98 protein-coding genes and 1 tRNA gene (1 of these 99 running past the window's edge) are annotated in these 115,343 nt (G+C 53.9%); 31 read left to right on the top strand and 68 right to left on the bottom strand.

Annotation, left to right across the window (positions count from 1 at the left end):
* Positions 1-2,176 carry the 3' portion of a [protein-PII] uridylyltransferase gene (locus ACFOWX_RS03695; protein WP_381421422.1) on the top strand. 584 nt of this gene lie to the left of the window's left edge, so the window shows 2,176 of its 2,760 coding nt (coding positions 585-2,760); the start codon falls outside the window, past its left edge; it ends in the stop codon at positions 2,174-2,176.
* A gap of 216 nt (positions 2,177-2,392) precedes the next feature.
* On the opposite strand, the gene ACFOWX_RS03690 is transcribed toward ACFOWX_RS03695, so the two are convergent.
* From ACFOWX_RS03690 to ACFOWX_RS03585, 22 genes are all read right to left on the bottom strand, one after another.
* Positions 2,393-3,502 carry an OmpA family protein gene (locus ACFOWX_RS03690; protein ID WP_381421420.1) on the bottom strand — a complete coding sequence of 370 codons (1,110 nt, stop codon included), beginning with the start codon at positions 3,500-3,502 and terminating at the stop codon, positions 2,393-2,395.
* A 160-nt stretch (positions 3,503-3,662) separates the two neighbouring features.
* Entirely contained in the window at positions 3,663-4,115 is a 453-nt protein-coding gene (locus ACFOWX_RS03685) for a DUF2793 domain-containing protein (protein WP_381421418.1), read from the bottom strand.
* Positions 4,116-4,175: 60 nt separating this feature from the next.
* A complete protein-coding gene (locus ACFOWX_RS03680) occupies positions 4,176-6,368 on the bottom strand; it encodes a phage tail protein (RefSeq protein ID WP_381421416.1) in 2,193 nt (730 codons plus the stop codon).
* 1 nt (position 6,369) lies between these two features.
* Entirely contained in the window at positions 6,370-6,789 is a 420-nt protein-coding gene (locus ACFOWX_RS03675) for an NlpC/P60 family protein (RefSeq protein ID WP_381421414.1), read from the bottom strand.
* 5 nt (positions 6,790-6,794) lie between these two features.
* Entirely contained in the window at positions 6,795-7,616 is an 822-nt protein-coding gene (locus tag ACFOWX_RS03670) for a DUF2163 domain-containing protein (protein WP_381421412.1), read from the bottom strand.
* Positions 7,616-9,943 carry a DUF2460 domain-containing protein gene (locus tag ACFOWX_RS03665; protein WP_381421410.1) on the bottom strand — a complete coding sequence of 776 codons (2,328 nt, stop codon included), beginning with the start codon at positions 9,941-9,943 and terminating at the stop codon, positions 7,616-7,618. The genes ACFOWX_RS03670 and ACFOWX_RS03665 overlap by 1 nt, the downstream gene beginning before the upstream one ends.
* Positions 9,944-9,977: 34 nt before the next feature.
* On the bottom strand, positions 9,978-10,577 hold the full coding sequence (locus tag ACFOWX_RS03660) for a tail tape measure protein (RefSeq protein WP_381421408.1): 600 nt from the start codon (positions 10,575-10,577) through the stop codon (positions 9,978-9,980).
* The gene (locus ACFOWX_RS03655; RefSeq protein WP_381421406.1) at positions 10,570-10,764 is read right to left on the bottom strand and encodes a phage tail assembly chaperone; all 195 of its coding nucleotides are present in this window, start codon (positions 10,762-10,764) and stop codon (positions 10,570-10,572) included. Before ACFOWX_RS03655 ends, ACFOWX_RS03660 begins: the two co-directional genes overlap by 8 nt.
* Positions 10,765-10,788: 24 nt before the next feature.
* A complete protein-coding gene (locus ACFOWX_RS03650) occupies positions 10,789-11,082 on the bottom strand; it encodes a GTA-gp10 family protein (protein ID WP_381421404.1) in 294 nt (97 codons plus the stop codon).
* The gene (locus ACFOWX_RS03645; RefSeq protein ID WP_381421402.1) at positions 11,079-11,486 is read right to left on the bottom strand and encodes a phage tail tube protein; all 408 of its coding nucleotides are present in this window, start codon (positions 11,484-11,486) and stop codon (positions 11,079-11,081) included. Before ACFOWX_RS03645 ends, ACFOWX_RS03650 begins: the two co-directional genes overlap by 4 nt.
* Before the next feature lie 67 nt (positions 11,487-11,553).
* Positions 11,554-11,952 carry a DUF3168 domain-containing protein gene (locus ACFOWX_RS03640; RefSeq protein WP_381421400.1) on the bottom strand — a complete coding sequence of 133 codons (399 nt, stop codon included), beginning with the start codon at positions 11,950-11,952 and terminating at the stop codon, positions 11,554-11,556.
* Positions 11,949-12,164, bottom strand: a complete 216-nt coding sequence (locus tag ACFOWX_RS03635) for a hypothetical protein (RefSeq protein ID WP_381421398.1) — start codon at positions 12,162-12,164, stop codon at positions 11,949-11,951. The genes ACFOWX_RS03640 and ACFOWX_RS03635 overlap by 4 nt, the downstream gene beginning before the upstream one ends.
* Entirely contained in the window at positions 12,161-12,487 is a 327-nt protein-coding gene (locus ACFOWX_RS03630; protein ID WP_381421396.1) for a head-tail adaptor protein, read from the bottom strand. The genes ACFOWX_RS03635 and ACFOWX_RS03630 overlap by 4 nt, the downstream gene beginning before the upstream one ends.
* Entirely contained in the window at positions 12,484-13,026 is a 543-nt protein-coding gene (locus ACFOWX_RS03625) for a head-tail connector protein (RefSeq protein WP_381421394.1), read from the bottom strand. Before ACFOWX_RS03625 ends, ACFOWX_RS03630 begins: the two co-directional genes overlap by 4 nt.
* A 45-nt stretch (positions 13,027-13,071) precedes the next feature.
* Positions 13,072-14,436 carry a hypothetical protein gene (locus ACFOWX_RS03620; RefSeq protein WP_381421392.1) on the bottom strand — a complete coding sequence of 455 codons (1,365 nt, stop codon included), beginning with the start codon at positions 14,434-14,436 and terminating at the stop codon, positions 13,072-13,074.
* Positions 14,433-14,777: a hypothetical protein gene (locus ACFOWX_RS03615; protein WP_381421390.1), complete on the bottom strand. Its 345-nt coding sequence runs from the start codon at positions 14,775-14,777 to the stop codon at positions 14,433-14,435. The genes ACFOWX_RS03620 and ACFOWX_RS03615 overlap by 4 nt, the downstream gene beginning before the upstream one ends.
* A 77-nt stretch (positions 14,778-14,854) precedes the next feature.
* On the bottom strand, positions 14,855-15,925 hold the full coding sequence (locus ACFOWX_RS03610) for a phage major capsid protein (RefSeq protein WP_381421388.1): 1,071 nt from the start codon (positions 15,923-15,925) through the stop codon (positions 14,855-14,857).
* An 85-nt stretch (positions 15,926-16,010) separates the two neighbouring features.
* Positions 16,011-16,373 (bottom strand): HK97 family phage prohead protease, encoded by a 363-nt coding sequence (locus ACFOWX_RS03605; RefSeq protein ID WP_381421386.1) that lies wholly within the window; start codon positions 16,371-16,373, stop codon positions 16,011-16,013.
* Positions 16,370-16,681 (bottom strand): DUF6127 family protein, encoded by a 312-nt coding sequence (locus ACFOWX_RS03600; RefSeq protein WP_381421384.1) that lies wholly within the window; start codon positions 16,679-16,681, stop codon positions 16,370-16,372. The genes ACFOWX_RS03605 and ACFOWX_RS03600 overlap by 4 nt, the downstream gene beginning before the upstream one ends.
* The gene (locus ACFOWX_RS03595; RefSeq protein ID WP_381421382.1) at positions 16,671-17,879 is read right to left on the bottom strand and encodes a phage portal protein; all 1,209 of its coding nucleotides are present in this window, start codon (positions 17,877-17,879) and stop codon (positions 16,671-16,673) included. The genes ACFOWX_RS03600 and ACFOWX_RS03595 overlap by 11 nt, the downstream gene beginning before the upstream one ends.
* Positions 17,880-17,902: 23 nt before the next feature.
* Positions 17,903-19,213 carry a DNA-packaging protein gene (locus ACFOWX_RS03590; protein WP_381421380.1) on the bottom strand — a complete coding sequence of 437 codons (1,311 nt, stop codon included), beginning with the start codon at positions 19,211-19,213 and terminating at the stop codon, positions 17,903-17,905.
* Positions 19,206-19,706 (bottom strand): hypothetical protein, encoded by a 501-nt coding sequence (locus ACFOWX_RS03585; protein WP_381421378.1) that lies wholly within the window; start codon positions 19,704-19,706, stop codon positions 19,206-19,208. The genes ACFOWX_RS03590 and ACFOWX_RS03585 overlap by 8 nt, the downstream gene beginning before the upstream one ends.
* Positions 19,707-19,726: 20 nt before the next feature.
* Here ACFOWX_RS03585 and ACFOWX_RS03580 point away from each other — a divergent pair, with 20 nt between their 5' ends.
* Entirely contained in the window at positions 19,727-19,849 is a 123-nt protein-coding gene (locus ACFOWX_RS03580; RefSeq protein ID WP_381421376.1) for a hypothetical protein, read from the top strand.
* Between the two features lie 46 nt (positions 19,850-19,895).
* Here ACFOWX_RS03580 and ACFOWX_RS03575 read toward each other — a convergent pair whose 3' ends face one another.
* Positions 19,896-20,540: a glutathione S-transferase family protein gene (locus ACFOWX_RS03575; protein ID WP_381421374.1), complete on the bottom strand. Its 645-nt coding sequence runs from the start codon at positions 20,538-20,540 to the stop codon at positions 19,896-19,898.
* Between the two features lie 139 nt (positions 20,541-20,679).
* On the opposite strand from ACFOWX_RS03575, the gene ACFOWX_RS03570 reads away from it, so the two are divergent.
* Positions 20,680-21,261 (top strand): YqaA family protein, encoded by a 582-nt coding sequence (locus ACFOWX_RS03570; protein WP_381421372.1) that lies wholly within the window; start codon positions 20,680-20,682, stop codon positions 21,259-21,261.
* Positions 21,262-21,285: 24 nt separating this feature from the next.
* Positions 21,286-22,059 carry an exodeoxyribonuclease III gene (gene xth / locus ACFOWX_RS03565; RefSeq protein WP_381421370.1) on the top strand — a complete coding sequence of 258 codons (774 nt, stop codon included), beginning with the start codon at positions 21,286-21,288 and terminating at the stop codon, positions 22,057-22,059.
* Positions 22,060-22,069: 10 nt separating this feature from the next.
* Here the strand turns inward: xth and ACFOWX_RS03560 are convergent, their stop codons facing one another.
* The 3 genes from ACFOWX_RS03560 to ACFOWX_RS03550 all read right to left on the bottom strand — a co-directional run bounded on the left by ACFOWX_RS03560 (position 22,070) and on the right by ACFOWX_RS03550 (position 25,742).
* Positions 22,070-22,975: a zinc-ribbon domain-containing protein gene (locus ACFOWX_RS03560; RefSeq protein WP_381421368.1), complete on the bottom strand. Its 906-nt coding sequence runs from the start codon at positions 22,973-22,975 to the stop codon at positions 22,070-22,072.
* Positions 22,976-23,224: 249 nt separating this feature from the next.
* Positions 23,225-23,881, bottom strand: coding sequence for a hypothetical protein (locus ACFOWX_RS03555; RefSeq protein ID WP_381421366.1), 657 nt, complete (start codon positions 23,879-23,881; stop codon positions 23,225-23,227).
* Positions 23,882-24,002: 121 nt separating this feature from the next.
* Entirely contained in the window at positions 24,003-25,742 is a 1,740-nt protein-coding gene (locus ACFOWX_RS03550) for a LysM peptidoglycan-binding domain-containing protein (protein ID WP_381421365.1), read from the bottom strand.
* A gap of 205 nt (positions 25,743-25,947) precedes the next feature.
* On the opposite strand from ACFOWX_RS03550, the gene ACFOWX_RS03545 reads away from it, so the two are divergent.
* The 3 genes from ACFOWX_RS03545 to ACFOWX_RS03535 all read left to right on the top strand — a co-directional run bounded on the left by ACFOWX_RS03545 (position 25,948) and on the right by ACFOWX_RS03535 (position 28,602).
* On the top strand, positions 25,948-26,583 hold the full coding sequence (locus ACFOWX_RS03545) for a hypothetical protein (protein WP_381421363.1): 636 nt from the start codon (positions 25,948-25,950) through the stop codon (positions 26,581-26,583).
* A gap of 72 nt (positions 26,584-26,655) precedes the next feature.
* Positions 26,656-27,558 carry a DUF6683 family protein gene (locus ACFOWX_RS03540; RefSeq protein WP_381421361.1) on the top strand — a complete coding sequence of 301 codons (903 nt, stop codon included), beginning with the start codon at positions 26,656-26,658 and terminating at the stop codon, positions 27,556-27,558.
* 108 nt (positions 27,559-27,666) lie between these two features.
* Positions 27,667-28,602: a DUF6683 family protein gene (locus tag ACFOWX_RS03535; RefSeq protein WP_381421360.1), complete on the top strand. Its 936-nt coding sequence runs from the start codon at positions 27,667-27,669 to the stop codon at positions 28,600-28,602.
* Between the two features lie 161 nt (positions 28,603-28,763).
* On the opposite strand, the gene ACFOWX_RS03530 is transcribed toward ACFOWX_RS03535, so the two are convergent.
* The 11 genes from ACFOWX_RS03530 to pyrE form a co-directional block, all read right to left on the bottom strand.
* Positions 28,764-29,465 (bottom strand): hypothetical protein, encoded by a 702-nt coding sequence (locus tag ACFOWX_RS03530; RefSeq protein ID WP_381421358.1) that lies wholly within the window; start codon positions 29,463-29,465, stop codon positions 28,764-28,766.
* 13 nt (positions 29,466-29,478) lie between these two features.
* Positions 29,479-30,963, bottom strand: coding sequence for a LysM peptidoglycan-binding domain-containing protein (locus ACFOWX_RS03525; RefSeq protein WP_381421584.1), 1,485 nt, complete (start codon positions 30,961-30,963; stop codon positions 29,479-29,481).
* A gap of 523 nt (positions 30,964-31,486) precedes the next feature.
* On the bottom strand, positions 31,487-31,933 hold the full coding sequence (locus ACFOWX_RS03515) for a TIGR01244 family sulfur transferase (protein ID WP_381421582.1): 447 nt from the start codon (positions 31,931-31,933) through the stop codon (positions 31,487-31,489).
* Positions 31,934-32,052: 119 nt separating this feature from the next.
* Complete coding sequence (gene recQ / locus ACFOWX_RS03510; RefSeq protein WP_381421356.1) at positions 32,053-33,831, bottom strand: DNA helicase RecQ; 1,779 nt, start codon at positions 33,829-33,831, stop codon at positions 32,053-32,055.
* A 55-nt stretch (positions 33,832-33,886) separates the two neighbouring features.
* Positions 33,887-35,719 carry an ABCB family ABC transporter ATP-binding protein/permease gene (locus ACFOWX_RS03505; RefSeq protein ID WP_381421354.1) on the bottom strand — a complete coding sequence of 611 codons (1,833 nt, stop codon included), beginning with the start codon at positions 35,717-35,719 and terminating at the stop codon, positions 33,887-33,889.
* A gap of 54 nt (positions 35,720-35,773) precedes the next feature.
* A complete protein-coding gene (locus ACFOWX_RS03500) occupies positions 35,774-37,912 on the bottom strand; it encodes a TonB-dependent receptor plug domain-containing protein (protein WP_381421352.1) in 2,139 nt (712 codons plus the stop codon).
* 143 nt (positions 37,913-38,055) lie between these two features.
* A complete protein-coding gene (locus ACFOWX_RS03495) occupies positions 38,056-38,325 on the bottom strand; it encodes a hypothetical protein (protein WP_381421350.1) in 270 nt (89 codons plus the stop codon).
* Between the two features lie 53 nt (positions 38,326-38,378).
* Entirely contained in the window at positions 38,379-39,371 is a 993-nt protein-coding gene (gene lepB, locus ACFOWX_RS03490; protein ID WP_381421349.1) for a signal peptidase I, read from the bottom strand.
* A gap of 24 nt (positions 39,372-39,395) precedes the next feature.
* Positions 39,396-39,797: a holo-ACP synthase gene (gene acpS / locus ACFOWX_RS03485; protein WP_381421347.1), complete on the bottom strand. Its 402-nt coding sequence runs from the start codon at positions 39,795-39,797 to the stop codon at positions 39,396-39,398.
* Positions 39,794-40,543 carry a pyridoxine 5'-phosphate synthase gene (locus ACFOWX_RS03480; RefSeq protein WP_381421345.1) on the bottom strand — a complete coding sequence of 250 codons (750 nt, stop codon included), beginning with the start codon at positions 40,541-40,543 and terminating at the stop codon, positions 39,794-39,796. The genes acpS and ACFOWX_RS03480 overlap by 4 nt, the downstream gene beginning before the upstream one ends.
* A gap of 3 nt (positions 40,544-40,546) precedes the next feature.
* On the bottom strand, positions 40,547-41,125 hold the full coding sequence (gene pyrE, locus ACFOWX_RS03475; RefSeq protein ID WP_381421343.1) for an orotate phosphoribosyltransferase: 579 nt from the start codon (positions 41,123-41,125) through the stop codon (positions 40,547-40,549).
* Positions 41,126-41,353: 228 nt separating this feature from the next.
* Between pyrE and coxB the strand changes: the two genes are divergently transcribed.
* From coxB to ACFOWX_RS03435, 8 genes are read left to right on the top strand one after another with little or no spacing between them, the layout of a single operon-like run.
* The gene (gene coxB / locus ACFOWX_RS03470) at positions 41,354-42,466 is read left to right on the top strand and encodes a cytochrome c oxidase subunit II (RefSeq protein WP_381421341.1); all 1,113 of its coding nucleotides are present in this window, start codon (positions 41,354-41,356) and stop codon (positions 42,464-42,466) included.
* 12 nt (positions 42,467-42,478) lie between these two features.
* A complete protein-coding gene (ctaD, locus tag ACFOWX_RS03465) occupies positions 42,479-44,143 on the top strand; it encodes a cytochrome c oxidase subunit I (RefSeq protein WP_381421339.1) in 1,665 nt (554 codons plus the stop codon).
* 51 nt (positions 44,144-44,194) lie between these two features.
* Positions 44,195-45,100 carry a heme o synthase gene (locus ACFOWX_RS03460; protein WP_381421337.1) on the top strand — a complete coding sequence of 302 codons (906 nt, stop codon included), beginning with the start codon at positions 44,195-44,197 and terminating at the stop codon, positions 45,098-45,100.
* Complete coding sequence (locus ACFOWX_RS03455; protein ID WP_381421335.1) at positions 45,097-45,318, top strand: hypothetical protein; 222 nt, start codon at positions 45,097-45,099, stop codon at positions 45,316-45,318. The genes ACFOWX_RS03460 and ACFOWX_RS03455 overlap by 4 nt, the downstream gene beginning before the upstream one ends.
* Positions 45,315-45,860 carry a cytochrome c oxidase assembly protein gene (locus ACFOWX_RS03450; RefSeq protein WP_381421333.1) on the top strand — a complete coding sequence of 182 codons (546 nt, stop codon included), beginning with the start codon at positions 45,315-45,317 and terminating at the stop codon, positions 45,858-45,860. Before ACFOWX_RS03455 ends, ACFOWX_RS03450 begins: the two co-directional genes overlap by 4 nt.
* 57 nt (positions 45,861-45,917) lie before the next feature.
* Positions 45,918-46,778: a cytochrome c oxidase subunit 3 gene (locus tag ACFOWX_RS03445; protein WP_381421331.1), complete on the top strand. Its 861-nt coding sequence runs from the start codon at positions 45,918-45,920 to the stop codon at positions 46,776-46,778.
* 3 nt (positions 46,779-46,781) lie between these two features.
* Positions 46,782-47,174 (top strand): DUF983 domain-containing protein, encoded by a 393-nt coding sequence (locus ACFOWX_RS03440; protein ID WP_381421580.1) that lies wholly within the window; start codon positions 46,782-46,784, stop codon positions 47,172-47,174.
* Complete coding sequence (locus ACFOWX_RS03435) at positions 47,171-47,806, top strand: SURF1 family protein (protein WP_381421329.1); 636 nt, start codon at positions 47,171-47,173, stop codon at positions 47,804-47,806. The genes ACFOWX_RS03440 and ACFOWX_RS03435 overlap by 4 nt, the downstream gene beginning before the upstream one ends.
* A gap of 41 nt (positions 47,807-47,847) precedes the next feature.
* Here the strand turns inward: ACFOWX_RS03435 and infC are convergent, their stop codons facing one another.
* Entirely contained in the window at positions 47,848-48,393 is a 546-nt protein-coding gene (gene infC / locus ACFOWX_RS03430) for a translation initiation factor IF-3 (protein WP_381421578.1), read from the bottom strand.
* 415 nt (positions 48,394-48,808) lie between these two features.
* Between infC and ACFOWX_RS03425 the strand changes: the two genes are divergently transcribed.
* Complete coding sequence (locus tag ACFOWX_RS03425; RefSeq protein ID WP_381421327.1) at positions 48,809-49,189, top strand: hypothetical protein; 381 nt, start codon at positions 48,809-48,811, stop codon at positions 49,187-49,189.
* 202 nt (positions 49,190-49,391) lie between these two features.
* Here the strand turns inward: ACFOWX_RS03425 and ACFOWX_RS03420 are convergent, their stop codons facing one another.
* Together ACFOWX_RS03420 and ACFOWX_RS03415 are read right to left on the bottom strand one after the other, a co-directional pair.
* Positions 49,392-51,494: a protein-disulfide reductase DsbD family protein gene (locus ACFOWX_RS03420; RefSeq protein ID WP_381421325.1), complete on the bottom strand. Its 2,103-nt coding sequence runs from the start codon at positions 51,492-51,494 to the stop codon at positions 49,392-49,394.
* 145 nt (positions 51,495-51,639) lie between these two features.
* Entirely contained in the window at positions 51,640-52,710 is a 1,071-nt protein-coding gene (locus ACFOWX_RS03415) for a LacI family DNA-binding transcriptional regulator (RefSeq protein ID WP_381421323.1), read from the bottom strand.
* 152 nt (positions 52,711-52,862) lie between these two features.
* Here ACFOWX_RS03415 and ACFOWX_RS03410 point away from each other — a divergent pair, with 152 nt between their 5' ends.
* Positions 52,863-55,265, top strand: coding sequence for a glycoside hydrolase family 3 N-terminal domain-containing protein (locus tag ACFOWX_RS03410; protein ID WP_381421321.1), 2,403 nt, complete (start codon positions 52,863-52,865; stop codon positions 55,263-55,265).
* A gap of 95 nt (positions 55,266-55,360) precedes the next feature.
* Here the strand turns inward: ACFOWX_RS03410 and ACFOWX_RS03405 are convergent, their stop codons facing one another.
* Positions 55,361-56,767, bottom strand: a complete 1,407-nt coding sequence (locus ACFOWX_RS03405) for a sugar porter family MFS transporter (RefSeq protein ID WP_381421319.1) — start codon at positions 56,765-56,767, stop codon at positions 55,361-55,363.
* Positions 56,768-56,925: 158 nt separating this feature from the next.
* On the opposite strand from ACFOWX_RS03405, the gene ACFOWX_RS03400 reads away from it, so the two are divergent.
* The 4 genes from ACFOWX_RS03400 (at position 56,926) to ACFOWX_RS03385 (ending at position 63,561) form a co-directional block, all read left to right on the top strand.
* On the top strand, positions 56,926-57,777 hold the full coding sequence (locus tag ACFOWX_RS03400) for an aldose 1-epimerase (RefSeq protein WP_381421317.1): 852 nt from the start codon (positions 56,926-56,928) through the stop codon (positions 57,775-57,777).
* Positions 57,777-59,192 (top strand): xylulokinase, encoded by a 1,416-nt coding sequence (gene xylB / locus ACFOWX_RS03395; RefSeq protein ID WP_381421315.1) that lies wholly within the window; start codon positions 57,777-57,779, stop codon positions 59,190-59,192. Before ACFOWX_RS03400 ends, xylB begins: the two co-directional genes overlap by 1 nt.
* 15 nt (positions 59,193-59,207) lie before the next feature.
* Positions 59,208-60,527, top strand: a complete 1,320-nt coding sequence (gene xylA / locus ACFOWX_RS03390) for a xylose isomerase (RefSeq protein ID WP_381421313.1) — start codon at positions 59,208-59,210, stop codon at positions 60,525-60,527.
* A 121-nt stretch (positions 60,528-60,648) separates the two neighbouring features.
* On the top strand, positions 60,649-63,561 hold the full coding sequence (locus tag ACFOWX_RS03385; RefSeq protein WP_381421311.1) for a valine--tRNA ligase: 2,913 nt from the start codon (positions 60,649-60,651) through the stop codon (positions 63,559-63,561).
* Between the two features lie 60 nt (positions 63,562-63,621).
* On the opposite strand, the gene ACFOWX_RS03380 is transcribed toward ACFOWX_RS03385, so the two are convergent.
* From ACFOWX_RS03380 to ACFOWX_RS03365, 4 genes are all read right to left on the bottom strand, one after another.
* Positions 63,622-65,706, bottom strand: a complete 2,085-nt coding sequence (locus ACFOWX_RS03380) for a prolyl oligopeptidase family serine peptidase (protein ID WP_381421309.1) — start codon at positions 65,704-65,706, stop codon at positions 63,622-63,624.
* Positions 65,707-65,774: 68 nt separating this feature from the next.
* Positions 65,775-66,185, bottom strand: a complete 411-nt coding sequence (locus tag ACFOWX_RS03375; protein ID WP_381421307.1) for a DUF2497 domain-containing protein — start codon at positions 66,183-66,185, stop codon at positions 65,775-65,777.
* A 38-nt stretch (positions 66,186-66,223) separates the two neighbouring features.
* Positions 66,224-67,654, bottom strand: coding sequence for a TolC family outer membrane protein (locus ACFOWX_RS03370; protein ID WP_381421576.1), 1,431 nt, complete (start codon positions 67,652-67,654; stop codon positions 66,224-66,226).
* 62 nt (positions 67,655-67,716) lie between these two features.
* A complete protein-coding gene (locus tag ACFOWX_RS03365; protein WP_381421305.1) occupies positions 67,717-68,370 on the bottom strand; it encodes a protein-L-isoaspartate O-methyltransferase family protein in 654 nt (217 codons plus the stop codon).
* Positions 68,371-68,647: 277 nt separating this feature from the next.
* Here ACFOWX_RS03365 and ACFOWX_RS03360 point away from each other — a divergent pair.
* Together ACFOWX_RS03360 and ACFOWX_RS03355 are read left to right on the top strand one after the other, a co-directional pair.
* Positions 68,648-68,721: transfer RNA gene (locus ACFOWX_RS03360), tRNA-Cys, on the top strand.
* A 570-nt stretch (positions 68,722-69,291) separates the two neighbouring features.
* Entirely contained in the window at positions 69,292-70,371 is a 1,080-nt protein-coding gene (locus tag ACFOWX_RS03355) for a transposase (protein ID WP_381421574.1), read from the top strand.
* Between the two features lie 349 nt (positions 70,372-70,720).
* On the opposite strand, the gene ACFOWX_RS03350 is transcribed toward ACFOWX_RS03355, so the two are convergent.
* The 17 genes from ACFOWX_RS03350 to ACFOWX_RS03270 all read right to left on the bottom strand — a co-directional run bounded on the left by ACFOWX_RS03350 (position 70,721) and on the right by ACFOWX_RS03270 (position 102,351).
* Positions 70,721-81,091: a putative Ig domain-containing protein gene (locus ACFOWX_RS03350; RefSeq protein ID WP_449325417.1), complete on the bottom strand. Its 10,371-nt coding sequence runs from the start codon at positions 81,089-81,091 to the stop codon at positions 70,721-70,723.
* 1,932 nt (positions 81,092-83,023) lie between these two features.
* A complete protein-coding gene (locus ACFOWX_RS03345; protein WP_381421301.1) occupies positions 83,024-83,491 on the bottom strand; it encodes a hypothetical protein in 468 nt (155 codons plus the stop codon).
* Complete coding sequence (locus ACFOWX_RS03340; protein WP_381421299.1) at positions 83,488-84,057, bottom strand: hypothetical protein; 570 nt, start codon at positions 84,055-84,057, stop codon at positions 83,488-83,490. The genes ACFOWX_RS03345 and ACFOWX_RS03340 overlap by 4 nt, the downstream gene beginning before the upstream one ends.
* A gap of 1 nt (position 84,058) precedes the next feature.
* The gene (locus ACFOWX_RS03335; protein ID WP_381421297.1) at positions 84,059-84,778 is read right to left on the bottom strand and encodes a hypothetical protein; all 720 of its coding nucleotides are present in this window, start codon (positions 84,776-84,778) and stop codon (positions 84,059-84,061) included.
* A complete protein-coding gene (locus ACFOWX_RS03330) occupies positions 84,775-85,005 on the bottom strand; it encodes a hypothetical protein (RefSeq protein ID WP_381421295.1) in 231 nt (76 codons plus the stop codon). Before ACFOWX_RS03330 ends, ACFOWX_RS03335 begins: the two co-directional genes overlap by 4 nt.
* A 168-nt stretch (positions 85,006-85,173) precedes the next feature.
* Complete coding sequence (locus tag ACFOWX_RS03325) at positions 85,174-86,679, bottom strand: HlyD family type I secretion periplasmic adaptor subunit (protein WP_381421293.1); 1,506 nt, start codon at positions 86,677-86,679, stop codon at positions 85,174-85,176.
* On the bottom strand, positions 86,679-88,868 hold the full coding sequence (locus ACFOWX_RS03320; RefSeq protein ID WP_381421291.1) for a type I secretion system permease/ATPase: 2,190 nt from the start codon (positions 88,866-88,868) through the stop codon (positions 86,679-86,681). Before ACFOWX_RS03320 ends, ACFOWX_RS03325 begins: the two co-directional genes overlap by 1 nt.
* A gap of 219 nt (positions 88,869-89,087) precedes the next feature.
* The gene (locus tag ACFOWX_RS03315) at positions 89,088-89,366 is read right to left on the bottom strand and encodes a hypothetical protein (RefSeq protein ID WP_381421289.1); all 279 of its coding nucleotides are present in this window, start codon (positions 89,364-89,366) and stop codon (positions 89,088-89,090) included.
* A 45-nt stretch (positions 89,367-89,411) separates the two neighbouring features.
* Positions 89,412-91,403, bottom strand: a complete 1,992-nt coding sequence (locus ACFOWX_RS03310) for a BbrUII/HgiDII family restriction enzyme (RefSeq protein ID WP_381421287.1) — start codon at positions 91,401-91,403, stop codon at positions 89,412-89,414.
* Positions 91,400-92,458, bottom strand: a complete 1,059-nt coding sequence (locus tag ACFOWX_RS03305) for a DNA cytosine methyltransferase (RefSeq protein ID WP_381421285.1) — start codon at positions 92,456-92,458, stop codon at positions 91,400-91,402. The genes ACFOWX_RS03310 and ACFOWX_RS03305 overlap by 4 nt, the downstream gene beginning before the upstream one ends.
* Before the next feature lie 512 nt (positions 92,459-92,970).
* On the bottom strand, positions 92,971-94,590 hold the full coding sequence (locus tag ACFOWX_RS03300) for a recombinase family protein (protein WP_381421283.1): 1,620 nt from the start codon (positions 94,588-94,590) through the stop codon (positions 92,971-92,973).
* Entirely contained in the window at positions 94,587-95,006 is a 420-nt protein-coding gene (locus tag ACFOWX_RS03295) for a DUF2924 domain-containing protein (RefSeq protein ID WP_381421281.1), read from the bottom strand. Before ACFOWX_RS03295 ends, ACFOWX_RS03300 begins: the two co-directional genes overlap by 4 nt.
* A complete protein-coding gene (locus tag ACFOWX_RS03290; RefSeq protein ID WP_381421280.1) occupies positions 95,003-95,272 on the bottom strand; it encodes a DUF3489 domain-containing protein in 270 nt (89 codons plus the stop codon). Before ACFOWX_RS03290 ends, ACFOWX_RS03295 begins: the two co-directional genes overlap by 4 nt.
* Before the next feature lie 1,239 nt (positions 95,273-96,511).
* Positions 96,512-97,441, bottom strand: a complete 930-nt coding sequence (locus ACFOWX_RS03285) for a DUF5681 domain-containing protein (protein ID WP_381421278.1) — start codon at positions 97,439-97,441, stop codon at positions 96,512-96,514.
* The gene (locus ACFOWX_RS03280) at positions 97,441-98,793 is read right to left on the bottom strand and encodes a site-specific DNA-methyltransferase (protein ID WP_381421276.1); all 1,353 of its coding nucleotides are present in this window, start codon (positions 98,791-98,793) and stop codon (positions 97,441-97,443) included. The genes ACFOWX_RS03285 and ACFOWX_RS03280 overlap by 1 nt, the downstream gene beginning before the upstream one ends.
* A 1,002-nt stretch (positions 98,794-99,795) precedes the next feature.
* Positions 99,796-100,896, bottom strand: coding sequence for a hypothetical protein (locus tag ACFOWX_RS03275; RefSeq protein ID WP_381421274.1), 1,101 nt, complete (start codon positions 100,894-100,896; stop codon positions 99,796-99,798).
* A gap of 39 nt (positions 100,897-100,935) precedes the next feature.
* Positions 100,936-102,351, bottom strand: a complete 1,416-nt coding sequence (locus ACFOWX_RS03270) for a phosphotransferase family protein (protein ID WP_381421272.1) — start codon at positions 102,349-102,351, stop codon at positions 100,936-100,938.
* A gap of 320 nt (positions 102,352-102,671) precedes the next feature.
* Between ACFOWX_RS03270 and ACFOWX_RS03265 the strand changes: the two genes are divergently transcribed.
* The 3 genes from ACFOWX_RS03265 to ACFOWX_RS03255 are packed head-to-tail and all read left to right on the top strand — an operon-like array spanning position 102,672 to position 105,838.
* Positions 102,672-103,670 carry an NAD(P)H-dependent flavin oxidoreductase gene (locus tag ACFOWX_RS03265; protein ID WP_381421271.1) on the top strand — a complete coding sequence of 333 codons (999 nt, stop codon included), beginning with the start codon at positions 102,672-102,674 and terminating at the stop codon, positions 103,668-103,670.
* A gap of 60 nt (positions 103,671-103,730) precedes the next feature.
* Complete coding sequence (locus ACFOWX_RS03260; protein ID WP_381421269.1) at positions 103,731-104,246, top strand: PH domain-containing protein; 516 nt, start codon at positions 103,731-103,733, stop codon at positions 104,244-104,246.
* Positions 104,243-105,838 carry a PH domain-containing protein gene (locus tag ACFOWX_RS03255; RefSeq protein WP_381421267.1) on the top strand — a complete coding sequence of 532 codons (1,596 nt, stop codon included), beginning with the start codon at positions 104,243-104,245 and terminating at the stop codon, positions 105,836-105,838. The genes ACFOWX_RS03260 and ACFOWX_RS03255 overlap by 4 nt, the downstream gene beginning before the upstream one ends.
* 134 nt (positions 105,839-105,972) lie before the next feature.
* On the opposite strand, the gene ACFOWX_RS03250 is transcribed toward ACFOWX_RS03255, so the two are convergent.
* On the bottom strand, positions 105,973-106,365 hold the full coding sequence (locus tag ACFOWX_RS03250) for a glycine zipper 2TM domain-containing protein (RefSeq protein ID WP_381421265.1): 393 nt from the start codon (positions 106,363-106,365) through the stop codon (positions 105,973-105,975).
* A 121-nt stretch (positions 106,366-106,486) separates the two neighbouring features.
* Here ACFOWX_RS03250 and ACFOWX_RS03245 point away from each other — a divergent pair, with 121 nt between their 5' ends.
* On the top strand, positions 106,487-107,554 hold the full coding sequence (locus tag ACFOWX_RS03245) for an esterase-like activity of phytase family protein (RefSeq protein WP_381421263.1): 1,068 nt from the start codon (positions 106,487-106,489) through the stop codon (positions 107,552-107,554).
* A gap of 43 nt (positions 107,555-107,597) precedes the next feature.
* Here the strand turns inward: ACFOWX_RS03245 and rpmB are convergent, their stop codons facing one another.
* On the bottom strand, positions 107,598-107,888 hold the full coding sequence (gene rpmB, locus ACFOWX_RS03240; protein WP_381421262.1) for a 50S ribosomal protein L28: 291 nt from the start codon (positions 107,886-107,888) through the stop codon (positions 107,598-107,600).
* A gap of 132 nt (positions 107,889-108,020) precedes the next feature.
* Between rpmB and tadA the strand changes: the two genes are divergently transcribed.
* Together tadA and ACFOWX_RS03230 are read left to right on the top strand one after the other, a co-directional pair.
* On the top strand, positions 108,021-108,476 hold the full coding sequence (gene tadA, locus ACFOWX_RS03235) for a tRNA adenosine(34) deaminase TadA (protein WP_381421260.1): 456 nt from the start codon (positions 108,021-108,023) through the stop codon (positions 108,474-108,476).
* The gene (locus ACFOWX_RS03230; protein WP_381421258.1) at positions 108,473-108,874 is read left to right on the top strand and encodes a hypothetical protein; all 402 of its coding nucleotides are present in this window, start codon (positions 108,473-108,475) and stop codon (positions 108,872-108,874) included. The genes tadA and ACFOWX_RS03230 overlap by 4 nt, the downstream gene beginning before the upstream one ends.
* An 18-nt stretch (positions 108,875-108,892) precedes the next feature.
* Here the strand turns inward: ACFOWX_RS03230 and yghU are convergent, their stop codons facing one another.
* Genes yghU through ACFOWX_RS03210 form a run of 4 tightly spaced genes read right to left on the bottom strand, consistent with a single transcriptional unit; the run spans position 108,893 to position 112,310 of the window.
* A complete protein-coding gene (gene yghU, locus ACFOWX_RS03225) occupies positions 108,893-109,759 on the bottom strand; it encodes a glutathione-dependent disulfide-bond oxidoreductase (RefSeq protein WP_381421256.1) in 867 nt (288 codons plus the stop codon).
* 56 nt (positions 109,760-109,815) lie between these two features.
* Complete coding sequence (locus ACFOWX_RS03220; protein ID WP_381421254.1) at positions 109,816-110,307, bottom strand: protein tyrosine phosphatase family protein; 492 nt, start codon at positions 110,305-110,307, stop codon at positions 109,816-109,818.
* 6 nt (positions 110,308-110,313) lie between these two features.
* Entirely contained in the window at positions 110,314-111,114 is an 801-nt protein-coding gene (locus tag ACFOWX_RS03215; protein WP_381421252.1) for a LytR/AlgR family response regulator transcription factor, read from the bottom strand.
* Positions 111,111-112,310, bottom strand: coding sequence for a sensor histidine kinase (locus ACFOWX_RS03210; protein ID WP_381421251.1), 1,200 nt, complete (start codon positions 112,308-112,310; stop codon positions 111,111-111,113). The genes ACFOWX_RS03215 and ACFOWX_RS03210 overlap by 4 nt, the downstream gene beginning before the upstream one ends.
* 96 nt (positions 112,311-112,406) lie before the next feature.
* On the opposite strand from ACFOWX_RS03210, the gene ACFOWX_RS03205 reads away from it, so the two are divergent.
* Both ACFOWX_RS03205 and ACFOWX_RS03200 read left to right on the top strand, forming a co-directional pair.
* Positions 112,407-113,000 (top strand): HD domain-containing protein, encoded by a 594-nt coding sequence (locus ACFOWX_RS03205; protein ID WP_381421249.1) that lies wholly within the window; start codon positions 112,407-112,409, stop codon positions 112,998-113,000.
* 211 nt (positions 113,001-113,211) lie between these two features.
* Positions 113,212-115,068 (top strand): WG repeat-containing protein, encoded by a 1,857-nt coding sequence (locus ACFOWX_RS03200; protein ID WP_381421247.1) that lies wholly within the window; start codon positions 113,212-113,214, stop codon positions 115,066-115,068.
* Positions 115,069-115,343: the final 275 nt, after the last annotated feature.

The following is a 115,343-nucleotide window of genomic DNA, read 5'->3' as shown; positions in this document are numbered from 1 at the left end:
AGCTGCCCGTTTTTGGAATGAAGTCGCAAAAAGAACCGCCGCTGACTTTGTCAGTAAAAAAATGGCCGAGCGAGACGAACGGCACAAGAAAATGGGCGATAGCCGCTATGTGGTCGAACCCAATATTAAAGAGGGCAAGGGCGGCCTGCGCGATCTGCATACTCTTTATTGGATTGGGAAATATGTGCACCAGGTTCGTTCCGCAGCGGCACTAGTCGACGTTGGCTTGCTAAGCAAAAAGGAATATCGGCGGTTTCGCAAGGCGGAAAATTTCCTTTGGGCCGTGCGCTGCCATATGCATGATATTACCGGCCGGGCCGAAGATAGGCTGACCTTTGACCTGCAAAGAGAGGTTGCCGAACGAATGCAATTTGCCGACCGTCCTGGTCAATCAGCGGTTGAGCGGTTCATGCAATATTATTTTTTGAATGCAAAAACTGTTGGCGACCTGACGGGGCTTTTCTTGGCTCATTTGGATGAAACCTTGGCCAAATCCGGTCGCCGCTTTTTGCCTTCGATGGTGCGGCGGCCACGCAAGTTAAATGGGTTCAAATTGGACCGGGGGCGGCTCGCATTACCGTCAGACGATTTTTTTGCAGAAGACCCCGTTCGGATGCTGGAGATATTTCAGCTTGCGGATCGTTATGGTCTGGAAATTCACCCCATGGCGATGCGGGCGGCGCAGCGCGACAGCAAACACATCGACCGAAAAATTAGGCTCGATGAACGAGCCAACAGTCTTTTCATGGATGTGCTGACATCGACGCGTGATCCTGAAACGGTGCTGCGCTGGATGAATGAGTCCACTGTTTTCGGCCGGTTTATTCCTGATTTCCGGCGCGTCGTGGCACAGATGCAATTTGATATGTATCATCACTATACGGTTGACGAACATACGATACGCGCCATCGGTCTGCTGGCCGAAATTGAACAGGGTGACCTTGCCGGTGACCATCCGCTGTCCACTGCAATCATGCGGCAAATCGCTAGCCGTAGGGTGTTATTCATGGCGACATTGCTGCATGATATTGCGAAAGGCCGGGGCGGTGATCATAGTATATTGGGCGCTGAAGTCGCGTTAAAATTATGCCCCCGGGTCGGCCTAACAGCGGCTGAAACGGAAACGGTGGCGTGGTTGGTCCGCAACCATCTGCTTATGTCGTCCACCGCTTTCAAACGTGATCTTGCCGATTTTAAGACGATATTGGATTTTGCCCATCATGTGAAATCGCCGGAACGGCTCCGGCTTTTGCTCGTGCTTACCGTCGTTGACATTCGCGCGGTCGGGCCGGGTATATGGAACAGCTGGAAACGGCAATTATTGTCCGATCTTTTTGAATCGGCCGAAGAGGTGCTGCGCCTTGGGCACAAGCAACGCGGACGCGAGGAACGCATTGCCGCGAAAAAGCGTAATTTGGAAGAAGCACTGGAGTTGAAGCCTGCGGCATTTGCTAAATTGGCCAAAAGATTGCCGGATAGCTATTGGATCGCCGAATCCCCCGACATTATTGAGCGCAATGCCCGGTTATTATTGAATGATGGGGGCGGTGACCTGACGATCGACGCCTGTTATTATGCCGAACGCGGTGCAACATTGATAACGGTATATGCCGCCGATCATCCCGGATTATTTTACCGGATAGCAGGTGCCATACATCTCGCTGGCGGTAATATCATTGATGCGCGGATTCATACCAGCCGCGATGGCATGGCTTTGGATAATTTTCTGGTCCAAGATCCCAAAGGGCGACCTTTTAGAGAGGCTGGGCAGATTGAGCGGCTGCGAACAACCATCGAAGATGCCGTTGCCAATCGCAATAAAATGGGGATTAAATTGGAGAGCAAGCCGAGTTCCCTCTTGCGCGCCGAAGCATTCCGGATCGAACCATCGGTATATATCGACAATCAGGCGTCCAACCGATTCACCGTGCTTGAAGTAAATGCCCGCGACAGGCCAGCGTTGCTGAATAATCTTGCACAAGCCCTGTTCCAGTCAAAAGCAACATTGCACAGCGCCCATATCGCAACCTACGGTGAGCGTGCTGTAGACACTTTTTATGTGACGGATTTATTTGGCGGGAAAATAGAAAATAAAAACCGTTTGAACGCCATCGAGAAGCGATTGTTGGAGGCGGCATCGGGCCGGAATAGAGACGAAGTCAAATCTGTCGCCTGACATGGGAAGCGCTGCATCGTTACATTTCCGCCCGCAATGATTGGTGCAATATAGGGCGCGGCAAATGCCGCCCACATGTGCAGTGAATCCAGCCAGCGCGTGTATCTTTTATTTCGACATATGCGCCCCACCATATGAAGGCTGTGCTGCTAATCTTAATCACAAAAAAAAGGGCCGGTCTTTCGACCAGCCCTTTCTTTTTGTATGTTGCAGAAATTACATTCCCGAACCTGGGCCGTAGCTAACTTCAACGCGGCGGTTTTGCGGCTCGCGCTCACCATCCGCAGTTTGAACCCGAGGCTGGGTTTCACCAAATGCCTGAGTTGTAATCGCCCCGCCGCTGATACCTTTTGATTCAAGGTAACCACGAACGGTTGCGTTGCGGCGTTGTGACAAGCCAACGTTGTAGCTTGCGGAACCCGAACGGTCAGCATGTCCAGCCAGCATAACCTTCGCATTGCCGCAATTGGCATATTGTGCAACCGCGTTATCGAGGACCTGAGCGGCGTCAGGACGCAGGTTCGATTTATCGAAATCGAAGAACACGATATAGGGGCCAGTGCTGCAAGTCACTTTCGGCGGAGGAGGAGGAGGTGGTGGTGGTGGTGGTGGCGGTGCCGGTGGGGGTGGTGCCACAACATCTACCGGAGGAGCTACAGGCTCGCCGCCGAAGTTATAAATCAGGCTGCCCATCAAGCTGTGCGTACGGAAACGGCCACTTACATCGCCGCCAAGACGATCAACATAGTCCAATTTGGAAGCATTGAAGAAACGATATTTCAGGCCAACGTCCCAGCTATTGCTGATTGGAGCGCGAACGCCTGCCAATGCCTGCCATGCGAAGCCAGTGTCAGAGTCATCCAACCAAGCAGGAGAGTCATTGATCGCGTTTTGTGCGACGCGTGCCACACCTACACCGCCGCCAACGAAGCCTTGGATGCCGTCGTCATCGCCGAAATCCAACAGACCATTCAACATGAAACTTAAAGCGTTGGAATCTCCGTTAACAGCGAATGACCCTGCAGTGCGAAGCCCGGAACTATTAGGCAAAAATGCCGTGGTGCCACTCACAGTATCGACATCAGCTTCGCGATATGAGACTTCTGTTTCCAACCGGAACCCACCAAAGTCGTAACCAACAACTCCGCCGAAATCATAACCGGTTTTATTTTCCAGTGTAGCTGGAGCTCCCACTACGTCCAACGCAGTGTCTTCTACCAGCATCGCACCGCCATCCACTCCAACATACCATTGGCCATCACGGGCCATTGCTGGTGTTGCCAGAGCGGTGGAAGCAAGAGCCAAACCTATGGCAAGCTTACGCATCTACTTTCCCCTTCTTATATTAGGATCAAAATTCGAGCCTTGGTTACTACCGAGTCTCTAGAAACGATGCAAGCCCACTTTGCACTTAACTGTTGCCAAAATGCCTCTATTTCCCATCCTTTTCGAAAATTTACCCTATAAAATGCGCCACGCCAGCTGATCAACGCGCTATTATACCCACTTCGCGTAGGCCAGCCAGAATCAAATTAACTGCCGCGCGCGCCTCTATGTCCACAACATTGCCGCCAGATATATCGGCAATATAGGCAGGTGATACCCAAGCTCCTGCTTGATAAACAAAAAATACCGACTGCGCCTTTTGCCAAACCGTCATTCCTTCATGCGGCTCCAAAAACCGGAAGCTTCCGCCGGTCCAATAAGCTATTTTTCGATCATGCCCCGCCCAAGCGCCTTGCGCCAGAGGAGCAACTAACCAGCACTTGCCAGCGTCACCTGCTCCCAAATTACTCACCGGCGCCGCAATTTCATCCAACACCGCCGGGCTGATCAACGCGTCGATAATTGCTAAAGCTTCATTATGTGTGAGTTCTTTTTGAGCCTGGCCTGCAAAAATTAAGGGCATCTTATGGCGTGCGGTATTCATTTGCATCATGGGGTTCCTTGTTCAATTCTTGAAATAATCGGCACGGAAAGGCGCAATGTTCATTTTTTTCTAAATAACGATTGTCAGCGACAATGCCGGTGATTTTGCAAAACGGCCAATTTGACTTATCTCGAACGTCACGGCCCGCGTGCCTTTGGCAATCCAACTGTTCAATTGAGCGGGGGACAATAGTAACTCCGGACCGCTCGTTTCAAATATCGCTAGCGGTTCTTCGCCGTCGTAAGCGGTAACATAGTAGGCTTCACTATCTTCATCTAACGGATGATCGACCGAATCTTGCCACCCGTGGTCAATCCGGCTCCGCCTGATCCAACTTAACGATACATGACCGTCAGCCAATTTGACCACATGACCATGGACAGGAGCAAAGGGACGGATCGCTTTACCACTTACATTGAGGGACGCTGCAACCGGCTGCTCATCCCCCAGCCCCATAGCCTCAATTTCAATCTGCACCCCGGATGATATGCCATCCATATTTAACTGAGCCAAATTATCCGGATTAAGGAGCAATATAGGGCGTCCAGATTGGTGCGCAGCTATTTCGCTTTCGGTCCCGAAACAGCCCCGCTGTAGCTGCGCCAAACGAAATTGGCCGCCGCCCAAATCATCGATTTTACCCGCGCGAATAATTTCGCCATCAAGCCAAAATATCGGCGCGGTGAGGTCAGCAAGGCCCGTTTCACGTTGGGGCAGCTCTGCCTGCGGATTTACCATCTGCACGATTATCGCATTTGCTGTATCGGTCACATGCGCCGGATGGGATGCGGTATTACCGGTGAGCACAGCGATAGCAGCGGCATTGGCGGTGCTTCCTACCTGCTCAACGCTGCTGCCCACTATCCGTGATAAAATTGCTCGCCGCCAACCCGGACTTGTGCCGGAAGCTGCGGCAACGACCAGCGGCGCTCCGCCATCACTGGACCGAAGCGCCGGTAATTCCGCCAACATCAAAAATGTCGGGCCAATTACATAATCCGGCGTGGTAACATTTCGGCCACCGTCGGCCTCGTTACTTGGAGCCGGTGATAAGGAGATGGTCCGCCGTGCCGACAGGCGCGACACCATTCCGAAATGTTCGACCTCCGTCACCTGCCACGACCTGCCTCCCGGATTTCCCTCCGCATCATCGAATATGATGTCGCCAGCACCGATGCGTTTCTCGTCGCGCATAATATATCCGCTCCAACCGCTGCGCGCGCTTTTCCGGTATAGCAGCTGCATATCGGCCAATCTGCGCGCAGCGGCGCTTGATAAAGCGGCGGGGAGATCAATTTGCTGCGCCACCCGGCCAATATCGGACAACCGGCTTTGCTGGACCCCGATTTGATAATCACGGGCGGGGTCATAATAACGCACCGCCAATGCCTGTGCAGCCGGTTGCAGCGCGGCTGTTTGTTCAGGGCGTTTCAGCTTTTTGCTATTTTCATGGCTGGCAATCGTGACGGCCCGCCCGGGTTTCCCCGCGCCCCAGGCTTTTATCGTCAATGTATCACCCATGGGCCGGACATTGACCGGCAAGTTATCCGTTAATGGTTCCAGCGCGGACCGCTTATCACCGCCGAGCAATGCATAGCCCGAAACAAACTCATCCGCTTCACAATCGATTGTTTCTCCAGCGGTGGATGCCACGATATCGCATAGCGACACCGAACCATCGCGTTCGAAAATTTCGAATGTCATCGACGGTATTCTATTGCCAAAATCGGCCAGCTGCAGGTCTTCAAACACAGCGTAACATAATCCCCTATAGGCCGGGCAAGTACCGGCACCTTCAATGGATGCGATCAACGGATCTGCGGGCTGATCATAATGGCCTTGGTAAAAGCGCATTTCACCGCCTGTTTTCAAATCACCTGCGGCCCCGCGCAGCAAATTTCCATCCGCCCAAATCCGGCCCAACCGCGCAGCGGGGCGGCTGGAAAGAGCGACGGCCATGCTGACTGAATAGCTATATTCGATGGTTGATGGACGGCCTTTTCCGCCGCCATTTTTATTGCTCCGTTCAATCAGGTCGGTGGCCCAGATAACCGTACCTGCACCCCGCATCGATCCATATATGGCGGGGATTTGAGTGCCATAAGACGAAGTTTGCACCTCCAATTCTTTCAACCGAGGCCCCTCGCGTGCGGGCCCCTTAAATAGTTCAGCATCGACTTGCTGCCCAATGAAAGCGCCAATTTGCGATCCGACCCGCCCGCCAATGAGCGCGCCTAATCCGGCAAAAACCAAGGTTGCCATGTCAGTCTCCTTTTTTTCGCCAAATCTGGCAGACCGGCCAAACCGGCTGTCCGGGCGTGAACACCACCCGCCGAATACCTGCATGGGCGTGGACCAGACCTGCGCCTGTCCAAATGCCCAAATGTTGCTGCCGTGGACCGGGCCGCAGCAATATAATATCGCCAACCTGTAACGGGGCATCTGGCGCAGCGAAACCAAATCCACATTTTTCCATATAGGTACAAATTTGATCGATATAATCGCCCGCCATATGATAATCGCGTGGGGGGCAGGGCAAATCATGCTGAACATCCATGGCATGAGCGGTAAGCCCGACACAATCGAGGCCAGCCCCCGCTTTTCGTCCATGTAATTTGAATGCAACTCCGATTTGCGCCAATGCCCGCGCAGCGATAGCTTCGCTTACATCATCATTGGCCATTACTATCACGATGCCCCCGGATAACGGGTCAGCAAATCATTGCCGGGCAAATGTGGTTCGCCGCGAAAATTGACGGCATTTGAAAAACGGGTTGCGCAAGTTGCGATGCTTTTGTCGCAGCCTTCGACCAATATCACACGAGCGCCGGGCCGAACTTCAAATTCCGGTACGGCGGCCAAGGCGACGCTATCTTCATCACTAATATAGATATCTGATATATCGCCACTATTACCGCCGTCCAACCAGCGCAAATAGCCATAAGCAAAGTCATTTGGGTTGCCCGGTAATTGGTCTTGGAAGATAATCTGTTCGCCATCAACATGGCTGACAGTCCGCATGTGACGGAACCGAGCCTGATTTAATCCGCAATCCCCGCCGCAAAAACTGGCCCGGCATCCAGGCGACGTGTAAGGAACGGCAGGCGCACTCAAACGCGCTGCGGCGCTGTCTAGCTCGACCTGAAAACTCTCATCTGAATAGCTTACCTGTCCCAGCTCACCCTGCGCCAATATTCGCTTGCCAGCGGCGGGCTGTGTCCAGTCAAACAAGAATACTGAAAGCGCGCATCCATTCCACCGGCCTGCTGATAAATCCTCCTCGCTTATCGCATCACCGCTAACCATTCCGGTTATTTCAAGACCGTTGTTCTCCAGCCCCAGACTTTCCGATATCGTGCTCGGCTCCATGCCAGGGCTGGCACGATATAGCAGGCCGTCTATTTCAACATCGCGGTCATGCGATGTAAAGCCGATGGTGACGCCATCGCGCCGCTCCAGCCGCCAGGCATAAGCGGCACTGGTAAGGTCCCCGGCTAGCCAAACATCCATCAGCCCGCCTCCTTAACTTCGATCAGCGGCACCGACGGCATTTCACCGGCCCCAAAGCTGAAGCGGTTTACCTCTAACCGGTCCTCGGCAAAGCGAACCGGCACATCAAAATGAAACCCGGCCGTGATCACAGCCCCGATATTTGGGGCAGTTTCGAAAATCACGCGACCCTGCTCCACCCGCCAAGAAGTTGCTTCTTGGCCATTTATGGCTACCCGCACGCTGCCTGCAACCGGCCGGGTTATCAAACGCATTTGCGCAGCCTCGCCATCGCCATAGCGTTTTAGCAAGGCGAAGCTGGTCCTTACCCCGTCGCCTTCGCCCAAAATTTGATCGGTTAATGTCGGCGGCAATGTCATCGCGTTGGAACTATTGTCAAATGAATCGCGAAAACGAAACGCTTTCGCCGCGCCCCGCCTTGCCCGGAAAAATCCGATCAGCACCTCCAACTGTTCATCGCTGCCAATTCCGGGCGCTACGTCATAGCTTTGCCGGGCATCGGCCCAGTCGCTATTGCGCCGTTCGTGGCCCGACAGTGTTGTCGCAATCTGCGTTGAAAATTCGGGCATGGCAGAGGCCTGAGCGCCGATTTCAATCGGGAATAATATATCGTCAAAAGCCTGCACGTCTTGTGTCTCCTCACCAATTTCAAAATGGGTGTATCCGTCACGGCAAATTTGCGGCAGCGCCCAGATATAGGTTTCCGCAGTGCCCCGATTATGGGCGCGCTGTGCGGCCTCTTCTATGTCGCGCCATTGCGCTTTTTCCGGGGCATTCAGCACGAAACCTGAAAAATAATGCTGTTCTTCTATCGGATAGCCAAGCCGCTGCGCCATTGCCGGGATCGCCCGCTCGGTCGCGCCATGATTGCCGCTGATTACCCAATCATAATCCTCCAGCTGCAACACATCAAAAGCGGGCGTCGCCCATCCCAACGGCACATTGGCCCGCTGCGCCTCTGGTGCTTCGGGGTCGAGAACCGTCGGAAGATATACCAGCAACAGCAGTTGCGCGCCCGCCGCGCCCGCTTCGGCCCGCACCGCCGCCGCCAGCGCAGCGGTTGATGCCGACAGCAATTCGCCTGCTTTGTCTAACATGGCTTTTTGAGCGGCTGTTTTGGGCCCCGGTATCGCGCCGATGCTAACGGATAAAGTGCCAAAAGCTACGCTCGCGGCGGCGTCATACAGGCAGATACGGCCATCGGGCATAATCCACCACCATGGCTCGCCAATTTGAAATTTTACCGGAAGTCCAGCCTGTTTTAATATATCTGCAAATGCGCGGCCGACTAGCTGCAGATACGCCATCGCGCCATTATGCGCCGGGGACAGCAATGTTGACGGCGGCACCCACCCGGTAAGCGCGGGATCGCCATTTTCCGCCCTTTGTTTCCAATCATTCCAGCAATGGGCATCAAACAATTCATAAGATAATGAGAATATCAGGTCATATCCGGCTTGCTTTGCCTGATCCGCAAAATTGTCGTGCCAGGCGCGGCAAGGCGTATTGAGCGTGCCGCCGGCAAGGCTGACATAATGGGCATTGCCGAGCGGCTCGAGCCGGAAATAATGGCTCATCCCAACATAATGGTTGATCGTTCCGCGGTAACCCAGAGCATGAATTTGGCGCAGCATCCGGGCCGGAGTCTGATTATAGGCGTCGTCATAGCCTGTGGCCATTTTCAAGCGGTGTTCGGGCAGCATGACATCGCCGGTATCCAGCATCACCCCGCCGCCGTCACAGCGTATCTGTGACAATTCTACCCAGCCTTCCTTTGCCCCAGGGAATATCGCGGGGCCGCTGCCAAATTCGGGTGGGATGAGCGAAATGAACATCCGGTCAATGTCGCCTGCATAAACCGGGTCAGCCTCCGATGGCAGCAGGAACCCGCCATTCAGTTTGCTGAATTTCAGGGTGATTTGCGCATCGCTCGGCGAGCCGCTGGCATAATTCCAAAGCCGCACATACCAGCTTTTCGCCTTGCCCGCCGCATCGCGTCCTTCGATGGTCAATGTGGGACCATTGACTGCATTAAGCGGCATGATGCCCGCCGACCGCCAACGAAAGGATAGGGTCAACCGGCGATAATCCCGGTTCGTCTCATAGGCGAGCAGCGGGTGATCAATCCGATCTTCGCTGTCCCAGATGAGTCCCGCCAGATCGTCGTTTTTGTAAAATGTCGCGTCAACGCGCAGCGATTCCGGCCCGCTGGTCACCACCGACGCCATCATCGGGCGGGGGAAATTTACGGTCCAGAAACGCGGGTCGAACCGCATTACCGGAACGGTTTGCTGCCGCCCCCTTTGTTCACATAACCAATAGGCCATAATATCCTCCTGTGATCGGCTTGCGATGCCGGTCCTAATTACGGCTCAATGCCTGGCGCACCATGCGGGCGACCTGCCGCGACGAACGCTGTAGGCTTTCGGGCGCGCTACCCCGGCCATTATCCGAAATATTGATGGTCAGGTTCACTGCCTGCCCGCCTGCCCCGCCGCCGCCTGTGCTGGTTTCTACCCGCCCGCTGCTGGTGGGCACGAATAGTTCTGGTCCATTTTCGCCGACACGGTAAGCACGGCCCGGCGATACGGGCCCGCCGGTTGCGCGGCCCGGCGATCCGAATAAATTGCCCAACAGCGCCGTGACAGAGCTTAACAAGCCGCCCACGCCGCTGCCCTGCCCGCCGCTCTGCCCGCCGCCGCTGAGACCATTTAACCCAGAGCTGATCGCGGCGGTGGCAATTTCGGCCAGCACGGACAGCGCCACATTGCGCAAATCATCAAAACCAAATTTGCCGGTTCGTATGGCCCGCGTCAGGCTGTTTTCCAATGCCTTGCCTGCGCGGTCCAACCCGGCGGCAAACGGGCCGTCGAGCTGCGCCCGCATTGCGTCGACGTCGGCTGCAAAGCCCCGCGTATCGGCGCGAACAGACACAACCAGCCTTTCAATTTCCTCATCCATCGGGGAATTGCTCCTTTAACTTTTCAATGATTTGCGGCTCTGGCGGGCATTCCGCTTCTGGGGTGATGGCGGATAATATCGTTTCCAACTCCGCCGGTGTTGCGTCCCAAAAATCGCTTGGCCGCCAGCCCAAAAGCAGCGCGCATTTGCCGCATAGCTTGGCGGCGTTGGCGGTGAAGCTGCTCATGTCTGCGTGCTGGCCCAGCACGGGTTATTGACCGTTCAAAATTTGGCCGAGCAATATTTTCAGCGCCGGGGTCGCCGCTGCCAACCCTGCCTCGGCAACTGCATCAGAAAATTCGGCCCGGTTAATGCCGGTATGGCCCTGCGCACAATGCCAAAATAGCGCGGTCATCTCCGATAGTTTTAATTGCCCAGCCGCCGCCCGCTCAACCAGCGCGAATAGCGGCCCCAACTCCTCCTCAGCCGCAACAAGCGCGGTAAAGCTTGGACGCAATTTATAACCTGCAACTTGCGCCTCACCGCGCATCGCATTCACAGTCATAATGCACTTACCGGGCCGCTGCTTTCCAGCGACAATGTATAGCTGCGTTCGCCATTGAAATCGCCCGCATAGTCCAGCCGCGTGACGAGGAATTTGCCTTGCAGCCGTTCCCCGCTTTCAAAGCTTAACTCATAATCGTCAATCGCGCCGGATAGCGCGTTATTCTTAATCTGCGTTTCGGCGGCGCTGCCGGTAAAAACACCGGCGGCTGATGCTGACACCGACCGAACGCCTGCTCCGGGAAGCAAATCACGCCAACCGCCCGACCCTTTATTTGTCACGACAATCGGATCGCCATTGATCGACAATTGGGTGGTGCGCAACCCTGCGACCGTGCTGTAAACCGGCGGAGCGCCGCCATCGCCAACCTTTAACAGGAAGGCGCTTCCTTTTTCCACTGACATAATGCTGTCTCCATTTTAGTGAATAGTTTATGTGGTGCCGCAACCCGAGGCTGCGGGGTTTGTGACCCTATATTTGCAGCATCCTGATCCGGTGTTCGACCAAGGCGGCCCATGGCCCGGCGGCATCGCGGGCGATTAAGCCGCGCAAAAATATGTTGCTGGCAATTTGCCATCCGCCGACCATTTCGGGCAGCGCAGCAATGGCCTCCTGGCTATGGCCGATCAACTGATGCAGCCGCGCTGGCACATCGCCGTCATCCCAGATGGTGAAGGCCAACCTCACCTCTCGCCCGGTTTCGGTTTTGGTGCTCCAATCGGTCACCAGATTTTCGGTGAAAGCGATATAGGGAAAGACGGCGCGAACCGGCGGCCCGTCATATACACCGTTCAGACTCTGCGCGAGCGCAGGGTGAGTTTCCAACGCAGCGGTTGCGGCGGTTTGCAGCGCGATAACAGCGTCGCTCATAATGACGTTCCTTTCCGGGCAAAATTGCGGATGCGGCTGTCGCGGATCATTCGCTGGCGCAGATTACGTGCTGATAAAATGATTTCGCCTCCACGGGTTTCGGCGCGTACATCCGGGGGTAAATCGGCATCAGCGGCGATGCGGATTGCAACGCGGTGCGCCGCCGCTTCAGCCGATGCAATCGCTTGCTTTTCCAGCTGATCGAGGCTCATCGCACCTCCTCGCAAGTGATCTGCATTTGCGATGGCTCACGCGGGTCGCTCACCACCTGACGCACGGCGAGATATTTGGAGCGCCAGACAAGCCGGACACGCGGATCAATGCCTTCCCGTTTGCGCATCGTCACTTTCCACCGGGGCATCGCGCTCAGGCTGCCTGCCTGCGTCAAATCGCCCGGCACAATCGGTGCTAATGCCGCCCAGGCTTCACCCGAATAGGCATATTGCCCGCTGCTGCCCGCCAATGCATCGCGGTTGCCGGTGCGGGTTTCAATGGTCACTCTTTCGCGCAGAGTGCCTGCAAATTCCCCGCTCATGCCGACAACCTCATGCGCCGCCATGGACGCAGCAAAGCGGCAACCGCAGCGGGCGGACCGGCATCGCCGTCATTATCGCGGTAGAGATGCAAATGCCCCGTCATGCGCAATATGGCGAGCCGCAGGCTTTCGGGAAGATCGGACCAGCTCGCCGCTAATCCGGCTTGATAGGTAACCTCAATCCGTCCAGCTGAACCTGCCCGCCGCACACTTATATAGGCATCACCGTCCGCATCAATCCGGGCGGTATAATGGCTTTCATCCATTGCGAAATGGGAACCCTCAGCAGGAATTCCGGCCACCGCCACAACCGCGGCAACCGGGCTCGCCGAAAGCCTTTGCCAATGCGATGATGATGGCATTATTTCGCGCACCGTGCGGCGGATCATAATTTGCCGGGTAAAGCTTTCTGCATGGACTATGGCCGCCAGCAAAATTGCGCCCAACGAGGTATCTTCTGCATCCTGATCCAGACGCAAATAAGCCCTAACCTCGTCCAGCATAAAGCTGTCGAGGTTGAGCGGATCAATGCTCAACATAATATCTTCCTCAATTTTTGAAATTTTGGTTCAGCTTTGGCAGGATCAAGCCGGTTCCGATTCCAGCAGCATGCTACACATTAAATAACGGATCGCTGTGATGGGTACGGCCGGCTGCACAAACATAACCAAAAAACCATCGCTGTTAACAATTTGGTTGATCTCGAAAACATGGCGCTTCAAATCGCCACCGGAAAAATCAACATTGTTGGCTGTCAACAGATTGGTTCGGATTGTCTCTGCCGCCGTATCCCATTCGCCGGTCCATGGTCCGGTTTGATGATACAAACGGATATTTACAGCTGATATTTCAACATGACTCATCAAGCCGCCTATCCGTAGTCGCACCACTTTACTGCCACTTGTGACAAAAGGACCGAGCTGATTCCACAAAACAGCAGGTTCAGCCGCAGTGCCAGCCGACTGTATATAATTTTCGCCGTGCGAACCAGAGGTTGTCGAAAATCCAACCCACCGACCATCAATGGAAAAATTCCAACGTCCGCCGATAGTCGATATTTGCCGTGTAACCGCCACGGCGCCGGCGGGGCCCGCTGGACCCGCTGGACCTACTGGACCCACTGGACCCGCCGGACCTACTGGACCTGCTAAACCCGCTGGACCCATCGGACCGATTGGACCCGCCGCTCCCGCCTGCCCTTGGGGACCAGATGCGCCCACAGGTCCGGTTGCGCCGATTGGTCCTGCTGGACCGGTTATTCCCGTATCCCCCTTTGGTCCGGGCGGACCTGCTGGTCCTACCGGTCCGGTTAACCCGGTAGGGCCTTGCGGACCAACAGGACCGATTGGCCCAATGGGCCCTGAATCACCTTTCGGGCCAGCTGGACCAGTTGCCCCGGCCGCGCCTTGCGGTCCAATATCTCCTTTTGGCCCGATAGGTCCCATTGCTCCAGCCGGGCCCACAGCTCCGGTAACGCCGATGTCTCCCTTATCACCTTTGTCTCCTTTAGAACCGGCTGGCCCCGCAGGCCCTGTCACACCTTGCGGACCAGCGGGACCGATTGGGCCAATTGAACCTGCATCGCCTTTCGGGCCAGCTGGTCCGGTGAGCCCTTGGGGCCCGGCTGGTCCCACAACGCCTTTTTCTCCTGCCGCGCCGCTGTCGCCTTTGGGCCCCTGCGAACCTGCCGGTCCTGATGCGCCTGGTTGTCCCGCTGGTCCTGCGGCTCCCGTCGCGCCCGCTTCGCCAGCCGGGCCTTGAAGGCCCATTGGCCCCTGCGGCCCCTGCGGCCCCGCCGGGCCTTGTGGGCCTGCAGGTCCGATGAGCGAATTCAGCCGTTGTCCCCGGCGGTCCGCAAGTGGCACGGCAACAACCGTTGCAGGTGCCCGCCAAGCTGTTTTCAAAGGAGAATCGGGCAATCGCCACAGCAGCGCCAATGGCACAATCATGCCGACACCGATGGACGGATGGACATGGTGATGCTGTCCGACACCACCACTTTCCCATCGGTCAATTCCAGCCGCGCATCGGCGATATAGCTGCCCGGCGGCAAATCGGCGCTGACCATCGCGGGCACGGTCAAGGTCCAACCCGCCGGATTATCGTCCCCGGCCATGCGTGGTTCGATAGCGAAGGCAGCGGCAACCGGCGCACCGGGAGCAGCGCTCGTCCGGCCCGGTGCCACTGCCTTCATCACTGCGCTGATGCTGCTGACGGACAGGGAGTCACCCGACAAGGCATCTAGCGCCAGCGAAATTGTCTCTCCGCGCTGAAAAATATAATTGGTCATAACTGTTCATTTCCGCTGAGTGAAAATAAAGGCGCCATCCCGGCCCAAACCGTAATGACGCCCTAGTTTTATTGATATTAGCTGGCGGAGAATTTCATCACTTTGATGGCTTCAGAATTGCTCAGCGCGCCGCCAACCCGTTTGGTCGCATAAAAATGCACATAGGGCTTGTTGGAATAAGGATCGCGCAGGATTGCTGTTTCGCCGCGCTCCGCAATCAAATAACCGGCCTTGAAATTACCGAAGGCAATCGACAGGCTGCCCGCGGCCATATCCGGCATATCTTCGGCTTCGACCACGGGATAGCCGAGCAGCGTATCGGCTTGTCCAGCGGCCAGACCGGCTTGCCACAAAAACCCGCCATCGGCGGTTTTCATCTTGCGGATTTTGGCGAGCGTTGCGCTATTCATTACCCAGACCGCGCCTTGGCGATAGGGCGCGCGCAGGCTTTGCACCAGATCGATCAAACGGTCCTGCGGATCCTCATCATCAAAATCGCCCTCTGCACCCGATGCCACATATTGCAGGGTGCCAAAGGCTCGAATATTGTCATCGGCGTTGCTGACTGGACCTGTCAAAAATCCAGTGGGTTTATCGGCGCCATCGCCATTGACGAAGGCGCTGCCCTCTGCCTTGGCAAATTCCGAGGCAATTTCACTGGCCAGCCATGCCTCAACGTCAAATTGCGCATCATCGAGCATCGCCTGCGACGCCGCCGGATTGGCATATAGATCGCCAAAACTGGGCAATATTTCCGCAAATAAGGGCGTGCTGGTTTGGCCCCGTGCGCCGGTTTCCGATGCCCAACCAGAGGCAACGCCATTTTGCGTCACCAATTTGCGGTATCCTGCGCTGCCCACTTGGACGACATTGGCGATGGCGCGGATGGGCGATGCAGTTTTCAAGGTTGCATCGATGATGGCGTCAATTTCCTGCGGCAGGGCATAGCCGCCATCACCGGCAACTGCGCCCGAAACGCTTTTCAACTCCATTTCCGCACCTGTGCGCAAATAGCCATCAACGAAGGCGGACCGCGCCGCGCTCGCCGCTTTGCTTCCCGACAGTTGTGGACGCCGCGTGGCGAAGGCCGGAAAGGCGGCTTTGTCAAAGGCTCCGTTCAACGTGTCGGCTTTAATCTCATATTTCATATGCTTTTCTCCATAAAAAAAAGCGCCCCGAAATGGAGCGCCTGGATCGATGAGCCACAGCATGGGGAACACCCCAGCCGCGGACTTACTCGGTTGCCAAAACCCTTGCCAAAGGTTGCATGGGGTGGGTGACGATGCTGACTTCTATCAGGTCAAGGTCAATCAATTCGCGATATTCCTGCCGCTTCATGCCTTGCACCCGGTATCCGAAGGACAGGCCCTGCCCCTTGGCCACTTTGTTTGCGGCGGTATCGTCAATCTCGGCGATCACGCGCAGGCCGCGTTCATCCTCTGCGATGCTTTCGACATAGCCGATGCGCTGCGCCTGATCATGCTGCCACAATAGCGGTATGCCCGCCTTTGCGCTGCGTTTGAATGCGCCTTTGCGGATGATGTCGCCGCCCCTGTCGGGATGATCGAATATCGCTGCATAGCCCGCAATCTTCATTGCATCACCAATTGGGTCAAGCCCAGCTTAACCGCAAGACCAATGAGCAGCAGCGCAAGGCACGCCTTCACAATCCAGCCAATTGCCGCCTTGCCTGCGGATTTTTTGGCATCACGCCACGCCGAAAGCAATTCGCGCAGCTCCGCCATATCCTTCGACGCCGCTGGATCATCGAGGCCCAATCCAGCCATTGCGCGGTGTGCGCCCAATTCCGATGCTTCCTCAATCAGCGCTTTCAACGTGGCCAGATCGGTGCCCTTGCCCTTTGCCTGTCCGGCCAGTTGCAGCAAAATATCATTATTCCTCATCGCTGCTCTGCTCCTCTTCTTGCGCACGCGCTGGTTCAGCCTTGGTCACGGGTTGGGGTGCCGCAGGGGGTTGCGCTTCTATTTGGGGTTCGGGTGCCAGACCCAGCATTGTGCGTTTTTCGGCATTGCTTAAAAAATCGGCGGCGGTCACCTGAGCCCAAAGCCGCTCTCGGTCCTCGCTCAGCGCGCTGACCTGATCGAGGTCAACCGACAGGCGCAGATCATCAAACCAAGGGGCCAGCCCTTCGGCAATGGCGCTCAATATCTTATTGGCCAGGGGCAAAATCGCCTGCCGCCACAAAGCGCGGTTGGCCTCTCGGTAATTGGCGTAGGTCGCATCTCCGGGCAGGCCGAGCAGCATCGGCGGCACACCAAAGCCCAGCGCAATGTCCCGCGCCGCCGCCGATTTCAATGCGACAAAATCCATATCCGCAGGCGACATGGATAAAGCCTGCCATTTCAGTCCCCCTTCGAGCAGCATTGGCCGCCCGGCATTGATGGCACCTGCAAAGCTGGCCTCCAATTCGGATTTCAACCGGTCAAATTGCTCGCCGGATAACGGTGTTCCTTCGCCCGGTTCATACACCAATGCGCCCGATGGCCGCGCCGCATTGTCGAGCAGCGCCTTATTCCATTTTGACGCTGCATTATGGATGGCAATCGCTCCCGCCGCCGCAGACAAACAGCCAAGGCCGTAATGATCGTCCAGCGGGTGGATTGTGCGAATGTGGATAATCCGGTCCGATGCGATCCGCGATGCGGCACCCGATGCGCCATATACAAATCCCATGGGCCAACCATCGACATCGGTTTCCACCTGCACCCGTTCGGGGCGCAGCGCATATAGCTCACACGGAGCCCCCACCGCATCGGGCAGCATTTCGACATAAGCATTGCCATGAAGCAGCAATTGGACGGCAATGGTTTCGAGCAAGGATTGCCCGCCCGATGTCGCATTGATTAACTCCAATGCGCCGTCATCGCTGGTCATCAGCGGTGCCGATGCCACCCCCTCTGCCACAAGCCGCACCGCCCGCTGCGCAATCGTATTTTCAAGATAAAGCCTGCGCACCTGCTCGTCATAAGTGCGCGGCCATTCACCCAGCGCCGCTATCCCATAGCCGCGCGTTAATTTCACATGCGAACGGGCCGGACGCAGCTTCCCACGCCCGGCCGATTTCCAGCCGAATATTTTCATTTTCATCTCCTAAAAGAGTGAGATCACAAAATCCGCACCCTGGGCCCGGCTTTGGTTTTGCCGAGCATTATTTCCGTGATCGCCCATACCAGTGCGTCGGCACGGTCGGGTGATCGGCCGGGGCCTTCATAGCCGCCACCCGCGATCAATCCGCACATCTGATCCTCCAGCGCCGGAAAGGCGCCCGCATGATGGACCCGCCCGGTTTCATACAGCGCGGCCACAGGTTCTGCGCGCGCGCTTTTGCCTCGGCTCGCATGGACGCGGGTGATGGGCAGGCCAATTTGCGCCGCGCGCAATGTGCTTTCGACCATCTCTCCGCCTTGATTACTCTCAACCACCACTCGGTCTGCTTGCCATTTATTTGATGAGGCGGCGACCGCCCGCGCCCATTTTTCGGGCGAGCATCCCTGAACGCTGTGATCGGCCAAAATATAGGCTTTGTCATCATGGCCCAGCGCCGCTGCGATGATACCACAAGCATCGCCGCCGCTGCTGACCGGCGGATCAACGCCGATCACGACACGGCGAAAAGATGGCAGGTTGCCAACCCGGCATGCCTCAATCATCGGCCGGTTCCATAAGGCACCTTGTAAATCCTCGATCAGCTCGCCGTCCAGCTCCTGACGCCCTAGCCGCGTGCCGCCATAGGCCTGTTCCACGGCATAACGGAAATCGGACGGCAAATTCGCTCGGTTATCATCGGTGCGGCCATGGGTTAACGCGGCATCTTTTTCGGTCACAAGGCGGCGGATGAGCGGCACCGGGCGCGGCGTGGTGGTCGCGATAGTCTGCGGCCGGTCACCCAGCCGCATCCCCAGCATCAAATTGTCCCATACGGCAATCCCGTCCGGCCATTTGGCAATTTCATCGGCCCAGGCAAAATGATGCTGCACCCCGCGCAGCGACTCCGGTTCGGCGGCTGAGTATAATGTTGCCTGCGCGCCATTGGGCCAAATGATCCGGCGCAAAGAGGATTCCCAGCGCAGATTTGACGTGCCCGGCAGGTTCAAAATACCGCTTTCCCCCTCCACCATAATTTGCCGCGCCTCCATGATCGTCGCGCCGATCAGGGCGATCCGCGCCCCTTCATGCTGCTCCGCCTGGCTGCGCACCCATTCGGCCCCCATGCGGGTTTTGCCATAACCGCGGCCGGCCATCACCAGCCAGATACGCCAATCACGTTCCGGGGGCATTTGATCATGGCGCCGCCAAAATGGCCAAGCATTGAAATGACGCACATAATCGCGCAACTTCCAGCGTGCCAAAATGGCCGCACATTCCCCCGCAGGCATGCCAATCAACGCCTCAGCGCTATGGTCGATATCAGCCATTTTGCAAGCCTATGTTATCCTTTTTGGTTATGTCCTCCTCCATGCGCCGCCGCATCTCGGATAGTTTTGCGATCAGCTTCGCCTTGATGGCTTCGCCGTCCGGCTGTTTTTCCGGCGTAATGCGCGGATCGGGCAGCGATTTAACCGATGCACGGTGTGCATTCAGCAAAGCCAGCCGCAGCCGGTGTTTTTGCGCGCGCGATTTCAACATCGCATCGCTGGTTGCTGCGCTTGCCGCCTGCAATGCCTCTTCCAGCATCGCGGCCTCCAATTTGGCGTAGCCTTCGGTCAGTGCGGCGGCCCATTGGTCCCGAAACTCGGCTGAGCGGCGGCGTAATGTATATATGGCGGAGCTGCTAACCCCGGCGGCACGGGCGGATGCCGTGACATTGGATGTCTCGGCCAATTGGGCAAGAAAAACCTCCCGCTTTGCCGCGCCTATCCGTACCGATTTTGATGCCTGACCCCGTTTTGCCGCGCTATTTTTTGACATATGGAACCCTTCCCTTGCCCATGAAAAAGGGCTGGACGCCCGAAAGCAGCCAGCCCTTATATTCTAACCTGATATTGCCGGTCGCCGCCGCCATGATGGCCGCGTCTGTGCGAATCAGTTTTTTCGACCATGCCTTTTTGTAGCCATATAGCGTTACGATGTCAAGCATAAATAACCTATATGGTTATATTATCCCAATATCCGGGCCTCCAAGGCCATTTGACGCTGGAAGGAGGGGCGATCCCATATCGCCAAGAGCCAAGCAGACAGCTTGGGATAATGATCGCTATCGACGGTTACTCCGCCATGTTTGAAATTGATGAACACGCTGGCGAGCGAAATATCGGCAACGCTAAGTGCGCCGCCGACCAGATAAGCGCTATCATCCGGCATTAGCTTTTCCAGCTTTGCCAAAATGGGCGGCAAGGTCTCTTTTTCAGCGACATCCGCTGCCGCCATGTCGCCTTCGCGGCCCATAAATTTGGGCGCAACGACGCGGTTGAAAAATATCGGCCCTGTGACTGCCGCAATCGCCGTATCAGCGATTTCATCGAAGAATATCGCTTGCCCCCGGGCCTGCGCATCCTCGGGCAACAGCGCCTGCCCATGCTTTGCTTCCAGATAATGGATGATCGCGCTGCTATCCGCCAACGTAAAGCCATCATCTTCAATAGCCGGAATTTTGCCCAGCGGGGAAGCGGCTAGGAATTCTGGATTCTGTCCATCGGGCCCCATCGGAAAAATCGGCACATGGTCATAAGGGATGTCACGTTCGGCGCAGTAAATCATTACTTTACGAACAAAGGGCGACAGCGGCGCACCAAAAATCTTCATGGGGTTATCCTCTCTCTACATGGGTTAGAAGCTGCATCCTCGCACTCTGCCATATCCGTTTTCCTTTGCAACCCATAATGACAGTTTGGCGGCGCAATATTCCATCGACAGGAGGGCATCACGCGGCTAAATCGCGGCGATGCTAAAAAGATTATATGAATGGACATTGGAAAAAGCCGCACACCGCCATGCGGAGCGTTGGCTATTTGGCATTTCTTTCATTGAAAGCAGTTTTTTCCCGATCCCGCCCGATGTTGTCTTGGCCCCCATGTGCCTTGCCCGCCCGGAAAAGGCATGGCGCTATGCCCTGATTTGCACCATCGCATCGGTGCTGGGCGCATTGCTTGGTTATGCGATCGGATTTTTCCTTTTCGAAACTATCGGACAAGCTATCCTGAATTTTTACGGCCTAGCCGATCAATTTGACAGTTTCGCGCAGAGTTTCAATGAACAAGGCTGGCTGATCGTCCTCCTCGCTGGTTTCACGCCGCTGCCGTTTAAGGTTATCACTATCGCCGCTGGATCGACCGCGATGCCGCTCTATATTTTGATCGCCGCGTCGATAGTTGCCCGGTCAGCGCGCTTCTTTCTCGTTTCTGGCTTGCTGCGTTTCTTCGGAGCACCGATGAAAGCGTGGATCGACAAAAATTTCGCCCTTGCCACCACGCTGGGCGGGATAGCTTTTGTCGGCGGGTTTGTTGCGATCAAATGGCTGGTATAATAGGTCAGCCGCAAAGGGAGCGTGATGCGCATCGCCAGCTTTAACATTAACGGCATCAAGGCCCGCCTGCCGCGCCTGCTCGAATGGCTGGAGGAAACGCAGCCTGATGTCGCCTGCCTTCAGGAAATTAAAAGCCAAGATGACGGCTTTCCCGCCGCAGAATTTGAAAAAATCGGTTATGGCGCGATTTGGCATGGGCAAAAAAGTTTTAACGGTGTCGCCATATTGGCCCGGGGGACCGAACCAAAAGAAACGCAGCGCCGCTTGCCCGGCGATGATGACGATGAACAAGCCCGCTATTTGGAGGCTGATGTCAACGGCGTTCGGATTGCCACCATTTATCTGCCCAATGGCAATCCGCAGCCGGGGCCAAAATTCGACTATAAGCTTGCCTGGATGAAACGGCTCCGCGCCCATGCTGGCGGTCTGTGGGATTTGGAAATGCCCGTGGTGCTGGCCGGCGATTATAATGTTATCCCGCGCGACTGCGACATTTGGGCCAAAGACGCCATGCGGGGCGATGCGCTGCGCCAACCCGAAAGCATGGCGGCCTATCGCCAAATATTGGGCGATGGTTGGACCGATGCGCTGGCCACCCATTATCCGCAAGGGGGCATTTGGACCTATTGGGATTTTCAGGCGGGGGCCTGGCAACAGGATCACGGATTTCGCATCGACCATCTGCTGCTTAGCCCGCACGCTGCTGATCGGTTAGTCGCAAGCGGTGTGGACAAGGACCATCGCGGCCGCGAAAAACCAAGCGACCATGCGCCAACATGGATTGAACTGACCGATTAAAGCGCAAAGATTAGTTAGCGCTGTCGAGAACCCATTTCACGCTGATCTTGCGTGACGAGCGCGGCACGTCGAGCTTTGCTTCGCTAAAATCAACCTTTTGTCCCGGTTCGATTGTGCGTACCTTTGGCTTAATCTTCCAATTATATACCGACCGATCACTGCCATCCTTTAATGTGACGAGCATGTCGGGAATGGACTGCTGCGAGCTGCCGGGATTCACGATACTGCCGCTCGCGATAAAATAAGCGGTGCCATCGGTGCGATATTGCAATTGCAAGTCCGGGGTCAGTTCGATCAACAAATCGGGTTCGTTAAAGGACGCAGTAAAACCGCCGGCGGGAATACCGAAATAGGATGCCGCCGCGCCGATCGCTGCGATGGTCAGCGCAAAAGCAACCGCCGCCATAGTCCATAATTTTGCCGGATTGCGCCGGGGTTTAAAGGGCGGCTCATGCGCGAATTGGCTGGTTTGCGGCGGCTCCGGCACGTCGGGGACGGACATCGCAGCGATATCGGGGGTCGCCGCACCCTTGGCTTTTGGTGGATCATCAAACGCCGCGAAACCGGTTTGCACTGGCGTTGCAGGCGGCGGAGAGGCCGATGCGGCAGATTGGACCGCAGAAGCGGGAGGCGGCGCTGCTGGTGGTGGCGGTGCTGGCGGCGGCGCTGGCGGCGGCGGCGCTGATGGTGGTGGCGTTAGTGACGGTGGCGCTGGTTGCTGGCCTTCTTCCCCAGAAAGATCTGGCACAGTCTTTGGCGCGACAACCTGCGGTGCTGGCGGCGCGACCTCTACCGGAACGCCCTCTTGGAACCAGCTATGCTTACAATTGGCACAGCGCACCGACCGGCCATCAACACCGATAGCAGCGTCAGGAACAACATAGCGGGTCGAACAGGACGGGCAGACCAATAGCATAGCGGCCCATAAGCATCACCATCGCCAAAGTTGCAAGCCCAGTTGGAAAATTTGCTGTGGATTGAACCAGCCATGCGGCGGCCCTATCCAATTTAGTATTATGTTACCGAGATTTACGGTGCGGACTCAATAAGGAGCGCATCAAGGCCTGAAAATGGTGGAGCCGCAGGCCAGCGTAGCTGAACATATCAGCGCAACATGGTTCGAACTCCGATGATGATATTTATGAGTTTACGGCCTAGGATACCATCATATCTTGCGGGCGAGCAGATATGTTCCTTCAAACCAGCTGATGACCAGCCGGTCTGGAGCAGCTTTTGTGAACACCGCTTCATGCCCGGCCCCGTCAATGGCGGTGGCCCAATGGCCAAAATCGCAGGCCAGCATCCGCGTATATTCAGGCCGCGCCGCCGGTAACTTAAACGCTGCCATCGCTTTTTGCAGGCTTTCCATCTGCCTAGGCGGCACGGCGGTATCGGGGGCGGAAATGAAGGGCATATCGCATTGCTGCGTCACGTCAAATTGACCAGTATCGGGGCCTTCAAATTTCAAACTACCGCCGCTATCGCCAATTTCCGGCAGCGCAAAAACCGCGCCTTTCATGCTGTTGGGATCGGACAGCTGTTCGGCTTTCGGCAAGCTGGGCATATAGACCGCCTCAATTTGCCAGCGCCCCTCGATCGGGCATGGATTGGCACTGGACCAATCGCATTCGTCCCGCATCGCCATACGGTCTGCGCCCCCTGAGGCAGGCGCCATGCGGGCCGCTTTATCTGCTGGCGCTGAATAGGCGCCATCCGCAGCATTGGTTAGCTGCCCGCCCTGCTCTGCTGCTTCATTTGCAGGCGCAGGCGAGGATGCAGAACAGGATGACGCCAGCAACAGTAAAATCGGCGACAAAATCATATATTTCCCCATGAACATCCCATCCCAAATTGAAAGAGTGAATAGTTACAGTAGGCGAATCTTTTGGGGCCTAGGCCCAACCAAAAACGCTACTGCAAATTGCGCTAACCCACGCGAAAATTTAGATCAACACATAGCTGAAATTACGCTGTGAGCCCAGAAGCTGGAGAAAGCTGTTATAGTCCGATGGCTTCAATGTCTGACAACCGGCTGATCCCGTGATATTATTACCACCCTGATGGAATAGCATGGACGTGCCAACCCCGCTGCGGTCAACGCGGTCCTGGCTGTCAAACCGGCCATCGTGGTTGACATCACGAATGGCCGACTGGCTTTCTGTCGCCCGGAAGAAACGGTTGCCAACAAAGGTGCCAGCCTGCCGTTCATAGCGATAATTTCCGGTAACCAATTGGCCCAATTCGCGCCTTCCGTCGCCGTTCATATCCCGCCCATAGCGGCCATCATAGCGTCCCGATGGATCGGTATTGCCATTAAATTCACGCATTTGATAATTGCCCTGACCATCGCGCCATACGACTGCCATCCGGTCGTCATAGCGCCCGGCTCCGCCATTGGCATTTGTGGATGTCGGGGTGCGGATCGCAACGACCACCTTGTTACCTGCGGCAAGGTCGCTGCGCGCCTGCGCATCGCCGCGGCTGTTGATGACGGCGGCAAAATCAGCCGCCGTTTGCGGATTGGTGCGATCGGCAGTGGCAGCCTGCGCCGAATCCAATGCAGCAGGCGCAGAGGTAGCCGCGGCTTGCGGCCGGTTAAACATCGCCATCGCATCGCGCAACTCTGCCGGATAGCGGGTCCTTACAACATCGCGCAATTGCGCACGTTCCGCGCTATTTAGGCGGCTGTTATTTTGCGCCACATCCAAAACATAGCGCGATCGTTCGGCATAGATATTTTGCACCAGCGCCCGGTCATAATTGGGATCGGTCCGGGCCATTTGTGCATCGGTCGCGGCCACCGCACGGTTGATGATGGTTTTGGCCCCGGCATGTTGCACGGAAACCGACCAGACCGCATCGCGCACCGCATTATGCCGCGCATTCAGGTCGATGCCGCGTCCCGCCAATATATCGCTGATAACCGGCTGATAATGGGTCCGTTCGATGAAAGCATGCTGAGCGGCGCGAAATGCCTGCGGCTCGCGTTCGGCAATTGCTCTCCACTTTGCGCTAAAATCGCCTGAACCCGGGGTCAGCCCGCGCAGCTCTCCGGCCCAGCGCGATCCTTCATTACGCATAAATGTTTGCAGCGTTCCGGCGTTGGTCGAAAGTTGATATACACCATAAGACACGCCGCCGGGATCGCCCCGGCCGCTCGACACTGTTCCAGGGCCGCGGCCTCCGCTTTCATAAGTTTCCGACAGCGAACCCAAACGGTGCGGACCACTGGGCGCAGAGCCCGTACCCGCCGCTACCGGGGCAGCAGACGATGTCGCCGCCACGCCGCCCGCATTGCTTGCAATTCCCCCTCCGCTGCGCGCTGGGATGGTGATGACATCACCGGGAAAGATGCGGTTGGGGTTGGCAATTTGCGGGTTGGCCGCGATTAAGGATGATAATGGCAAACCATTGGCCCGCGCAATCGCGCCCAACGTATCGGCGCTGCGCACGGTATAGCTTTGCCCGCCACCCGCCGGCACGCTGATACTTTGTCCGGCATAGATTCGATTGGGATTGGCAATGGCATTCATCGCGGCAATCGTGCGGGCATCCGTGCCAAAACGCGCGGCGATGGACGACAACGTATCACCGCGCTGTATTTGATAGCTTTGCACATCCTGCCGCCCGTTGCCGGTGGAAAGAGAATTTGTGCCACTCACCGCTGATGTTGATTGAATCATGTGCGTTCGCTCCTGCCTATACCTTATTTACAGACGGCGAAGCTGCCACAAGTTGGCCGCGCTGTATCTAAACATAATGTTTACCCAATCTAAACATTTTGCGGATGCCGCGACTCATTTCTATCGGGCAAAAGAATATGCGACGGGTGGCAATCCCCCGCCACACAGACAGATTTTTGGGCAGTTTTATTAAAGGAGATGGAAGATGTCGTTACTTGGTGGAATTATGAAATCGGTTATCAATCCAATGAGCCTGGCACAGCTGGCCATGGGGCCCGCAGGTTGGGCGTCGCTGGCGACAAAGATGTTAGTAAGTGCCGTCGGGCAGCAGGTGATCCAGCAGCTTGGTGATAAGCTTGGATTGCCTCAATCAACGATTGACATGGCACAAGCTTCTTTTTGTCAAAGCTGTGGTGATGTTAAAGGAAGCTTTAGAAACGTGAGAGAGGCGGTTGATAGCATAGCTAACGAAATTAATCTGTCGCCAAAAGACCGGGGCAATCTTGAACGGACAGCGCAAGATGCGACACGGAAATTGCTAGACTCAATGTTAGAGTCAGAAGAATTTAAGAATGCAAAAGCTGGAGGCGCTGCCAAAGGAAGCATTTTTATGCAAATCGCTACCGCGCTTGGTAAGCTTGCAGATAAAAAAATGGGCGAGATGGCATCATTGGCAAATCAAATTGGTGGTATCAAAGATGGTAAAAATGCCAATAAAATTACCGAGCTTACCGGTCAAATGCAAGCGAAGGGCCAAGAGTTTGGCCTTATTTCAAATGCAATGAGCACTACGATCAAGTCTATTGGTGATGGAGTTACGCAGCTTGCCCGTAAAGGATAAACTGCTATAAACTTGCAAATACAAAGCCCCATGCTATCAAAAGCGTGGGGCTTTTTTTAAGTGAGAATGGTTATGAAATTTCGAATCCTAATTTCACTAATGACGGTTCTATTTTTTGCACAAAGTGTGAATGCGCAAATGGATTTTGTCGGCGCGAGATTTTCGATGCGGGCCACCGAAGTACAGAATATTAACCGGCAGGTCATAGACCGAGACGTCCAGAAAACTGCAGTTGACCCTTTGCAATCTCGAGAAACTCTCTCAACCTCCCTAACCTACACCCCTTCCGCCTCTCGCACGCGCGCCAACCTTCAGGCCTTCGTCAACAAATCGCGCAGTGCCGATCCTGCTGGCGCGGCGCAGATGGAGCAGCTGTTTGCCTCGACCGATATTATCGGTGCGATTGGTTCAGCGATGCGCGGTGTGGGGCTGGATAAGAATAACGCCGCCGACGCCTTTGCGGTTTACTGGGTCAGCGCATGGCAAGCCGCCTATGGCGACACTTCAACGCAAGGCAGCGGCACCTATGGCGCCGTCGCGCAGCAGGCGGCACGCGGGCTTGCCTCCTCCCCCGAATTTGCGCGCGCCACCGATGCGCAGAAACAGGAAATGGCCGAGGCGATGATGGTGCAAGCCGCGATGATCGACGCCGCCAAGGAACAGGCTGCGGGCGATCCCGATATGCTGCGCAAAGTCGGCCAAGCGGTGATGCAGGGCGCGAAGGCGACGGGCCTCGACCTTGATCAGATGACGCTGACCGAAGACGGCTTTGTCAAGGCCAAGAAAACCGGCGATGCGAGCGGCACGGCAGCGGGCGAAAAGGCGCTGGCCGCAAATGACGCTGACGCGGGCGGCGGGGCGGACACAGATAGCGAAGGCCTCACCCCCACGCAATTAGCCCTAATCGCAGCAGCAGCAGGCGCAGGCCTAGGCGGCGTCTTCCTCGCTGGTAAAGCCATGGGGCGGCGGGGATGATGAAACTCCGCAATTCAGGGATAGTTGCATCTGTCACCGTAATTCGAGACTTTACTCGTTCCGTCTTTTTTCGTAAAAAATAGGAGGCATCAATTCTGGAGCAAACAGATGAAAGCGATTCCGATAAAAATATTAGTGCTCAGTTTATTTTTTGGTGCAGGTGCGTCGCGCGCAAATGATGTTTATCCATCACCATACACCGATTTTTATGCAAACAACCAGGCAATAAACGTCGCAGTCGTAAACGACTTAATTCGCAATCAAAGCTACCCAGAAAAAAGGAACTCGTCGTCGGGGACCAATTACACAAACACACCTTCCGAGAATCAAACCGACCTCACTTACACCCCCTCCAAATCCCGCACCAAAACGAACCTCCAAACCTTCGTCAATAAATCGCGTGCGGTCGATCCTGCTGGTGCAGCAAAGCTGGAGGCTTTTGTTGGTTCCAACGATGTAATCGGTCAGATTGGACAGGTCATGGCCTCCGAAGGGATGAGCAAGAACAACGTCGCCGACGCCTTTGCCGTTTACTGGGTGAATGCGTGGGCCGCGGCATATGGCATTTCTGACGAAACCCCCGGCAGCACATATCGCGCGGTGTCGCAGCAGGCTGCGCGCGGGCTTGCGTCTTCCCCCGAATTCACACGTGCCACCGATGCGCAGAAACAGGAAATGGCTGAAGCCTTGCTGATCCAAGGCGCAATGGTTGATGCGGCGCGGCAGAATGCGCTGTCCGATCCCGCTATGCTGCGCAAAGTCGGCCAAGCGGTGATGCAAGGCGCGAAGGCGACGGGCCTCGACCTTGATCAGATGACGCTGACCGACGACGGCTTTGTCAAGGCCAAGAAAACCGGCGATGCGAGCGGCGCGGCAGCGGGCGAAAAGGCGCTGGCCGCGAATGATGCGGGCGATGTTGACGGCGGAGCAGATGCGGACAGCGAAGGCCTCTCCGCCACGCAATTAGCCCTAATCGCCGCAGCAGCAGGCGCAGGCCTAGGCGGCGTCTTCCTCGCCGGTAAAGCCATGGGACGGCGGGGATGATGGGGGTGATGAAACTCCGCAATTTGGGGATAGTTGCACCTGTCACCGTAATTCCTGTCCCTGCACCCGCCGCCTGGCCGAAAATAAACAAGTGTGCGGGTCGCACAGAGCAGAATTGCGCCAATCTTCATCAACAGCAGCAGACACTGTGATTATGAAGTTTACTTTTTCCAGTCGTATCGTTGTGCAAGCAAAACGGTGTCATCGTACCATTGCATCGCAAGTTTATCGTTGCCGATCGGCACGATCACCATTTCGCCCCTTGATCCTGACGGCCCCCAATTTCCGGCCGTAGTACATGACATCCGGTACATCGCTCCGCGTGCCGCATCGGAAATATCCCACGCTTTTAATGCGTCTAGTGCCAGACCGCCCAATTCTGCTTCAGCAATTTTGTCTATTGCACCGATTACGGGACCTTCACACACATCATCATGGTGGAAATCACGTTTCTCGTCGCGCCACCTCAATTGCTTTAGTGAGATGTCGAAGGCGGCACCAACAATTACAGGATCATCGCGATCATAGGAGGTCACTCCGACGTCCCCAACAAACACATTGGTAATGCGCCAGTGCCCAGCGAATTTCACCGGACGGAATTCTGGCTCTGCGAGGCATATGTCAGGATCAAATTGAGGGTCTGTCACATTGGCGCAATGCGCTGCTTCCAATTCTTCTTGGGAGCTAGCAATAGAAGCAGGAGGCTCCGGTTTTGTTGTTCCAACCTTTGCTGTGCTTTGCCTCTGTGTGGCATCGGCAATTGCTGCTCTGTCACCAAGGCTGTCGCTCTTTTGAGCTAACGGAGTTCCTTCCTGGCAGGCTGTAGTCGATATCAGAGCGCAGATAACCCAAAATCGGACCATTAGGCCAATCCCTCTACTTTGATGCATTGATCAAAACATAGCTGAAACTATCCTGCGAGCCAAGTGTTGCCAAGAAGCTATTGTATTGGGATTTCGGAATGGTCTGGCACCCTGCTGACCATGTGTTATTGTTATCGCCTTGATGGATCAACATCGAGTTACTTGCACCTTTGCGATCGATCCGGTTGGAATCAGCGGAGTTGAAGAAACCATCCTGATTTGTATCCCGTTCGACGGCCTGTATTCCTCTTGCCCTAAAGCTTTGGTTGCCCAGATATATTCCATCATTTTCATAGCGATAGTTGCCAGCCATCAGCCGTCCGAGGTCGGCCTTGCCATCCTTGTTCATGTCCGTATCCGAACCTTTTGACGCTTTCGGACCGTTATATGCGTATTGCGCGGAAGGTTCCGTGTTTCCGGAAAATATTTTGACGGCATAGCTGCCATCAGCCTTTTTCCAAACAATCGCTATAGTATCGTCATACTTACCGGCACCGCCGTTGATTTTCGTGTTGGTATCAATGCGCAAGGCAACAACGACTTTTTTGCCTGCCGCTAGGTCGGCCCGTGCTTGGGCATTTCCGAAGCGTTCAATTTGGGCAGCGAACTCTGCGCCATTGCGCACATTGGCGGCACTGACTGCCGAACTCGTTGCTTCAGTTTTTATCTGCGGTGCGGAGCTTTGGCGCTTAGGAGCAGCGATCAAGCCGCTCGGCCCATTTCCTGCCAGTTGGACCGCGTAGGCTTGGGGGCGATATTTTTCCAAGGCTGGTGTAGTACCGTGGCGGTGGGTTGATTGGCCATGACCATAAATGGGGCCTTTAAGGGCCATGATCCACGGAAGGTTTGTAGCATCCGAAAATTCCGGATTGGCATAATTGAGGTTGGTACCAACTGAGGATGGCGCGCCATTTGCGCGTTCTACCAGATACGAGTCAACTAACTTGTCAACCCGCACCGAAACGCGCGACATAGGCACACCATCGACAGAATGCCAGCCATGTTTCCAGGCAACGGGACCATTGATATCAGAGAATTGTTTGCGTGCGTTGACGACGTCAGCGACCGACCTGCCCCAATGTCCTGAAGCTTGGCGGTTCAAAATTGTGTCAATGATTCCTTTTGCTTGAATATCTTCACCGTTGCGGGAATCCCATTCAGTCGCCAGCGTTTTTTTCAGATCAATGACATCTTGATTCGAAAGCTGCAATACGCCATTTGTGACCACCGAAGCCGAAACTGGTTTTGTTTCACTTGTTGTCGGGCGCGCAGCGGCTGGTTTCCATTCAGCGGCCTTTGCACTTGGTGCCTTGGCTACAGACGCTTGCGGGCCTTGCACCCTCGGCGTTGCTCCGCCGCCGCTCCCCGGCGGAATATCAATCTTCTGCCCCGGATATATCTGGTTCGCGTTGCGGATTTCGGGGTTGGCTTTCATCAGCGCGGCGACGCTTGTGCCATTCTTGGCCGCGATCTCAGAGAGGGTATCGCCGCGCTGCACCGCGACGGTCTTGCCCCCTGATGGCACAGTGATGGTTTGGCCGGCCAAGATCCGGTTCGGGTTGCTGATATTGTTCAGTAACTGGAGCGTCTTTACATCGGTCCCAAAGCGGGCCGCAATTTCGGTCAGCGTATCACCGGGCCGGACACGATAATCCGTACCACCTGCGGCGGGCGGTGCGCGATAGCTTGCATTCTGGCCGACAGCTGAAATGGCAACTGTCATAAAACGACTCCCTCACTCAATGCGTAGAGGATCGCATTTTGCTCCCATGTAGTAACTAGACAAAACGTTTATCCAGCGATGGCGATCGTTACCATGAAGCGTTTGACGTTGCGGCCTCAGCTTGCTCCGGCCCTGCGCCAGCCTATGACACCCAGCCAAGAAAACCGGCGATGCGAGCGGCGCGGCGGGGGCGGGGGCGACGGGCGAAAAGGCGCTGGCCGCCAATGATGCGGGTAGGCATCGTCTTTCTCGTCAGTAATGCAACACCGCAGCAGCGGGCGGCCTGATGCCGCGATGCTTACTCCGGCCCGCTCTTTGCTGCGCCTGAAAGCGTGTCGAGCATCATTTGAATGGGGGCGACGTCGTAGCCTGCATCGGCGGCTTTTGCGGCGATGACGCGGGGGCTTTCGCCCTTGGCCGCCTCTGCCAGCGCCCACAGCAGCGTGGAGCGGGTGCCCGACCGGCAATAGGCGAGCATTTTGCCGTCCTTTGCTTTTTCCAGCGCGGCATTCATCGCGTCAATTTGGCTGCGCGAAAATCCGGCATGGGTGACGGGAATGGCCACATAATCCATACCTGCGGCGCGCGCGGCGGCTTCAATCTCTGCGCCTTGCGGTGCGGATGGGTCTTCGCCATCGGGGCGGTTGTTAACGATTATGGTCACGCCCTGCGCCTTTGCCGCAGCGATATCGGCCAGCGTGATTTGCGGACTGACCGAAATATGATCCTCTATTTTCCGAAACATCGAAATATCCTCCTTTATTTTCGGCGTGTCTGAAACCGCCTTATTGGCCTGTGGCGTTTCGGCGGTGCCTGTTCCGCAAGCGCCAAGCAGGAACAGAGGTGACAGGGCGGCCAAATATTTCATCTATATTGCTCCACTATTGCCAAAAATGCGGCGCCATATGCCTCCAGCTTTTTCGCGCCGACGCCGCTGATCCTACCCATTTGGGCCAGATTGGCGGGGCATTGCAAGGCCATATCGCGCAAGGTTGCGTCGTGGAATATCACATAGGGCGGCACGCCCGCCTCCATCGCCAGATCACGGCGGCAGGCACGCAGCGCCTCAAACAAGGGATTGCCAACGGGGTTCGGGGTATCGCCGCTGCTCCTGCTGCGCGGTTGGCGTTTGGGCGGCAGGATCAGGCGCAGCTCCTTCTCCCCTTTCAAAAAAGGTTTGGCTTCCGGACCGAACATCAACCCGCCATGTTCATTGTTGCGCAGCGCGTCTTTCATCAACAATGAGCGGGATACCGGCTTAATCATCGCCGCCTCTTCGCGCTCCACAATGCCGAATACCGACAACCGGTCATGCCCCAATTGCGCCGCCCGGTCATCCGCCTGACCCGTCAGGATTTTTTCAAGGTGGCCGACCCCGAAACTTTGGCCGGTGCGATATACGGCGGAGAGGAATTTCTGCGCCAGCAAGCTGGCATCAACTGTCTTTGGCGGGGTGAGGCAATTGTCGCAATTGCCGCAGCTTTCGGGCGGGCTTTCGCCAAAATGGCGCAGCAAAACCGAACGGCGGCATCCGGGCGTTTCAACCAGCGCGGCAAGAGCCGATAGCCGTGCCCGCTCGCCCGCCAACCGGCTTTCCTCAATATCACGCAGCCACATGCGTGCTTTCGAAAAATCCTCTGCGCCCCAAAAAAGATGCGCCTCCGCCGGATCGCCGTCGCGCCCGGCGCGGCCCGTTTCCTGATAATAGGCCTCAATTGATTTCGGCAAGCCAGCATGAACCACAAAGCGGACATCGGGTTTATCAATGCCCATGCCGAAGGCGACGGTTGCGACCATCACCATATCTTCGGACGCGACAAAGGCCGCTTGATTGGCGCGGCGCACATCAGGGTCTAGCCCGGCGTGATAGGGCCGCACGCTGCGCCCCGTGCTGGCCAGCTTCGCCGCAAGCTGGTCCACGCCCGCACGCGAAGGGACATAAACGATGCCCGCGCCCGGGTTGGCGGCGACAAATTCCGCCACTTGCCGAGCGGCGCCGGCTTTGGGGGAAATGTGATAGCGGATATTGGGCCGGTCAAAGCCCGAGATAATCATGCCATCTGTGCCAATGCCCAGCTGCGTTAATATATCGCTGCGCGTATGCGCATCTGCGGTCGCGGTCAGCGCCAGCCGCGCGACATGGGGGTAATCATCCATCATCGGACGCAGCAACCGGTAATCGGGCCTGAAATCATGGCCCCATTCGGACACGCAATGCGCCTCGTCTATCGCAAATAAGCTGATATGCGCTTGTGACAGAAGCAAACGAAACTCCTCGCCCGACGCGCGTTCGGGCGCGACATAGAGCAGGTCCAGATCGCCATCGCGCAGCCGCTGCATCGTTTCGGTGCGGTTGGTATCGGCGCTGGTCAGCGTCGCCGCCCTGATCCCCACCGCTTCGGCGGCGCGCATTTGGTCGTGCATGAGCGCGATCAGCGGCGATATCACGATGCAGGTTCCCGCCATCATCGCCGATGGCAATTGATAGCATAAGGATTTGCCCGCACCGGTTGGCATCACGGCCAGGCTGCTCTGCCCCGCCAGCACCCGGTCGATCACCGCACGCTGTTGCCCGCGAAATTCGTTATAACCGAAAATGCGCTGCAAATATGATACGGGATCTTTTTCAAGGAGCGTTGCCATATTATGGCTCTAGGTCGGTATCGGCTGTTGCACCAGATTGTTTTGCGCAAAAATTTTATACCACCGCTTTTTCTTTATCGCGTTCCGCCTGCTGCCGCCGCCAAAGGCCCGCATATAGCCCGCCCGCCGCCAATAGTTTTTCATGGCTTCCCTGTTCCGCCACTTGGCCCGCATCAAGCACGATGATGCTGTCGGCATGGGTGATCGTAGACAGCCGGTGTGCGATGATGATGGTCGTGCGTTTTTCGGCGATATTATTCAGCGTCTCCTGTATTGCCTCTTCGGTGCGGCTATCCAGCGCACTGGTCGCTTCGTCCAATATCAAAATGGGCGGATTTTTGAGCAACGTGCGGGCGATGGCCACGCGCTGTTTCTCTCCGCCAGACAGCTTCAATCCGCGCTCGCCAACCTCGGTATCATATCCTTGGGGTAGCAATGCGATGAAGCCATCAATTGCCGCGCCTTTTGCAGCTTCTACAACCTCATTTTCGCCTGCGCCGTTGCGGCCATAGGCAATGTTATAGCCGATGGTGTCGTTGAATAGCACGGTATCCTGCGGCACGATGCCGATGGCGCTGCGCAGCGAATGTTGCGTGACTTTGCCAATATCCTGCCCATCGATTTTGATGCTGCCTTGCTGAGGATCATAAAATCGGAAGAGCAACCGCGCGATGGTCGATTTGCCCGCCCCCGATGGCCCAACGATTGCCAAAGTCTGACCGGCTGGTACGGTGAAGCTCAATTGGTTCAAAATCTGCCGATCTGCTTCATAGCCAAAGCTGACATGGTCGAATTCCACAAGGCCATCGCTGACCCGTAGCGGCTTTGCATTGGCTCGGTCGGCAATTTCCTCGGGCGTATCCATCAGGTCAAACATGGCCTGCATATCAATCAACCCTTGCCGGATCATCCGGTATACCATGCCGAGCAGATCGAGGGGGCGGAAAAGTTGAAGCAGCAAGCCATTCACAATCACCACATCGCCGGTTTTAAAATCGCCTTGTGACCAGCCCCAAATGGTATAGGCCATCGCCCCGCCCATCATCACATTAGTGACCAGCGACTGCGCGATATTCAGCACTGCGAGCGAATTTTCGCTTTTTACTGTCGCCCCTGCATATTGCCGCGCGGCGGTTTCATATCGCGAAATTTCCCGTTGTTCCGCGCTGAAATATTTCACGGTTTCATAATTGAGCAGGCTGTCCACCGACCGGGACACTGTTTTGGTGTCCAGATCGTTCATCTGTGTCCGCAGCGCGTTGCGCCAATCAGTAATCACCCGCGTCAGGTAAATATAAACGCCGACCATCACTGCTGTCGCCGCCGCTAACCCGGTGCTGAATTTATAGGAAAAGATGATGAGCACCGCTGCAAGCTCAAATATGGTCGGCGCGATGTTGAACAGCAAAAAATAGAGCATCGTGTCGATGCTTTTAGTGCCTCGGTCTATCACTTTAGTCACTTCGCCCGTACGCCGCGCGAGATGGAACCGCAGCGACAATGCATGCAAATGGGCAAATACGCCGACGGCCAGTTCGCGCGTGGCCTCCTGCCCCACGGTTTCAAAAGCGATATTGCGCAAATTGTCGAATAATACGCCCGCCAACCGCGCGCCCGCATAGGCGAGGATCAATCCAATGGCCAGTGCCGCGCCAGGCTCCATCCCCGGCTCCATCCGGTTAATCGCCGCTCCGAATAGAAAAGGCATATAAAGCACGATCGCTTTGGACGCCAAAACCATTAACGCGGCCCAAATGATGCGCCATTTGAGCTGCGGCTTATCCTTGGGCCACAAATAAGGCAGGAACCGGCGCAATGTGGGAATGACCGGCGGCTCTATTCTTTTGCCATTTTCATCTTTTTGTGGGGGAGAAGTGGGAGCGTGCATGGCCGCTATATGGGCGCGATATTCTCTCTTGGCTAGGCCGCAACAAAAACTGAGCTAAAAATTACCGCTCACCGAAATTTGAAATATCCGGCCATAAAAATTGGTTCCGTCGCGCGTTTCGTCGATCAGATTTTGCCGCCGGTCGCTATAGAATATCTCGCGCGACTGCTCATTTTGGCCAAGCACATTCACGAGCGAGGCCGCAAGTTTTAGGCCCGCAACATCCTTATGCTCGATAAAAATGTAGCTTTGCGGCTTGCTGCGTCTTTCACTAAATTGGAAATCCAATCGCACAAATGGGGCGTTGCTAAAATCATCTATCCCTGCTCCCCACGCGATATCGCTGCCCGGAATGTCATGCCTTATCGCGGCCGACCAAGTCCATTTGCGGTCAAATCCAAACCGGCGTTTTTGCGCGGTCAGCGGGTCTGTCAAGCTGCTATCTTGCAAATAACCTGCGATGTCGACCTTCGCGCCTTTGAAGCCGAATTTGTCGAGTAAGAAGGTCGAATTCAGCTCCGCACTCCATCTTTGCGCGCTGCCCGTCAAGTTGCCAGGTGCCTCCCCGCCCGGCACCGGAATTTGATCGACAATATCGCTGAAGCGTTCATGTTGGAATTTTAGGTTGATTGAACCGGATGTTCCCAATTTGCGGTTAAATTCAACCTCCGCCAACCAGCTTTGCGGGGGTACCAGATCGGGGTTGCCGGCATTGCTATTGTCATCCTGCAAATCGACTGACGCAAGGAAATCGAAAAAGTTAAGCTGCCCTACTTTACGCTGTAATTTGGAATTTATGTCCAGCTTGGGTGACGCCTTCCACGCCAACGACACCTGCCCCTTTGGCCGGATGAATTGACGGGTCAGGCCGTTGGCTCCGGTTTGCTTTAATTCGCTATATTCGCCGCCCACCTGCGCTTGTAAATTTAATGTCGGCGCTATGGGGCGGCCATAGGATAGGATCATTTGAGCGCGTTTTTCGGACACACGAGAACTAGCATTGTCAATGGCCTCCGGTTGAAACACGCCGCCGCTATCCAGCACTAGCAGCTCCGATTGTGCGTCCAAAAAATTGTAAACGCCCTCCGCTGATACGCGCCAATCCGATTTACCGCTTTTCCAGCTATATTCGCTGCGGAAAATTGTCTCGCCCTCATCCGCGGTGCGGTTAAAAAGAGACGCCTCTTCGGGGCTACCATCGGTAAATGTCTGCCCAAAAAAACTGTTGATCGGGCTGCGTTCAAAACGATTATATCCAACCAGTTTTAATCGGCCGGGACCGACCGCCAATTCATAGTCGCTGCTGACTTCAAAATTCCATTCATTTTCTTTACCAGTGGATAATTCTTCTCGGTCCGAAATGGCCGGTCCCGATAATTGCCGTTCCGAACGGCGACGAAAAATATTCAGGCCCGCTTCGCCGTTCACATTCAATATCGATCCGGCCTTACTGGTGCGGCTATAGCTTCCCGACAGGGTCGGCCGGTCGCCGTCAAATTGGTCAAATCTGTTGCGGGTAAAAAGCAAGTCACCGTCACCATTCCTGACAATCTCCGGTCCCCATCCGCCGCCACGGTAGCTGTTCCGGTTATTCAGGCCCAGAGTAAATTCGCCCTTGCCCAGCGGCCCGGACAGATTAAGCTCTCCGCTATACCAATGGGTTTTGATCCGTTTGCGCCACGAAGGGCTCCAACCGAAACTGCCCTTGATACCGACATTTTGGGTAACCAAATTCAGCACCTGCCCGCTCAACCCCGGAATATTCAGGCTTGCGCCGTCCAATATCTCTATCCGCACCACCGCCGCCGCCGGTGTGCGTCCCAGGACGGTGAAGGCGTCATTGCTTTTTCCCGAAATGCGCTGTCCGTTGATCAATACATTCTGCGTTGCTTCGCCAAGCCCGCGTTCGTTGCCTCCGCCTGTGAATGTGAAGCCGGGTATCTGCCCAACCATGTCGCTGGCGGTTTGAGGGGCGAACATTGCAAAGGCAGACGGATCATAAATTTGTTTTCCATCTTCCCAGCGGGCTACCAAATTTCCCGCCGGTCCCGCCGCCGCAGCGCCGGCATCAGCGGAGCTTTCTGTTGCGGCAGGCTCAGCGGCAAAAGCGGCGCTACTGAAGGGCGCACAAGCGAAAAACAGGATCGATAAGCCCCGATGGTAACGTTGCGGTGAAATGGGCGGTAGCAGCAATCATCATTCCTATTGAGAAACGGGGGAAAAACACTTTAATTCTGTATATTATCCTATATTCGGCGACATCTTTACCGAATATATCCATTCGACCAACGACATTTGATTATAGATCAGAGTCGCGGTTTTCAGATAGCGTCCAATTACACCCTTCCGGTTAATAAAACCCATGCGGCCAGAGCGTTGATCGCGCTGTAGACAAGGTAGATACCTACCGCTAGCCAAGACCCGCCAACCGCAAAATACATCACCCCAACCAAAATCGCATATTCGAGATAATAGCTACTGTTTTTGCCGAAATATTTGCCGAAATGGATTTTGCTGTCTTCGACAAAAGGGTGACCGGACTCGGACACGGCCTTTTGCATGGCGAAATTGGCGATACCCAAAAGGAACGCGATGATTAACGGCATGAAGTCAGCGCCTTTTCCATCGCCCTATCGAGATCACGCCATATCGCCATACACTACTTCTCCGTGTCTGGACGCAGGCTGGTTCCCGCGCGGCTGCCGCGCAGCGAATTCCACCAGCTTTTCGGGTTCCAACCCGTTGTACCGTCGAGCGAGAAAGAGATGATTTCAGCGCGGCCGCCGATACGGTCCCATGACACCGGCCCGCCCAGACCGCCGGAGGAACGATCGATCCGGCTATCGGCGCTCCTATCCCTATTGTCGCCCATCAAAAATAAATGCCCCTGCGGGATCCGAATAGGGGCAAAATCATCCGCCATCGTCTCGCCAATATCGAACGTATTATAGCTAACCCCATTGGGCAGGGTTTCGCGGACGGTCGGAACTGAATAGACCAAGGAGCCGTCTTTTTGACGGACCGGATCTTCGGTGAAGCCTTCATAACATGGGCCCGGCGGGATGAAGCCGCCCCGGTCGCATAAATGGCCGTCTTCCGGGATCAAGGTATCGGGCTGTTGTTCCCGCTTAACGGGCTTACCATTGAGCCAAATTTGACCCGCGCGCATTTCCAACAGGTCGCCGGGAACCCCGATGACCCGTTTGATCAAGTCATCGGTTTTGCCCTCTGGTTTCAATATCACAATGTCACCACGCTCTGGCATTTTGCCCCAGACCCGGCCATCGCTGGGCGGTAATTCAACCGCAAGGCTAGACACATTCTCGCGCAGCACGATCCATCGGAAAATAGCGCTGGGATTGGGAATGGTCGGCGACACATGGCTCCAGCCATAGGCATATTTGCTGACAAATAACCGGTCGCCCACATATAATGTAGGCATCATTGAAACAGATGGAATGTAGAAAGGCTTGGCAACAAAACTGTGGAACACAAGCACCGCCAGCAGCAACCAGAATAATCCCTTTATCTCTGCCCATAACGCGGCGAGCTTGCTGCTGCGCTGCGGCTCGCCGGCGGCGGAGACATCACCGGCTATATTTTCCTGTTCGTGCCCGGTTTCGATTGGGCCAGTGGAGCTGTCGTTATTCAAAATCGTTCCTTGTCCTTTGGCGGCTTAATCTGGCCGTGCCTCAATAACAACAAATGCCTGCGCCCAAGGGTGGTCATCGGTCAATGTTAAATGGATGAAAGCGGTATAGCCGGGCGGGATCATCGCGTCGAGCCGCGCTTTGGCTCCGCCTTGCAAATCCAGCGTCGGTGCCCCGGATGGCGCGTTGACAACGCCGATATCCTTCATAAACACACCGCGCCTGAACCCCGTTCCGACGGCCTTGGAAAAAGCCTCTTTGGCCGCAAAACGCTTGGCATAGGTTCCCGCTTTGGTGAAGGGGCGTTTGTCGGCTTTGGCGCGTTCTTGATCGGTAAAAACACGCTGTTCAAAACGCGCGCCAAAACGGTCGAGCGAATTTTGAATACGCTCAATATTGCACAGATCGGAACCAAGACCGATGATCACCGCGCTTCATCCATCAATCTCCGCATTTTGGCGATTGCCTGATCCAACCCAATGAAGATCGCCTCGCCCACCAGATAATGTCCGATGTTCAATTCGGCAATTTGCGGGATCGCAGCAATCGGCTGCACATTGTCAAATGTCAGGCCATGACCGGCATGAGGCTCAATCCCATTTTTTGTGGCCAGCGCCGCGGCATCGGCAATACGCCGCAATTCGGCCGCCACTGCTTGTTGGTCACCATCCTGAAATAGATGCGCATAGCGGCCCGTGTGAAATTCCACGACAGGGGCTTTCAAACGGATTGCGGCCTCAATCTGGCTGGCTTCTGGTTCGATAAACAGGCTGACCCGAATGCCTGCTTCTGCGAGACGAGCGCAAAGCGGGGCGAGATGATTATGCCCGCCTGCTGCGTCCAATCCGCCTTCGGTCGTCCTTTCTTCGCGGCGTTCAGGGACGATACAGGCGGCATGGGGCCGGTGGCGCAGCGCGATGGCCAGCATCTCCTCCGTCCCCGCCATTTCAAGGTTAATAGGAAGGCGTGCGCCCGCCATGATCGCATCAAGGTCGCTGTCGCATATATGCCGGCGGTCTTCGCGCAAATGGACGGTGATGCCGTCGCCGCCAGCCGCCTCGACAATTTGCAGCGCACGGACCGGATCGGGATGATCGCCGCCGCGCGCGTTGCGAATGGTCGCCACATGGTCGATATTGACGCCGAGGCGCAGATGATTGGATGCCTTTGCCATATCCTATTTTCTACTTCCTGGCTTAACCGCCTCGCTCTTCGCCAATTCTGGCGGCAACTCGTCTGGCGCATATGTAGGGAAATTCAGTTCGATGAGCGGGAAAAATGGGATGCCCAATTCGACGGTACCGCCCGAGCGGTCGACAACCGCACCGGCGGCAATCACTTCACCGCCAGCCTCGTGAATTGCGGAGATTGCTTCGCGCCCTGAAAGGCCGGTGGTCACGACATCCTCCATCATCAATACCTTCGTTCCCGGTTCCAGCGAAAAACCACGGCGCAGCCCGAACACGCCATCGGGACGCTCAACAAACATGGCGTCAACGCCCAAAGCGCGGCCCATTTCATGACCGATTATCAGCCCGCCCATTGCCGGTGAAACAACGGCCCGAATCTCACTGCGCAATTCACGCGGAATTTTTTGAGCGATGGCGATAGCGATCTTTGATGCCCGTTCCGGGTTCATCAACAGCCGGGCGCATTGCAGAAAATGCGCACTATGCCGTCCAGACGATAAAAGAAAATGCCCTTCCAAAAGCGCGTCTGCGGCCCTGAATTCCGCCAATATTTCTTCTTCAGTCATGGGAGATTTGATCCTTATATTTTCAAGAATTTTGTTTTTTGCAACATAGGCACCGCGCTTAGATATTCAAATAGGTAGCAATTTCCCACGAATAAATTCATAAAAATATATGGCAACGCTTGAGCGATGGTGCCTGTAAGCCTATAGGTCGCGGGAATCCCGTATTGCCGGGCTTTGGTTTATATGCAAAATTGCATGCGTTAGAAGATAAAACATGGGGTCATGTTGATGAAAATGTTGAAGAAAATCCTTTTGCCAATGGCCATGATTATGGCTCCGGCTGCTGTTGTAGCGCAGGATGCGAATCCGGCGGCGCCTGCTGCGCCCGTCGCCGAGGCGCCCGCTGCGCCGGTTGCGCAAGTGCCTAAAGCGGATGCGGCGGCTCCGATAGCGGCCGATGCTGCACCAGCAGGTAAAGCCGCAACGCCCGCCGCTGATGGGTCTTTGCCCGGATATACGCCAATGGCTCCGACGGAAGGCATTGGAATGCCGATGCCAAAGGAAATCGACTTTCAAGAACAATTTACCGAAAACGGCCAATATGCAAAATGGATCAACAATACCATTTTGTTGCCGATCATCACTTTAATCTCTTTGTTCGTGCTTGGCCTGCTCTTCTGGATCATCATCCGTTATCGTCGCAGCGCCAATCCTGTGCCCTCAAAAACGACGCATAACACGACAATTGAAGTGATCTGGACCTTGGTTCCGGTGTTGATCTTGCTCGGTATCGCATATCCCTCGCTTGATCTGTTGGCAAAGCAGTTTAAGCCTGCGCCGGCCAATGCGGTAACCGTAAAAGCCACGGGTTATCAATGGTATTGGACCTATACATATCCCGACCATGGCGGCATTGAGGTGATTTCCAATATGCTGAAAGAAGATGGCGAAACGGGTCCGAAAGAACGTGCTCGTACCGACCGCGATGGCCCCAAATTGCTGGCCGTGGATAACCGTATGGTTGTCCCTGCTGGCGTTCCGATCCGTCTGCAGACTACGGCTGCCGACGTTATCCACGCCTTTGCGGTTCCATCGCTATGGTTCAAATTGGACGCGGTACCCGGACGGCTGAATGAAAAAACACTGACGATCACGAAGCCCGGCGTGTATTTTGGCCAATGCTCTGAACTGTGCGGTGCACGGCATGGCTTTATGCCGATATCGGTTGAAGCATTGCCGCCGGAAAAATTCGCAGCTTGGGTAAAAGCGCAAGGCGGTTCGATGCCTGGTGAGAAAAAAGCCGAAGCCGCTCCTGCTGCTGCACCCGCCGCCGCTCCAGCTGCAGCCGCAGCACCTACAACAGACGCAGCCGCTGCACCCGCAGCCGCCGCAACCAATTGATAGAGGCAAGACATGACAACAATAGCTGCTAATCCTGCTGATTTTCACGATCACGCGCATGATGCGGATCACAAGCCGTCCTTTTTCGCGCGGTGGTTTATGTCAACCAACCATAAGGATATCGGCACGCTCTACCTGATTTTTGCAATATTTGCAGGGATCGTGGGCGGTGCGATTTCTGGCCTGATGCGCTGGGAACTGGCTGAGCCTGGTATTCAGCATCTGACGACTTGGGCGTCGATGATGAAAGGTTCGGGTGCCAATCTGGATGAAGCCTATCATATGTGGAATGTGCTTATCACTGCCCACGGCCTGATCATGGTATTCTTTATGGTTATGCCCGCCATTATCGGCGGTTTTGGTAACTGGTTTGTGCCGTTGATGATTGGCGCACCCGATATGGCCTTCCCCCGCATGAACAACGTGTCCTTCTGGTTAACTGCTGTTGCCTTCATCATGTTGCTCGGCTCCAGCTTTGTGCCCGGTGGAACAGGTTTGGGCGCAGGTACAGGTTGGACCGTCTATGCGCCGCTATCAACATCTGGGTCAGTAGGTCCTGCGGTGGATATGGCGATTTTCTCACTCCACTTGGCGGGTGCGGCCTCAATTCTGGGTGCCGTCAACTTCATCACAACCATTTTCAATATGCGCGCACCGGGCATGACGCTCCACAAAATGCCGCTATTTGTATGGTCGGTGCTCGTTACCGCATTCCTGCTATTGCTCGCTCTGCCCGTATTGGCTGCGGCGATTACGATGTTGCTCGTTGACCGCAATTTCGGCGGCGCCTTCTTTGATGCGGCTGCAGGTGGTGATCCGGTCTTGTATCAGCATCTCTTCTGGTTCTTCGGCCACCCTGAAGTCTATATCATGATCCTTCCCGGATTTGGTATCATCTCGCAAATCGTCGCAACCTTTAGCCGCAAGCCCGTCTTTGGTTATCTCGGCATGGCTTATGCGATGGTTGCCATCGGTGTCGTGGGCTTTGTTGTATGGGCGCACCATATGTTCACCACCGGCATGACCGTTGACATGAAAATGTATTTTACAGCGGCAACGATGGTGATCGCGGTCCCTACTGGCATTAAGATTTTCAGCTGGATTGCGACCATGTGGGGCGGTTCGGTGACCTTCAAAACACCTATGGTGTGGGCAATGGGCTTTATCTTCATGTTCACTGTGGGCGGCGTGACGGGCGTTGTGCTGGCCAATGGCGGTCTTGATGACAACTTGCATGACACATATTATGTGGTTGCCCACTTCCACTATGTGCTGTCGCTGGGCGCGGTATTCTCGCTCTTTGCAGGTTTCTATTATTGGTTCGGTAAGATGAGCGGTAAAATGCTCAGCGAAGCATTGGGCCACCTGCATTTCTGGTTGTTCTTCATTGGCGTGAACGTCTTGTTCTTCCCAATGCACTTTTTGGGCAATTCGGGCATGCCGCGCCGCTATCCTGATTATCCAGAGGCATTTGCTTATTGGAACCAGATTGCCTCCTTCGGCTATTTGATCATGCTAGCCGGTGTCCTCGTCTTCTTCGTCAATGTGATTTATTCGCTCATTGCGGGCCGCAAAGCTGAAGACAGCTATTGGGGCGAAGGCGCAACCACGCTGGAATGGACATTGAGCAGTCCTCCGCCATTCCATCAGTTTGAAACACTGCCGGTGATTAAATAAGACAATATGGGCCGCAGTGTTAATCTGCGGCCCATTTGACGATAAAATGATATGACAAGCACGACACGAAACATTGCCCTACCCGCAGATTGGCGGGATTTCCTGGCGCTGACCAAGCCCCGGGTGATGAGCCTTGTCGTATTCACTGCGCTATGCGGCTTGCTCGCAGCGCCAGGTGACATCCATCCCATCATCGCCTTCACCGCGATATTGTGCATCGCCACGGGTGCCGGGGCATCAGGTGCGCTTAATCAATATTATGAAGCCGACATCGATGCCAAAATGGCGCGGACCGCGAAACGCCCCCTCCCCGATGGCCGGATGGACCGGGAAGCAGCGCTGCATTTCGGCATTGGCCTTGCTGCCTTTTCCGTTGGCATCATGGGCGTTTTCGTAAACTGGTTATCGGCGGGACTGCTTGCCTTCTCCATATTCTTTTACGCTGTGGTTTACACCATCTGGCTAAAGCCTAACACCCCGCAAAATATCGTTATCGGCGGAGCGGCGGGTGCCTTTCCACCGGTAATTGGATGGGCCGCCGTCACCGGCGATGTCACGCTCATCCCGGTCCTGCTATTCGCGATCATCTTCCTTTGGACGCCGCCGCATTTTTGGGCGCTCGCGCTCTTTATGAAGGCGGATTACGGCGCAGCGGGTATTCCGATGCTGCCCAATGTTGCCGGACGTAAAGCGACCCGCAATCAGGTATTCCTTTACAGCTTCCCCATGGCGGCGGCATCACTCGCGCCTTATGCCTTGGGTGAAGCGAGCTGGGTCTACGGCGCCTGTGCCATCGCGCTCAATTTTATCTTCTTGGGACTGGCTTTTGCAGTATGGCGCAATCCATCGGAAGATGTGATGACGATGAAGCCTGAAAAACGGCTATTTGCTTTTTCTATCCTCTATTTATTTCTGCTTTTCGCGGTTTTCGCCGCTGATCGGATGTTGATGCTATGACCGACAAAGACAGCATATCCGCGCCGGAAGCCATTACCCGCCGCTCCATCTATGACTCGCAGGACGAGGCCCAATCGGTTGGCCGGATGAGTGCGGATGAAACACGTTTGGTTCGCGAACGACAAGATGCGCGTTCGCGGGTATTGGGCATGATATTGCTCGGCATGTGTGTTCTGTTTTTCGCCATTACCGTGGTCAAAATAGGATTTCTATCATGAGCGCAGCTCGTAACATCAAAACCGGCATAATGGCCGGAGCGCTGGCAGTCTCCATGGTCGGCGTTGGTTTTGCGGCGGTGCCATTATACCGGATATTCTGCCAGGTCACCGGCTTCGGCGGGACCACGATGAGGGTTGACGAAGCACAGGCCGCATTGGTGCAGGAAAGTGCAAAGACAATGGTGATCCGTTTCGACGCAAATCACCGGGGCGACTTGCCTTGGGATTTCAAGCCCGAACGGCCAACCGATACGGTCAGCATCGGCGCGCGGGACATGGCGATATATATCGCGAAGAACTATTCAGATGAGAAAGTGACGGGAACCGCAAGCTTTAACGTCACGCCCGAAATTGCCGGCAAATATTTCAACAAGATCCAGTGTTTTTGTTTCACCGAACAAACATTAAAACCGGGTCAGCAGGTGCGGATGCCGGTGCTGTATTATGTCGATCCAAAGATTATGACCGACCCCGATACCAAAGATATTGAAGAAATAACGCTCAGCTACACCTTCTACCCGGTGGACCAGAGCGATAAGTGAAGCTAAAGAGTCGAAAATAAACAGGCCACAAGGCCGGAAATTTGTAGGGAAGATATTATGGCAGGCGCCAAAAATCACGATTATCATATTTTACCACCCAGCATCTGGCCGTTATTCGGCAGCTTTGGCGGGCTCATCATGTTTGGCGGGCTGGTTATGTGGATGCACGAGGTCGCTTATGGCAGCTTGATCTTCGGCCTTGGCCTGCTGGCCGTGCTGTTCACTTTTTATAGCTGGTGGGTCGATGTGATTGCAGAGGCCCATGCCGGCGATCACACGCCTGTTGTATCGCTCCACCTGCGATACGGCATGATATTATTCATTGCGTCAGAAGTCATGTTTTTCGTCGGTTGGTTCTGGGCTTGGTTTGATTATTCGCTTTTTCCCGCACCAATTCAGGTGATTGATGGCGCAACTGAAAGCCTGTTCGGCCAAGAAGGTGCAGCCGCGTTGCTGCAATGGCCACCAAAAGGTGTTGAGGTCTTGGCGGCCAACAAGCTCCCACTGCTTAATACATTGATCCTGCTGTGCTCCGGCACAACGGTGACTTGGGCGCATCATAGCCTGATCAATGGGGACCGTGACGGCCTTAAAAAAGGTCTGTGGCTGACAATCATTTTGGGCGTCATATTCTCGGCTTTGCAAGCGGTTGAATATATGGAAGCGCCATTCGCGTTTAAAGGCCTCAACTATGGCACCACATTTTTCATGGCTACCGGCTTTCACGGGTTCCATGTGATCGTCGGCACCATCTTCCTCGCCGTGTGTCTGTTTCGCACCTACAAAGGCCACTTCACGCCGAAACAGCATTTCGGTTTTGAAGCCGCCGCATGGTATTGGCATTTCGTCGATGTCGTTTGGCTATTCCTGTTCGTGGTCATCTATGTATGGGGCGGATGGGGCGCGCCGGTTCATTAATTGATGGACACATCCTCAAATGAAAAAGGGCAGCCTGGCCTTGCTAAGGCTGCCCTTTTTGGTCTTTGCCCAAAGTGCCATGCGCCCAGCTTATTCGACAGCCGCAATTTGCTTCACGTGCGCTTTGCCGGCAAATGCGGGCAATGCGGTCTGGACTATACGGGTTTCAATGTCGGCGATGGCCCTGCCGCATTGCTAATCATTCCGATTGCGGCGCTGATCATCACCCTGGCCTTGTGGCTTGATATTGCGGCCAACCCTCCCTTTTGGTTGCAAGTAGTGATTTGGGTGCCAGTGACAACCATCATCACCTTTATCAGTATCCGGATCATCAAGGCGGGCCTATTGATTATTGAATATCGCCGCGATGCGCGTGAAGCGGGCGGCAAGTCATGAAGAATTGGCCGATTACCGCCAGCATCATCGCCGTATTGGCGGTCATAACCATGATCGGCCTCGGCATATGGCAACTGCAGCGTAAGGTTGAAAAAGAGGCAGAGATCATCCTGCTCCAATCCAACTTCACCAAAAGCCCGGTGACCTATCCCGAATTGGGCCCGGTTGCGGATGACGTCCTTTTTCGCACGTCATCGGTTACTTGCATCACCGTCACCAATTGGCGTGCCATTTCGGGCAGCGATGCCAAGGGTAAGGCGGGCTATCAATATCTAGCCGATTGCCAAACCGGTGCCGAAGGTCCCGGCGCTTTGATTTTGGCGGGTGTCAGTGACCGGCCCGAAACCAAGGTCAACTGGACCGGCGGCCCCGTAACCGGAATTATCACCCGCGAACCCGATCATCGCACGCTGATCGCCAAATTATTCGGACCCGACATCATATTGCGGCCGATGCTGGTATCGGGTCAGGGTCTGGGCGGGCTGCGCGCACCGAAAGCGCCATCGATTGACAGTATTCCCAACGACCATCTTCTCTATGCGATCCAATGGTTCATCTTTGCTTTTGCAGCTGCGGTAATTTTTATAGTGGCCGTGCGGCAGAAATTGAAATCATCAAACCGCACGGATTAAACCGGTGCCGAACGGGTCAGACAACGCTGGCCCAACTCGGTTCATTTTGGCGATAATACCATTAGCATCTGACGCCCCTCCATCCGGGGATGCGCCTCTACCTTGGCGGTTTCTTTTGTATCTTCCTGCACCCGTTCCAGCAATTGCATGCCCAATTGCTGATGCGCCAATTCCCGCCCGCGGAAACGCAAGGTGATTTTCACCTTGTCGCCGTGATCGATAAATTGGTTCACCTTTTTCATCTTCACATCATAATCATGCGTGTCGATATTTGGGCGCATTTTAATCTCTTTGATTTCCTGCGTTTTTTGAGATTTACGCGCGGCATTGGCTTTTTTCTGAGCCTCAAATTTATATTTGCCAAAATCAAGGAATTTGCAGACGGGCGGATTTGCGTTTGGCGATACTTCGACCAGATCCAGTCCAGCCTCTGCGGCCTGTTCGATCGCCTCTCGGGTATATAACACACCCAGATTTTCACCGTCGCCGTCAATTACACGGACTTTTTCGCTAGTGATGAATTCATTGTGACGCGGTCCGCCCTTTACTGGTGGTGTCGGCCCGCGGCGGGTATTGGGAACAGCGATAGTCGTAACTCCTGATGATTAAATCCTGCCGCACTTTATCCGCAAACGGCAAGCAAATAAAGCGGTTTGGCACATTGGCCAGATATTTTGCGGCGGCGTTGCATTGCCGCCACGCGCTTATTGCGCCGATAAAGGATTCAAAACGCCTCAATTGGGTTGAAGCGAATCAAGACTGAGCATGAATTAAAGGTCATTTTGTTCCATGATATGACAAGCATGTCATAGTTTTTCCCGAAATTGCTGCACTGCACAATTATTCCGCGCATAATTTCAGTGCGTTACGCTATGATACGACGTTTTACACGTTGTTCACTTTACTGTCAGATACACTCCTGTATAACCATTTCCATAATAAGAGTGACGCAAAATAAGCAGTCACTGTTGCGACATAAAATTACCAACTATGGAGCGGGATATGAACAGCTCGGCCAGCGGTTCGCTTTCGAGCGTGCCGAACGGGCGCATCATTGACTTTGAAACGGCCGAACTCAGAAAGGTTCCTTTTCAGGATAGCCTTTATCTGTGGGTGCGCGGGGAACTGCCCGCAGGCGATTTCGAAGTCAAACTTGCTCCTCGATTTTATCACGACCAGCCCGATTATTGGGGCATTGAAGTGGCGGTCGTAACTGTACCGGAGCCCGCGAACGATCAAGAAGATGTCGACGCAAACCCCGGTTTCCAATCGCTCGTGTTCGAGCGGTCGGTTCCCTTGACCGGGATCACTGGCACTCGGGGGATTGCCGTGATTGGGGCAAATCTGGTCAAGCGGATCGAAATTTCCGGCGAGTCCTTTTAGGGTCGCAACTTGCCGGTGAATGGGGCGGGGGCAGATCACGGCATTGATAACAATGTCGCACCTCAACTTGGTCTGTCCCCGTTTTCCCGCCCGTTGGCACATTATTCTTCGGCAAGACGTTTAGGGTCGCAACTTGCCGAACCTTGGGAAGCAGAAGCAGGCGCTGGGGTAAGATCCGGCATAACGCATCGTGCCGCTTCGATTAAAGGCTTGTTTCTGTTTCCTTTTTTTCGGCCAAGTTAGCTAACATATCTACTGTCAAAATTTGCGGTAAAATCTGAGCCTCCCCGCCCCTTGGAAAATAGAGATAGAGCGGTACGCCCGGCCGGTTATATTGCGACAGCGTCCGGGCAATTTCCGCATCGCCGCGCGTAAAATCGCCGACCAAAACTTTGATCCCGGCTTTTTTGAAGGCCCGCGCCGTCTCCGCGCGATCAATCGACGATGCCTCATTCACCTTACACGTCACGCACCAATCGGCGGTGAAATAGACAAAAACCAGATCGCCATTTTGCCGGTATTGCGCCAACCGCTGCGCGCTGTAGTCTTCAGCTGCCAAGATATTGTCGGCGCCTTGCTGCACCGCCGGGACCGGTTCAGCGGGCAGCGCCACAAAAGCACCCCCCGTGCATAGCATTACGCCCGCCGCCATTGCAGCCATAATGCCCCGGCCATTACCCGTCCGCCGATATTGCATCCGGCCATAAAACAGCAGGATCACGGTCAATAGAACCGCCGCGCTCAGCCCAATGAACAGACCATTTTGCCCAGACAGCCGCCACAAGAGCCACGCCAAAGCCGCAGCGGTCAACGCCATGGGCACGCCCATCCACATCCTGAATTTTTGCAGCCATGGTCCCGGCCGGGGAAGCATGGCCCGCGCCTTGGGAACGTAGGCAATCGCCAGATAAGGCAATGCGAGCCCGAGGCCCAGCCCAGCAAATAATGTCAATGCTTGCGGCACCGGCAGCAGCAATGCCGCGCCAAGGGCCGCCGCCATGAACGGGCCAGTGCACGGCGTTGCCACCAATGCCGCCAATATGCCGGTCCAAAAGCTTCCAGCCACACCCGATTGCCCGGCCAAGCCGCTGCCCGCGCCGATACTGCCCAGTTCAAATCCGCCAAATAGGTTGACGGTAATGGCCGTCATCATCAGCAGGAGCAGCAACACCACGCGGGGCTCCTGCAACTGAAAGGCCCAGCCTATCTGCTCGCCGCCTGCCCGTAACGCGAGCATCACGGCGCCAAGAGCAAGGCAGACCAAAATCACGCCGGCACTATAGGCAAGCGCATCGCGCTTTGCCGACGCCGCGTCGCCGCCCATTTTGGCCAGCGACAATGCCTTTAACCCCAATATCGGGAAAACGCAGGGCATCAGGTTCAATAACAATCCGCCGAGCAATGCCAGTCCCAATATCACCAGGAAATTTTCTGGCGCTTTGCCGCTCGCCGCTTGGTCATCCAAAATCGGCGTGCCTCCGGTTGGAATCGCGCCGTTTTGTAATGTTACAATGACCCCGCGCCCTTCACCGTAACGCAAGACGCCGTTCACGTCGCCGCCGCCAAAGCTGGCGATATTATAGCTGTCCACGCCGGTGCGGATAATCACCATATCGCCGTTGCGCCGGGCCTTCTGCGCCGCGCTATAGGCGAATAGCTTTTCGGTTTTTGGGAAAAAATAAGGGGCGCCAATATCGGCATCCGCCGGAAAGGGCACGGCAATTTCAATCATCTTTCCGTCGATACGATACCTGCCCTTCTGATCCAACGGCACCGGTAAAGCCGCGCGATAGCCGTCAAACCGGCTGCGCCGATCCGCGCTGATCCGTCCATCTCCAACGGTCAGGTTGACCGACAGATCATCGCCCTCCGGCACGCATACACGGTCATCACAGGCGAGCCAGTTCGCGCGCACCTTTACGGCAATCCTTGTTCCCATTGGCACCGACGGATCGATTTTCAAATTGGCGAGCAGCGCATAGGGTTTTTCATAAACATAATTCATCAACCCCGCGATGATCAGTGTCTTTGGCACGGGATAGCGCAGCGGCTGAGCCGTGACGCCTGGGGGCAAGTCCCACTGCAGATTCATGCCTACACCTGCATCGCCGCCATTTTCCCAATAGCCATGCCATTTGGGTTTTGGCCGCATCACAAAGGCCAACGTCACCTCGCCGCCCGGCGCGGGAGTCATCGTTTCGGCTTCCAATGTAGCAGGGACGTTAAGCGGCGCCCCGGGCAATTGCGCCTGAACCGCCATCCACGGCGTTATGAGCAAAAGCAAAAATAGAAAAAGGCGGGTCATATAACTGATATTCGCTCGCCGTCCTGATTCGGTGACACTGGCGAAAGTTGCCAACCCCAAGGGGCCCAGAATTCTTACAGGGTTTCGTGCCGGAAGATATGTCATCACTTGAGCCGACTACAATATCTGCCCCCTTGTAGGACAGCTATTTTTGCCTTTTCAACTTCGCGGTAGAGGCCCGTTTGACCAATTTAACCGCCATTTCGGTTTCGCCGCGCGGCCAGCCGTTAATTTTGGAATAGCTTTTCAGGCCGGTGACCAACTGCTCCACCGCTTCTGCTGCCATATCCGAAATAGGTTGGTGCATCGTGGTCAGCTCTGGCCAAATCGATTTGGCGAAATCCGAATCATCAAAGCCGCATACCGACACGTCATCTGGGACATTCAGGTTGATGCGGTGCAGCGCGGTAATCGCCCCTGCCCCCATATCATCATTGGCCGCAAATATTGCTGTCGGCGGATGCGGTAACGCCATTAATTTTTCCGCCGCAACCATGCCGGACCGAAAAGTGAAGGCACCAGCTTCAATAAGCGACGGATCAATTTCGATCCCGGCTGCATTCAGCGCATCGCCATATCCTGCGCGCCTTTCGCTACTGGCCTTTTGCCCTTCTGGGCCTTCGATCATGGCAATATGGCGATGTCCCAGTGACAATAGATATTCGGTTATCCGGCGAGCGGCCGAACGATCATCAATATAGACAACCGACATTTCGCCTTCAGGATTCCAATTGGCAACCACCGCAAACGGATGTTTATTCTTCATCAAATGGCGCAGCAATTTTTCGTCATCGGACAAGGGCGGCGTTAATATGACCCCTTCCACACCCGACGCGAACAGCCCGTCTATCGCCTTTTTCGCATCGCGCCCCGAGCCACAATCTTCAACAACCAATTGCGCGTGCAAGTTACGCGCCCGTTCGAGGCTGCCAAATAAAACCCGACTGAGATAAGCGGCGCTAGGGTTTTGATAGATCAGTGCGATCCGCCTTTCGCGCCCGCCCGCCAAGGAACGCGCCGCAGCATTGGGGCTATAGCCCATTTCGGCGATAACTTTTTGAATATGCTCGCGGGTCGCTGCTTTCACATTACTGTCGGCATTAATCACCCGCGACACCGTCATGGGCGAAAAGCCGGCTTCGCGCGCGACATCATCGATCGTCAGCCGGCCGTGACGCGGCCCGCCCTGCTGTTTTAAGGTGCGACGTTTGCGCAAGTTAGACCCTTCCCCATTATGCCCCCGAATATGGCATTTGATAACCGCATACCTTTGGCGCATTCCTGTGCATAGCATTGCCAGCGCTACCCGATTGACGCAACATTGATATTTTGATAGCGCTACCACAAATAGCAATTGGGAGAGAGAATATGATACATCGTCAATGGAAATACGCCTTGTCGGCTGCGGTCTGTGCGCTGTCGGTGCCGTCTGCTGTTTCTGCGCAGGACATTATGGCGGCCCAGAACAGTACCGCCGCAGCGCCGCTGTATAAGGACGCGAGCGCGCCCGTGGAAGCGCGGGTGGAGGATTTGCTGGCCCGGATGACTTTGGAAGAAAAAGTCACTCAGATGATGACCATCTGGCAGCAAAAGCCCGATATCATGGATGAGCAAGGCGAATTTGCACCGGAAAAATTCGCGAAGTTATTCCCCAATGGCATTGGCCAGTTTACCCGCCCCAGCGACGATAAAGGTCCGGCGTCACCATTGGCGTCAAAATGGCGCGACGAAGAGGGCACGGTCCGCCTGATCAATGCGGTGCAAAAATATGCGACCGAAAAAACCCGGCTGGGCATACCTGTGTTGATGCATGAAGAGGGCCTGCACGGCTATGCCGCTGTGAACGCGACCAGCTTTCCTCAAGCGATTGCGATGGCCTCGTCCTGGGACCCGGCCATGGTGCAGGAGATCAATAATGTGATTGCCCGCGAAATTCGGGTGCGCGGGTCCAGTCTGGTTTTATCACCTGTGGTCGATGTGGCCCGTGACCCGCGGTGGGGCCGGTTCGAAGAAACTTTTGGAGAAGACCCCTATTTGGTCAGCGAAATGGGCGTTGCTGCGGTCAATGGATTGCAAGGCGTTGGCACCAAGGGGAAGTTGCCCGATGGGAAAGTATTTGCGACGCTGAAACATATGACCGGCCATGGCCAACCCGAAAGCGGCACCAACGTGGGCCCCGCCAATATCTCGGAACGCGTGCTGCGCGAATATTTCTTCCCGCCTTTTGAACAAGTGGTGAAACGCACCCATGTTGAAGCAGTCATGGCGTCCTATAATGAAATTGACGGGGTTCCAAGCCATGCCAACAGATGGCTGCTCCATGATGTGCTGCGCGGTGAATGGGGATTTGAGGGCATGGTCGTAAGCGACTATTTTGCCATCGACGAAATGATTAGCCGCCACAAAATTGCCGCAACGAAGGAAGAAGCCGCCATGCTCGCGCTGAATGCCGGTGTGGATACGGATTTGCCCAATGGTGCGTCTTATGAAACACTGGTGAAGCTGGTGCGCGAAGGTAAGGTGAAAGAGGCCGACGTCGATATGGCGGTGCGGCGGATGCTGACATTGAAATTCAACGCTGGCCTGTTTGAAAATCCCTATGGCGACGCCGCCAAGGCCAAGGCGCTAACCAATAATGCCGAAGCGGTTACATTGGCCCGGACATCGGCGGAACGGTCGGTCGTGCTGCTGAAAAATGACGGCACGTTGCCACTGAAGCTTAACGGAAAAGCCGGGCAAAAACCAACGATCGCTGTCATCGGACCCAGCGCCAATATTGCACGGCTGGGCGGTTATCTCGGCATTCCGCGCAATAAAGTGTCGCTGCTTGACGGCATGAAGGCAGCGGTGGGCGATAAAGCGAATATCGTTTTTGCCCAAGGTGTGAAGATCACCGAAAGCGATGATTGGTATGAAGATAAAGTCACCCTGATACCGCGCGAAGACAATTTGAAAATGATTGCCGAAGCTGTGGAAAAGGCCAAGGACGCGGATCAGATTATCCTGACACTGGGCGATACCGAGCAAACCAGCCGTGAAGGTTGGGCGGAAAATCATTTGGGCGACCGCGACAGTTTGGAATTGGTCGGCGAACAACAAGAGCTGTTTGATGCGCTCAAAGCATTGGGCAAGCCGATCACGGTCGTGCTGGTCAATGGCCGTCCGCCCGCGATCGAAAAAATCGCCAATGAAGCGAATGCGATACTGGAAAGCTGGTATCTGGGTGAACAAGGCGGCAATGCCCTCGCCAATATCCTGCTCGGCAAAGTCAATCCCGGCGGCAAATTGCCGGTTACTTTCCCGCGCAATGTAGGGCAGCTACCATTCTTCTATAACCACAAACCAACGGCACGGCGCGGATATGTGCTGGCCGACAAATCGCCGCTCTATCCGTTTGGGTTCGGGCTCAGCTATACTAGCTTTACCATTTCAAAACCGACATTATCAGCCAGCAGCATTGGAACGGACGGCAATGTCACCGTGACCGTATCGGTAAAAAATACCGGCGCGGTTGCCGGTGACGAAGTGGTGCAGCTGTATATCCGTGACAAATTCAGCTCTGTGACCCGGTCGGTCAAAGATTTGAAAGCATTTAAACGCATCACCGTGCAGCCGGGCACAGTCCAGAATGTCAGCTTCAAATTGGGACCAGAGGCGTTTCAAATGTGGGATATCAATATGAAGCGCGTGGTCGAACCGGGTGAATTTGATATCATGGTCGGCAACAGCTCCGAAAGCTTTGAAACCGCAACGCTGACCATCACGGGATAACACGCCGCCGGTTTATCCGGCACAGCACCGGTCATAAAAAAGCCCGTAGGTCAAATGACTTACGGGCTTTTTCTATATCCTATATGGCAGGAAGCTTATCCTTCCATATCCTCCAATTCACGGCCCTTGGTTTCATATACCAGCTTCGCCACGAACAGCACCGATATCAGCGCGCTGATGGCGTAAAAACCATAGGCTCCCATAAGGCCAATGGAGGTGAGCATAATCGGGAATGTCATAGTGATACCAAAGTTGGCAACCCATTGGGCAAAGCCGCTGACCGCAAGGCCCGATCCGCGAATCTGGTTGGGGAACATTTCGCCAAGCATGACCCACATAACTGGCCCCCAGCTTAGGTTGAACAAAGCCGCATAGGCATTGGCGGCAATAAGCGCGACCAGACCGGCATTATCCGACAGCACCAGCTTTTCGCCGTCAAAACTGCCGGTGGAAAATGCGATCGCCATTGCGCCCAATGTAATCGTCATCCCGATCGAGCCGATCATCAGCAATGGCTTGCGTCCGATTTTGTCGATAACCAATATGGCAATCAAGCAAGCCGCTATCGACAAAGTGCCGCTGAGCACATTGATCGCCAGCGCGTCATTTTCGCTGAAGCCGACCGCTTGCCACAGAACCGCACCATAATAGAAAACGACATTGATCCCAACCAGCTGCTGAAAAACTGCGAGGCCGATGCCGACCCACACAATTTTGCGGACGCCGCCAGTGGGCGTCAACAGGTCGGACAGCCGCGGTTGGTGGTCGCTGGCCAACGATGCTTCAATCGCCGCGACCTTACGCTCTGCCTCTGCTGCGCCAAACAGGCGAGTCAGAACCTGCTGGGCTTTATCATGCTGTTTTTTCAAAACCAGATAGCGCGGGCTTTCCGGGATGAATAGCAAGGCCACGAAAAACAGAGCCGCCGGTGCCATTTCAATCCAGAACATCCACCGCCAGGCTTCATATCCCCACATGAATTTCGCGGTCGAAGATCCTGCAATTCCGGCCAACAGATAGTTGGATAAAAAAGCCGCCGTCAAACCGATGATGATCATGATCTGCTGTATGCTCGATAAACGGCCGCGCATATGGGCAGGGGTTACCTCGCTGACATAAACCGGCGCGAGCACGCTGGCAGCGCCAACGGCAAAGCCGCCAATGACACGGTAAATGATGAATTCGGTGGATGACACCGCGATGCCCGATCCCCAGGCGCTAATCAGGAAAAAAACCGCCGACGCAAGCAGGATCATACGCCGTCCAAATTGATCCGCCAAACGCCCAGCGGCAAATGCACCCACGGCGCAGCCAAGCAACATCGACGCAACGTTAAAACCCGTGCCGATGCTATCTGAATTAAAAGCAATTTTCAGGCCATCGACAGTGCCGTTAATAACGCCGCTGTCAAAGCCGAATAAGAAACCGCCAATCGTCGCCACTCCGACGATCAGGGTGATGAAGGCGAAGTTGGTTTCGCCTCCTATTTGCTGATCCTGCATATTATTCTCTCCCAAATTTACGCTCCCGAAACCGCCAAATGGATAATTATGGTAGCGCTACCGTATTTTGTTTGACTTCCCCTTTGTAGCGAGTCAATGCTTTTGTGACAAAGCTGTTTTGGGGGCAGTTTCGTGTATATCATACGAGGGAGGATATTTTGGGCTTAGCGTTGGACAAAGACGATGTTTGCCTGCAGCTTTTGCCCGAGCGCGGCGGCGGCATTGGCCGCTTTACTTGGCGCGGTCATGACATTTTCCGGCCCGCAGATAACGGCTCTGACCCCCTTAAACTCTCCAATTTTCCGCTCATTCCCTATTGCAACCGGATTGCCCACGGCCGCTTTACAGCGAACGGCCAAGATGTGACTTTGCCGATGACTCATGAAGCCGCCGACGGCGAGCATAGCCTGCACGGATTGGGATGGATCACCCCTTGGCACATATCGGCATCGGATGAAACGTCGGCGGCGCTGATGCAAAGCCATGATGGCAGCATCTGGCCATGGGCCTATGACGCCGAACAGCATTTTGAGCTGACCGATAATGGCTATATCCACCGAATCGCGATAACCAACCGGGCGCAGAGCAAAATGCCTTATGGTCTCGGCCTGCACCCCTATTTCCCGCGCGGCGGCGCCCATTTGTCGATGCCGGTTGCAGGCCGGTGGAATAACGGCGCGGACCGTTTGCCGGATGGCTATGAAAGCTATGATGCCCAGCCAGACTGGTTTGACGGCAGCTTCATTGACCATTGTTATGCGCGCAGCGGGGGCGGCGATATCGTCATCACTGCGCCTGCATGGCGGCTGACGATGAAAACAGACGGGCTGAATCAATTTGCGCATGTTTATTTGCCGCAGGGCGAGGATTATTTCTGTGTCGAGCCGGTCAGCCATATTCCCGATGCGGTGAATAGCGACCTGCCAGAGGAAAACAGTGGCCAATGCTGGCTGATGCCCGGCGAGCGCGCAGAGCGACAAGTTGAATTTATTGTGCAGGAGCCGGAATAATGTGGTTGGGAATTGATATTGGCACATCAGGTGTCAAAACGATCATCATGGCGGATGACGGCGCGGTTGTGGCGGAAAAAACCGTTGCCCTGCCCATTTCGCGTCCGCAGCCATTATGGTCGGAACAAAATCCCGAAGATTGGTGGAATGCGGTGCAGGAATCGATCCTTGCCCTGCCCGCCGATTTACGCGGTCAACTGCGCGGTGCCGGCCTGTCGGGGCAAATGCATGGTGCGGTCTTGCTCGGCGAAGCTGACGCCGTGCTGCGTCCCGCCATATTGTGGAATGACGGACGCAGCGCGCCGCAATGTGCGCTATTGGATGCCGCCGCCCGCGAGCATACCGGCAACCTCGCCATGCCGGGCTTTACCGCGCCGAAACTGGCATGGGTGCGGGACAATGAGCCTGATATTTTTGCGCAGGTCAAAATGGTCCTGCTGCCCAAAGATTATATCCGTCTGTGCATGACCGGTGAAAAATTGTCCGATATGTCGGATGCTGCGGGATCGCTGTGGCTGGATGTCGGCAAACGCACATGGTCCGCCGAAATGCTGGCCGCCACGGGCCTCACCGAAGCGCAAATGCCCGGCCTGATCGAAGGAAGCGAGTCGGGCGGCGTGTTGTTACCCGCCATTGCCGAAAGCCTTGGCCTACCTGTGATACCGGTTGCAGGCGGCGGCGGGGACCAAGCGGCGGGCGCGGTTGGCGCAGGCGTCATCAATGCCAAGGATGCATTTTTAAGTCTGGGCACATCGGGCGTGATCTTTGCCTCGGGCGATGGATTCCGGCCCGACCCGGCAAACGGCGTCCATGCATTTTGCCATGCCCTACCCGGCCGCTGGCACGTCATGTCGGTGATGCTGTCCGCCGCGGCCTGCCTCGATTGGGCGGCAAAGCTGGCGGGCTTTACCGATGTTCCGGCGGCGCTTGCGGCGGCTGAACAACGGGGCCACCGTGATGATACCCCGATATTCCTCCCCTATTTGTCGGGGGAGCGCACGCCGCATAATGACCCCAATGCGCTGGGCGTCTTTTTCGGGCTGAACCATGATACCGACGGCGCGGCTTTGATCGCTTCGGTGCTGGAAGGCGTGGCTTTTGGGCTGCGCGACGGGCTTGATGCGCTCGCGCTGGATCTTGATGAACTGTCGGTGATTGGCGGCGGATCGCGTTCATCTTGGTGGGCGCAGATATTGGCCGACAGCATTGGCCTGCCACTTGTCTACCGCGACGGCGCGGCGCTTGGCCCGGCCTATGGCGCGGCGCGGCTGGCACAGCTTTGCGTCGGCGGCGGCAGCGCAGAGGAAATTTGCACTAAGCCAGCTGAACTCGCCCGTTATCACCCGCAGCGCGATTGCAGCGAACGGCTCCACAAATTCCGCAGCTTATACAGCACGCTGCGCCCATTATTTTGAGACATGAAGGAAGGATTGAACATGAGTTATTTCAAAGACGTAGAGAAAATTAAATTTGAAGGCACCAGCAGCAATAATCCGCTGGCCTACCGCTATTATGATGCCGATCAAATGGTGCTCGGCAAATCGATGCGCGATCATTTGCGCTGGGCGGTATGCTATTGGCACAGCTTTGCTTGGCCAGGGAATGACATTTTCGGCGCGGGCACATTTGAACGTCCATGGCATCCCGGCGAGCTGGTTACCCCAGAATTGGCGCAGATAAAGCTCGACAATGCCTTTGACTTTTTCACCAAATTGGGCGCGCCTTTTTACTGCTTCCATGATGTCGACGCGATGGCCGCGCATAACACGCCCGCCGAGTATAGCCGCGAGCTGGAGGCGATTGCGACGAAGATGGAAGGCAAGATTGCCGAAACCGGCGTGCAGCTTTTGTGGGGCACCGCCAATCTTTTCAGCCACCCGCGCTATGCCGCCGGCGGGGCGACCAATCCCAATCCCGAAATTTTTGCCTGGGCCGCACATCAGGTGCGTTCGATGCTGGAAGTCACGCATCAACTGGGCGGGGCGAACTATGTCCTGTGGGGCGGCCGTGAAGGCTATGACACTATATTAAACACCAATTTGAGTCAGGAAATGGATCAGCTCGGCCGCTTTCTGAATATGGTTGTCGAACATAAACATAAAATCGGATTTGATGGCACGATCCTGATTGAGCCCAAACCGCATGAACCGACCAAGCATCAATATGACCGCGACACTGCCACGGTTTATGGCTTCCTGAAACATTACGGCCTGGAAAAAGAGATCAAGGTCAATATCGAAGCAAACCACGCGACATTGGCGGGCAACAGCTTTGAACATGAAGTCGCAGTTGCCAACGCTTATGGCATTATGGGTTCGATCGATATTAACCGGGGCGATCCGCAAAATGGCTGGGACACCGACCAATTCCCCAATAGCGTGCCAGAATTAACGCTCGTCATCTATCACCTGCTGAAAGGCGGCGGTTTTACCACAGGCGGATTTAACTTTGACGCCAAAGTGCGCCGTCAATCCATCGATCCGCAGGATATGTTCTATGCCCATGTTGGCGGCGTTGACGTGCTTGCCAAAGGCCTGCTGGCCGCCGCTGCGATCATCGAAGACGGCACGCTCGATGGCTTTGTCGAACAACGCTATGCCGGTTGGAAAGAGGCATTTGGCCAAGACATATTGTCCGGCAAATCGGACCTTGCCAGCGTTGCCGATTATGCCTTGAACGGCAATATCAGCCCGAAACAAGTTTCCGGGCGTCAGGAAATGCTGGAAAATCTGATCAACAAATTTGCTTGATCGCATATCTCCCGCGCGGTGTTTTCGGCCTTTAGCAGGCGGCACCGCGTGGGATTATCGCCCCATTTTTTCCGCAAACTGCGGCTTCCCCTTGGCGGCTCTTCACGTTATGGCCCTGCCCATGACAAAAGCTTCTATCGACAAAAATTTTGACCCCGCCGCAATTGAAACCAAATGGTATAGCCATTGGGAAGATCGCGGCCTGTTCCGTCCCGAACGCCCCGATGCCGCGCCCTACACCATCGTCAACCCGCCGCCCAATGTAACGGGGTCGCTGCATATCGGCCATGCGCTCGACAATACGCTGCAGGACCTGATGATCCGATATGAACGGCTGCGCGGTAAGGATGCGCTATGGGTTGTAGGCACCGACCATGCGGGCATCGCGACGCAGATGGTGGTCGAACGCCAGATGGAGGCCGCCGGTGACAAGCGGACCAATTATGACCGCGACGGCTTCATCGAAAAAGTATGGCAATGGAAAGAGGAAAGCGGCGGCACTATTACGCGGCAGCTGCGCCGTTTGGGCTGCTCGATGGATTGGTCGCGCGAGCAGTTCACCATGGACCCGCATTTTTCGAAGGCGGTGATCAAGGTCTTTGTCGATTTGTATAATGAAGGCCTGATCTACCGCGACAAGCGGCTGGTGAATTGGGACCCGAAGCTGAAAACCGCGATTTCCGATCTTGAGGTGGAAACGCAGGAGGTCAGGGGCAGCTTTTGGCATTTCAAATATCCGCTCGCCGCCGATGAAAATGGTAACGGCGTCACCTTAGATAATGGGCAGGATTATATTGAGGTCGCCACCACGCGGCCCGAAACGATGCTCGCCGATATGGCGGTCGCGGTGAATGCCGAGGACCCGCGCTATCAAAGCGTCATTGGCAAGCATGTCATCCTGCCCATCACCGGCCGCCGTGTGCCGATTATCGCCGATGAACATGCCGATCCGGAATTGGGCAGCGGCGCGGTGAAGATCACGCCGGGGCATGATTTCAACGATTTTGAGGTTGGCAAGCGCGCGGGCTTTGCGCCCGGCGATATGCTCAATATGCTCGATGCCGAGGGGAATGTCTGCCAGACGGCAGACGGGCTTGTGCCAGATGAATATATCGGCCTGCACCGCTTCCGCCGCGACAAGGTAGACGGCGCGCGTGAGCTGGTCGTGCAGCGGTTGAAGGAGCAAGGCTACCTGATCCCGCATATCACCAAGAACAAAGATGGCGAAAACGAAGCGCATGACGCCGAACCGCGCACCATCGCCACGCCCTTTGGCGACCGCGGCGGCGTGGTGATCGAACCGTGGCTCACCGACCAATGGTATGTGAAGGCCGACGTGCTGGCCCAGCCCGCGATTGAGGCAGTGAAGTCCGGCGCGATTGAGATTGTCCCCAAAAGCTGGGCAAAAACCTATTTCAACTGGATGGAAAATATCCAGCCCTGGTGCGTGTCGCGCCAGCTATGGTGGGGGCATAGGATACCGGCTTGGTATGATGCGGATGGCAATTTCTATGTCGCCGAGGATCAAGCTGCGGCGCAGCTGTTGGCGGGTGATGCGGTTGAACTCACGCAGGACTCTGATGTTCTCGACACATGGTTCTCTAGCGCCCTGTGGCCTTTTGGCACGCTGGGTTGGCCGGAGGAAAATCTCTCTCCCCTTCAGGGGAGAGAAGGGAGCAGCGTAGCTGCGGAAAGAGAGGGGGCTTCTAACGCCAGCGCTGCTCTTGTGGACACTCCCCCCACCCCCAGCCCCTCCCGCAAGCGGGAGGGGAGCGAGACTTACGACGCCGCAGGCGAAGTTAGTGGCAGCGGGGTGGGCACGCCCTCGCTGCTTTCCAAACATTACCCTAACGATCTGCTGATCAGCGGTTTTGACATCCTGTTTTTCTGGGATGCGCGGATGGCGATGCAGGGTATTCATTTCATGAAGGATGTGCCGTGGCGCAAGCTGTATCTCCACGGGCTGGTCCGCGCCGCCGATGGTCAGAAAATGTCGAAGTCCAAGGGCAATGTTGTCGATCCGCTAGGTCTGATTGACCAATATGGCGCCGATGCGCTGCGCTTTTTCATGGCCGCGATGGAGAGCCAAGGGCGCGACATTAAAATGGATGACAAGCGGGTCGAAGGATACCGCAATTTCGCGACTAAGCTTTGGAATGCAGCGCGTTTTGCGCATGGCAATGGCATTGGTGGATCGGACACGCTGGCCGCGCCGCCCGCGACGCTCGCGGTTAACCGATGGATCATAGGCGAGGTTGCGGAATGTCAGGCCGCGCTCGACAAGGCGCTCGCCGATTTGCGTTTTGATGCGGCGGCAAATGCGATTTACCATTTTGTCTGGGACAATTTCTGCGATTGGTATCTGGAGCTGATTAAGCCGGTTATGCAGGGCGACAATGTGGACCATGCCGATGAAACCCGCCGCGTGGCCGGGTGGGTGCTTGACCAGATACTCGTCATGCTACACCCGTTTATGCCCTTCATCACCGAAGAGTTGTGGCACGCTCTGGGCGAACGAAACTATGATCTGATTGTCGCCAAATGGCCTGCGCCGCGTGCTGCGGTCTGTGCCGGGGCGAAGGCCGAGATTGACTGGATCATCGCCTTCACCAGCGCGATGCGTAGCGCGAAGAATGAGCTGGGCATTTCGCCGGGGGCAAAGCTCGATTGCTGGTTCCCTGCCGCGATGGAAAGCAAGGTGGCTGCGCTGTCCGCAACGCTCGAACGGGTCGCCCGCATGGGCAGCGCTAGCTTTGGCGAGGCCCCCGCAGGCGCGTCGATGCAGCTGGTGGTGGACGGCGAAACGATCACCGTGCCGCTGGAAGGCATTATCGATATTGCGGCGGAAAAAGCGCGGCTGACCAAGGCGATGGAGGCGGCGGATAAGGAAGCCAAATCTTTGGCAGGCCGCCTGTCGAATGCCAATTTCGTTGAACGCGCAAAGCCCGAAGCGGTAGAGAAAGCCCGCGCCGATCTGACCGAAAAATCCGCAGAAGCCGAAAGGCTACAGGCCGCCTTGGGGCGGCTGGGGTAAAAATGATAACTCCGCTTTGGCAGGCTCCATTGGGGCGTCTCAAAGCGGGGTCGCTCGCGCTTATTCCTTGTCCGCTTGCGGCTTCAAATGCTGCGCCAACCAATCAAAGACGGTCCGGTGCCATTGGATGCTATTCTGTGCTTTCAATATCCAGTGATTTTCATCGGGGAAGATCAGCAGCTTTGACTGTATCCCTTGCCGCTGCAACGCGGTGAAGACGGCGAGGCTTTGGCTATAGGGGATGCGGAAATCTTTTTCGCCGTGGATCACTAAGGTCGGCGTTTTCCATTTGGTGACATGATTGACCGGATTCCATTTTTCCGCATCCTTGCGCGCCCACCAAGGGCCGCCATGATCCCATTCGTCAAACCATAGCTCCTCTGTCTCAAACGCCATGGCGCGCAGGTCAAATACGCCTGCGTGGGTCACCAAACATTTAAAGCCGTCATTCCAATTGCCGGCAATCCAATTCATCATATAGCCGCCATAGGATGCCCCGAGCGCACAGGCGTTGGCCGTGTCGATCGCCGTATCCACCTGCCCCGCCGCAGCAAGGCCGAGTTTAAGATCGGTTAGCGGCTTTCCGCCCCAATCCTGATTTATGCTGTCGGTGAAGGCTTGGCCATAGCCGGTGGAGCCATGGAAATCGACGGTAACCACGGCATAGCCTTGCGCCGACATGACTTTCGGGTTCCAACGGAATGACCAGCTATTGCCGAAACTGCCCTGCGGTCCGCCATGGACGACGAATGCAACAGGCAGCTGTGCCCCGCCTTCGGGGCGGGTCGCGGGCTTGATAATCTGACCCCAAACCACTTCGTCATTTGCGCCTTTGAAATTGAAACGCTGCACCGTGACGCGGTCAATCTCCTGCAACACGGCGCCATTGACGTCGGTAATTTGGGTGACGTTACCCTTTTTATCGCGCCGGAACAATTCGGTCGGCGCGTGCAGACTGTCCATGCCGTACACGACGCTGCCATCGGGCAGTGGCAGGACCGCGCTGACATGGCCTTCCCCGGTCAGACGCGTGACTTTGCCTTTCAGGTCAATTTGAAACAAAGGCGTGTCGAGTATTTCATCCGCCGTGACATATAGGCTTTTGCCGTCCGGTGCCCAAGCGATGCTGCCGACGCTGCGGTCCCAGTCCTGGGTCAGGGCAATCGGTTTCGGCTGCTCATCCGCTTCCATATCCAGCAAGTGGACGACCAGCCGGTCGGCCTCATATCCCGGCCGCGCCATGGCGGCGTAGGCGAGATATTTGCCATCGGGCGATGCCGCGGGAAGCGTATCGGTTGCCTGATTATCGGCGGTAAAATTAAACACATCGTCATTGCCCGCCACGTCGCCGCCATAAAGGTCGATATTGGTCGAGCGCGGTTCATTGGCGTCGGCCTTTCGCGCAGCAAAGATTAAGCCATCACCGCTGGGGCTCCATTCCACCTCTTCACCGCCGCCAAATGGTTTGGTTGGGGTGTCGCCGGTCACCCCCCGGTCCATCGCCACGCCGCTTTCGCCCAATTTGCCGTCTGCGCCAATATCAAAAGCGAATAAGCGGCTGTAATTTCCAGGCGTTTCCCACGCGTCCCAGTGACGCACGAATAATTCATCATATTCGCGCCCTGTGCCCGGGCCGGGTTTCGACCGGTCGCCATCTTTGTCACAGCCAAAGGTCGGGCAGTCCTTGGCAATATCGCCCCAAATGGCAACGCGGCGGCCGTCGCGGGACAATTTATATCCGGCAATATCGGTTTTGAAATCGCTGATCTGCGCAGCCTGCCCGCCCGCGACCGGTGCGCGCCATAGCTGGTCCGACCCGCTCTCATTGCTGAGATAATAGAGATATTGGCCATCGGGTGAAAAGGCCGGGCTATGTTCGTTTTTATCGGGTTTGGATGCAATTTGCACTGGCTCACCGCCGGTGACGGGAACGATATACAGGTCCAGCTTTCCCTTATTCGCCGCCAAATCAGTTTCGCGCAATTGATAAGCGATCATCTTGCCATCGGGCGATGCCGTTGGCGATCCCAGCCGTTTCAGCGTGGCCAAATCCGTCTCTGTCATCGGACGGGCGGCGGCGGGGATTGCGGAAAGAGCGGAGGCGATGGCCAGCGCGGCGAGCGATGTCGAGATATAGCTTTTCATAACCCGAAAGCTAATCGGCGTTTCATGCGCGCGCAAGAAAATTACGCATCGCCAGCTAGGTAAGCTACCTATCCCTTTTTCGTAATCCGCGCGATTTCGCGTTCGACCATCGATTCAACAATCACCGGCAAATTGGTGTCGAGCCATTGTTTGAGCATCGGCTTCATCATTTCGCGCACCAGACCTTCCAACGATGTTTCACCCGATTTCACGATTTGCGGCGCTGCACCCGGTTCGGACAGGGTTTGCAATGTGGAAAAACTCCGCGCGAGATTTTGTGCTTTATTCGCATCAAGCAAGGACTCGGCCTCTGCTTCCTCAGCCTCAGTTAATTCCAATATTTCGTCGCTATCCCGTTTGGCGCCAGGCGGTGGGGATTTGGCTTTCGGTCCAGCTTTCGCTCGGTCCTCATCGGCGATTATCTTTTTAATCGTCGATAAAATCTCATCCATCGAAGGTTCATTGCGGTTATTCACCATAATTCAATCCGCCCCATTATCCTGTTTCCCGCCCGACGTTATTCCTCTGGCTTTTGCGCTTGATATCCAGCGGCAACGTCGGCCAGTGGCTCTATTTCGGCCTTTTGCGCAGGCGTGTCAATGGTGCGGGTTGCCTTTACGTCTGGGTCGGGATTGGATGACCAATCATTCCAGCTGCCATCGACCTTGTCATAATATTGCACCGGATCATACAGCGCACCGCCCTCTAGCCCCAAATCGCGCGCCTCTGCGCGGCCCATCGCGGCGAGCAAAGTAAAGCCCGCGACATAGGCATTGCGCCGCGCAGTGACCAAATTCACTTTGCTATTCAGCAATTCTTGCTCTGCGTTCAATATGTCCAATATGGTTCGGTTGCCGACGCTATTTTCCGCGCGGACACCCTCTAGCGATAATTCGTTGGCCGCCACGGCACGCTGGGACGAGGCAATCACTTCCAGGCTCGCTTGCCAACTGGAATAAGCGGCGCGGGTTTGCGCAATAATGTCACGCTCGACGGCGATCTCCTGCTCCTGCGCTTGCCCCAACCGGGCCTGAGATTGCCGTATTTGCGCCGCTGGTCGCCCGCCTTGATATAGCGGGATGGTCGCGCGGATGCCGATGCTATTGTCAAATGTGGCATTGTCCCGAAAGGCCTGCGCTTGCGCCGATTGTGATCCCAATGCGTTGTTATAGGTCGATTGGCTAAACGCACTGACTGTTGGCAAGCGCGAAGCCGCCGCAGCTTTCCGGTCGAAACGAGCCGCTTGGCTCTGTTCCCGGGCCGCTATCAAGTCGGGGTTATTGTCCACCGCGATATCGACCGCCTGATCCGGATTATCCGGTAAATTAGGCAGCGGCGGCGGCGCTTCCAAATCACCGGGTACGCGGCCAACAAGCTGAATATAAATTTCTTTTGACCGAATCAAATTTGCCCGGGCGGTTTCCAGCCCCGATAGCGCCTGTGCATAGCGCGCTTCGGATTGCGCGACATCGGTGCGGGTCAAATCGCCAATTTCAAACCGGTCCTTGGTCGCTTCCAAGTTGACCTGCAACACGCCGACCTGCGCCCTGTTCAGTTCGACCACCGATTCGTCGCGGATCACGTCCATATAAGCACCGACGACGGCCGAGAAAATTTGGCTTTCCGCGCCGCGCAGTCCGGCACGCCCAGCCTGCACCCGCGTCTCCGCCGCCCGAACCGCATTTTTAACGGCACCGCCCTGATATAACGGGGCGCTCACCGTACCCACACCGCTGAAGCTGCGGCCCTGTGCAAAGGCACCGGCGCTATTGATAACATTTTCCGTATAAGTCGCATCAACCGACGCATTGGGCCGGCCATTGGCCTTGGCCAGCGGCACGCCTTCATCGGTTGCTTTTTGCCCTTCCCGCGCACCGGTCAGCGTCGGGTTGGTTTCATAAGCCGCGACCAATGCATCACGTAACGTCTCCGCCGAAACAGGAGACATGGGAACACAAATCAATGCGGCCGTTACAAACAAGGCCTTCGTGCGAAACCGTTGAGCAGAAATCAAAATGTGAACTCCTCTGCACGCTCAAATCCGGGGAGCGGCGCGATCGAACAATCGGCGAAGGATTGCAGAGCAACTTTTCCGCCGCGTTTGACGCCATATCCGATCCGGCTGACGCTCGCGTCCATCATACCGGCAACAATGCGGCCGCCATCGGCAAGTTGATCGACCAACATATCGGGCAATTGCGCGACGCCGCCGTCAATCAATATAACTGAATATGGTCCCTTATCCGCCGCACCTTGGGCCAGATCGCCGGATACGAAATGCACATTTTCGGCGCTGCCCAAATTTTTCTGCGCTTGCGCCATTAAGGCTTCGTCGCTTTCCACCACAACAAGGCTCGCCACATGGTCAGATAGCAATTTCGCCATATATCCGCTGCCCCCGCCAATCAGCAAAACCTTATCCGATGGCTGAATATCCGCTTCTTGCAGGATCAAACCGGTGGCCAGCGGCGGGTTCAAAACGCGCCCGTTCGTCAGCGGAATAGTGCGGTCCATATAGGCAATATCGCGGCGGCTATCCGGGACAAAATCTTCCCTTGCGGTGCGGCCCATAGCGGCAATGACCCAAGCGCTGTTTATCCCGCTGGTGCGCAGCTGGCTGTCAATCATCGCTTTACGGGCGCCGGAAAAATTGGAACTGGACATGGGATACCTTTATCGAAATCTTGTTACAACGGCCCTGTTTATAGGGTGAAATACCACGCTTAATGGCATAACCGTATTGTATATGCAATACAGCTAAGGCTTTTTAGACAGGCGCAAGCCAAAGGCCAAGCGGGATTCAAACAAACCGCCTATTTTAACCGGCAAGCGTCATATCCGCGCCACACACCAAAATTTTGCGCATGCTCCCGCATTGGCGGCTTGCAATGCACGCGATCACCCGCTATTCGGCCCATCTCCGCATCAATGCAGTGCAAGAGGCCCGATGGCGGAGTGGTGACGCAGAGGACTGCAAATCCTTGCACGCCGGTTCGATTCCGGCTCGGGCCTCCAGCATTTTCTCTTTTATATACAATGACTTAGTGGCCGACCGCGACGCCCGCTATTGCGGCGGTTTTCGGGATATGAGAGACCGACCTGTGGTCTCCATAGCGAACGAAATGCTTATATATCAGGGCTAAAATACCCATTGTCTCTGAGCCTAAAAGACCAGTACCGGAAAGCGATTCCCGCCGAAAGCCGTTCACCGTCAAGGCCAGTTCAAATCAACAAGAGTGAGCAGCAAACGAGCAACAAATTGTCGTTTGCTGCTCACCAAGCCTGCCTGCCATGTCCGCGTAGGATTCTCTGCTTTCAGGGAAAACAATCAAAGCCAGCCCTGAAATAGGCAATTTTATAAATCAGGTGCGCAATGCCGAATGTCTAGTACTGAGCCTACTGATTCCAGTGAAATTGACTCTATCGCACATTTGAAAGTGACTCGTAGTTCTGGAATTTGATTCTCCATTGCGTATATCCCTGTAACCGTGCAGTCCGGCGACCTGACGTCAAGCTGGACACCCGCAATAACCTCTGGCTTTGAGGGGTGATATGTGATTCATGGGTAGCAGAGGAGATATTCCGATGCATTTGCCCAATCTGTTTTCTTTGTCTGAACATTTGAAGCGGTTGAGCGATGATGGTGATCCGCTGGAGGTGCTCGCTGCGGCTGTGGATTTTGAGATATTCCGCGGGCTGCTGGTGAAGGGTCTGGGTTATTCGGATGGCGCGAAGGGCGGCCGTCCCGCCTTTGATCCGGTATCGATGTTCAAGGTTCTGGTGGTGCAGGCGCAGCATAATCTGTCGGATGCGCGGATGGAATATATGATCCGCGACCGGTTAAGTTGGATGCGCTTCTTCGGCTTTGACCTTGGCGGGGTGATGCCGGACGAGAACACCATCCGGCATTACAGGAGCCGGCTTATGGAAAGCGGTGCACTTGCCGAGGCGATGCAGGCCTTTGAGCAGCAGCTGCAGGCACAGGGCTACCTCGCGATGGGCGGTCAGATCATCGATGCCACGCTGGTCCCTGCGCCCAAGCAGCGCAATACAGAAGACGAAAAGGCCGCGATCAAGGCAGGCAGAAGCGCAAAGCAGATATGGCGGGGTAAGCCGCATAAGGCGCATCAAAAAGATGTTGATGCCCGCTGGACGATAAAGATGGGCGGCAAAGTGCGCTACCGGCCCGATGGCACGCCCTTGCCGCAGATTGCAACGCCGGTGTTCGGTTACAAGAGCCATATCAGCATCGACCGGCGCTACGGCTTTATCCGTAAGGGCGCGGTGACCTCGGCGGCGCATAGCGACGGACGGCAGTTGAGGCATGTCATCGACACAAACAACACAGCCAGCGATGTCTGGGCCGACAGCGCCTATCGCTCAAAGAAGAATGAGGGCTGGCTAACGCAACATATGCTCAAAAGCCGCATCCACCGCAAGAAGCCGCAGGGCAAGCCCATGCCCGAACATACATCCCGGGCCAATGCGGCAAAATCTGCTATCAGGGCAAAAGTAGAGCATGTCTTTGCACACCAGAAATGCCGCTTTGGCCTCTACATCCGCACTATTGGTCTTGCCCGGGCGCAGGCGAAAATGACACTTGCCAACCTCGCCTACAACTTCGACCGCCTGATCTTCCATGAAAGAAGGGCAGCACCGGGGTAACTACGCCTGAAATCCGGTAAAGCGTTCCCGAAAAGCAAAAAAGAGCCAAAAGACCTCCGAATAGCCCTTCAATAACGGGCTTCTGCTGGCCTACGCAGCCACCCCATCCTTCACGCCGACAAAATGATAGTTATTGCGGGTGTCCAGCTGAACCAACTTCTGATTTCCCAATATTTGTCATAAAACCGGACTGTCGGCAGCGTCCAACAAAACCGCGATCAGGTTATCTCCTCTGCTGCTCCAAATGTAACAGCCATAATGGTTTCAATCATTCGCGGAGATATTGGTGCGGCATTTGAGGTACCAAAAAGCTAGATCCTATATAGCCGCACCGCTTGTGCGATTATCCTCAGCTCATAAAATAGCGTCCAATATCGTCGTCATAGCCGCGGGTGCGGTTGCTCATTTCTCCGCTGCTGCTGCCGAAACTGGCCATGTCCTGTGCAATCAGGGCTAAGCGCTGCGCATCGCTATCATTAGCGGCGGCTGGAACGGGTATGATGCTGGCTGGACTGCTTGTTCCATCGGTGGCCTCCAGATCTGCTGGAACATCGGCAGCAGGTTGCATGCCGCTGCTATCGATCGCTGCTTGGAGCCGCGCTTCCAACATGTTGTCATATCTCTCGCTATAAGCAGCAAATGCATCAAAGTCCCGCTGATATATCTGACGCGGTATTTGCAAATCGCCAATATTGCTGGTCCGGTGGGCAATAATTTCTTGCGCCATCTGCCGGTTCATAATGCCGGTTGTTTCCGCAGAGGCACCGCTGGCCAGCTCGCTGGCGGCAGGATTTGCAGCGCTAGATGCGAAGTTGCTCACAACATTTGACCGGTTGCCCAATAGCGATTGCAGCAATCCGGACTGAACGCCCAATGATTGACCACTTTGTGTGGGTAAGAAAGCAAGTGCCGCTTCACCAAGCGTTGCGGTGGTGCCATTGCTGCGGGTGAAGCTGGATGTGGCAAGCACTATGTTTTTGCCAACCTTCACTCTGCCATCTGCTGCCGTGCTGCCCAAGGTGAAAGATGTTATTCCTGCTTGTTCCAAAGTCAGCAGCTCACCTCCGTCGGTTCTGCCATTGCCGTTACGATCGCGCCATACCCGAAGCTCACCAAAGCGGGCGTCATCGTCATCCACCACGCCATCACCATTATTGTCGAGGCTACGCAATGCAGTCAGGTTGTTCGGAGCATCAGGGCTTTCGGTCAGGAAGCTAAGTTCGGCATTGCTGGTAATCAACCCATCGCCATTACGGTCAATGACCAAAAAGCCATCATCCCCGCTGATCCAACCGGTATCATCGCGGCTGCCGTTACCGTCCATATCGAACATGGCCTGAGATTTTTTATATTTGCGAAGCTCCAATCCGTCGCCGTCAAGATCGAGAACGATGGGTGACAGATAGCCATAATCTCGGCCCTTAAAGCTAAGCATCGTCGCGCCGTTTAGCCGCCCTGCCCCGGGATCAATCGAACCAAAAGCCTTTTTCGGATTCACGAATAAAGAACCACCTTGAGCCACCATCCGGTATTTGCTCGACTTACGGCCATAATCCAAAGCCTGCATTCCCAATGGTGCCACTGTTCCATCGCGGTTTGAGAAATAGGTTATCGCCGCATCGATAAAGCTAGCCGTTGTCCCATTGGTTCGGGTGAAGCTGCCTGTATTCACGATGGCAACCTGGCCCGCACTCGTGCTGCCGTTTACAGCTGTTCCTGCGAGGTTAAGCGAACGGACGCCTGCATCGGCTAGCGATAATATTTCGCCTGTTTCGGCTACGCCGTCGCCATCCCGGTCGCGCCAGATACGGAATTCAGCAAAGCGCGTGTCACTTGCATTCAGAACACCGTCGCTATTGCTGTCAAAGCTGCGCAGGCCGACAAGATCCGAAGCTGCATTTTCTGCGTCATTTGTAAAACTAAATTCGCCAGCATTGGTGACTGTGCCATTGCCGTCCCGGTCAAGGAATAACAATCCCTCGCCGCGCCCGAACCAGCTAACATCGTCGGCAAGCCCGTCGCCGTCCATATCAAACCGCGCGCTGCTTTCTGCCGCGCTCAACGTTTCAACACCATTGCCGTCGAGATCAAGGATAATCGGCGAAGTGATCGACAATGTCTGTCCGCCGGCAAAAAGCAGTCTTTCAATTCCATTAATCACATCAGTGCCATCGCGCCACGACATACTATCCACAACGGACATTATACCGCCAGATGTCACAATCGAATATTCGCTGCGGTTTCCAGTATAGACGGCCGTGTCAAAGCCCGTACCGCCATACAGGATGTCATTGCCGCTGCCGCCGGTCAGCCGGTCATCACCAGCACTGCCAGTGAGAATATTGACTGTCCAATTGCCTGTGATCAAATCATTTGCACTACCGCCAATGACATTCTCAAAATTATAGATTGTATCTGTCTCTCCTGTAGAAGTCGCGCTGTTCGTGGTGAGGTTAATATTCATCGCCAATGTCGCACTGCTATAATCTAGAGTATCGATGCCATTATCACCGCTTGTGATGTCATTACCGGCGCCCGGCGCTACAATATCATCACCCTCGCCCGCCCAAAGCTGGTCATTGCCGGCCCCGCCGCGGAGAATATCATTGCCAGCATCTCCCGTGAGTATGTCATCCCCATCGCCGCCGTCGGCAATATCATTGCCTTCATTACCATAGAGGTTATCGTTACCCGCGCCGCCGATCAGAGTGTCATTGCCTGAGCCCGCAGCGATATTATCATTGCCAGCGCCCCCATCCAGATAGTCATCGCCTTCATTGCCGTTCAGCGCGTCATTACCCGCGCCGCCAAGCAGCCGGTCATTGCCTTGCCCGGCATTCAGCTGGTCATCACCATTGCCGCCATCCAGCTCATCATCACCCGCTTGGCCATTAAGCTGATCATTGCCATCGCCGCCGACAAGCCGGTCATTTAGGTTAGCACCGTTAATAAAGTCATTGCCGCCGCGCCCATCGATCCAGTTCACCTGACCATAAAGACCGTTGAGATAATCGGTCACAGCCGTACCGTACACCCATATGCCGCCCACCTGATTGATCTGTAGGCTAACAGTCGCGCTTGCGGTAAGGTTACCGTCGCTCACGGTATAGCTAAAGCTGCCGCTTCCCGCTGCGCCTCCGGCAGTGAACACAATCTGTCCCTGCGCGTTCAAAACCACACTGCCGCCCACAGCGTTGCCAACGCTCACGATAGAAAGTGCATTGCCATCAACATCGCTATCATTAGCAAGTAGGCTCGCAGGATTGATGGTCAGCGCCGCCGCCGTATTGACCGCAAAACCTGAATCGTTTGCCGCTACGGGCGCATCATTGACAGGCGTAATGGTCAAACGGAAGACGTCCTGCACCTGCAAAGCACCGTCGCTTGCGCTCACCCGTATATCAAGCGCTCCGTTGAAGTTCAAAGGCGGTGTCCCTGTGAACCGTCGCTCCGCCGCATTGAAGGACAGCCAAGAGGGCAATGATGTACCGTCTGACAAAACTGCACTGTAGGTCAGCGTATCACCGTCAATGTCGATAAAGCTGGTTTCTGGTATGATCACATCAATCGCGGTATCTTCGGCAGATGTTAGATCAGCCAGAGGCGCCAAGACAACAGGCGCATCATTTACCGGGTCAATGGTCAAAGTGAAATTTTGGCTTACGCCAAATTCTCCGTCGCTTGCCGAAACCTGCAGTGCCAAAATCCCATTGAAATTCGCAGGCGGCGTTCCCGTAATCAACAAGTTTGCCGGATCGAAGTTCAGCCATGATGGCAGAGCGGAACCATTTGCCAGGATAACGTTATAAGATAATAGGTCGCCATCAACGTCTTCAAAAAGACCAGAAGATAGCTGTATCAATAACGGTTCGTCTTCACTGCTATTCCGATTGACAGCTGTTAAAACGGCCACTGGCGCATCATTGACGGCCATTACGGTCAACGTAAAACCCTGCGTCACAGATAGCGCGCCGTCATTTGCAGTCACTGCAATGTCGAGCGCACCGTTATAATTTGGCGGCGGCGTGCCCATCAGCGCTCCGTCTGCATAGTTGAGCCATTCAGGAAGCGCCGATCCGTCGCCTAGCGAAACCGAAACCGTAAGTGCATCGCTATCGACATCGCCAAAAACATCAGCGCCGACCATAATCGAAAAGCCGCTATCTTCGGCAAATGAGATATCGCTAAGTGCTGTCACAACGAAAGGAACATCATTTTCCGGCGTGATCTCAAGTCGGAATATATCATCGGCGCTAAGTTCACCATCGCTGGCGCTCACCCGTATATCGATTATTCCGTTATAGTCGGTAGGCGGTGTTCCCGTGAAGCGGCTGCCATCAAAGGTCAGCCAAGCCGGTAATTCTGAGCCATCGGTAAGGATGGCCGTGATAGTCAAGCTATCTCCATCAATGTCTGCAAAACTGTCAACGGGGATCACAAAGTCAATTGCTTGATCTTCCGCTGCACTCTGATCGGATAGCATCATCTCAAGGGTGGGTGCGTCATTGGCAGGGTCAATAGTCAGCACAAAATCGTTGGTTACCAAAAACTCCCCGTCATTTGCAGATACTCTAATTTCGATCGACCCGTTAAAGTTTAACGGCGGAGTACCTGTAAACCGAAGCTGCGCCGGATCAAAAAATAGCCATGCCGGCAAAGTTGAACCATCAGACAAGCTAGCCGATAACATCAGATCATCGCCGTCAGGGTCAGTGAATGTGCCTGACGGTATCAGAATATCAATTGTACCGTCCTCGGCGACACTTTGGTCTTCTAAGTTAAGCGCCGCAACCGGAGCATCATTTTCTGGTAATATCGTCAGATTAAAATTTTGGTTCCTAGTCTGGATACCATCATCTGCGATTACAGATATCTGCAAAACGCCGTTAAAGTCTTTAGGCGGTGTACCTGTGAAAGCAACACCGTCAAACAATAGCCAAGCGGGAAGAGCAGAACCATTTGTTAGCATCGCAGATAGGGTCAATGGATCATTATCAATATCCGCGAAAGTGTTGGCGGGCAGCAGGATTTCTATCGTAGAATCCTCATTAAACTGCTGTTCCAACAATATGAAAGTAATCGACGGGGCATTGTTGTCTAACCCTACCGACAAGATAAAAGTTTGGTTGGTCGTTAGTTCGCCATCACTTGCAATTACATCGATTTGTAAGGACCCCGAAAAATCGGAAGGCGGGGTTCCCAAGAACCGAAACCCGTCAAAACCGAGCCATTCGGGCAAGTCAGAACCGTCAGCCATCGTTGCAATGAATGTAAGGTTGGCATTATCCGCGTCGGAAAATGCACCAAATGGCAACGTCATATCGACCAGCATGCCTCGTGCGTAAGCCCGATCTGGTAGCAAGGCTGAAATTACAGGAGCATCATTCACTGCTTCAACAACCAAATTAAATATGTCGCTGACTGATGATTCTCCGTTACTCGCAGTAACCCTAATGCTTACAGATCCTTCAAAATTTGTAGGCGGAATTCCGGTAAAAGTTGTTCCATCAAAAGTTAACCATTCTGGCAACTGCTCGCCGGAGAACAATGTTGCAGTGAGAAACAATTGACCGGGAAGAAATGTTGAGAACAGGTTTTCTGGCAAGCCGATGCTTATAAGCGTGTCCTCAATCGAAACTTGTGTCCCAAGCGTGAACAGTGCTCCCGCTGCGTTTTGCGCATTAGAGATATTGATCGAGATTGGCGTTGTGATTGTTCCACCGTTTCCATCTTCAATAATTAGTTGATAACGTATCTGGACTTCTCCGCTCGCTCCAAGATATCCAAAATCGAAATCGCTTGAGTCAAAGCTCCAGTGAACTAAATGTTGGTTTCTTATCGATGTGCTTTCGGAAATTTCAAACGAAAGCCAATGCTCTATTTCAGACAATGCCGGCAAGCCAGCTGTCTCTCCAGCCAGCTGAATATTTGCTAAAACCGCAGTATGAGTATCCGTCAAATCAACGTCAGAAAATACAATCTGGCCTGAAATCGATGCTGATTCTGCCGGTTCAACACGGCCAATAACTGAGCTATCGAGCAATATAGGGTTGTCGTTTGTTCCAGCAATATTAATTGTGATCATGTGGCTAGCGTTGCCGCCGCGGCCATCTGTTAGATCCACCTGATATTGAAGCGACAGCATTTCACCATCCGCGAGATAGTCAAACATCGACTCGTCAGCCACAAACAACCAGCGCAAGTTCCCGTCTACCGCTTGCTCATTTTGCCTGATGACGTCGGCCGCTATAAGTGTCAGCAAATTAGCGCTGTTCAAGTCGCCGCCCACAGTGCCAGACATTGCTACAGATGAGACAACAACATCGTGATCATCATCAACATTCAAATCTGAGAACTGGAAATTTCCTACTTGGGCCAAAACACCACCCGTCTCGGACAAGATAATGGATGGCTGATCACCAGAAAAAATAGGCGTAGCGTTCAGTTCCAGCCTGCTCAGAATATCCTGATTTGTCCAAATTGAACCGCCATTAAAATGGAGCTCATATGTTGGGGGAGAGTTGTCAACCTGATCGGGTTCTCCAACCAGATCTGCTTCTCCCAAATTTCTCAAAATTATCCGGTCGCCGCCTCCGAAGTCTATAAATGTATCGCTGCCATAGGCCAAAACAGACACGATATTTGGTTCGATATCTGCCCCTATTAAGATCGTCGTAGTTGCGACCTCACGTAATGCGCCTTCTGGATCTACCGTTCCTGGCCCATTGCCTGGTCTAAAACTAGTAGTCGCCAACTGCCCAAATTCGTCCTGCGTTGACGCAATTCGATTGTCAGTGTCCGCACCAAAGCTCCTGTCCGAAATAACTTCCAAGACCCCATAACCGCGATCAAAAAATATTTCATCCTGGCCACCACGGGTGGTAACACGATCAGCGATACCACGGCTGTCAAAGAAATCATTTCCGAAATGTCCGTACAAACCAACTGCCATGTTGGCTTCGTCATCTATGTCTACCGCATCGTAAATCGCTTGATCAACAATCTGGCTCAAGTTCCTGATAATGAAGGTTCCTGGACGACCGGTAGTAAAATAAAAATTTTCGATATGGTTTATATGAGTATCGTCAGTCGGAGGTAAGGCTGCACCAATAATTTGCAATATATCGCCGTCGCCGAAGTCAAAAGTTATAGTTCCATTTTCGTCTGACACGATGTTAGCGGCATTCAAATCCAAGCCAGGTCCAAAGCGGATTTCATTAGTTAGTGCTGCACGCCCCGATGCGTCGCCAGTTAAAATATCAACCTCGACTGAGACACGGCCATAGCCGCGTTTATAAATGATACTATCAGCTGCCCCGCGACTTATGATCTGGCGAGAGTAGCCTCTAGGATCCAAACTTGCTCCAAAAGCATCGCTAATGATTGTGCTTTGCGCTTCTCTCCCAAAGAAGCGCTGCCGGTTCAAATCCGTTTGATCCCATATAGTGCCATTATCAAATTGTATCTGAAGTGTTCCAACGTAGGGATTTAGCTCGCCAGTGAGTACATTGAAGGGCTCTGCAGAGAGGAACCTCGCGCCGATTATTGTGATATTATCGTTATTTCCCAGAGAAATAACAAATTCTCCATTTTCATCCGTGTTAACATGGATATTTTCGGGCGAGATACCTGCGGCAAAGTTAAGGCTCAAGTTAGCGCTCGAGGATGATTGACTCAGACCAAAAGCCTCTATTGTTAGCGGCCCATATCCAGGCCGATAGAACACGGTATCTGCTCCACCGCCTGTTTGAATGTTAGAAAAAAGCCCGCGTGTATCAAAGGTGTTATTATTGCTTCCACCGAATAAAATACCAGATACAACGTCGCCATCGATAAGCCGACTTTCCAAGTCAGGGTTTTGCCAAACCGTCCCATCATAAAAAATAACCGTATCCACGGCGTTATCGCCGATAGTAGGTGCCTGTATTAGTATAGAGTCATCTGAGCCGTTGAATCTAATAATTCGGTCTCCAGAATTTGGTCCGCGCAATACAAATATATCATCTGCTATTATTCTAGGACCAAATACTATTGTATTGGAATCGTCATGCGCTATTTGGCCTTCCCCGTCACCATCGAAAATAAAGGAACGACCCTGGTCAATAACTATGTCCTGACCATCTCCGCTTTGGAAACGATAAATATCATCACCGCTTCCCCCCGATAGGATATCGTTTCCTTCTCCCCCGATTAAGATGTCATTGCCATCCCCCCCAACTAGCTGATCATTGCCAGCAAAGCCTTGGAGCATAGAGCCCTGCGCATCAGCAAATAAATTATCATCGCCTGGCGTTCCATCGCTAGCCAAAGCATAGAGGTTAATTGAAGTCCAAGTTGTACCGTTTGTAAATCGAAGTTCACCATTTGAAAGAATTCGACTTCGCCTATCGATTGTCAATGTGTCATTGGTCCCAGCAATAGAAATTATTATTTCCTCGCCATCGTCTGACACAACAACGCCAATGTCTTCGGGCAAAATTCCATCGCCAAATTCGATGCTATCAAAAACATTTGTCGCTTGAGAACCATTTGCATCAACAGTTATTTGGTCTTCTCCGTCGCCTATAGCGAAACGGAATATGTTGGTACCGCCGCCGCCAGACAAAATGTCATTGCCTCGCCCCCCAATAATGATGTCATCAGCAAAACCACCCGACAGGATATCATTCCCTTCACCGCCCTGCAGAACACCGCCGAGGAAGCTGCCGTATATCTCGTCATCACCTACCGTAAACTGCCCTTGTAATGTGATCAATTCACCGACGGTTAAGCTGGAGCTATCAGCAAATTGAACAATATTAGAAGCATAAGCTGAGTTGGTTAGTACAGCAGTAAGAGTAATAGTTTGATTTGGTCCGGCGATTGAAATGACTAAATCGCTGCCATTGCTAGCGCCATGCACGGTAATATCAGATGCAGAGATGAAAGGTTCGAAAACTATTATGTCGCTGCTCGACCCAAATGTTATAATATCTTGACCATCGCCGATAGAGAAACGATATACATTGCTGCCAAATCCGCCAAAAAGCCCGTCGTTTCCTGCACCGCCAATAAGAACGTCGTTTCCGTCCGCGCCAAATAGTTGATCGTTGCCCGCTCCCCCTGACAATAAGTCATCGCCATAACCTCCGTCTAAATGGTCATCGCCGCCGTCTCCTGACAATTGATCATTCCCGTTCTGCCCCGCCAAGGTATCGCTGCCATCGCCCCCAGATATTTGATCAGAAAAACGTGTCCCAACAAAAAAATCGTCATCCTGAGTAGCTTGTGTCGATAAATTAAATAACTCGCGACCAGTCCATGTTGTACCGTCCGCAAACCGCATTTGGACCTGATCGACTGATTGTTGGAAATTGGTGACCGTGACCGACTGATCTTCACCAACTATCGAAATAACTATCGAATTATTATCCTGAACCTGAACAATTTGAATATCGGATGGATCGATTGTTGCATCAAATAATATTGTATCGCGAAACCCCACAAAATTTGTGTTTCTAGGGTCGTAGATGTTTATAATATCATGACCGTCGCCGCGCGTGATGCGATATTGGTTAAAGCCTATACCGCCGTCCAGCACATCATCTCCCGTTCCGCCGGTCAAAATATCATCACCGTTCTTACCGGTTATCCGATCATTGCCTGCGCCGCCGTTAATCAAACTTCCCTGTTCATAGGCAAAGAGCATATCGTTGCCGTCGGTTCCGGCAATCGCTCGAGCCAACAAGTCAGATTGACTCCATATTGTTCCATCTGCAAATTCAACGCTGAACTGCTGTCTGGCATTAGTTGAAAACCCTTCAACACGCCTGCCTTCGATTAGAAACTGAACCAATGTTATCGACTGATCTTCTCCGGCAATGGTCAAGACGATATCTTCGCCATTTGTCGCGGCGCGAATATGGACGTCTTCAGGAGAAATACTCTCGTCGAATTCTAGGACATCAGCGCCTGCAATATCGGATACAAAGTCGTGCCCATCGCCGCGCACGAAACGGTAACGGTCATTTCCATAGGCGCCTTGCAAGTTATCGTTGCCTTTGCCACCATCAAAAATGTCGCCGACGAACCTGTTGCTTTGAATGTCCCTAAAATTACCGACCGACAGATCATGCAGCGAATAGCCAAGATCGTCGTTACCCGCGCCGCCCAAAATCGTTTCATCCAAAAATGTTCCGCGAATTCGATCATTCCGGTCGGTCGCAAGTCGCGCTACCGCCACGTCACGGATAAAGCGCCCTCCTAAATCTGGTCCATCGGGAAAGGTAATCCGTTCGATCACGGAGTTACCATTGTCGTTGAAATAGCCACGCACCAAGACGGACTCTGGGCGGCCCTCAAAACTGATCAGCAAATCACGACCCTGCGCACCGGTAATTTCAAACCGCGCAAGGTCAGACGTTAGACTTCCTTGGAATGCAATCTCATCTGCACTACCAGAACTATCGATGACAATGTCCTGACCATCCCCATCACGGAAAATGTAAGCATCATTATGTGCGCCTCCCTGCAAGATATCATTGCCTGCTCCGCCGATCAGTATATCGGGTATCGGAATAAAAGCAGCAGAACCACCTGTCCTCGGTCCGGAGGAAGAGGTGCTCCCTGCGGATGATCCTCCATAATAAATAGCATCGCGCCCGATAAGGACGTTATCACCCGCATCGCCGACTATCGCATCCCCTTCATTAAGCCCGTTAAATCGATATACCTCAAGCATTCGGTTGCCGCTCAGCACCCGCCGCCGCTGCGTAAGCAGTTGGCCATCGGCATCGATGACACCCAATATCCCGCTACGCGCGGCAAACCATTGATTCCAACCATCCCAAGGGAGGTCTGGATTGAAATCAAAGCTTTGCAGTTCGGCATCGATAAAGCCCGTAATGTCGCCGTTGATCTCATCGCTGGCAAAATCATAATCCAACGCCAAATAGCGTTGCAGGAATGCTGGCAAATCACGCTCAGTTTGAGCGTCAGCCAAAGCTCCATCAATCAAGGCCTGCAATGTCTCTGGATCAGGCCCGGTTAGACCATCTCCGGCAGCGGCGGCGAGATTTTGGAACAGGTCAAGCGTAGCCTGATTCTGTGCGATCTCGGCCCAAGACACCACGAAGCGAGTCGCCAGCTCCAACGAAAAACGCCGGAATGCATTGTGGAAATTTGGGTTGCCAGCGCCGCGACCAGTCGTCCTAAGGCCCCTAACACTGCCCAATATATCACGACCTAAAAATGCTTCTGCGGTTGATTGGGCCTGCACCGCCCCACCGGTTATTTCGACTCCTGCCCATCTTGCGAGTATATTGTCAAAAGTGCTGGGGGCATAACCATATTCTGTCCGCGAAGTTACCACCCGTCCATTGCGGATCAAAACTGGTATTACATATGATGTTGGCCTACCACTAATCAAGTCGATGGAGCCATACTCTCCCGCCATAAAGTCCTTCACCATTTGCTTCAGCACGGGGTCGAGGCTCATCGCTGTCCAGAGATCGGGCAGCTCGCCATACCCCCTCAAATTGGGCAGGCTGAACACCTCTGGATCGTATGCAAAGTCGTCGGGCACGACAAAGCGCGTATTTGTTTGGTCGGTCCGAAAACCCACGGCGATCACTTCTGCTGTGCGGCCGTCCTGTGTCGNGATCGATCGGATATCATTGTCATTTATACTGGTCAGCTCGTCGGGCGTGCTGATCCCGTCGCCATTCCCATCGCGCCAAATCAGCAGGCTATTCCATATCGCATCATCGGACGTAATCCGGTTATCGCCATTGCTGTCATATTGCCGCAATATCGTGAATCCGTCGGTCGTCGGCGTGCCAAATAGCTCCCCGCCATTATCAATGCGGCCATTGCCATTCACATCCAGCGCCAGCAGCCCCTCGCCCGGACGCACCCAGCCCGTCCGCTCGGCAAAGCCGTTGCTATCCAGATCAAAGAAGGTCGCGGAATCAAACAGCGACGTCAGCGATACATCGCCTGTGTTAAGATCGAGAACCAATGGGTCGCGGTTGAAGAAGTAGGTGCCGAAGATATCGCTAAACCAGTTACTAAAGGTTCTCCCATACTCTGCGAGACAATCAATGATCCTTTGCAAACCCTCTCTTGGGTCTGGCACTCCCGCGTAGTCTGGCTGCCTGTAAAGATCATTTGGGCTACCAGGCTCATTTATCGGGCCATTCCATGAAATAGCAGGAATCCCGCTATCGCTTAACGGTATTGAATTTATATCAACCGGTATTTCTATATAACTTCCATCTTCTTGCCTAAAAAACCGATATAACTCGCTTCCTCGTTGTGCGAGCAACCCACCATTATTGAATGCATCTACTACAGCGCTCCTTATTTCTTCAATAGAGTTGCTGCCATTATCTCGAAAATAGTTCGCAATGTTCCGACCCACTTCATTATTATATCTATCTTTGAAGCTGTCTAGTTCTTCACCGATATCTGAAGAAAATTCTTTTGCATCTCCCAAAATCCGCCCCCCTCGCCCACCTGCAAAAGCTCTTTGCAGTGCAGCACTTACGTAAGCGTGCTCAATACTATTTGTACCCTCAGCGGGCAACTCGTTGCCCTTAGCGATACCACGAGATGTATACGTCAAGGCATCAATAAATGTACGAAATAGGTCGTCAATAATATTAGCCATAATTTATTCCTCAAAAATCCGAATGCCATAATTTTTTTCTTTTTTTAGAACCGCTCCAAGTGATCTTGCGCAAGGAGAGAACTCATCAAAATATTGACTAGAAACAACAGGTATTTCAAAATTATACTGCTTATTTCCATGAATTATTGACATACCCATTCTATTTTCAGGATATCCTCGCGCAGAAGGAACTTGCACAAGTTCATTTATTATTCCATATTTTTTTATTTTATCACGATTTATAGTTGACGAAGAGTATTGAGAGTGGAAACATACTATGGAACCTGGATATATAGCATTTATGTAATCCAATTTTATAGATGAGTCATTATCATTGTCTATCACATTTGCAATAGGTATTAACAAGTAGTTATTGTCCTTATCAAAAGATTTCTCTTTTTCGTTGCTTTCCGAAATGCACGATGTCAACAAACACAATGTGCAAACTGGAATAATTAAAACAATTCTCATATATAAATCCTATGTGTGCAGATAATTCTATGGTGAGAAAATTCGTGGCTCTTTTCGTCATTCCACAAGGAACGGTTAAAAAGCGGATCATTAGCAAAAAGCTCATTGTTGATTTGCCGAACTGGCGCTTGAACGGGATCATTCCCGCTATTGCCGCCTGTAAAGCCAGGTAATTCACCAACACTAGCTAATGGGAAATCTGAGCCATATGCTGCTCTAAATGAACGTATTGCGTGCACTTCCTGGGTGATCAGAACAGCATCATTTCCCGCCTGCAATTGCCGCTGCACCAATTCAGCGAGGCCTAATTCGCCAGCATTTCTGTTTTCACGACGATAAACATCTATCGGCCCAAACGGGTCCACCTCAACATTGATTAATTGCTGAGCATTTCTTCTAAAATCTTGTACAGCCTGACTAGGAGTGCCCCTCCCTAACTCATCAATCACAGTCCGTGTCGTTGCAAGCTCTATACCTCGAGCTGCAGCAGCGCGTCGAAAGGCTTCATATTGCCCCGATTCAATCAGCGCCTGTAATGTGTTCGTATCTAGAAAATATATAGCCATCTCAGAGCCGCCCCTTGTTCAATTTACCTTCGATTTTCTCGATAGATTTATATCCAACCATCTCGTCATAATTGAGAGTGAAAATTGCAGCGATGGAGTCTGTTAAATAGGACTCGAAAATGCCCGTTCTGCGAATCTCGTCAAAATCTTTGTAACCCTGCTTCTCTGCAAGTTTTAGTATCGCTTGGTTCCATGCCACTATTTCTCTATAATTTTCGAGCATGTAGTTTGCGACCGACTCAATCTGTTCCTCGGTAAGCTCGATTGTTTGGAGTGACCCGCACCAACCTTTTGGGGCAGGCTTACTGATTTTATGCCAATTCTTTGCGGGCACTGGAACCTTCGGCCAATTTTCTTTGTCTTGGTCGCTCAGTGCTGGGTGACCCCATTTTTTTCGATAGTAATCGACAGTCTGGATGAATATAATACGGAGATAGTCTTCGTCGCGACCACTCTTGGATAGCTTTGTTGCCCAATCGTCACGTAAGTTGTAATTCTCATAGGGCTTAGTCGTGCGCAAGGGGGACTCTTCATCCACAGCTGCGCCACAAAATTGGCCGTATAATATGGCAGGGTCAAAGCCATTGCGCACCATGAACTCTATTTCATTGCCTAATCTGGCATCGCTCATGGCATCAGAATTATCGTTAAGATAGCCAATGAACTGCTCCAATTCGTCATCGGTTAAAGGCGCATCCCACTTTTTACGATTTTCGGTCATGCCGCCGTCTTCCTCATATCACAGTATTGATGATCATTTGCCGCATGTTGTCTTGCCTCGCAACTGCGTCGATTGGTATATGAACCAATATTATACCCCCTCAAATTGGGCAGGCCGAACACATCGGTGTCATATTCAAAGTCGTCGGGGATGATGAAGCGGGTGTTGGTTTGGTTGGTGCAGAAACCCACGGCGACCACTTCTGCTGTGCGGCCGTTCCATGCCATAAAGCTCCATGAGACAGGCGCGCAAATCCCTATTTGGTCATATCCGTAATTCCCGTAAATGTTGCGACCCACAAAACCCCCTGTATATCAGACCCATAGATTGATCGGCATTGCATTTATTGGCAAGTAAAAATGATGGTGTACGAACCGTTAGGGTATATTTTTACATTAACGCTCCCGTCCTGCTTCATCCATGGCCTTGCTGATCGGGCTGAGCAGATATTGGATGATCCGCCTCTGTCCGGTTTTGATTTCGGCCTGCACGCTCATGCCCGGTTGCACCCGGTCGCATAAGGGCGCGCGGGTCTTGCGGGTGGGGGCGCATTCAAGGCGGATGCGCGCGGCGTAGACCAGGCCTTGCTGCGCCGGACGGCCGCGTTCGTCTTGTTGGCTGCCTGCTGGTTGCTGCGACATATCGATGGCATCGCGGCTGATAAAATCGACCGTGCCGTCAATCAGGCCAAAATCGGTGAAGTTAAACGCCTCAACCTTTACCGCCACTTTCTGCCCGGCCTTGATAAAGCCAATATCCTTATTCTGCACAAAGACCTCGACCTCAACAGCACTTTTACAGCGTGCGGGGTCTGGCCACGTGCCGGTTGCTGCTGCGCAAGGAACGATGACCATCAAAGACTGTGCGGGTTGCACGACCCCGCCAACGGTGCTGATGACCATTTGTTGCACGACGCCGTCCACCGGGGCGCGCAAAATCTGATATTCCTGCCGCTTGGCCGATTTGGTCAGCTCTTCGCCTGCCATGGTGGCGCGGTCGCTGGCCTCCGCCAAATCGGTGACTGCGGTTTTGCCAAAGCGTTCGCGCAAGACTAGAGCCTGTGCCTCCAAGCTGCGAATGGCGGCCCGGGCGCGCTCTGCATTGGCGCTCTGCACATCGATATTACGAATATGTTCGGCGCGCTGCTGCTCATATTCCAATAGGCGCAGCTTGGAAAAATATCCCTTTTCCGCAAGCTCCGTGCGCGCCGTCATTTGCTTGTCGAGATAGGGCAGTGTTTCGCGCAGCTTCGCAAGCTCGGCCTCCGCGCCTGCTAATTCAGATATTTTTTCGGCACGCTGTTGCTGCAACCCAGCCCGTTCGGCATTAAATTCTGCAATCGCTGTGCGGACAAAGGCTTGTTCATTGGCAACAATATCAGCCGGCGTTCCGGCAGGAGCCACAAAGCGCGCAGGACGCCCGTTCATATGATCGATCAGCGCCTTGTTCCGCGCCTTAATAACCTGCGCCGACAGCAATGTCTGTGTGCTTTGCGCGGTATCGGCGCTCGCTAAGGTTGGGTCGAGCTCGACCAATATATCGCCCTTGCGCACATATTGGCCATTTTTGACGTGGATTTTGCGGATAGCGCCAATTTCAATGGGCTGGATGACCTTGATGCTGCCCGACGGGATGGTCTTACCGCCTGCCGTTGCAACGACATCGACCCGGCCAAATATCGACCAGGCAAGCGCGATCACAAACAAAGCGCAAAGCAGCAAGAGCAACCGGCGCAGCCCCACGCTGGGCGGTTTTTCCATAATCTCCAGGGCCGCAGGCAGGAACTCGTGATCGGATTTGGGCTTAAACGCCTTGTCCGCCTCGCCTTGCTGCCGCCAGCTTTCTTTCAGGACCGCGCCATGTTTGGCGAGCGTGGGAAAACGATCTGCAAACCAGCCCATTATAATTGACCCACCTGCGTGCCCATTTGTTTGGCATAAAGCTGTGCATAACGGCCGCCTGCTTTCACCAGCGTATCATGATTGCCCATCTCGGTAATCTCGCCGGCCTCAACCGTGATAATCCGATCGCTTTGCCGCACAGCCGACAGGCGGTGCGCGATGATGATCACGGTCCGCCCCTGCGCAATGGCGGCCAAGTTATTCTGGATAATCTCTTCGCTTTCAGCATCAAGCGCCGAGGTTGCTTCATCCAAAATCAGGATAGCTGGATTGCCGATCAGCGCGCGGGCAATGGCAAGCCGCTGGCGCTGTCCGCCTGACAGATTTGCGCCCCGCTCCTCAATCACCGTGTCATAGCCATGGCTGAGCTCCAGGATAAATTCATGCGCGCCCGCAAGCTCAGCCGCTGCAATCACCCGCTCCATAGGCAGCGTGGGGTCGGACAGCGCGATATTCTCCCGCACGCTGCGGTTGAACAGGATATTTTCTTGCAACACTACGCCCACCTGACGGCGCAGCCATGCGGGATCCACCAGCGACAGATCCACACCATCGACCAGCACCCGACCTTGTTCGGGCACATAAAGCCGCTGCACCAGCTTGGTCAGCGTGGATTTGCCCGAACCCGACGGGCCAACAATGCCCAGCATTTCACCCGGCGCGATATTCAGGTTTACCCCGCGCAGCGCCTCGGGCGCATCCGGACGGTAACGGAACCGGACTTTGTCAAACTCAACCTGCCCTTTTATCGGCGGCAGGCTGGCGCGATTGGGGTTATGTTCAGGCTCGGCAGGCGCGTTCAATATATCGCCCAAACGATCAACCGAAATACGCACTTGCTGAAAATCCTGCCAGAGCTGTGACAAGCGCAATATCGGCTGCGCGACGCGGCCCGACAGCATGTTGAAGGCAACCAGGCTTCCGACGGTCAGATCGCCGTTAATCACCGCCTGCGCGCCAAAGAACAGTATCGCCACGGTGGTTAGCTTCGATACCATCTGGATCGCATGGCTGCCCCAATTGCCCATCACCGTGACATCAAATCCGGTTTTGATATAACCTGAAAACTGTTTTTCCCAGCGGTCACGCATACGCGGCTCCACCGCCATCGCCTTCAGCGTGCCAATGCCCGACACCGTCTCAACGAGGAATGACTGGTTTTCTGCGCCGCGTTTGAATTTTTCATCCAGACGGGTGCGCAGGCTTGGCGTGATCGCCATCGATATGCCCACATAAATTGGAATGGTGAGCGCAACGATTAAGGTCAATAACGGCGAGTATAAATACATGACCGCAAAGAATATAATCGTGAAGAACAGATCGATGACCACGGTTACTGCATTGCTGGTTAAAAAGTTTCGGATATTTTCAAGCTCGCGCACGCGCGCCACGCTATCGCCGACACGCCGCGATTCAAAATAGCTTAGCGGCAAATTGACCAGATGCCGGAACAGCGAGGCCGATAGCTCGGCATCAACGCGGCTCGTGGTATGCGCAAATAGCCAAGTGCGCAGGCCGGATAATATCGTTTCAAATATCAACACAACGGCCAGACCAAAAGCCAGAACCTCCAGCGTCGTCATCGACTGGTTCACCAGCACCTTATCAATCACCAACTGAAAGAATATCGGCGAGACAAGGCCCACCAATTGCAAAAAGAAGCTGCCGATCAATACATCGCGCAGTGCGCTGCGATATTTGACCAGCGCCGGGATGAACCAGCTTATATCAAAGGCGCGGTTTTCTCCGGCCATTTTCTCGCGGCTTGTCATCAAAAGCAGTTCGCCGGAGAAACGGTCCATCATCTCTTCCGCCGACCATATTTCAGGCCGCATTCCGTCACGGCGCTGCACCATATAGCGCGGCAGATCAGCATTCTCCTCCGCTTTTAAGAACAATACCGTATCACCGTCGACCAGACCCATCAGGCAGGGAACCGGCATTTTGGGTAATTCTTCAAATTTGCATTTTTTAATCCGCGCTACCAGATCCAGCTTCTTTGCAATCCGCGCCAAATCGCCAAAGCTGTATGCTTCATTACCCTTGCCGCGGTCATGATGGATTTGAGATGGTTCGGCAGGCGTCCCCAAAAATTTAGCAAGCAACACAAAACAGGCCAGCGCCGGATCGATCGGCACAGCCTCTTCATTACCTCCATATTGTGGATTGCCCGAATCTACGTCTGCCAATTTTTGCGCCCCTAATCGCGCGGGCAGGTAGCAAACACGGCGGGGGTAGCATAGGTCAAATTCGTCATATAATAAGCATTAGTATAGAAAAACGACCTGACAGGCTGCAATAGTGTCCTTCAATAACCTTGCTCCAGTTTTGCGCCAGCCAGTTGAAACGACGACACACCGTCAAATATAAAGGGCTAGTGGCCTAGCAATTGCCGCTATGGCCCATTCCTACGGCGCAGCGAAAATGCTCAAAGCGACCCACAGCGCTTCGGCGTTTTGTTCGCGAACTCCGCACCCTCGCAGACCAAAATTAAAATCGCGCTCGATCTGGCAGACGATCTGTTCCTTGTCGTGTGCGTAAAGCGGTCCCCATCGGCGACGCCGCGTGCTGGCGGCCTCCAGTGCATAATTGGTACACAGATTCACCGTAAGCCGCTGAACGGCAAGTTCCGCTAACTTTCCAGCCGTTGATGAACCTGTATGGCGGCCATAACAGCCGCCGTTCATTCATGCTCCGATAAGTGTTTAAATCGGCTTGGCCCCGGATCCACGTTAGTTCTTTGGAGGAGGGCTAAAGTCGTCGATCGCTTCGAACACACCCCATAGTTTATCGCGTTTCACGTGCGCTTCGAGATAGTCAGCATATGCTGCTTCGGCATTGGTGAGCAATTCGTCGTAAAAGACAATTCGCGCGCCAACCGTATCAAGCGTAGCAGCGACGCCAGACGCACCTGTCGATGTTTTGAATTCGGGGGGCTCTTTACCTAGGAGGCATATGATCTCGATCGGCCAATCCTTGTAGGTGGTTTTGTCGAGAATAGCTTTGGCACCATCTCGATAGGTCCGAATTTGTTTCATCAGCTCGTCGACCGGGACGGACACCGATGCACGTTTCAGCTCAACGATGACATGCTTGCCTCCAGCAGTGCGGTAGCCGATGTCGATGCGGTTCTTTTTTTCATCACCTTTCAGCTTAGCCGTGTTGTCATCAAGAAACTTCCTCACCAGCGTTTCGGCATGCTCCGTTCCTTTGGTGCGCTCCCAAGCTGGATCAAGCAGCCATAGATGCTCAAAAATGTAGTCCCTGAGAACCAACTCCTTGTCATTTTGCTTCAGCTTGTTTTGGAGCGTGTTGATCACGCCAAGGCGCAATTTAACAATCTGGCCGTAATAGCTCAGTTCCAGATCGTCGATATCTTTAAAAATTGCGAGAACATGATCAAGCCCTTCATCTTTCAAAGCATCAAGGCGATCCAAATCATCTTTCCGGCGATAGCTCTCGAAAGCAAGAATAGAGGCCTTCAGCAACTCCTTCTTGTCGTCATCGGTTGATCGGATTGTGTTCAGTCGGCCAATCCAACGTTCCGCCTTCTTTTTTGTGTCGCCCTGCAAGTTGTTCAGCCAGTCAGATACCGCCGGAACTTTCATTGCGTCTTTTGTGCCATCTGTCCGCCGCCAATCGCTCCAGCGCCCAGCTATATTGCGAAGTTCGGCTAGGACAATCTTTCGCAATGCCTCAAATCGAGGGTCATCCTGCTTAAGCGATTGGCGGCTGCTGGTGGCGATATCTCCTTGATCATCAAGGTCGAGCTCTTCGCAATGCAGCTCACCGATAAGGTAGTCGGCGTAGATTTCCTTTTGACCAAACTCATCCAAGATGTCCTCTTGCGCGAGTTTGCCTCTCATGAATACGGCGAGGCGGTTGAGATTATCACCGTCTTCGTCCTTGAGCTGATCCGGCTTCGTGACGGTTCCGATCCACCCGGTCAGCGATATCCCCGCATTGGCTAATTCGACTTTTACAGCAGAGGTTCGGCTGTCGGCAGGGCGCTCGAGATTCTTGCAAAGTTTCGTGAACTCGCTTTGGTCGCCATACGTCCAAATATATTGCAGGGCATTATGATACGCTCGGTCCTCTGGCCCAATGACGTTGCCATTGACGGTTACATTAAAGCCGTTTTTTGAGCCAATTACGGCAAAACGCCGCGCCACGCGTCGCTTCAATCCTTCGACAGTCATACCTGATAAAGACTTCGAGATCGTCGAAAGAACGATCCGCGTACCCGACTGCAAATCTTTCGGCCAGTCACTAAGCTCCTCGGGCCTGTAGCTGTCCTTTCCGGTTCCCGCGATTGCTTGGCGTATTACCTCGCGGTCCATGCGAAATGCTGTCTTCTGACCTCCGACAATCGTGTAGACCTCGGCAATTTGCGCGATGGAAAAGATTGAAAGTTTGCCAATCCCCTTGCGCCCCATTGGGTTCCGGCCTTTAGCCGTTTTGCTACCCAGCGCCTCTCGCCGTTTGAAGCCGACGGTCAGGAAGCGGTCAATAACCCCGTCCCTGTCCATGCCCGTCCCGTCATCCTCAATTGTGATCGTTTCTGTTGCCTTGTCGATCGATACTGCGACATTCTCTGCATCGGCATCCCAAGCGTTTGCGACAATCTCGGACAGCACTGCCGGGATATTGCTGTAAAGATTGATTCCTAAGTGCTCGAGAGCATTTAGGCTGATTGTCATAACAAGTTCACGCTGGTCACTCATTCGACGCTCTCCAGGTGCGATTTGACGGCCCTCGCAATCGCGCTGGCAAGGTGCACCGGAACGGCGTTTCCTATTAGCCGTCCTATCCGCTTGAAGTGGATTGGCTCACCAGGTTTGGCAAACTGGTATTCGCGCGGGAACCCCTGCAATAAAGCGCCTTCCCGAAGAGTAAGTGCCCTATGCTGTTCTGGGTGTCCGAACCGACCGTTTCCGAACCCATAGAATTGCGTGGTGATCGTGGGAGACGGTGATGTCCAGCTCATGCGCCCATAGACTGACGAGTAGCCTTTGCCGGTCGCGACTTTGTGGCAATCTGCTACCAAGTCTTTGTCCCAATCTCGCCAAGTGCCGCCCGGTTTGGCGGACGCGATGCGACGCGCGTTCTTATCTGAAAGACGGCTGGCTCGGTGCAGCGGGTCGCGGTCGTCTCTTTCGCCATGTGCCAGCGGCGGCAAACCGCCGATCTCCTCTCGTACAGTGCGATGGCTCTCAGCATTGTGCGTGGGTAATGGAAGGGAAATCGGGCCAAGCCGAGATGCAAGCAGCACAAGGCGCGATCGCGTCTGCGCTAGCCCGAAATCCGGGCCATACAGCACGTCCCACACAACATGGTAGCCTGCCGATCTGAGCTTGGCGACGAACGCGTTGAATACCGCGCCGCCTCGGAAAGCGAGAAGGCGGGGAACGTTTTCCATGGAAACTACATCAGGTGATGAAGCCTCTATGATGTCGCCGAATGCTTGGAGAAGCTTCCAGTTTGGGTCTTCATTTTTCTGATTATACGTCGAAAATGGCTGGCACGGAGCGCAGCCAACTAGGACGCGCTTGGTGCCAGGAATGAAGAGGTCTTCGACTTCCTTCGCTGTCAGTTTCCCAACGTCTTTTCGCAGGAACGGAGCCCCGTTGTTGGCTTCATAAGGAAACCGGCATGCCTCGTCTATGTCGATACCGCCTGCCAGTCTGAAGGATTCCGCCTTGAAGCCGTGCGACAGGCCGCCCGCGCCGCAAAACAAATCGACGACGGAGGCATTTGGCGTTGGTTGGGTGCCAGTCATCGCGATGCACCCCGACGACGATCTATCAGGTCGGAATCCGATATAGAAATGCCCTGTGCCTTGAGCGCGCGCAGAATGAACACCCTTACGGTTTCGTTTTGCTCCAACGCATTGCGGCAAATCTCTTTCTTTAATGCCGGTGAGACTTTGAATTGAATTGCGCTTTCGCCCACCGCCTTGCCCACCATGCCACGCCTCTCTTAAAGTCATGATTTCATTACTTCCACATTTGTTGATGTGCAAGCGTCATCATAGTTATTGGTTTGACACATTATCTCGAACGGCAGCTTACCGCGATTACGCTGGCGATAGCAGACAGTCAGGACCGTCCAACATTTCTGCCCTTCCAGTTGCGTTGTTAAGATGTCAGTTTAACAGCGACTTTAGATTGGCTTCCAATAATCAAAAACTGGCGGCAGAGGCGACATTGCATTTTGTTATCATATTCGATTCCCCACTCGCTAAATTCCTCGCGAATTTGAATAGCGCAAATTGCATAAATATCTCGTCTTTCACTCAAAGCCCAACAGCCTCCTCTGCTCCTCCCAATCCAGTGGCATATCGCGCGACAGCAAGATTTCAATATCGAGCCTCTTTGGAACATCGCCGCGTAACAACGCTTTTTGAATATCTGGTGCAAGTAATCCTGGCACATTGCGTTCGCGTGACCATTTGTTCACCGGCGTCGTCATTTGCGCATGGTTTTCAGGGTATAATGGCGAAGCATTATGCTCATCGAGCTTGCGATGAGATGTTTTGATCAGCTCTGCCAGCACTTGCTTGGCCTCGACATCATCAAGCAGATGCGTCCGCGCCCGAACCGTGCGTCCACGCTTGATAGGCCGCGCGTCTATTGAGAGGTTTATGATGTCTTCGCCGATGCTTACATGCTTATCTATTAGCTGAATGCGCTCAAGCAGCTGCTGATGCGTTTCATCTTCTCGCGCCAGCTCAGCTGCATCCAGCCTCACCCTGAGAACATTCTCGTCGATGACTACCTTGGTGATTGCGTCAAAGATCGCGGTTCTTGCTTTGCTATCGGGTATAAGCGTTCCAAGCTGCGCGATAATCAGCCGCTCAATACGCTCTGCTGATAATCTTATCCCCTGATGATTATCGCTATGCTGTGCTTTGCCATTAGGTAGTATCGTCTCAGAGGCATAATAGCGGTATATCTTCTTGCCGCGTCCATAGCCAAAGGTCGTGCGCATCGGCTGGCCTTCACCGTCATATATCTTGCCAGTGAGTTGCCCTGTCGCAGAACGGGTTTTCTTGGCTGAACGCGTTACCCTCTGCGCAGCGATTTGTGCCTGCACTTTATCGAACAGACCGCGTTCAATGATCGCGTCATGCTCTCCTTCATGGATATTACCCTTATGCGCGATCTCGCCAACATAGATGGAGTTCCTCAGGATATGGTAGACCGCGCCGCAGCTGAAGTTGACCCCGCCATGTGTTCGGCCCTTGCCCGACGTCCAGCTCTTGGTGCGAATAGCATTGCGGTTAAGCTCCGCCGTCAGCTTGGGAACAGATTTGAGTTTGAGGTAGCGCGCAAACATCATACGTATCTGGTCAGCTTCGACCGTGTTGATCAGCAACTTCCGCTCACCCAAATTATAGCCCAGCGGCACATTGCCGCCCATCCACATACCGCGCGCTTTGGATGCTGCGATTTTATCTCTGATACGTTCGCCTGTCACCTCGCGCTCAAATTGAGCGAAGGATAAGAGCACGTTTAGCGTCAAACGGCCCATGCTGTTAGTGGTGTTAAACGCCTGCGTCACACTGACGAACGAGACCTCATGCTTGTCGAGCGTCTCGACCATACGGGCAAAGTCCATCAGGCTTCTGGTAAGTCTGTCTACCTTATAAACCACGATGATATCAATCCGGCCCCGCGCCACATCGTCGAGCAGCTCCTTGACCGCTGGCCGCTGCATATTACCGCCAGACCAGCCGCCATCGTCATATTGTTTGGGGATGACCTCCCAGCCTTCACCGGCTTGGCTTAGGATATATGCTTCGCAGGCCTGTCGCTGCGCATCGAGCGTGTTGAACTCCTGCTCCAGTCCTTCTTCTGTGGATTTGCGGGTATAGATAGCGCAGCGATGTTTGGCTCTAGGCTGGGTCATCGTTTGTTGCTCTCTCTAAGCCCAAAGAAGCGCGGTCCGTTCCAGCGTATTCCCGTTATCAGCCGCGCGACTTCGGACAGGCTGCCATATTTGACGCCCTCGTAGAATATGCCGCTTTCCAAGACGGTGACTTCATAGCGCATGCCCTGCCATTCTCGCGCCAGCCGCATACCAGCGGCCGGCGATGTCTTTATGACCGAGCTTTGCTTTGAACCCAGCATTTTGCACGTCGCGGCATCAAAGCCGCCATAGGCATCGGCTTGTATCCGCCATGCTAGCACGCGCCGGATGAGGTCCGCAGCGCGGATGGTGGGCGGATCGCCGAAGCGCTCCCGCCATAGGGCGCGCAGCTCGCTCAGGTTCATGGACGCTATTGCGGCGACTTCGGCTTTAACCGCTTGCTTGGGCTGCTTCATTGGGCTTCACCGGCATCGATAAACCAGACGGTGACATTTCCGCCCATGCGTTTGTCGATATCATAGCCGCGCCCCCGCAGCGCGGTCATCGACGCGCGGACGGTGTGGGGTTGCCAGCCGGTTGCTTCCATCATCTCGTCGAGACAGGCGCCATCGTGTTGCAACAGCAGCCTTAGAAGGCAGTCGAGTTTGGATTGAGGCTTTGGTGCACGGACGTCTTTGATGACATCATTGAGGTCGGGTTTTGTGGTTGCGGCCTTTGCCATATCGTTATTCCTTTCTTAGCAGGAGCAGCAACTTGCCGCGCCCTACCGAGAAAGGCTCCGCCAGCTATCCGGCTAGAGCATATGCGCATTCCAAGTCCCAGGCCGCGCACGAACAGCAATGCTTGCTTTCAAGGGGAAGTCGAGTGGGATCTGGCGTTACATATCCCAGGTTGTCATGCCATTCATTAGAGCTATTTGATAACAGCAACGAGGTTTATAAAGCCAAGATAGTTTCTGGCGATTTTGTCATATCTTATGGCAACGCATCTGAAGTGCATGATTTTGCTGAAACTGATCTTGTTGAAGAAGCGCTCAATCAACTTGCGGTCCTTATAGATGACCTGATCGAAACTGTGCCAACTAGGTGTTATACTGCGCCGCGGACCGACTGCTTTTGAACCCGTTGCTGCGATGGTGCCAAAATAAGGGCTAGTAAGTTATATAGTCCTCAATAATTAGCGGCATGAGCGGCAAAAAATGCTTGGCAAATACACGCAGATTGGAAAAACATGGGTTGGCTATCTTTAACAATAAGCCAAAGCCGAAGGTCCGAAACGGGACGTTTTTGTTAGCTATCTTATTATAGTTAATGCAAAATACTTGGATTAAACTGCCGTGATTGTGACTGGGGGTCAATGCTCGCGCCCCAACCCGTGTGTACGTCCGAAACACCAGTCTTTAAAAGGTTAGCATCGCTTTGCTGAATTTTGAAGCTAAAGAATGTCGGACGCCCTCTGCCAACCCTTCTGCGCCGCTTTTGATGAAGGCAGAGCTATTTATATGAGGCATCCGAGCGCAGTGTGTTTTCAGAGCAGCGATTTCGCCAAGTTTAGCAACTGTATCTCGCATGCGGGTTGATCTGTCCACGCTTGGTCTGACCGACACAGCGCGTTAGCGATAGTGATAAGTTTTCTGGCGACGGCAGTCACTATGACCTTGCAGGCAGAATAACTACCTAACTGCGGTCATTTTCTCCCGATATCTTAGCCATTTTGACGCATCGAGCACGGATTAAACAAGTCCCGACCCTAAACTCAATGCGCCTGCTTTGATCACGCTTTCCAATTACCATTGGGCTTCACCTCTATTGCCCCAAATCTGTCGATCATAAGCATCGCAATATAGATGTTGATTAAGACAACGCTTTGTAGCGGCAATAGAGCCGAGATTAGCAATGCTACCCTCTTCTTTTGCAATGAAACCGGCGCGAGAATTTGATTTTCTGAACAGAAATGGAAACTACCCACCCATCATCCTCTTCAACTCACGCTTCAACTTGGGAGTTGATGGTCTTAACTCGCCATTGGCAAACTCAAAGCCGAGCTTGTCTAACGGGAAAGAAAAGGGCGATGCATCGTTTCGACCAATATAAAAGAAGGGCAAGCCATACTCCTCACATTTTTTCGCCAGATAGCTGCTCCATTCCCCGCGCCCGGACACAGCGCGTGTCATAATATCGCCGTGGAGCTTTTGATGGTCGCAGCGCAGACGGCGAGGTAGCACCGCTTCAATTCGGACGAATGTGAGAAAAAACAGCCCAACGGAGGCGTTTTGTCCGTTCTCGTCTGGTAGCCTTGATTTTTCGTTGTAGAATATCGACAGCTCAAACATCAGATCGCGCGCTTCTATTCTCTTGTCCTGTGCCTCTTTTTCCTCCACGTCTACTGGTCCCAATAGTTCGACCTTAAGTTCGTGCCAATTTAGCCGGATATCATCGGGATGCGGTACGATATCAAGCTCTTCCCTACCTTCCTTTTTGGCACGTTCCAGTATCGCCGCTTGTTCAGCTTTGATCTCACTCCAAACGTCAAAGACTTTCTGTTTGTCAGCGTGATAAGCGGCATCTTCTTGGATCACAAACTGGAGGTAAGTTCTCATAGCCATCGGCCCGCCCTTAAGAGCTTCCCGCTCGAGTGAACGTAACACGGCCTGCGTCACTGAAATGCAGCTAACGCCATCAATATCGCGAATTTTGAGTTCACGCGCAGCCTCGTGTCGCAGGAGTGACCTGGTCGGAAACCGTGCGGGATTAAATATGGGCGGCTCTGGTTTATGTTTCTTCTTGGGCCGGCCAGCATAGTTTCCAGATTCGCCCGACTTAAACCGGGTATCTCGTGGCGGATTTGCATAGCCTATCGTGTTTGCGGGCTTGGCGTCTTTTTTGCTCATCAGTTGACCTCCGCATTAAGGAGCAAATCGCTGCAGTCCAGGCGTTGCTCGAACGATTGACCGCTTTCTGTGTGAACCGCTTGCTGTCCGGTATAGGCTTCAAAACGACGAACAATAGTGTCGCAATATAGCGGGTCCAGTTCAATCAGCCGCGCTATGCGACCCGCTTGTTGAGCCGCAATGAGCGTACTGCCTGAACCGCCAAATGGGTCCAAAATAATCTCACCTCTGCGCGAACAATCTTTGATTGCGTCGGCAATCATGGCAACCGGCTTAACGGTGGGATGCATTTCCAACTCTTCTTTGCGGGTGGCGCTGATACTACTTATGCCTGCATAGTCCCATACGTTCGTGCGGTATCTGCCGGTTTCGCCTAGACCAAAACTGTTCACATGCGGCGCATCCCCGTGTTTAAATACGAAGACGAGCTCATGCTTGGAGCGATAAAAGGCTCCCATGCCGCCATTCGTCTTGTTCCACACGCATAGATTTTTGAGTTCCAGATTAGCTGCCTCACCTGCATCGAGTAGCTCACGCATGTGGCGCCAATCCATGCAAACATAGATAATGGTACCAGACCGGCATTGTTTTGACATCGCGGTTAGTGTTGAACTTAGAAAATCGGTAAACTGAGCAACGCTCATTTCACCTGCAGCCATTGCAAATTCCCGATGTTTTACATTGCCTAATCCAGAAACATGGCCATCAATGGGAACATTATAAGGCGGGTCTGTGAATATCATGGCGGCCTGCAAACCGGCCATCAATTTGCAATAATCCGCGTCCGAACGCGCATCGCCGCAAAGCAGTAAATGCTTACCCAGCTGCCAAATGTCTCCAGCTTTAGTTACCGGCGTATCGTTTCTTGGCGGCACAGTGTCGGCTTCGTCGCTTGCAGCTAACTGCGCTCCGTCATTTGCAGCTTCAAGCGTAAAATCGATTTCCGCTAAGCTGAAGCCAGTAAGTTCAACTTCAAAATCGAGGTCAATAAGCTCTTGCAGCTCCAATGCCAACAGATCCACATCCCAGCCCGCATTCAGAGCCAGCTTGTTATCTGCCAACGCATAGGCTTTGCGTTCAGCTGCGGACATTCCCGATAGAGCTACGACAGGTACCTCTGCCATCCCCAATAGCTTAGCTGCTGCAACGCGGCCATGGCCTGCTACGATCTGATTACCATCATCAACCAGCACTGGATTGTTAAAACCAAACCGGTTTATCGAATCCGCGATCTGCTGGATCTGTTTTCGCGAGTGCGTCCTTGCATTACGCGCCAAGGGCTTTAGGTCGTTAGTGGGCTGGTAGCTAAGGTTGCGGGCTGGCTTTTTGGATTGATATTGAGCATTGGTCATAGATGATCTCCAGATTGAGAATTACTTTATACATCATCAATTATCGACCTCCAAATTCGCTTCGAAACCAATTTTACTATGTCTTAGAGGTCTCTTAAACACCTCTTAGACACCTCTTATTGAAACTTACTTGAAAATTACATATTTCGTTACAAATATAAAAATTGAAGAAAAAATCCTATATTCTCAGAAATGCAATGAACGTTCCGGTCAATTAGTAAAAATAAATTTACCCACATCTTTTAGGTATTTTTTGACTTCATTTTTGACCTTTTAGCTTGCCGGCAACCAAGAAACACGGCTTGGAGAACCCACTTGAGATATCCATTCCGAATCAAGAGGTCTATCCAAGTGCGTTGCAATTGGACGAGCTAGTTGAGATATAATTGAGTCCGCTCAACGAGCCTGAAGCAATCCCGCCCAACACAGCTTGTATCGCGCTTGGATGGCCCAGAGTCCCACGTACCGCTTTTTCTATGTCGTTTCATAGATAAGCAATACCATCAGTTCGGTCCGCCATCTTAGCGGCGCTGAAAATATCCCACGGTAAACGAAATTATCCCACGCTTGGCCTCGGATATCCCACATTTGTTCACTTATCAGCGTTGTTTCTGACCCAAATATGCCGATTTTTCGCAGTTATGGCTGACTTAGTTCCCTGTTTACTGCAATAATTTCCCTGTTATCTCAGAATAAATTCCCTGTTTTGAAACTAGAGGAATCCGCTATGAAATAGCGAAAATGCTCGGATCTGTAGGCTTTTGGGGCGGGCCAAACAGCAGAATAGTAGAAAATTTCACTGTAATTTCCCTGCATGCAGGAAATTGCAGGAAGAGACGCGTCCCTTATGACTGCGCCCACCTCCAGCATTCCTTTCACCGGCATTTTTCAGCAGCATTCAGCCAACAGCGCAAGTATTTCGTCTCCTCACCCTATGATTCACGCGCGATAGCTTTCCGCGGCCTGTCCGCAACCACCTTTCCTCTCGCAGTTGCGATCTTGCTATTCCCTAATGAGGGCGACTCCCTCCGCCATGCCGGTGGGCTCATGCGGACCGATGAATAGCTGCTCGACAACGCCCATGCCTTCGCGTTCCACACCGTTGAAAACGAGCTTTGCTTTGGCCAAAGCTTGAATATGCAAATATAGCGGATCGGTGGGCTGGCATTCATCAGTGGCGATTACATCATATTGAAATGCCTCTTCGCCATGATCGCGGCCATGTCCCCAAACCGGATGCGTGTAGCCAAGGCCCGACATATAAAATAGCGGCCCAGTGGTGAATGAAATCGTCGCCTCGCCGGTGTCACCTTTTAATAAGGCTGAAACAGATTTTATGCGGCGTGTCTTTTCAACCCATTGATAGTCATATTCGACATCGTCAAATTCATACAGCTTACCGCCAATCTTTTGTATCGCCGCGCGGCGGTTCCATGGGCGGCCAAAGGCATCGTCATTGGTATGCGAAAATGCGACATAATCCTCGAAATTACAGGGATTCCAAAGCCAGAAAAACTGTTTTAAATTTCCGTCCCGTGGCGGCTGCGGCTCCGACGCCCCTACCGGACGTATACCCCAGCTGCGATCTCTCGTGCCGAATGTCTCTTCCGCTTTTATGCTGATCTGTTGATCGCCCAGGTGGATGGTTCCTGACCAGGCTACATTCTGCGTCATCCGGGTATAGTCCATAAACGCGCGGGTGCCGATCCGCCGTGTGAAGCGCGGCTCTTCAACAGGCGGGTGGCGCACATGAAATGTCAGATCGAGTGAAATCTCGCTGTCACAAGGGGCCAGAATAATGCGGGACCGCGACAATGGCTCCAATATCTCAATCGAAAGCGGGCCCACCTTCAGATCAGACCGGTCGCCATTCATCCTGCGCGAAACGCGCACATTATGCTGCTTGCCATCCTTCAATATACATACCGCACCATCCATAATGCCAAGTTGAGGATAAAGACCAAAAGCGATTGCGAAAAATATGTCGCCGTCCGGCGTGTAGCCGTTGAAGAAAAAACGGTCATAGAAATTCCGATCGGTACCGGCAAAGGCCATTGGCTCTGAGGTTTGATGAAATGGATATTCATCGGCGCGTGTTATCATATTGTCCCTCTCTCCCAATTTCCTCCATCACCCATGCCGCTAAAGCCGATCAATAGTCCATTTTTCTAAGGCGACTTTCAAGCCGGCATATTTGGGTTGATCAATCGAAAGCCTTTCGAGCGCGGTCAGCCGCATATGATCCCAAACTTCCGGATCAGTGATCGCCGTGCTTCCCCCTCGCAACGCGCAGCAAAAGGCATCGGCCGAAATGCCCATGCTGGCAAGCCGCGCACCCGATTGCTCGGCATATTGCTGGCCCCAGGCGGCATGACGCTGCGCAATGCCGAGCGCATTATTAGCAACCCGCGCTTCAAACAATGCGTGCCCTTTGGCGCTGGGCATGACCTTGTCCTTATTCCATTCGATCAGCGCGTTCAAAATCTCGGCATATTCAACCTCTCCATGCTCGGGCAGAAGCGGCGGCGTTTTGAAGGGAACAGGCGCACCTTGGGCAAGGCCCATGTGTTCAAATTGCAATAGCAGGTCGATTTCGGATTCCGATGCACGGCGGCCAATTATGGTGCGTTCCAATATTGGGACGGTCCCGTCACGGTAGCTGTGCCCCATACGCAAGCAAGTGACGCCCCACCATAGCGTATTATACACCAGCCACCAGTTGAAGCGATTTCGGTCAACCGTGGTGCTGCTGGCTTTTTCATAAGCCGCGATCATATTATCCGCGCTGTCAAATCCGCCTGCTTCTTTGTCATAATACCCAAAGCGCCAACTGGGCGTGCATAGATACGCCAAATCCTGCATCGGATCACCCAAATGCGCAAGTTCCCAGTCCAGAACGGCGCCGATGCCTTGCTTATCGATCATGAAATTCCCCATGCGGAAATCAGCGTGGAGAAGTTTTGGTTCCTGCGCCTGCGGAATATTGTCTTCCAGCCATCTGAACGCATAGTCATAGGCAGGAATTGCGGCTTGAAGCGCTCGATAGGCTTCTTCTTGAAAGCTGAGCAGGTCGGGCGTGTCGATGGATTGAATTTCCGCAGGTAACAGATCGATACTAATCGCATGGATGGCCGCCAATTCGTGGGCGCATTGGCTGGTCAGGCGGGAAACAGCAACGGCATAATCCGGGTTGCCCAGAATTTTTTGCGGCAATGTTTCACCAGCGACACGGGCCATCATGAAGCCTTGGCCCATACCATCTTCATCGGTCAATCTGGCCAACACTTGCGGGGCACGGACACCGGCATTGCGGGCGATCTCAATCAAATCGGCCTGCGCATCCAGCGAAATCGCAGATATCGCCGCAGTATCTTCCTGTTCGCTTACCAAACCCTCCGGCAACCGGCGCAACACCATATCCTGATCACCAAAGGAGAAAGCCCAGCTTTCCATGCTCGCACCGCCGGAAAGCTGTTCCAAATTGGCAATTGCCGCGCTGTCATTCAACTGCCGCCGGCAAGAGGCCTCAATCTTTTTGGCTAGATCATTATCATTCATCCGCCATGTTTAATCGCGCGGTTAAACTTTTGCAACAGCACGCCTTGACGATGCGGTGCGCTCTATTTCCTGCGATCCAGCCTGTCCGTGATGGGGGTTCGGTCGGCGCAGATTTGGTGACCGTTAACAATATACCCTGCCGCCAGTCTATGCGGGGGAAGCGCGGGTTTTTGAGGTCCCATCCTCCCCATCGACTGGCGATGGGGAGGATAAGGTGGGCCGCGTCTCCATCAACCCAGACCAATTTTTAGACGGCGGGGCGCACGCGGCGCGGCAATTTCGCTTGCCCCAAAAGCGGTTAGGCCGCTATCGCTAGCGTCATGTCAAAACTCCTCCATCTCATGCGGCGCGGCACCGAATTTTTGGGTTGTGAGGTCGCGATTATGTGCGGCGCTATGTCGTGGGTTTCGGAGCGCAATTTGGTCTCCGCGATCAGCAATGCGGGCGGCTTTGGCGTGATTGCGTGCGGCGCAATGACGCCCGCCTTGCTCGACGCCGAAATTGCCGCGACCAAGGCGATGACGGATAAGCCCTTTGGTGTGAACCTGATCACCATGCATCCTGATTTGTTTGAGCTGATCGATATATGCGCCCGCCATAATGTCAGCCATGTGGTGCTGGCAGGCGGCCTTCCCCCCAAGGGCAGCATTGATGCGATCAAAGGGCATGGCGCAAAGCTGATCTGTTTTTCACCCGCGCTTTCGCTCGCCAAAAAACTGGTCCGCAGCGGTGTCGATGCCCTGATTATTGAAGGCAGTGAGGCGGGCGGACATATTGGTCCTGTTGCCACATCGGTGCTGGCGCAGGAAATATTGCCGGACATGGCAGAGGTCGTGCCGATGTTTGTGGCAGGCGGCATATCGCGGGGCAATGCGGTGGCCAGCTATCTCGAAATGGGGGCATCGGGGGTGCAGTTGGGCACCCGATTTGTCTGCGCCGAGGAATCGATTGCCCATCCCAATTTTAAGCAGGCTTTCCTGCGCGCCAATGCCCGTGATGCGGTGGCCAGCGTGCAGATTGATCCGCGCCTGCCCGTCATTCCGGTTCGTGCTCTCAAAAACAAGGGCACGGAGGAATTTACCCGGACACAAGTGGAGGTTGCAGCGCGGCTGGATGCAGGCGAAATCGATATGGCCGAGGCGCAAATGCAGATTGAGCGTTATTGGGCAGGCGCGCTGCGCCGGGCGGTGATTGACGGCGATGTCGAAAATGGATCGGTCATGGCGGGCCAGTCGGTGGGGATGGTACAGGTCGAGCGGCCAGTGAAAGACATAATCGCCAAACTGGTCAACGAAGCCGAAGCGGCGCTGGCGCATTAGGGCTAGGACGACAGATAAAAGCATCTTGCCAATATCCCGGGACCCTTCCATATCACCGATATGACCGAAGCCGACATTGCGCCGATATTATCCGACGCCCCAAACGCGCCACAGAGCGGCGATGCCTTGACCCCGATTGACCCCCGTGACGTGCCGGTAACGCGGATTGGTTATGCGATTATGATGGTGCCGTTAATGATCGGTGCCGGCGTGCTGGAAATAGCGCAGCTGCTACCCCCGGGCGTGATTTTTGTGCCGGTGCTGCTATTGTCGATATTCCTGATATTCATTTTTCCGCCCCGGCAATATCGTCGCTGGGGCTATCATATGGCGGCGGACCGAATCCGGATAGTGCGCGGCTATATGTTTTACAGCGACACCGTGGTGCCCTTTGGCCGGGTGCAGCATATTGATGTCAGCCAAGGCCCGATTGAGCGGCAGTATGGCATAGCCACGCTCACCCTGCATACTGCGGGTAATTATAACAGCTCGGTGCATCTGCCCTCCTTGGCGCATGAAGATGCGCTCGCGCTGCGGGAGGAAATCCGCGCCCATATTAAACGGGATACGCTTTGACACCGGCGGATAGCGATATTTCGGCCTTGCCAGCCCCAGAGGTGCAGCCGGCAGAGCCGATCACCGATGGCACAAAGCTAAGCCTCATGGGGGTATTTGCGGCCTTCATCACCGGCCTGCCCAATCTGATTTTCCCAATTTTGGCAGCCATATTCGGTGCACGTAGCAGCGGCGCGGAACATATCCTTATTCCCGTCATCCTCGGCCTTGCGCTTGGCGGCAGCCTGTTTTTTCGCTGGCTCGATTGGACCCGGTTCCGCTATTTTGTCGGCGAAGAAGATATCCGCATCGAAAGCGGCATATTATTCCGCAAGGCACGCTCCATCCCCTATGAACGCATACAGGATGTCAGCATCGAACAAAAATTGGTGGCGCGGATATTTGGCCTTGGCGAGGTCAAATTTGAAACCGGCGGCGGCGCGGGCGAGGATGGGCAATTAAGTTATGTCTCCCTCCACGAAGCGCAGCGGCTACGAGAGCTTATCAAAGCACGCAAATCGGACATAACAGCGCCAGCAGCATTTGGTGAGGCGGGAATAGCCAGCAGTGACAGCGAAGGCGCGCAGGCACCTGAACAGCCCCCCATATTTGCGATGGATAATCGCCGTATATTGACGCTCGGCTTTTACTCATTCTCTTTGGTCATTTTTGCGGTGCTATTTGGTGTCCTGAATCAGTTTGACTGGCTGTTGCCATTTGACCTGTGGGATTGGACCGCCTGGCTTGGTATTGCCAAGGAGCGGGGGGCAACGCTTGACGGTTTAAGCATCACGGCGCGGGCGATTGCGGCCTTGATGGCGCTATTCGGCCTGATCCTGTTGGGCTTTGCCACTGGCATAGTGCGCACCCTTCTGCGCGAATATGGATTCAGGTTGGACCAAACGGAAAAAGGGTTCCGCCGCCGCCGGGGCCTGTTCACTTTAACCGACGTCGTTATGCCCGTGCACCGCGTTCAGGCGGTCACCGTATTTACCGGCCCCATCCGCAAACTGCGCGGTTGGTATGGGCTGAAATTCATCAGCCTGGCCGGCGATAGCAGCGCCAGTGAAAAAGGCGAAAGCGATCATGTGGCGGCCCCGCTGGCCACATGGCCAGAAATAAGCAAGATTGCCGAGATCGCCGGTGTTCCTATGCCCGATGCTAATGTGGTACTGATACGCGGAAAACTGGTCTATTGGTTGAATATATTGATATTCATCATTCCGGTGGTGATCGCCGGGATCGCTGTGTTGATCGCATTTACCGATGCGGGTGCGCTGGCCATTTGGTTGCTCGCAGTCATCGCCTTTTTTACTCTCTCCGCCCTGCTGCAATGGCGGCTGAGCCTGCATGCGCACAGCGGCCCGTATATATTTGTGCGGCGTGGCTGGTGGAACCAGAAATTAACTGCGATCCCGCAAATTAAAATTCAATCGGTCGAAATTACGCAAGGACCAATCACGCGCTTGCAGGGGCTGTGCTGCGTGCATTTTGGTATTGCGGGAGGGTCCATTTCTATCCCCGCCATCCCGCTCGCCGACGGCCGTGCCCTCTGCCAAACGGTCATGGCGAATATCGTCAATGTCGATTATTCAGAATTGAACCGGCCGTGACCCTGACGCTTGAAATGCAAAAAGGGCCAGTGCGTCATGCACCGACCCTCCATGCCCCGACATAAGCCGGACATCCGCCCCAAGTAACGAGAAAGGTTCAGGGACCCGTCACCCGTGGGCGAAAAACTATCTGCTTAGCGGCACCGGCTGGTACCGCGGTCGATTGCACGGCCGCCAATGGCACCTAACACTGCGCCGATGATCGCGCCTTCGGTCCGCTCACCGCGCCGGGCAACCCGGTCACCGATTGCCGCGCCAGCAACCCCGCCGATGATCGCACCGCCCGTACCGTTGCTGCACCGTTCGCGGTAATAACGATCCCGATAATCACGGCGATATTCGCGGCGCTGATCGCGGCGATAATCACGGTCATCATAACGGTCATAATAACCGTCGCGGTTATAATCGCGCTGGTCATAATAATGATGACCCCGATGTTTGCCATGCGCCATTGCCGGTGTTGCGGCAAAGCCAGTGACTGTGGTTGCTGCCAAAACCAATCCTACCAATGTTTTGCTCATTTTCATTGTCTTGCTCCACTAATAATATCATGCCCCTTGAGAGCTTGTTTAGTTCATCTAAATTGAGTTTTTCCTGAACATCGCTGTTATCCAATGTTCAGACTTGGGGATCGGACAAAGCGCCGCTATGGCCAAAATCATGCTGTTTCGCTTGCTTCGCTCCACTTTACTGATCGCGATGCTGATCTGCTTGATCGGCGGAATCCGCGTCGTAAACCGTAATGATAGTCAGGATATCGCTCTGCGTCCGCTGGCGCTTGATGTGAATGATTCGGATCGCCGCACCGTTGGCGCCCTTACATTTCTGCGCGCTTGGGAATTGGGCAGCGGCAATAGCGATTTTGGCGGTATATCCGCGTTGGTGGCGCTGCCCGGTGGACGGTTTATGGGGGTGAGCGATGCGGGAGCGCTCATTGGATTCGGCCTGACCCGCGATGATAAAGCCGACCGGCCCTTCATCGCCGCCCTGCCCGGCGCAGTGGGGCCGAACATCAGCTATGAAGACCGGGATAGCGAAGGCATCGCCTATGACCGGGAAACCGGCCGTTTCTGGGTCAGCTATGAAGCAAAACATATGATCCGCCGCTTTACGCCGTCATTCGCGCGGATCAGCGGCAAGTTCACCGCGCCAGAGATGAAAAAATGGGGGGCCAATAGCGGCGGTGAAGCCCTTGTCCGATTGGCTGATGGCCGCTTCATCCTATTTTCCGAAGGCATGGACCTGCCCGATGGCAGCTATCAGGCGTTGTTTTTTTCGGGCGATCCGGTGGAGGCTGGCACTAGCCATTTCTCCTTCGGTTACCGCCCGCCCAGCGGATATAAGGCGACCGATGCGACATTGCTGCCGGATGGGCGGATATTGATCCTCACCCGCCGGGTCAGCTTTCCGGATGGCTTCACGGCAAAACTTGTCCTGCTGGACCCATCGGATATTGCGAAGGAGGAAGCAATTACAGGCACCGTCATTGCGACGCTCGCCCCGCCATTATTGGTTGATAATATGGAAGGCTTGACCACTACTCAGGAAAATGGCCGGATAATCGTTTGGATGATATCCGACAATAATTTCAATGCGTGGCAGCGGACATTATTGATGAAATTTATTCTCAATCTTGACGGTGGTAAGGATCGCAAAGGCGGTAAAGACGAAAAAAAACCGGACGCAAACATCGCGCCCGGTTTTCAATCTCTATAAATCGTCAAACGGATCAAATACCGTTCAAAAGCACTATCGCCGATTAAGCAGCTTCAGCCTGTTTCTTGGTGATCTGCTTCTTCACTTTGCGCGCATTATCGCTCAGCTTGCTATCCGAAGTTTTCAGCAGCCAATTGTCGAGGCCGCCAACATGTTCAACCGAACGCAGGCCCGATGTTGAAACACGAAATTTAAAGCCTTGCTCCAGCGAATCAGACAAGAGGGTTACTTTCTGCAAATTTGGCAGGAAAGTCCGCTTGGTCTTGTTGTTGGCATGGCTTACATTGTGGCCTACAAGGCGGCCTTTGCCAGTCAGCTCGCAAATACGCGACATGTTGAAAATCCTATTGTTTGAACTATTGACGGGAATCACCGACCCCGGAAAGACGCAGCCACTAACCTTGTGCGCGGCAAAGGTCAAGCTTCTGATGTAGCAAAAAGCCCGGTAAATGCCTAAAGGCAGATCATGTCATTATCCCACGCCCGCAAATTTATGGATGAAGCGTTATCGCTCGCCAAAGCTGCGTCCGATGGCGGAGAGGTTCCGGTCGGCGCGGTCGTGGTCAAAAATGGTGAGATTATTGGACGCGGCGCGAACCGGCCCTTGGCGCAAAATGATCCAACCGCCCATGCCGAAATCGCGGCGATCCGGGATGCGGCGAAGGCATTGGGAACCGATAGGCTCACCGGATGCGATTTGTGGGTCACGCTCGAACCTTGCGCCATGTGTGCCGGTGCCATTGCTCATGCCCGGATCGCCCGGCTCTATTATGGCGCAGACGACGTCAAAGGCGGCGCGGTTGCGCATGGCCCCAAGCTATTTACCCAGCCAACCATCCACCACCGGCCCGAAATCTATTCGGGCATTGCGGCGGATGATGCGGCCATTCTCCTAACGCAATTTTTCAAGGATCGCCGATGAAAAAATATCGCCTTGCCATGTTACCCGCCATTACCGCTCTATGCGCCGTTACCGCATGCGAACCGCCAAGCCGTCCTGTTACCGAAGGGAATATCAAGGGCAGTTTTTTCGAAGATTTATTCGGCGAACGCTGCAGCTTGGAAATATTATTCGGCAGCTATGCCAGCGGCATTGACGACAAAAGCTATCGCGAAATAAAGGCTTTACTCGCTTCTCGATCCGGCAAATTCACCATGTCCGAAAAACAATGGGGCCGCGAAGGCGAAAAGGCGGTTTGCGCCAATGGCACGGATAAGAAGGCTGTCGATGCTTTGGAAAAGGATATTGCTCAAATCATCGCCGCCAACGAACCGACAGAGGGACCGGTTACGGTAACGCGCGGGCCGCTGCTCAAATGACACATTAGGGTCAAGCGCCTAACTCGCCGTTTCCAGCTTATCCTGCGTCTTTGTGTCAAAATCGCTGGCGTCATGGCGTTCGCGCAGCTGGCTGGAGGGTTCACCAAAGGTCCGGTTGACCATCGTGCCGCGCTTTACCGCTTCGCGCGCGCCGATAAGCTTTGTCCAGCGCAGCACATTTTCATATTCATGGACCTGAAGAAATTCTGCGGCCTCATATAAAATACCCCGCGCCATTGCCCCGTACCAAGGATAAATTGCCATATCGGCGATGCTATATTCATCGCCAGCAAAATATTCATTCTCCGCCAAATGCCGGTCAAGCACATCCATTTGCCGCTTCACCTCCATGGCATAGCGGTTGATTGGATATTCATATTTTTCAGGAGCATAAGCATAAAAATGACCAAAACCGCCGCCCAAAAACGGCGCGCTGCCCATTTGCCACATCAACCAATTGATCGTTTCGGCGCGCTTGGCGGGGTCTTTCGACAAAAACGTGTCAAATTTTTCGGCGAGATAGATGAGCATCGAACCCGATTCAAACAGACGCAGGGGCGGCTGCACGCTATGATCCATCAGCGCCGGTATCTTGCTATTTGGGTTGATGGCAACAAAACCGCTGCCAAATTGATCGCCTTCGCCAATGTTAATCAGCCAAGCGTCATATTCGGCACCCTGATGCCCGGCGGCGAGCAGCTCTTCCAACATGATCGTTACTTTCACCCCATTGGGCGTTCCCAGCGAATAAAGCTGAAACGGATGCTTACCCACTGGCAGCTCCTTTTCATGCGTTGCCCCCGCAATCGGCCGGTTGATCTTGGCAAAGCGCCCGCCGGATTCGGTGTCCCATGTCCAAATTTTTGGCGGAGTATATTCAGTCATAATAATGGGTCCCGTGATCTTGATGTTTTGCCCTATTCGCGTTTTACGGGCCTATGTTACATACTATAGTCTCGCCCGCAAAATTTATGATCCTGCATTCGTCGTTCATCATTCCCCAGAAAATCTGCCCAGACGCCGCCGGGACGCCAGACGCTTTCCAGCAATGCGGCTGCTTCGTCCATATCGATTAAGCCAGTTTCCGCTGCATATCGACGGAAAAAAGCGGTCACCCGGGCATTGACGATGCAATGGACATGCAGCCGCTTATTTTGATGCATGTCCATGACCTCGCAAAAATCCTGATAGTCTTTTTCAGTCGGGGCATCGAAAGCGACCGGGATATGAATATATTCCAAACCCAGTCTGGCGCAGCTGGCAGGTTCATCAGGGAGGGCTTTTTCATGGCTGTGCAGCCCAAGATTCACAATCACCTCCACCCCATCATCACGCAGCAATGCTAGTTGTTCTTCGCTTGGCTGGCCGGAAATAGTCAACCGGCTATCGATACGCCGGAAATTGAATATCTGTTCGAGCTGCGATGATGCCATGAGCCGTTAATGCACAAAACGGGCGACCACATCGCGGTAGCTGCGGCTGACCTTCACCTGCGCGCCGGATTCCAGCACCAGAAAACATTCGCCGTTGGTATGCGGTTTGACTTGGCGCACTTGGTCCAAATTGACGATGGTGGAACGGTGTACGCGCTGAAATGTTCTCGGATCGAGCCGTTTTTCCAAATCCTTCATCGTTTCTCGCAGGATCAGGCTGTTATCAGCGGTATAGATGCACATATAATCGCCAGCGGCGTCGATCCGCTCGATACTGTCGACATCAACGCGGAAAATTTGCCCGCGGTCTTTCACATTGATCAATTTTTCATATCGGCTCGCGGCGACCTCTTCATCCGCCAAGGGCAGGTTATTGGCGGCGTCAGGCGCAACCTCGTTAATGACATTGCGCAGCCGTTCAATCTCCTCCGTGCTGCGCCGCTCCGACAAGCGGCCGCGAATCCGGTCCATCGTATCGGCCAGACGGTCCGGCTCCACAGGTTTCATCAGATAATCGATGGCCTGCGCTTCAAAAGCGCGAATCGCATGTTCGCTATAGGCGGTGACAAAGACGAATAGCGGCGGATCAATATCCATCACGCCCTGCACAACCGAAAAGCCATCAAATCCCGGCATTTGGATGTCCAAAAATACCAGATCGGGTTTTAACGTCTTTATTTTGCGGATGGCGTCGCGGCCATTATGGCAGGTGGCGACAATTTCAATGTCGGAAAATGGCTCCAGCCGCAGCTGCAAACCTTGGACTGCCAGTTTTTCATCATCGACTAATATGGTACGGATGGTCATGTAGTTATTGCTCCTTGCGCAATAGCCCCCGATTTTTTCCCTGTATCATTTGCTGTTTCGCCGGTGGTGCCAGATGCTTTGGCTTCGGCCTTAACCGGTTCCGATGCCGCCATGGATTTTTTTGTTTGATAGGGCATTTCGATAAAAACCTCAAATCCCCCGGACTGGCTTTTCCCATGCCGGAAAATTTGCGCATCTCCATATGCTTGCATCAATCTTTCCTTTGTATTGGCCATGCCGACACCTGTTGAAAGCTTGGGATCACTCTGCCCTTCTTGCAATCCCGGGCCGCTGTCCGAAACGGTGATCCGAATTTTTTTACCGGCCAGTTGAACGGCAACGGCAATATCGGCTCCCTCTTCCTTCGGTGTAACCGCATATTTTATCGCATTTTCTACCAAGGGTTGCAGCAATAATGATGGCACCAGAGCGTCATGTGCCGCCGGATCAATATCAAATTTAGGACGCAGCCTCTCTTCAAAACGCATTTTTTCAATTTCGAGATAGAGCTTTAATGTTTCTACTTCCTGCGAAATTGGCACTTTTGCCTCCGCCTGATTGATCAGGGTGAAGCGCAAAAAGGACGACAGGCGCGACAACATAGCATTGGCTTGCTCGGTCTGTTTCAACAGGACCAGCGTCGAAATACTGTTAAGCGTGTTGAACAAGAAATGCGGATTGAGTTGATATCGCAGCATGGTCAACTGCGCCGTCGTTGCCTGCGCCTCTAACCGAAGCATTTGATCCTGCTGTTCTTCGGCGCGCACGAAAAAATTGATCGCGTAGTATAGCGCCGACCATGCTCCAAGTAGAATGCCGTCAATATATAGCGCGGCGAGCCATAGCTGCACAAAGGGGGAGCCTTCTGCTGTGGGCCGCATCGTCTGATTCACCCAGGCATCAATATAGGCATAAAGCCCCGACCCCAGCGCCACCGCCAGCAATGTGACGCTCCATGTGACGATTGGGCGGCGATCAATCACCGACCGGTAAACCACCGATAGTAGCAATGAGACAGAATAGCCCGTTACCGCCGATATCAACAGCGTGAGGAGGAAGCTAAGCTGTTGCCCGCCCGCAAGCGCCGACGCCGCACGCAGCGCAATTGCCCCGGCCCAGCCCGCACTGTGCAGATTCCAAAAGGCCCTGTTCTTATTGGAAAAGAACGGCTGTTCGGTAAGTTCAATGACCGCCATAAACTGTATCTAGCGCCTAAATCCCATCTCTAGAAGCCCTTGTTTTTATAACGGCAACGGTGATACCATCCAAAGATCAGTTTTTGGAGAGAGACTATGGATCATCAAGACAGGCAGCATGCCAGCTTCAGCGATATGGCCGAAAGCACGGCCGAAGATTGGGCGATTATTGTAAAAGAACAAATGCCCTTTGCCGCCAATGGCGGACAGCGCGTTCTCGACCATCTGCGGTTGTTGGCAGGCGATTATGGGGGTTTTCCGGTCGACCGGCTCACCCACTGCTTACAAACCGCGACGCGCGCACACCGCGACGGCCGGCCGGACGATTATGTCGTGATGGCATTGATCCACGACATTGGCGATACACTGGGCGCGTATAATCACCCCGATATAGCCGCAGCGATCATCAAGCCATTCGTATCGGAGGAATTGCACTGGATCGTTGAACATCACGGCATTTTTCAGGGCAAGAATTTCTTCCACCATATCGGCCTTGATCCCGACATGCGCGAACAATTTCGCGGCCATAAATATTTCGCCGCCACCGAAGAATTCGTGCAAAAATACGACTGCCCGGCTTTTGACCCCGAATATGACACATTACCGCTCGAATTTTTCGAACCGATGGTGATGAAGCTATTCGCAAAGCCGCTGAACAGCATTTACAAAAAAGCGATGGAAACCACTTAGGGCGGGGACCGATTATGTTAGCATTGTTTAGCAATTAGGATGCAGTTGCCAGCGGCTTTTTTTTGATGCCAGATAATGTAGTGAGGAAAGATCAAGGTCCCGGAAAAAATCATGAACCCCGGTACCGAACCTTAATCATATTTATGGTTGCGCCTACCAAACATCCGGAAAGTTATAAAAGCGCGGCCCGTTACACGAGTAGGGAAAATAAATGGCATCGCATTTGAGATTATCGTCGGTTACAGTCTTCGGGTTGATATTGATCCATGCTGTGTCTTCCCCGGTTTTAGCATCTGATTTGGCAGACAATAGAGCGGTAGTGGTCCGAGGCGGGGCAGATGCGGCAGTTGAGGGCGAAGCAAACCGAAATCAAATCGGTGTATATTGTAAAGATGAAATATCCAATTTGGTAAAACCAGAAAAGCTGGCCACGGCTTATCCTTTGCGCGTTCATGACCCCCTTGCGGTTATGGCTTTTGCACCGTTTGAGTGTGAGGTTCCAGTTCGCGGTCAGGACGCCCCGCTCACCATTAAAGCGTCACTTCAACCGCTCATGACGCGATTGACAAAGCCTGCACCAAATAGCGGCGTTTCGGTGATATTTGAAAACGCGCGGGCTCAGATACTGACATCTCAAGATGAACCGAAGCGGATCAAAGCGAGCAGCCTAGCTGAGATTGACAATATTCCGCTATTGTTTGAAGCAAATGCCGACACCGTGGCTGCTGCTAAAGCGTTTGTCGAAATTACCGCGCAGTTTGACGCGCGCGCCGTCCGCATAGCCGCTGGCTGGCGAAGGCATATTGGAATGTTCCGAAATGTGAAGCCAGTTGGCGGTGCCAGTGAATATTATGAATATAGCGAGCCAGAAAATCCGTTTCTAGAAGGGATATTAAATTCGCGCGGCGACATCGTTATAAAGCCCGAATATGATGATATCGACTTTGCTCGAGGCAATTTCATCGTCCAAACCAAAGAAGGCTTGACCGGTTTGCTTTCGCTTTCTGGAAAAACCATATTGGCGGTGCAGCATAAAGCGATAATTGACAAGGGCGATGGCCGCTTTCTTGTTTTTTTTAGCGATTACAACCAGCAGGTTTTTGATGCGGATGAACTGGAATTTATCGGACAAAAATATGACTTTATTGAGTTTATCGAGGGCGAAAATCTTGTCATTGTGAAGAACGTCGTTGGAAAGGATGATGCACATTATCGCTTCTTGACCCGAGACATGGCGCCTGCCTTTGGCGGGATTTATGATTTAGTCCGGCAAATGCCGGACAGCAAATTCCTAGTGGAGGCCGGCGGTGCCGCATCTTTGCTTGACCGCGACGGCAATGCCTTAATCCCGCCGGATTTCGAAAGCCTTTGGCCGCACGCAAAACACCGGCTTATTTACGCGCGCAAGGGAAATACAGCGGCGTATTTTGATTATGACGGACGCCAAATAAGCCCGAAAAATTGGACCGTGCATTACGCGCCATCCGAGGAAAAAGGATATGTCACCGTAAGCAACCCAGAGGGGCGATATGGCGTTATCGACAAAAATGGGATGTTCGTGATCCCGGCAGAATATGCGCAGGTGCATCAATTTAACGAAGGGTATCTGCCCGCCGCAAAAATAGTTGATGATAAGGCGGGAAAACGGAAATTATTCGGCCTAGTAGACGAAAAAAATAAGGTCATCATTCCATTTGAGTATGACAATCTCAACCTGGTTCGCGATGGCCGTTTATGGGCGAAGAAAGATGGCAAATGGGGCCTGATCGGCATCGACCAATCCATAATCGCCGACTTTACTATCGATGCTGTGTCTCGGTCAATCACAGAACGCGACGATGACAGCGGGCAAGACCGGTCATTCATGATCGCACAGCGCAATGGTCAATATGGTATTGTACGGCATGATAGCGGCGAAGTGGTCGTGCCGTTCAGATATTCAGCAGCCCAAGAATATCCGCTGAAACTGCGAAAAGACGATCAATGGCTGTCCTACCCCTGCGATTTCAAACCGGAACTCGAATATTGCAAAGGCGGCATGCGGCCTAGGTCAGCTGGGTTCAGATGACATAATCGTCGCACCATATTCCGGGGACATTGCGTAATTGATGTAGCCACTCTCCTAGTTAGCACGGAGTCGCAATGGAGCGCTCCAAAGGAGGAGAGTGACCGATGAGTATATTTGCAGGTTTGGATGTATCTGACAAGACGTGCCACATATGCGTGGTTGATGCCGAAGGTGTTGTTATCCGCCGCGATGTGGTGGCGAGTGATCCGGATGTGTTGTCAAAATGGCTGGCGAAGCATGCCGCAGGCCTTGAGCGGGTGGTGCTGGAAACAGGG

This window comes from Sphingorhabdus arenilitoris, from assembly GCF_042651485.1.
In the GTDB taxonomy this organism is placed as follows: domain Bacteria; phylum Pseudomonadota; class Alphaproteobacteria; order Sphingomonadales; family Sphingomonadaceae; genus Sphingorhabdus_B; species Sphingorhabdus_B arenilitoris.
The sequence above is the reverse complement of the archived record's forward strand: the minus strand, read 5'-3'. Positions and strand labels throughout refer to the sequence as shown.

Coding starts and splice junctions, on each gene's coding strand:
- ACFOWX_RS03690 (WP_381421420.1), bottom strand. CDS start 3,502: ATGCGTAAGCTTGCCATAGGTTTGGCTCTTGCTTCCACCGCTCTGGCA.
- ACFOWX_RS03685 (WP_381421418.1), bottom strand. CDS start 4,115: ATGATGCAAATGAATACCGCACGCCATAAGATGCCCTTAATTTTTGCA.
- ACFOWX_RS03680 (WP_381421416.1), bottom strand. CDS start 6,368: ATGGCAACCTTGGTTTTTGCCGGATTAGGCGCGCTCATTGGCGGGCGG.
- ACFOWX_RS03675 (WP_381421414.1), bottom strand. CDS start 6,789: ATGGCCAATGATGATGTAAGCGAAGCTATCGCTGCGCGGGCATTGGCG.
- ACFOWX_RS03670 (WP_381421412.1), bottom strand. CDS start 7,616: ATGGATGTTTGGCTAGCCGGGGACCTTACCAGTGCCGCTTATGCCTGG.
- ACFOWX_RS03665 (WP_381421410.1), bottom strand. CDS start 9,943: ATGGCCTATTGGTTATGTGAACAAAGGGGGCGGCAGCAAACCGTTCCG.
- ACFOWX_RS03660 (WP_381421408.1), bottom strand. CDS start 10,577: ATGGATGAGGAAATTGAAAGGCTGGTTGTGTCTGTTCGCGCCGATACG.
- ACFOWX_RS03655 (WP_381421406.1), bottom strand. CDS start 10,764: ATGAGCAGCTTCACCGCCAACGCCGCCAAGCTATGCGGCAAATGCGCG.
- ACFOWX_RS03650 (WP_381421404.1), bottom strand. CDS start 11,082: ATGACTGTGAATGCGATGCGCGGTGAGGCGCAAGTTGCAGGTTATAAA.
- ACFOWX_RS03645 (WP_381421402.1), bottom strand. CDS start 11,486: ATGTCAGTGGAAAAAGGAAGCGCCTTCCTGTTAAAGGTTGGCGATGGC.
- ACFOWX_RS03640 (WP_381421400.1), bottom strand. CDS start 11,952: ATGAGCGACGCTGTTATCGCGCTGCAAACCGCCGCAACCGCTGCGTTG.
- ACFOWX_RS03635 (WP_381421398.1), bottom strand. CDS start 12,164: ATGAGCCTCGATCAGCTGGAAAAGCAAGCGATTGCATCGGCTGAAGCG.
- ACFOWX_RS03630 (WP_381421396.1), bottom strand. CDS start 12,487: ATGAGCGGGGAATTTGCAGGCACTCTGCGCGAAAGAGTGACCATTGAA.
- ACFOWX_RS03625 (WP_381421394.1), bottom strand. CDS start 13,026: ATGTTGAGCATTGATCCGCTCAACCTCGACAGCTTTATGCTGGACGAG.
- ACFOWX_RS03620 (WP_381421392.1), bottom strand. CDS start 14,436: ATGATTGTGCCATTGGCGCTGCTGTGGCGATTGCCCGATTCTCCTTTG.
- ACFOWX_RS03615 (WP_381421390.1), bottom strand. CDS start 14,777: ATGACCAATTATATTTTTCAGCGCGGAGAGACAATTTCGCTGGCGCTA.
- ACFOWX_RS03610 (WP_381421388.1), bottom strand. CDS start 15,925: ATGAAATATGAGATTAAAGCCGACACGTTGAACGGAGCCTTTGACAAA.
- ACFOWX_RS03605 (WP_381421386.1), bottom strand. CDS start 16,373: ATGAAGATTGCGGGCTATGCAGCGATATTCGATCATCCCGACAGGGGC.
- ACFOWX_RS03600 (WP_381421384.1), bottom strand. CDS start 16,681: ATGAGGAATAATGATATTTTGCTGCAACTGGCCGGACAGGCAAAGGGC.
- ACFOWX_RS03595 (WP_381421382.1), bottom strand. CDS start 17,879: ATGAAAATATTCGGCTGGAAATCGGCCGGGCGTGGGAAGCTGCGTCCG.
- ACFOWX_RS03590 (WP_381421380.1), bottom strand. CDS start 19,213: ATGGCTGATATCGACCATAGCGCTGAGGCGTTGATTGGCATGCCTGCG.
- ACFOWX_RS03585 (WP_381421378.1), bottom strand. CDS start 19,706: ATGTCAAAAAATAGCGCGGCAAAACGGGGTCAGGCATCAAAATCGGTA.
- ACFOWX_RS03580 (WP_381421376.1), top strand. CDS start 19,727: ATGAAAAAGGGCTGGACGCCCGAAAGCAGCCAGCCCTTATATTCTAAC.
- ACFOWX_RS03575 (WP_381421374.1), bottom strand. CDS start 20,540: ATGAAGATTTTTGGTGCGCCGCTGTCGCCCTTTGTTCGTAAAGTAATG.
- ACFOWX_RS03570 (WP_381421372.1), top strand. CDS start 20,680: ATGCTAAAAAGATTATATGAATGGACATTGGAAAAAGCCGCACACCGC.
- xth (WP_381421370.1), top strand. CDS start 21,286: ATGCGCATCGCCAGCTTTAACATTAACGGCATCAAGGCCCGCCTGCCG.
- ACFOWX_RS03560 (WP_381421368.1), bottom strand. CDS start 22,975: ATGCTATTGGTCTGCCCGTCCTGTTCGACCCGCTATGTTGTTCCTGAC.
- ACFOWX_RS03555 (WP_381421366.1), bottom strand. CDS start 23,881: ATGATTTTGTCGCCGATTTTACTGTTGCTGGCGTCATCCTGTTCTGCA.
- ACFOWX_RS03550 (WP_381421365.1), bottom strand. CDS start 25,742: ATGATTCAATCAACATCAGCGGTGAGTGGCACAAATTCTCTTTCCACC.
- ACFOWX_RS03545 (WP_381421363.1), top strand. CDS start 25,948: ATGTCGTTACTTGGTGGAATTATGAAATCGGTTATCAATCCAATGAGC.
- ACFOWX_RS03540 (WP_381421361.1), top strand. CDS start 26,656: ATGAAATTTCGAATCCTAATTTCACTAATGACGGTTCTATTTTTTGCA.
- ACFOWX_RS03535 (WP_381421360.1), top strand. CDS start 27,667: ATGAAAGCGATTCCGATAAAAATATTAGTGCTCAGTTTATTTTTTGGT.
- ACFOWX_RS03530 (WP_381421358.1), bottom strand. CDS start 29,465: ATGGTCCGATTTTGGGTTATCTGCGCTCTGATATCGACTACAGCCTGC.
- ACFOWX_RS03515 (WP_381421582.1), bottom strand. CDS start 31,933: ATGTTTCGGAAAATAGAGGATCATATTTCGGTCAGTCCGCAAATCACG.
- recQ (WP_381421356.1), bottom strand. CDS start 33,831: ATGGCAACGCTCCTTGAAAAAGATCCCGTATCATATTTGCAGCGCATT.
- ACFOWX_RS03505 (WP_381421354.1), bottom strand. CDS start 35,719: ATGCACGCTCCCACTTCTCCCCCACAAAAAGATGAAAATGGCAAAAGA.
- ACFOWX_RS03495 (WP_381421350.1), bottom strand. CDS start 38,325: ATGCCGTTAATCATCGCGTTCCTTTTGGGTATCGCCAATTTCGCCATG.
- ACFOWX_RS03480 (WP_381421345.1), bottom strand. CDS start 40,543: ATGGCAAAGGCATCCAATCATCTGCGCCTCGGCGTCAATATCGACCAT.
- pyrE (WP_381421343.1), bottom strand. CDS start 41,125: ATGACTGAAGAAGAAATATTGGCGGAATTCAGGGCCGCAGACGCGCTT.
- coxB (WP_381421341.1), top strand. CDS start 41,354: ATGAAAATGTTGAAGAAAATCCTTTTGCCAATGGCCATGATTATGGCT.
- ctaD (WP_381421339.1), top strand. CDS start 42,479: ATGACAACAATAGCTGCTAATCCTGCTGATTTTCACGATCACGCGCAT.
- ACFOWX_RS03460 (WP_381421337.1), top strand. CDS start 44,195: ATGACAAGCACGACACGAAACATTGCCCTACCCGCAGATTGGCGGGAT.
- ACFOWX_RS03455 (WP_381421335.1), top strand. CDS start 45,097: ATGACCGACAAAGACAGCATATCCGCGCCGGAAGCCATTACCCGCCGC.
- ACFOWX_RS03450 (WP_381421333.1), top strand. CDS start 45,315: ATGAGCGCAGCTCGTAACATCAAAACCGGCATAATGGCCGGAGCGCTG.
- ACFOWX_RS03445 (WP_381421331.1), top strand. CDS start 45,918: ATGGCAGGCGCCAAAAATCACGATTATCATATTTTACCACCCAGCATC.
- ACFOWX_RS03440 (WP_381421580.1), top strand. CDS start 46,782: ATGGACACATCCTCAAATGAAAAAGGGCAGCCTGGCCTTGCTAAGGCT.
- ACFOWX_RS03435 (WP_381421329.1), top strand. CDS start 47,171: ATGAAGAATTGGCCGATTACCGCCAGCATCATCGCCGTATTGGCGGTC.
- ACFOWX_RS03425 (WP_381421327.1), top strand. CDS start 48,809: ATGAACAGCTCGGCCAGCGGTTCGCTTTCGAGCGTGCCGAACGGGCGC.
- ACFOWX_RS03420 (WP_381421325.1), bottom strand. CDS start 51,494: ATGACCCGCCTTTTTCTATTTTTGCTTTTGCTCATAACGCCGTGGATG.
- ACFOWX_RS03410 (WP_381421321.1), top strand. CDS start 52,863: ATGATACATCGTCAATGGAAATACGCCTTGTCGGCTGCGGTCTGTGCG.
- ACFOWX_RS03405 (WP_381421319.1), bottom strand. CDS start 56,767: ATGCAGGATCAGCAAATAGGAGGCGAAACCAACTTCGCCTTCATCACC.
- xylB (WP_381421315.1), top strand. CDS start 57,777: ATGTGGTTGGGAATTGATATTGGCACATCAGGTGTCAAAACGATCATC.
- ACFOWX_RS03385 (WP_381421311.1), top strand. CDS start 60,649: ATGACAAAAGCTTCTATCGACAAAAATTTTGACCCCGCCGCAATTGAA.
- ACFOWX_RS03380 (WP_381421309.1), bottom strand. CDS start 65,706: ATGAAAAGCTATATCTCGACATCGCTCGCCGCGCTGGCCATCGCCTCC.
- ACFOWX_RS03375 (WP_381421307.1), bottom strand. CDS start 66,185: ATGGTGAATAACCGCAATGAACCTTCGATGGATGAGATTTTATCGACG.
- ACFOWX_RS03370 (WP_381421576.1), bottom strand. CDS start 67,654: ATGTCTCCTGTTTCGGCGGAGACGTTACGTGATGCATTGGTCGCGGCT.
- ACFOWX_RS03365 (WP_381421305.1), bottom strand. CDS start 68,370: ATGTCCAGTTCCAATTTTTCCGGCGCCCGTAAAGCGATGATTGACAGC.
- ACFOWX_RS03355 (WP_381421574.1), top strand. CDS start 69,292: ATGCATTTGCCCAATCTGTTTTCTTTGTCTGAACATTTGAAGCGGTTG.
- ACFOWX_RS03350 (WP_449325417.1), bottom strand. CDS start 81,091: ATGCTTGAGGTATATCGATTTAACGGGCTTAATGAAGGGGATGCGATA.
- ACFOWX_RS03345 (WP_381421301.1), bottom strand. CDS start 83,491: ATGAGAATTGTTTTAATTATTCCAGTTTGCACATTGTGTTTGTTGACA.
- ACFOWX_RS03340 (WP_381421299.1), bottom strand. CDS start 84,057: ATGGCTATATATTTTCTAGATACGAACACATTACAGGCGCTGATTGAA.
- ACFOWX_RS03335 (WP_381421297.1), bottom strand. CDS start 84,778: ATGACCGAAAATCGTAAAAAGTGGGATGCGCCTTTAACCGATGACGAA.
- ACFOWX_RS03330 (WP_381421295.1), bottom strand. CDS start 85,005: ATGGCATGGAACGGCCGCACAGCAGAAGTGGTCGCCGTGGGTTTCTGC.
- ACFOWX_RS03325 (WP_381421293.1), bottom strand. CDS start 86,679: ATGGGCTGGTTTGCAGATCGTTTTCCCACGCTCGCCAAACATGGCGCG.
- ACFOWX_RS03315 (WP_381421289.1), bottom strand. CDS start 89,366: ATGAACGGCGGCTGTTATGGCCGCCATACAGGTTCATCAACGGCTGGA.
- ACFOWX_RS03310 (WP_381421287.1), bottom strand. CDS start 91,403: ATGAGTGACCAGCGTGAACTTGTTATGACAATCAGCCTAAATGCTCTC.
- ACFOWX_RS03305 (WP_381421285.1), bottom strand. CDS start 92,458: ATGACTGGCACCCAACCAACGCCAAATGCCTCCGTCGTCGATTTGTTT.
- ACFOWX_RS03300 (WP_381421283.1), bottom strand. CDS start 94,590: ATGACCCAGCCTAGAGCCAAACATCGCTGCGCTATCTATACCCGCAAA.
- ACFOWX_RS03295 (WP_381421281.1), bottom strand. CDS start 95,006: ATGAAGCAGCCCAAGCAAGCGGTTAAAGCCGAAGTCGCCGCAATAGCG.
- ACFOWX_RS03290 (WP_381421280.1), bottom strand. CDS start 95,272: ATGGCAAAGGCCGCAACCACAAAACCCGACCTCAATGATGTCATCAAA.
- ACFOWX_RS03285 (WP_381421278.1), bottom strand. CDS start 97,441: ATGAGCAAAAAAGACGCCAAGCCCGCAAACACGATAGGCTATGCAAAT.
- ACFOWX_RS03280 (WP_381421276.1), bottom strand. CDS start 98,793: ATGACCAATGCTCAATATCAATCCAAAAAGCCAGCCCGCAACCTTAGC.
- ACFOWX_RS03275 (WP_381421274.1), bottom strand. CDS start 100,896: ATGATAACACGCGCCGATGAATATCCATTTCATCAAACCTCAGAGCCA.
- ACFOWX_RS03270 (WP_381421272.1), bottom strand. CDS start 102,351: ATGAATGATAATGATCTAGCCAAAAAGATTGAGGCCTCTTGCCGGCGG.
- ACFOWX_RS03265 (WP_381421271.1), top strand. CDS start 102,672: ATGTCAAAACTCCTCCATCTCATGCGGCGCGGCACCGAATTTTTGGGT.
- ACFOWX_RS03260 (WP_381421269.1), top strand. CDS start 103,731: ATGACCGAAGCCGACATTGCGCCGATATTATCCGACGCCCCAAACGCG.
- ACFOWX_RS03250 (WP_381421265.1), bottom strand. CDS start 106,365: ATGAAAATGAGCAAAACATTGGTAGGATTGGTTTTGGCAGCAACCACA.
- ACFOWX_RS03245 (WP_381421263.1), top strand. CDS start 106,487: ATGGCCAAAATCATGCTGTTTCGCTTGCTTCGCTCCACTTTACTGATC.
- rpmB (WP_381421262.1), bottom strand. CDS start 107,888: ATGTCGCGTATTTGCGAGCTGACTGGCAAAGGCCGCCTTGTAGGCCAC.
- tadA (WP_381421260.1), top strand. CDS start 108,021: ATGTCATTATCCCACGCCCGCAAATTTATGGATGAAGCGTTATCGCTC.
- ACFOWX_RS03230 (WP_381421258.1), top strand. CDS start 108,473: ATGAAAAAATATCGCCTTGCCATGTTACCCGCCATTACCGCTCTATGC.
- yghU (WP_381421256.1), bottom strand. CDS start 109,759: ATGACTGAATATACTCCGCCAAAAATTTGGACATGGGACACCGAATCC.
- ACFOWX_RS03220 (WP_381421254.1), bottom strand. CDS start 110,307: ATGGCATCATCGCAGCTCGAACAGATATTCAATTTCCGGCGTATCGAT.
- ACFOWX_RS03215 (WP_381421252.1), bottom strand. CDS start 111,114: ATGACCATCCGTACCATATTAGTCGATGATGAAAAACTGGCAGTCCAA.
- ACFOWX_RS03210 (WP_381421251.1), bottom strand. CDS start 112,310: ATGGCGGTCATTGAACTTACCGAACAGCCGTTCTTTTCCAATAAGAAC.
- ACFOWX_RS03205 (WP_381421249.1), top strand. CDS start 112,407: ATGGATCATCAAGACAGGCAGCATGCCAGCTTCAGCGATATGGCCGAA.
- ACFOWX_RS03200 (WP_381421247.1), top strand. CDS start 113,212: ATGGCATCGCATTTGAGATTATCGTCGGTTACAGTCTTCGGGTTGATA.